Genomic DNA, 115,343 nt, shown 5'->3' with positions numbered 1-115,343 from the left:
CCCATCCAGCGTTCGAGAAGCCCGGCGGTGACGTCCACGAACTGCATCCGCCCGTACGGGACGACGATGAGGCGCTTGACGAACACCCCGTGGGTGACGATGAGGTCGTCGGCACGCTCGCCGTACCCGTACGCCCGGCGGTCCAGCTCCGCGACCAGCCAGGTCAGCGCGGCCCCCAGGAGGACGGCGGCGACCCACATCGCGGCGGGTACGACGCCTCCGTTCCGCCACACGATGAATCCGCCCACACCGCCTACCGGGATCGCCCACAGGACGGCCTTGAGCAGCCTGTGCCATGCGTGGCGCCTGGAGATCGGCGACCAGCGCAGGCCGGCTCCAGGTGCGAACGCCTGGTCCGCCTCGTACACGGGTGGTGCCTGCTGCGCCGGGTATTGTGCCGGTACCTGACCCTGACCAGGCGGCTGACCGCCGGATCCCGGGCCGGGCGGCGCGGGCGGGTACGCCGCGCCCTGGTGTCCGGGGTGCGCGGCGGGCTCGTATGGCGGTTCGCCGTGGCTCGCGTTCATTGCCCCCTAGTCAACCGGATAACGAGCACCGCTCGCCATGGGACCATGAAGCGGTGATCGGAGCGGCGGAGACGCGACCATGACCACCGAACGGATCGTCGGGATCGGTGCGGGCGCCAAGGAGCTCGCCACCGAGGACATGACCCTGAACATCGGCCCCCAGCATCCGTCCACGCACGGTGTGCTCCGGCTGAAGCTGACCCTGGACGGCGAGCGCATCTCGGCCGCGGAACCCATCGTCGGGTACATGCACCGGGGCGCGGAGAAGCTGTTCGAGGTACGCGACTTCCGGCAGATCATCGTCCTGGCGAACCGGCACGACTGGCTGTCGGCGTTCTCCAGCGAGCTCGGCGTCGTCCTCGCCGTCGAACGCATGCTGGGCATGGAGGTCCCTGTCCGCGCCGTATGGGTGAGGACGCTCCTGGCGGAGCTCAACCGGATCCTCAACCATCTGATGTTCCTCGGCTCGTATCCGCTTGAAGTAGGCGCGATCACGCCGATCTTCTACGCGTTCCGTGAACGAGAGGCCCTGCAGCGGGTCATGGAGGAGATCTCCGGTGGACGCATGCACTACATGTTCAACCGGGTCGGAGGTCTGAAGGACGAGCTCCCCGCCGGTTGGACGGCGCGCGCGCGGACGGCGGTCTCCGAGGTCCGTTCCCGCATGGGTGAGATCGACGACCTCATCATGGGCAACGAGATCTTCCGCGCCCGGACGAGGAACGTCGGCGTCCTCAAGCAGGAGCAGATTCTGCAGTACGGGGTGTCCGGCCCCATCGCACGCGCTTCCGGCGTCGACTTCGACCTGCGCCGGGACGAGCCCTACCTCGCTTACGGGGAACTGGACGTCCGCGTGGTCACCCGGTCCGAGGGTGACTGCCTCGCCCGTTTCGAGTGCCTGCTCGACCAGGCGCACGCGTCCCTCGACCTCGCCGACGCCTGCCTGGACCGCCTTGCGGAACTGCCGCCCGGCCCGATCAACCAGCGGCTGCCCAAGGTCCTGAAGGTCCCGGAGGGACACACCTATGCCTGGACGGAGAACCCGCTGGGCCTGAACGGCTACTACCTGGTGTCGCACGGCGAAAAGACGCCGTGGCGGATGAAGCTGCGGTCCGCGTCGTTCAACAACATCCAGGTCCTGACCGAGCTGCTGCCCGGAAATCTGGTGGCCGACATGATCGCCATTCTCGGCTCGATGTTCTTCGTCGTCGGCGACATCGACAAGTGACCGGGCGCGCCATGCTCCCCACAGGAGGCTGAACCGGTAGGGGCCCGCTCGCGTCAGAAGCCATGACGTGAGGAGTCGCCGATGACGCAGATGATCGAAGGTCCGCCGACCACCGGACCCGCTCGCCCACCCGAATCGCAGTGGACCGCACCTGACCAGCAGTGGACCGACTGGGGGCGGACGCAGGCGCCCGCAGGAGCGCCCAGGCCGAGCCGTAAGTTCTTCCGCGCGCCCGTCATCGTCCCGCTCGCCGTGCTCACGGGCCTCATCGTGCTCGGCGGCCTGTTCCTGCTGATCGCGGCCCCGGCCGGTGCCGCCGGGGTCTGCGGCGGAGGCTAGTCCGCGCCGTGGCAGCACCGAGCAACGCGAGCGCGCCGCCCGTCGGCGAGGCCCTGGCCGGGACGTTCCGGACCCTGCGCCGCACCTGGCTTCTCGGGACGGCCCTGCTGTCGGCCGGCGCGTTCGCGGGCGCCATCGCACTCGCGCCCGACGGTTCTGATTCACCCGGCAGGGCGCTGGGAGCCCTGCTGTTCCTGGGCTCGTCCGTGCACGTGGCCGCGACCGGCTGGTTCTTCACCCTCCCGGAGATACGCGCGCACGCGGCAGCGCACCGCGGACGTTACGTGGTCGCTCCCGTCGCACTGATCCTGGGGACGGCGTTCGCCGCGGCACTCGTCCCGTACAAGCAGTTGCAGTGGGCGCTTCTCGCCTTCCTGGCCTGGCAGTTCTTCCACTTCCAGAAGCAGAACCTCGGGATGGCGGCGTTGGCGGGGGTTGCTCAGCGCGCCGGGTCCGTGAAGCCCCTGGAGCGGCGCGCCATCATGCTCGCCGGTGCGGGAGGGATAGCGGGACTGCTCGTTCACCCGGAATTGCTCCAACTCGGCGTGGATCCACCGGTCCGTTCACTGTTCCCGGTGGCTTTCGCCGTGTTCGCCTGTGGGGTGGCCCTCGGTTTCTATGCGCTGGCACGACGGGAACAGCGTCCACCTGCGTTCATAGCCATCTACCTGATCTCGCTGCTGTTCTTCCTGCCCGTCTTCCTCTTCACGTCCCCGTACGCCGCGGTCGCCGGACTCACCATCGCGCACGGCTACCAGTACCTGCTCATCGTCGGGCTCGTGTCCGGCGCACCCAGGCGCGGACGCTCCGGCATGACCGGGCTCTGCCTCATGGCCGTCATCGCCCTGGCAGGCGGTATCGCGCTCGATCAGGCATCGCATCTGCACGGTTCGCCGCACGTCTGGGAGCGAGCCCTCTACGGCGCCTATCTCGGCGCGGTCATGGCCCACTTCGTCGTCGACGCCGGACTGTGGCGGCTGAGGGACGAGTTCCCGCGACGCTTCCTCACCTCGAGCGTCCCGTACCTGCTGAAGCCCTAGGCACGGGACGCGCGGCGGTCGCGCTCCTCCTCGTCCGGGTCCTTCGGGACCCGGCACGCGTACTCCAGGAAGAACGCGGCCGCCACGAGCACGACCGCCGCGAGGAACGTGCCGCCGCTCACGTAGAAGTCATGGCGCGGGGTCGCCTTCTCCAGGGACGACGCCAGGCTCGCCGCGAACCCGCCGAACACGCCCGCGATGACCGCGGCGGAGTGCGCGCTGGCCTTCCCCAGCGCGGCCAGACGCGCGACGGCCATCGGGTCCAGCGGCTTCGGCACGGGCTTGCGGCTGTCCGGCACGCGCCCATTGCCGGGCCTGCGGCGGATGCGGCGCAGCACGTTCAGCCCGCTGACGCTCTCGCCGAGCGCGAGCAGGAGCAGTGTCGGTACCGCCGTCCACGGCAGCGGCGGCAGCGAGACGTAGGCGGAACGCAGCACCGCCCAGGTGATCACCGCGACGACGACCACGAGGGCGATGAGGAACAGCGGGCGGGACGGTTTCATGCAGGCTGCTGCAGAGCCAGGTCGTCGCGCCGACGGACGGCCGACGGGCCTCCCTCGGACTTCTTCGCCTGCGCCAGGTCACCGACGCGGCCATGGCCGGGCAGCAGCACGTCCGGCTCGATGTCGGCCCACGGGACGAGCACGAAGGCGCGCTCGTGCGCGCGCGGGTGGGGGAGCGTCAGATCGGGGTCGTCGGACGCGACGTCCCCGAACACCACGATGTCGATGTCGAGGGTGCGCGGTCCCCAGCGGACCACGCGCTCCCGGCGCATCGAGTTCTCGATGTTGAGGACGCGTTCGAGCAGGTTCTCCGGTGGCAGCCGCGTGTCGGCGACCAGCACGATGTTGAGGAAGTCGCCCTGCTCGGGGATGCTCTCCCCCGCCGGCGCGTAGGGCGCGGTCTCGTACACCGGCGAGAACGCCACGAAACGCAGCCCTGGTGCGTCGAACAGCGCGTCGACCGCCTCCTGGATGTTGTCCAGGCGGTCCCCGAGGTTGCTGCCGATCGAGAACACGACTCGATGCTGGACCAGCATGTGGCCGCCGGTGGCGGTGCGGTCGGGCATGCGGTCGGACGCTGTCATGGGCGACTCCTCTTGATCTTCACGGCGATGTCCGTGAAGGGGTGCGGGACCGGGGCGCTCGGTTTGTGGACGGTGATCTCCACCTCGGAGACCGTCTTCTCTTCCAGACATATTGTCGCCAACCGGTCCGCCAGTGTTTCGAGGAGGTTGACGGGCTCCCCCTCCACGACGGCGACCAGCCGGCCGGCGAGCGTTCCGTAGTCGACGGTACGCGAGAGGTCATCACCCTCCGCGGCGGGGCGCGTGTCGAGCCCCAGGACCGCGTCCACGACGAACTCCTGGCCAAGCTCACGCTCGGCGGGCAGGCAGCCGTGCCGCCCCCTGGCGCGGAGCCCGCGCAGCTCGATGCGGTCGAGAGTCGTCATTCTTCCTCTGCATCCACGACGTTGAGAACGGGAGAACCATGGTGCAGCAGAAGCCGCCATTCGCCGTCCGCCCGTACGAACACGTTCGTCGCGACGATGCTTCCCCCTGCGAGGAACCCGGTCTCGGTGTCCTCGTCCGCGGTGAGAATGTTCTCCTTGCACGTCACCACCGCGTGGTCGCCGTACACGTCGGTCTCCACGTCGGTCAGCACGAACTGGATGTAGCTCGTGTTGGCCATGATGAGCGCCCAGGACCGCAGGACCGACTCGCGTCCCCGGAGCATCGTCCAACCGGGATGGACGCAGGAGACCGCCTCGGCGTACTGGCCGTCCGCCCACACCGCGGACATCCGGTCGAAGTCACCGGCCTCGAACGCGGCATAGAACTCGGCGTGGACCTCGTCCACGTCGGCGCGGTTCACGGCACGGCTCATAGGCGGGGCTCCCCGTTATCGGAAGTGTCGTCACTGCTCGGACGCGCCGCCCGCATGGCGGCCGCCACACGTACCGCGTCCGCGTTCGGCCTGACCCTGTGCACCCTCACGCACCAGGCGCCGGTGTACGCGACAAGCGAGGTGATGGCCACGGTCGCGTCGTCGCAGTCGGTGAACGGACGCCGCATCCCGTCCGGGTCGGCGAGGAGCCTGGTCAGGAACCCCTTCCGGGAAGCCCCCACCAGGACGGGATAGCCGAGACCGGTGAACGCGTCCAGATGGGCCAGAAGAGACCAGTTGTGCCCCGTCTCCGGGTTCTTGGCGAAACCCAGCCCAGGATCCAGCACGATCATCGACGGGTCGACACCCTCTCCCAGTACGGCGTCAACCCTGCGTAGAAGCTCGTCGCGCACTTCTCGGACGACGTCCTCGTAGATGGCGCGGGTCTGCATGTCGTGGCTGTGGCCGCGCCAGTGCATCACCACGTACGGGATACCTGCCGCGGCCACCACACGCGGCATGTCCGGGTCGGCCAGGCCGCCGCTGACGTCGTTCACCAGCCGGGCGCCCACACCCACGGCGGCCTCCGCAACGTCGGCGCGCATCGTGTCGACACTGACCGGAACGTTCTCGGCCGTAAGCGCTTCGATGACGGGGATGACGCGGCGCAGTTCCTCGTCCTGGGACACGCGCTGCGCACCGGGCCGCGTGGACTCGCCGCCCACGTCCACGATGTCGGCGCCCTCCGCGACAAGGTCAAGCCCGTGCTGGACGGCCTTCTCCGCGTCGAACCAGGCCCCGCCGTCCGAGAACGAGTCGGGGGTCACGTTGACCACGCCCATGACGAGGCAGCGCCCTGGCGCGGGCAGCCCCGGAACGGCGGCACTGGTCATGTCAACCAACCCTATGCCTTGCGCACAACCCGCCGGAGCGACGCCTCAGCCGCCCCGGCACCGCCACCCAAACACCCGGCCGCAAGCCCTGCAACGCCGACCGCAGGCCGGAGACACCGGCCGAAGCCCCGAGACGCCCGCAGCAGGCCCGAGGCACCCGCCGGAGCCCCCGAGACGCCGACCGGAGGTTCGAGACGCCGGGCACGGGCCCGGGACACCGGGCGTGGGCCCCGGGAGGCCCGCTGCGGCGGCGCTGGAACCGTCAGAACGGGCCTCAGCGCGACGCTGAGGCCCGTTCAGACGGTCCGGCGGCCCGGAAGAGGGCCGGGCGGTCAATAGCGGCCGAGGATGAGGCTCATCGCCTCGGACCGCGTCTCGGCATGATCACGGAAGTCGCCGCGCACCGCCGACGTCACCGTCTTCGCGCCCGGCTTGCGCACCCCGCGCATGGTCATGCACAGGTGCTCGGCCTCGATCACCACGATCGCGCCGCGCGGCTCCAGGACGGTCATCAGCGCGTCCGCGACCTGGCTGGTGAGCCGCTCCTGCACCTGCGGCCTGCGCGCGTACACGTCCACCAGCCGAGCCAGCTTGGACAGGCCGGTGATCTGGCCCTTCTTGTTGGGCGTGTACCCGACGTGCGCCACCCCGTGGAAGGGGACCAGGTGGTGCTCGCAGACCGAATACACCTCGATGTCCTTCACCAGGACCATCTCTTCGTGGTCGGCGTCGAACACCGTGGTCAGCGCGTCCTCCGGAGTCTGGCGCAGGCCCGCGAACTGCTCCGCGTAGGCCCGCGCCACTCTGGCCGGTGTTTCACGGAGACCGTCCCGGTCGGGGTCCTCCCCGATGCCGATCAGGATCTCCCGGACTGCCTTCTCGATGCGCGCATGGTCGAAATGCCCGCCGCGCACGGTCTCACCCGGCGGGTCGATCTCGATCGGCGCCTCGTCGTACGGGATCGCCAAGGCCGTCAGCTTTCGCCCGGGGCCGGATCGGTCGCCTCGGAGGCGACGCCGCCGCCCTGCCCGTTGTTCTTGGTCAGGTCAGTCACGTCCTGCGGACCGAGCAGAGCGAGTTCCTTGGGCGACAACACCGGCGGACGGTCGGACGGGAGGCGCTTGCCGTAACCGGTGTAGGAGTTCTGGTGCGGCCGCTTCTGGATCGGCGCGAAGATCTCCAGCACCAGGTCCTTCGACAGGGTCTCCTTCTCCATCAGGTTGACGACGAGCTCGTCCAGGACGTCCCGGTACTCCACGAGGATCTCCCACGCCGTGTCGTGCGCGGCCTCGATGTAGCGGCGGACCTCGTCGTCGATGGCCGACGCGATGTCCTCCGAGTAGTCCCGCTCGTGGCCCATGTCGCGGCCCAGGAAGACCTCACCCTGACCGGTGCCGAACTTGCGCGCGCCCAGACGCTCGCTCATGCCGTACTCGGTGACCATGTTGCGGGCGATGGAGCTGGCCTTCTCGATGTCGTTGGCCGCGCCCGTGGTCGGCTCGTGGAAGACCAGTTCCTCGGCCGTGCGGCCGCCCAGCAGCATGGCCAGCTGGTCGGTCATCTCCGAGCGAGTGGTGAGGAACTTGTCCTCCATCGGCAGGGTCATGGTGTAGCCCAGGGCCCGCCCGCGCGGCAGGATCGTCACCTTGTGCACGGGGTCGGAGTTCGGCAGCGCGTGCGCCACCAGCGCGTGCCCGCCCTCGTGGTAGGCGATGATCTTCTTTTCCTTCTCCGACATCACCCGGGTCTTGCGCTCCGGCCCGGCCATGACGCGGTCGATGGACTCCTCCAGGGTGTCCATGTCGATCAGCTTGCGGTCGAACCGCGCGGTGAGCAGCGCCGCCTCGTTGATCACGTTGGCCAGGTCGGCGCCGGTGAAGCCCGGGGTGCGGCGCGCGATCACGTCGAGGTCGACGTCCTGCGCGAACGGCTTGCCGCGGCCGTGCACCCGCAGGATGCCCTTGCGGCCCTCCAGGTCCGGGCGGTCCACGGTCACCTGCCGGTCGAACCGGCCGGGACGCAGCAGCGCCGGGTCGAGGATGTCCGGGCGGTTCGTCGCGGCGATCAGGATCACGCCGCCCTTGACGTCGAAGCCGTCCATCTCGACGAGAAGCTGGTTCAGGGTCTGCTCGCGCTCGTCGTGGCCGCCGCCGAGGCCCGCGCCGCGGTGCCGCCCGACGGCGTCGATCTCGTCGATGAAGATGATCGACGGCGCGTTGGTCTTGGCCTGCTCGAACAGGTCGCGGACGCGGGACGCGCCCACACCGACGAACATCTCGACGAAGTCCGAGCCGGAGATCGAGTAGAACGGCACCCCCGCCTCGCCGGCCACGGCGCGCGCGAGCAGCGTCTTGCCGGTACCGGGCGGACCGTACAGCAGCACGCCCTTGGGGATCTTCGCGCCGATCGACTGGAACTTCGCCGGGTTCTGCAGGAAGTCCTTGATCTCCTCAAGCTCCTCCAGGGCCTCGTCGGCCCCGGCCACGTCGGCGAAGGTGGTCTTCGGGGTGTCCTTGGTGATGAGCTTGGCCTTGGACTTGCCGAAGTTCATCACCCGCGAGCCGCCGCCCTGCATCTGGTTCATGATGAACAGGAAGATCAGCACGATGACCACGATGGGCAGCAAACTGAACAGCAGGCTCATGAAGACGCTCTGCTTCGGCACGTCGACGTTGTAGCCGCCGGGCAGCTTGCCCGCGTCGGCCTGCTTCTGCAGCTGCTGCTGCAACTGGAGTCCCTGGCCGTCGACCCAGGACGCCTGCTGCTGCTTGCCGTTGTTGAGGGTCAGCTCGATCCGCTGGTCCTTGTCGACGATCTTGGCGGACTTCACCTGGCCCGCGTTGATCTCCGAGACGACCTTGGAGGTGTCAACCTTCTCGAACGAACGGCCGGGGTTGACGCCCCACATGACGAGGGCGACCAAGAGGCCGAACAGCAGGATCCACAGCAGCGGCCCGCGAAAATAGCGCTTCACGTCCATTTATCCGGTTACCCCTTCGGGGCCCGTCCCTCCTGACCAACGTCTGTGTGCGATCCCCGCCCGTCCCGGGGGGACGAACGCCACTGCGACCAACAATCCGTCCAACGAAGGACCCGTCGCCTGGGCTCCGGGCCCGTCGTGGCGGCTTCCCTCATAATCGCCTCCCGAACCCAGGGTCCGGGACACTGACGGTACACCGCAGGGCGCAGGAGACGCAGCCGACGCTGTTCCCCTGCTCCCCTTCCATATACCCGTCAACGACCCTTGCAACGATTCGTCACGGTCCCTTGTTCCCCGGGCGGTCCCTGCGGGCCCCTTGGGGCTCTTCCCAGGGCCCTGTGGGCGCCTGGGCGGGGGGGCACCCGCCACCGGCCGTGTGGGGTCCGGTACGGGGACGTCAGGCCCCGTCGCCGCCGTAGACGTGCGGGGCCAGCGTCCCCACGAAAGGCAGGTTCCGATACTTCTCCGCATAGTCGAGCCCATAGCCGATGACGAACTCGTTAGGGATGTCGAACCCGATGTACTTCACGTCGACGTCGGTCTTGACCGCTTCCGGCTTGCGCAGCAGCGCGCAGATCTCCAAGGAGGCCGGGCCACGCGACCGCAGGTTGCTCACCAGCCACGACAGGGTCAGCCCGGAGTCGACGATGTCCTCCACGATCAGGACGTGCCGGTCGATGATGTCGGTGTCGAGGTCCTTGAGGATGCGCACGACGCCCGACGACTTCGTGCCCGACCCGTACGACGACACGGCCATCCAGTCCATGGACGCGGGCGAGTGCAGCGCCCGCGCCAGATCAGCCATGATCATGACAGCGCCCTTGAGGACGCCGACGAGCAGCAGGTCCTTACCCGCGTAGTCCGCGTCGATCTGCCCGGCGAGCTCCCGCACCTTGGCCTGCAGGTCGTCCTCGGGGATCAGCACCTTCGCCAGGTCGTTGCCCAGGTCCTTCTCGTCCACAACCCCACCCTCATCGCTCAGACCGCGCCCGTCCGGTAGGACGGACGTAGGACGGACTCCGCACGCACGCCCGGTAGGCGCGCGCGACGGGCGCGGCATGTGACGATCGGCACACGCCGCGACGTCAAACCGGGACGAACAGCAGCTTTCCATACCGCCGGACGGCGCGAAGCCGCCCCGGCAGATCCACGTGCCGCTGCCCGCGCCAGGCCGTGACCAGCCGATCCATCGCATCGACATGGACCGCCGCGAGCGTACCCGGTGGGCTTCCGGCCTTGACCGCCGCCATCCGGAGGACCCGCGTACGGACGGCCCTGGGGAGCCCCTCAAGTCCTTCCAGGGCCATGGCAACGCCGTACCCGTCTTCCGTGGTCTCCAGGTCGCTGAATGCGCGGGAGGCCAGTTCGTCCAGGGCGTCGGCATCGTCGCGCAGCATCCCGGCCGTCCGCGCCAAGGCCTCGGCCACACCCGGCCCCAGGGCCTTCTCCAGGGCGGGCAGGGCTTCATGGCGGACGCGGACGCGCGCGTAGGCGGGATCGACGTTGTGGGGGTCGTCCCAGGGCTCAAGCCCCATCGCCTCACAGGCACGGCGCGTGGTGGCCCGATCAAGTTCGAGAAGAGGCCGCGCGTAGAGCACGGCGGCCTGGGTTCGCCTGAACGTGGGCGGCATCCCGGACAGCGACCGGGCACCGGACCCACGCGCCAGCCCTAGCAGGACGGTCTCGGCCTGGTCGTCTCGCGTGTGCCCGAGGAGGACGGCTGACGCGCCCCACCGGGCGGCCGCATCGTCGAGCGCGGCGTACCGGGCGACGCGCGCCGCGTTCTCCGGGCCGCCAGGCCCCTCGACGGTGACCGCGATAGAGCCGGATGGGTCCAGGCCAAGGTCGGCCATGGTCCGGACCACGGCGTCGGCCCGCTCCGCTGAACCGTCCTGGAGGCCGTGGTCGATCGTGACGCCGCCTGCCGAGCGTTCCGCCCTGGGCGCTTCGAAGGCGAGCGCCGCGGCGAGCGCCAGAGAGTCCGCGCCTCCACTGCACGCGGCCAGGACCATCGCACCCTGCGGCAGGTCGGAGAGCACATGCCGCACGGCGAGACGTACCGCCGCCACCGCAGGATCAGGGCCCATGGGAAACGTCTACCACCACCCTGCGACGGCCTAGTGCTTCAGCTTCGGGCTCAGGCCTCGTCGGAGAATCTCTGTGCGCTCAGCCCCTCGTCGACCTCAGGCCTGGTTGGCCTCGGGCGGGGCGTCGATGGCGCGAGGACCGATGACCCGGTCCATCCACAGGGCCGGCTCCTTGATCTCGTCGTGCGTGGGCAGCGTCTCCGGTGACTGCCAGACCTGGTTGAAGCCGCTCATGCCGACCTCGGTGACGACCCGCCGGACGAACCGGGAGCCCTCCGCGTACTGCTTCATCTTCAGGTCGATGCCGAGCAGCCGCCGGATCGTCCGGTCGAGCTTGGAGCCGCCCGCGCGGCGCCCCTGGAAACGGGACCTGATCTGCTGGACGGACGGCACGACCTCCGGGCCGACCGCGTCCATGACGTAGTCGCCGTGCCCCTCGACCAGCGTCATCACGGCGGTGAGACGGTCGAGGATCTCGCGCTGCTCCGGGGTCTGGATCGCGTCGATGAGGTTGGCGTCGCCTCCGCGCACGGCGTCGGCGACGGCTTCCGCCGCGTCCCTGATGCGGTCCAGCATCACGCCCGGGTCGAGGTCGGACGCCAGGAGGAACTTGGTCATCTGGTCCTGGACGTACTCGCGCAGCCACGAAACCCCGGTGAACTGGGCGCGGTGCGTCTCCTCGTGGAGGCAGACCCAGAGGCGGAAGTCACGCGATTCCACACCGAGCTCCTGCTCGACGTGGACGATGTTGGGTGCGACAAGGGTCAGCCGGCCCGTCGGCGCGCGTCCGGACGGGTCCGGCGGCAGGAACAGTTCGTACTGCCCCAGGACACGGCTGGCCATGTACGCGAGGATCGCGCCCACCTGCATGCCGGTCACGCGGGAGCCGACGGCCTGGACGACGACGTTGCCCGCTCCGCCGAGAGGGCCGGGGCCGCGCCGTTCGGACATCTGCTCCATCAGCGGTTCGAGGACGACCCGGAAACCGTCCACGTTGGCGCGGATCCAGCCGGGCCGGTCGACGATCGTCGCCGGGTCCGGGTCGAGCTCGGAGGCCATGCCGGTGAAGTCCCGCACGTGCCCGTGGGCGGTCTTCGAAAGTTCGCGCAGCTCCTTCACGACCTCACGGGCCTCGTCATGGGTGACCTGCGGGCCCGGCCTGACGAGCCGGGTTCCGGCCTGAACCGCCACGTTCCAGTCGATCATTGAGGCGCTCATGTACTCCACCGTACGTTTCGGACGCGGCGCCGGGGCGCCTGTGCACGGTCATTCAACGAACAACCGTTCTGGTTATCTCCCGTTCAACGGACCCCACACGCGCACCCAGACCCGCATGTCCCGAAAAAGCAGGCCCCTCCCACCCGGGGGCGGACCGTACTCCCCCACCCTTGCCCCACCCGCCGCCCAAGCGCAGGACAACAGGAACCTGTGGATAACCGAAGGAGGATCAGCCGCACCCGCAGGCCGCGACCGCCGCCGCGAGCTGGTCCAGCTTCCCCGGATCGACCGGCCCTTTCCCGTCCCCCGCCATGAACGCGAAAGCGAGCAGCCGCCCGTCCGCGCTGTAGGCGAGCCCCGCCAGCGTGCTGACCCCCGCGAGAGTGCCGGTCTTCGCCCGCACCAGCCCCGCACCCGCCTGACTGGTGGCGACGGTGTAGCGCGGCGGGCTCAGCGTCCCCGAGAACCCTGCGACCGGCAGGCCGGTTATGGCCGGACGCAGTTCCGGATGGTCCTCCCCGGAAGCGAGCGAGACGATCCGCGCCAACGCGATCGGCGAGATCCGGTTGCGAGGCGACAACCCGCTGCCGTCGTTCACCGAGACGCCCTCCGCCACACCCAGCTTCGCCAGAACCTGCTGGACGGCCTGAGCGGCGTCCGCGAACGTCGCCGGACGTCCCAGCTTGATGGCGACTTGCCGGGCCACAGCCTCCGCCACATCGTTGTCACTGTCGGTCAGCAGATGCTCCACCAGAGCCGACATCGGCGGCGACTGGACGGCGCCGAGCGGAGCCGCCTCCTTCGGCGCGACCGTCCTTCGCCCGACCTTGGCGCTCACCCCGTACTTGGACACCAGACGCGCGAACTGGTTCGCCGCAGTGGCCGCTGGATCAGAGACCCTCGTCTTCTTGGACGGATCGGACGGCGCGACACGTCCCTCGTCGACCGTGAGGGCGGTGACAGGCGCCACCTCACCGTCCGGCAGATAGTTGGGCTTCCACCCCGCGGCCGTACGGGGCCCCCGATACGCCGACACGTCGTAGTCCACACGGACCTGGCCCACACCGGACGACTTCAGCGCCGTGGCCGCCTGACGGGCCAGTTCCGAGAGCGACGCATAGGGCGGATGGCCGGCGTCCGGACGCGGCGGAAGAGCCGTCAAGGTAGGATCCCCGCCTCCGACCAGAACGATTCTGCCGCCTGTGCTCTGCACGACCCGTGTGGTGATGCGGTGCGTGGGGCCCAGCGAGGCGAGCGCCGCCACCGATGTCACCAGCTTCGTCGTGGAGGCCGGGGTGGCGGGCCGGTCGGCGCGCAGCTGGTACAGGGTCCGGCGGGTCTCCGCGTCGATGACCACCGCGTTGATTTTCGCCTTCGGGCCGCCGATCAGGGGCGTGAGCCGTCCCGCCAGAGCGGACGCGTCAGGCGGACGGCCCGCGCCCAGGCCGGCGGGGGAAATCGAGGCCGCCGAGGTTGGAACCTGCACGAGGTCACGCGCGGCCACGCTCGGCGGTTGCGGAGACAGATGCCGGTCAGGTGTGAGTTTCACCACTGCCAGGCCGGCGGCCACGGCGAAAACGTTAAGGAGAGAGAGCGACAGAACCGCGAGGGTTCGGCCCCGTCCAGGCACGTGACCGCCCCTCTCCCACTCAGCACTCACCAACGTGCGACATCCTTATACAGGGGAACAATCACCTGTGGGGCCGGCCTCGCCCACAGGCTCCCGAAAGACTATTCACTGCGAGCGCGCAGGGAGCGGAGGACATCTTGGATTTCGACGTCACCATTGAGATCCCGAAGGGCCAGCGGAACAAGTACGAGGTGGACCACGAGACCGGCCGCATCCGGCTCGACCGCATGCTGTTCACCTCCACGCAGTACCCGGCCGACTACGGGTTCATCGAGAACACCCTCGGCGAGGACGGTGACCCGCTGGACGCGCTGGTCCTGCTGCAGGAGCCGACCTTCCCCGGCTGCCTCATCCGCTGCCGCACGGTGGGCATGTTCCGGATGACCGACGAGGCCGGTGGTGACGACAAGGTCCTGTGCGTCCCCGCCACCGATCCCCGGATGGAGCACCTGCGCGACATCCACCACGTCGCCGAGTTCGACCGCCTGGAGATCCAGCACTTCTTCGAGGTCTACAAGGACCTGGAGCCCGGCAAGTCCGTGGAGGGCGCCAGCTGGGTGGGGCGCCAGGAGGCCGAGCAGGAGATCGAGCGGTCGTTCAAGCGCGCGGCGGACCAGGGCGGCCACTGAGCGCCACCCGGTCCCGCTGACCACCGGCCGGGCCGTGCCGGTGCCGGGCCAGGGAGTCGCGGACGGCGCCGATCCGCTCCCCGCCGCCCATGCGACGCGTCTCGCGAGGAACCCTTCCGTACAGGACGCCGTACGGAAGGGTTCCCGTTTTCCAGGCAACGGTTCGCGCAGGTCAGCGACCATGCGTGGCGTCACCCGGCCGGACGTGTCGCCCCGATCAGGTCGCCCCGGTGGATGGTCGCGATGCGTACCCGTGCGCCGGTGTAAGGCGCCTCGACCATCTGGCCATCGCTGACATAGATGCCGACGTGGTGGATGGTGTCGGGGTTGGTCTTGTCGGTCGCGAAGAAGACGAGGTCACCGGGACGCAGTTCGTTTACGGGAATGTGGGGCCCGGACGTCCATTGAGTACCGGTCCAGTGGTCGAGCCGTACACCGGCCTTGCTCCACGCGTACATGGCCAGCCCAGAGCAGTCGAACCCTCTGATCTCCGCGCCCTGCTCCACACCGTACGTGGGGCCGGACTCGTCACCCCCGCCCCAGGAGTACTGCGTGCCGAGCCACTTCAGCGCGGCGCGGACCGCTATGGCTCCGCGCGCCGCCGACGTGGTGAGGGCCGCTTCAGGACGTCCGGTACTGGCGCCAGAACTGGCGAAGGCGGAACGAGCCTTGTGCTCCGTCGCCTTCTGCGAGGCACGCTCCCGCGCGCGCTTGACCTTCGCTGCATGCGCTTCGGCCTTACCAAGGTGACTCTCCAGACGACGCTTCTCGGCCTGGAGACGCTGGACGGATGCCTGCTGGGTCTCGACCGCCTCCCGTGCAGTCCGTTTGGCCGCATCGGCGCGTCTTGCCGCAGCGCTCTGTTCGTTCAGCGTCATCTTCGCTTGGCGACGGAACACGTCAGCCACCGTCTTGGCCGCCTCGACCCTCTGCACCATGGCCGCGCGGCGTTCGGCGAGCATCTTGACCATGCCGGCACGGTCCATGAAGCCTTGCGGGCCACCCTCGCCGGCGACCGCAGAGGACAACGGGTCGTAACCGGTGTTGTCCCGGTAGACCTGCGCGGCGAACGACGCCAGCTCGGCTCTGGATATCTCGACCCGCCTGTGCGCCTCTGAGAGCCGTCCCTGGGTGTCGGTGTACGCCCGCTGTGCACGGCGTAGTTTCAGCTGCTCACCGTTGTAGCGCTCCACTGCGGACGCCGCAGCGATCGCGAGCCTGTCGAGTTCGCCGTCCGCTTGGGCGAGCTTGGCCTTCGTCCGTCCGACCTCGGCCGCCCGCTCCCTGACCTGGCGTTCGCTCCGTTCAACATCCTTTGCGCTGGGGCTTGGCTCCGCGAGGGGACGGGCGGACGCCGCGGGAAGGAGCAGGTTCATCCCGAGCGCTAGGCCAGCACCAACGGCGACCAGCCGAAACGCCGTACATTGCGCAGGGGGCGGGCTCGCGTGACGGCGACGTGTCTCTGGTGCGCCAGATGCCATGAGCACGTCCTCCCCCAGGGATGCACTGCTTAGCGCAAACGATCACCTACGAAGAGTAGTTGACTCGGGCAAGGGTAAGTACGTCCGCCACTCCTCGTCAGGAACTCGGGGTGGGGCTCGTGGAGTCGGTACCCGCAGAGGGTTCCGGTGTGGACGGGGTCGTGGGCGAGGGAGCCGGCCCTACCTCTGTGGGAGGTGGGCCGGATGGGGCCGGCGCGGGGGTCGTGGGCACGGGACTGCCCGGCCGTTGCGTTTCGGGCGGCGTGGACGGCGTCGGCCGGTCTGCCCCAGTGGGCGTGGGCGAGGGAGTCGGATCCGGGTCGGGAGCATCGGGACGCCAAGTGACGTGGACCTGGATGTTGCCAGGCGTGAAGGTGATGACTCCCTCCCCCTGCGAGTCGTCCCGTCGCGAAACGTGCACCTGCACGACGACGCTCTGCCCCTCCTCAAGACGACCGGTGGACGGGCTTGCCGTTACCGAGCCGCGGTTTGTCGCCTTCCAGGCGACCGAGCCGCCTTCCGCTCGTAGCTCTACCGAGCCGTCGGAACTTCCTGCCAGGTCCAGGTAGAGCGGGGAGACCACCAAAGCGCCGGTCGCCCCCGGCCCGGACGCCTCAGACGACGAGACCAGAGCCGACGACGGTACGGGGAAAGCGGTCGGAGGAGCGGAAGAGGCGCGCGCACCTAAAGGAAAGGTGGCCGACACAGGGGCAGTACCAACAGGCCCTGACCCGTTCGGACGTTCGTTCGGACCTTGCGGCAGCGGCGTCCGCGAGACGCCAGGCACAACGGTCGGATGCGGGCCTGCGCTCGTGCCCGCGTCCTTGCCGCCTGGGCCGATGAACCCGTACATGGACGCGACCCCACCACCGGACAGCAGTGCTACCACCACGAGCACCGCAGCTGCACGGACGGCCTGTCCGCGAAGGTTGGCCGCCGTTTCGTCGCTGGACCTCCTGCGGAAGCGGCCGTACCACCCGCCTCCGCCCAGACGCGGCGCACGGATCGCCCCTCCCGACCCGACGGACTGGACCGGGAACCCATCGGACGTGAACTTCGTGACCCGCGTGGCGACGAAGAGCCTGTAGCCGACCAGCTCGGGGTCCATGAAAGAGCTCATCACCCGAAGGCGCAGTTCCGCCGCCGGTTTCGCCTGCGGGAGCAGTCCGTACACCTTGGCGGCCGACACGGCACGGGGCATGAACGCTGCACAGACGGAACAAGCCTCCGCGTGCTCCACTAACCGCCTGCTGATATCGGGCGTGAGGTCGCCTCGCCGCTGCCGTAAGAGCCGAGCGCGCTCCGTACAGCCGTACGGTCCCGTGTGCGCGAGTATCTCCGCTGTCAACGCCTCGTAGAGTTCGTCGTGCGCGTGGTCGAGCGCCGCCTGCGCGGCCTTCGGGGACATCCCGAACACGGCCGCGAGGTCGGGAACCGACAGTTGGTGCCGTACACGCAACTCCAGGATCTCCCGCGAGACAGGCCGTAGGGCGAGTACCGCCTGCCACGCCGTGATGCGCTGGTCGACGTCCTCCTGATCGTGACTGGCGACCGGCACGTCCGGCACCTGGTGCCTCTGCGGCAGACGCCTGGCGCACTCCAGCCGGGCGATGGCGTAGAGCCACGGCCCGAACCGGTCGGCATCGCGCAACTTGCCGATGTGGGCCTCGGCCACGACGAAGGTGTCGCGTAAGGCCACCTGAGCCGCGTCCCGGCACCGCAACTGGAACCAGCAGTACGCGTAGAGCCTGTCGGCGTGGGCGTCGTACATCGCGGCCGTGGCGGCGGGGGCGCGCTCGCGTAGCGCCTCGACCAGGAGATGGTCGTTCATGCCAGAAAAGGTAAAGGCTCAGAGCGCTCTTTACAGGCATATTCAAGAGTTCGGACTCTATACCGAACACTATTCTTCCCCCTTCGGGGGACGCCTTGGCGAGATGTCGTTTATGGGAAGAATGTTGGCTTTACCCGACCTAGTGCAAGGTTCGCCTGGTTCTCATGACCAGCACTTCATCCCGATGAGCGATCTTCACGTCACCCAGAGTAAAAGGATTCACTTTGACGAATCACTCAGGAAAAAGGGCCTCCATCATGGGCGGCAGTCGCTTTTCCGCGGCGGCCGCAAGTGCCGCCACTTGCGCGCTGGTGTAGATAACGGGTTCCGCCTCAATAGCGCGCGGGATCGTCCGAGCCGAGCGAAGGAGCACTGAACCGTGCCGCACACCCTCCCGGGCGACCCGCGCTCCGTGCACGACGACCAACGGCGTGACAGAGACGTCTTGACCCAGTTCCTTGGAGAGCAGCTCGGCCACCGTGTCCGCGGCACGCGTCGCCACATTGGCCACTCCACCCACGGAGCTGTGCCCGACCCAGAGGCGGCGCTGCTCGGCGCGCAATCGCGCTCCCCACCGGAACCTCCTGCTAACGATCGCGTAGATACCGGTGAGGCCGACTACCAGGTGGTCGAGATTGGCCACCGGCGTGGGGCCGTCGTGCAACGCGCGGTCATGCAGGACGTGAAAGCCCGCAGGATCCAGACGTGCCAGGCGGCGTCCAGTACGGCGCTCGGCCCGAGCACCCCGCCGCCAGCTGGCCATGGGGCTCGGCCTGAACCTCGTGTACGCAGCATGGCCGGTGAACATGAGGACGGCGACAAGGAAGCCGATCCACCACGTGCCCAAGCCGGCCGCGACGACACCGGCGGCTCCGGCCACCGCCGCCCTCACCGCACGTCGTTCCCACCGGTGCTTGGCGGCCAGTGTCCGGTAGCGGTGCAGCGCCGACGCCCCGGCGGCGGACATGCCGACCCCGCTGCTGCGCACCTCACGGCCCCTTTTCGTCCGCCCCCGAGCCGCACCTGAGGCACCAGCGTGCGGCAGCCCGGCGGTTCCATCAAGGGTTTCCTCATGTCGATCTTGGTTCGGACGTTGACACTGTCATCGTGACAGTGTCATCATCGAGCCATGGAGAGGACCTGGACGATCGGCGAGCTGGCGGAGGACGCGGCCGCGGCCCTCGCCGCGGACGGATCCGCGCAGGTCAGCGGCCGGGTGCGTGATCTTCCCAACGAGCGGCTGATCCGCTGGTACACCACGATCGGCCTGGTCGACCCGCCCCTCGGCCGCCGCGGCCGGACGTCCCTGTACGGCCCCCGCCACCTGCTCCAGCTCGTCGCGGTCAAGCGCCGCCAGGCGGCGGGCCGCTCCATCGCCGAGATCCAGCTCGAACTCGCCGGCGCCCCCAACGCAACCCTCGCCCAAATCGCCGCCCTCCCCACCCCCCTCGCGCCCACACCCCCCATGCACTCCCCGGGCTCCGCACCTTCTGCCCCCGCCACGGGCTCCACACCTCGCGCAGACTCGGAACCTCCCACGGGCTCCGCACCCTCCGCGGACTTGGCACCCTCCGCGGAATCAGAACCTCACGCACTCGCCGCGGGCTCGGCACCTCCCGCAGGCTCCGCGGACTCGGAACCCCATACACCCGCCGCGGGCGCGGGGCCCCCTACGAGCTCCGCGTCCTCCCCGGGCTCCGTACGCCCTACGAGATCCTCGGGATCCGCGCGTTCCACCGGCCGCCGGCTTGAACCGGCCCGGATCGCCGGTGCGGACGATGAGACGGCCGCGGACCCCGAAGCTCCTGCCACGTCCGTTGGCAGGCCGGAGGGCTCCATCTCCCCGGCCGCTGACTCCTTGGGCGGCGAAGAGAGGCAGCCCGGCTCCACTGGTGAAAGGTCGCGTGAGCGGGAGAGCTTCTGGAGGGCGCGTCCGGACGTGTCTTACAGAGAAGCCACGGTCGCCGGTGACTACCGCGTTACCCATCACACCCTGGTCCAGGGGGTCCGGCTCGTGCCCGGTCTCACCGTGCTCCTGGACGTTCCGACCCTGAGCGGCGACGACCTCGCCGCGATCGAGACCGCCGCGCGTCCACTGCTCGACGAGCTGCGAAGGCGCGGACTACTCCCCGTCAAGGACCCGACCGGAGCCTCCGTCAAAGGCCCAGCCGGAGACCCCACCAAAGGCCCGGCCGGAGACTCCGTCCTAGGCCCGGCCAATGGCCCGGCCGGAGACCCCGTCATAGGCCCGGCCGAAGACTTCACCGAAGGCCCGGTCGGAGATTCCACCGAAGACCCCGCCGGCGCCCTCACCAGAGGCCCAGCCGATGGCCCGGCCGGGAGCCTCGCCGAGGGCGCGACCGAAGACTCGGCTGCAGCCCCCGCCGCAGACATCACCGAAGGCCCGGCAACAGACTCGGCCGGAGGTTCTGCTGAGACCCCCGCGTTCCTGCCCGCCGCTCAACCCCGGAGGACCCAGTGACCGTGCGCATCCTGCCGCTACCCGATATCGCGCCACCGGTGCCAGACCGGGGGTTCGGCGCGCTCAGCACCGACAAGGGCAACCTGCCGCTCGACTCCGTCGACGTGCACGCGTCGATCACCGGCCTGGCCGCCGGGATCGAGGTGGTGCAGGGGTTCCGGAACCCGTTCGACGTCCCGCTGGAGGCCACCTACATCTTTCCGCTGCCCGACCGCGCCGCCGTCACCGCGCTGCGCATGGAGGCCGCCGACCGGATCGTCGAGGGGAAGTTGAAGGAGCGCGGCCAGGCGAGGCAGGACTACGACACCGCGATCGCCGCAGGGCAGCGCGCGGCGATCGCCGAGGAAGACCGCCCGGACGTGTTCACCATGCGGGTGGGCAACATCCTGCCGGGCGAGCGGGTGACGATCACGCTGGCCCTCGACCAGCCGCTGCCGCACGAGTCGGCGTCCAGTGCAACGTTCCGTTTCCCGCTCGTGGTCGCGCCCCGCTACATCCCGGGCGCGCCCCTGGACGACGAGCGCGCAGGAACCGGAGTGGCCGACGACACCGATGCCGTGCCGGACGCGTCCCGGATCAGCCCGCCCGTTCTGCTGCCCGGATTTCCCAACCCGGTGCGGCTGTCCGTCACCGTCGACATCGATCCCGCCGGGCTGCCGCTGACCCAGCTCCGGTCGGCACTGCACGTGGTCACGGAGGAGGGTGGTGGCGAACGCATCACCGTGCGGCTGCGGCCCGGTGAACGCCTCGACCGCGATTTCATCCTCCGCCTCGACTTCGCCCCGCGGGAGAGCGCGGCCCTCACCCTGATCCCGGACGAGTTCGGCGAGGAGGGCACGTTCAGCCTGACGGTCCTGCCTTCCGGCGAGGCCACAGCCACTCCGCGGGACGTGGTCCTCGTCCTCGACCGCTCGGGCAGCATGCACGGCTGGAAGATGGTCGCCGCACGCCGCGCCGCGGCGCGCATCGTCGACACGCTCCGCGCCGAGGACCGGTTCGCCGTCCTGTCGTTCGACACCACCATCGAACGCCCGCGCGACCTCGGTACCGGGCTCGTCGACGGCTCGGACCGCAACCGGTTCCGCGCGGTCGAGCACCTGGCGGCGCTGGGCGCGCGGGGTGGTACGGAGATGCTCGCCCCGCTCGACGAGGCCTGCCGCCTGCTCGCCGACCCGGGACGCGACCGGGTGCTCGTCCTGATCACCGACGGCCAGGTGGGCAACGAGGACCAGCTCCTCGCCCACCTGGAACCGCGGCTGCACGGCGTCCGCGTGCACACGGTCGGCATCGACCAGGCCGTCAACGCGGGCTTCCTGAACCGCCTCGCCGCCATCGGGCAGGGGCGGTGCGAACTGGTGGAGTCCGAGGACCGCCTCGACGAGGCGATGGAGCACATCCACCACCGGATCGCGGCCCCGGTCGCGACCGGGCTCGGCCTGCACCCCGAAGGCCTGGAGATCGTCCCCGGAACGGTGGCCCCGGCCCGGCCGGGCGCCCTGTTCCCCGGCGTGCCGCTGGTGATCGCAGGCCGGTTCCGTGGCTCGACCACCGGATCGCTGACCGTCCGGGGCACCGCGTCGGACGGGACGCCGTGGGAACAGCACGCCACCGGCGTCGTCGCAGACGAGACGGCCGCCAGGTCCATCTGGGCCCGCGCGCACCTGCGCGACCTGGAGGACCGCTACACGGTCGGCGGCCCCGATGACCTGGAGCAGCGCATCATCGCGACCTCGCTCAGGTTCGGTGTCCTGTGCCGCTTCACCGCGTTCGTGGCCGTGGACAGCAGGGTGGCGACCGAGGGCGACGCCCCGCACCAGGTCGTTCAGCCGGTGGAGATGCCGCGAGGCTGGGGCGCACCGGCGGCCGCTCCGCACGCGGCCCACGCCGCGTTCTCGGTCTCAACGGCCGACATGGAACTGCCGCCGGACTCCGGCGCACCCATGCCGCCCATGCCGGCGGCGCCCGGCGGGATGCTGGAGCGATCCGCGCCTCCCGGTTACGGCGCGGCGCCTCCCCCTGCCGCACCGCCTCCCCCCGCCGGGCCGCGTCCCTCCGCAAGGCCGCAGGGGGTCGCGCGGGGTTCCAGCCGTCCCCTCGGCCGGGCCGCCAAGCAAAAGCGCCCGGCGCCCGGGGCCGGCAGCGCCCCCGATCTCACCAAGTTCCAGCGGGAAATGGCCATCGTGCTCGAACGCCTCCGGCAGGTGCCCGAGAATGCGGAGGCACGTGTCCAGCATCTGCAGAACGACCTGCTACCAGCCCTGGAGTCGATCGTCCCGCGGATGGAGGCTCAGTCCCTGGACGCGACGTCACTCGCGGAGCTGCGCGACGACTTCCTTCGTCTCCAGTTCCCCGATGACACTCCTGCGCTCAGCGAGCTGTGGAACCGCGCGCTGCGGGTGCTCGCCGACTTCACCGGTGAGTCCCAGCCTCGGCGGTCCTTCTGGAAGCGGCCGAGATGACGCGAGCGGGGGCGTCCCGCGTAGGACGCCCCCGCACCGGTCGTTCCGGTCAGGTGTGCTTGGGCTGGTACCGGCGGAGGAGGGGGATCAGGTTGAGCGCCAGGCCGACCACGGCGACGGCACTGACCAGGTTGACGCCGGGGTGGAACTCGGCGAACCCGTCGCCGCCCGCGGCCGTCCCGCCCGCGACCAGCGCGGTGACGACGGCCAGGACCAGGGCCGCGCCGACCTGGCCCGACGTCTGGACCAGACCCGAGGCGAGCCCCTGCTCGGAGTCGTCGATGCCGTCCGTGGCCTGCGCCATGATCGAGCTGAACCCGAACGCGAACCCGCCGCCCAGCAGGAGCATCGTCGGCAGGATCGTGAAGGCGTAGTGCGGGCTGTTCCCGGCGGTCGCGAGGAACCAGGCGTAGCCGAGGCTGAGCGACGTCATCGAGCTGATGATCAGCCGGGGCGTCCCGTACCGGTCGATGAGGCGCCCGACGAACGGGGACCCGAACGCCACGAGAAGCCCGGCGGGCAGCAGCGCCATGGCCATCTTCAGCGGCGACCAGCGCAGCACGTCCTGCAGGTAGAGCGTCATCATGAACTGGAAGCTCAGGTACGAGCCGAACAGCGCGACGATGCTCAGGTTGGCCCGGACGATCGAGCCGATCCGCAGGATGCCGAGCCGGATCAGCGGGTGCCGCACCCTGTTCTCGGTGACGAAGAAGGCGACCAGCAGGGCCGCCGCGAGGACGACGGACCCCAGCGTGACCGGGTCGAGCCAGCCCCGTTCCGGAGCCGAGACCACGGTGTAGACCGCGAGCAGCATGCCGCCGGTGAGCGTCACGGCCCCCAGGACGTCGTGGCCGCCGCCGGCCGCGGGCCGGTCCCGCGGGATCAGCGCGATGCCCGCGACGAGGGCGAGGACGGCGAGCGGGACGGGCGTGAGGAACGTCCAGCGCCATCCGAAGCTGGTCAGCAGCCCGCCGAGGATCAGCCCGGACGAGTAGCCGCTGGCGCCGAAGACGGAGAACACCGACAGGGCCCGGTTGCGGGCGGGCCCTTCGTGGAAGGTGGTGGTCAGGATGGACAGGGCGGTCGGCGCGGTGAACGCGGCGGCCAGGCCCTTCACGAAACGAGTCGCGATCAGCAGCGCACCGTTGTCGACCAGGCCTCCCACGAGCGACGCGAGGGCGAACACGGCCAGCGCGGCGAGGAAGACCCGGCGGCGGCCGAGCAGGTCGGCGGTGCGCCCGCCGAGCAGGAGCAGCCCGCCGTATCCGAGGACGTAGCCGTTCACGATCCACTGCAGTGACGTGGTCGAAAGGCCCAGTTCGGCGCCGATCGACGGCAGCGCGACGCCGACCATCGAGACGTCGAGTCCGTCCAGGAACAGCACGGCGCACAGGACCGCGAGGACTCCCCACAGCCGGGGAGTCCAGGTCTGTTCGGCCGGCGCGGCGGCCGGTGCACGGACGGTGGAGTCGGGTGAGGTGTCGGTGATAGTCACGTCGGAGGACAGTACATGCACGCGCATCAAATGTCCACGCACTAATTTCTCTGGAATCTAATTCGCATGCATCTGATGCGCGTGCATGCTACGATGCGCGGCATGGAGGCGGAGACTGCTCTGGTCAGCCGCTGGCGCGAGCTGGCGACCTGCTACAACACGGTCGCGTGCGCCCTGGACCGCGCGCTGCAGGAGACCCACGGCCTCAGCATGAGCGAGTACGAGACGCTCGACAGGCTCGTCGATCTCGACTGTGAGAAGCGCCGCATGCAGGAGATCGCCGCCGCCATGTACCTCAGCCAGAGCGCCCTGTCCCGCACGGTCGCGCGCCTGGAGAAGCAGGGGTACGTCCAGCGCGGCCTCTGCGAGGACGACCGCCGCGGCGTGTTCGTCGAGATCACCGACGAGGGCCGCCGCTGCCACACCGAGGCCCGCGACACCCACCTGAAGATCCTCGCGGAGCACCTCACCGGCTGACCGGCGCCGCCGTCCAGGAGAGGCCGGGGCTCCCGGTTCCGCCTCCATGACGTGTCGGCGGAGTCGCTGCGCGCCGAGGCGCACGTGGTGCAACCTTGCTCTGTAGGCAACGAACGGTCCGGGGGGCGGGGAGGCCAGGGCGGAGGCGTTGTGGGGTGTCGCGTGGTCCTGCGGCGGATGCGGGCGGGGGACGAGGAGGAGTTCGTCCGCCTCGCCCGGCAGAGCACCGAACTGCACGCCGACTGGGTGAGAACACCGGCCGACCCTGCGGCGTTCCGCGACTACCTGGGGCGCTTCGCGGACCCGACGGCCGGCGAGGCCCTGCTGGTCAAACAGGCGGACACCGGAGCCATCGCCGGCCACGTCACCCTCACCGGAATCGTCCGCCGGCCGTACGACCGCGCGATCCTGGGTTTCGCGGCCTTCGCGCCGAGCGCCGGCCAGGGTTACATGACGGAAGGCGTCGGGCTGGCCGTCCTGTACGCGTTCGGCCCGCTCGGGCTACACCGGGTGGAGGCGGACGTCCAGCCGGGCAACGAGCCGTCCCGCCGGCTCGTCCAGCGCCTCGGATTTCGCCGCGAAGGCTTCTCCCCCGAGTTCATCAACATCGGCGGCGTCTGGCGCGACCACGAACGCTGGGCCATCACCGCCGGCATGACCGCCCACCTCCCACCCTGCAACCGACACGTCCTCCCCTAGGGATGCACGTCCCGGTCCGCGTGGGACGTGCATCCGAAGTCAGCGCTCGACGATCACCCCCACTGGCCGGGCTGGTAGCCCCCGGCGGGCTGCCGGGTGATGACGTTCAAGCGGTTCCAGGTGTTGATCAGCGCGATCAGGCCCACCAGGGCGGTGAGCTGATCCTCGTCGAAGTGCTTGGCGGCGTTCTCCCAGACCTCGTCGGTGACGCCACCCGCGGCATCGGCGATACGCGTGCCCTGCTCGGTCAGCTCCAAGGCGGCCCGCTCCGCTTCGGTGAAGACCGTGGCCTCCCGCCACGCCGCGACCATGTTGAGACGTACCGAAGTCTCCCCCGCCTCCATGGCGTCCTTGGTGTGCATGTCGAGGCAGACGCCGCACCCGTTGATCTGGCTGGCCCTGATTTCCACAAGGTGCTGCGTCAGGACGGGCAGCGGTGAGTCCATCAGCACCTTGCCCGCCGACTGGATGTACTTCATGTACTTGGCCCCGATGGTGCCGCCGTAGAAGTTGAACCGAGCGTCCATGACGATCTCCTTGCCGTGATGACTGATACACCTCACTGACGGAGCAAGCCACCACAATGTGACGTCCGATCGCCTGTGACCTACGAGCCACCCCCGAGGACCAAGCCGCACCCGCCCAGTCCGTCCGCTGACGTTCTGACGGGTGGCGGTGAGGCGGCAAGGCGCTCGGGATCTCGACCTTCAGCAGCGCCCAGCAGGACGGCCCCCGCTGCCGCGGCCGCGCGATTCACCGGCCTGGTGTGCAAGGCCGTCGGAACGCTCGCCGTCGAGACGCTGCCGCACACGATCAGGATCGACGATTTTTCCTGGTCGGACTCGTCCAGGGCCGTCCCGACCCGCCGTTGGCAAGGAGCACCTGAGCCCCTCGATGCGGCTCACTGGCGATCACGGGCTTCGTCGCTCCGCCCTGGTCATGACGCGTGCCTCTCGAGGGAACCTGGCGCGCTCGGTTGATCTCTAATCTGCCGGTATCGACCGCGCCGGGGCGGATTACATGAGTCGTCCGTCCCCCATTAGCAGAGGAGAGCACAGCGGATGTCCCGTTGGCCGCAGCTCAGTCCGTCCGAACAACAGCAGAAACTCGACCAGATCACGGCGCAGGTAGTGCCCACCCTGCCCGACGGCTGGCGACGCCTGGTGGTGCGTGTCCAGACGATCGGCAGGCACAGCGAAATGTCGGCAGGCGTGCTGATGCCCGACCGCTCAACACGCGGCTGGGCCGTTCCACCGGAGGTCTGGCGTCTATTCATGCAGCTCCGCAAGGGTATGTACTCCGAAGGCGTGGGGAGCTGGGTGGGGTTCGAGTACATCGTCGACCCGCCCGGCACGTTCACCATCAGTTACAACCGCGATACCGAACCGAGCTTCGAGGACGCGCCGACCGCAGAGGATTTCGCCCTTGAGAACCGTTGGTTCCCGCGCTCAGAAGACACCATGCCCGACTGGTTCCGTCTGGGACTGAAGGACGCAGAGTAGAGACGTTCTCGCCCAAAAACGGTCGGTCCTACGTCGTGAGCAACGATGACGAGACCGTGACCGTACTCCGGGAGCACCACAGGCCCAGGCGGCTGACAAACTCCTCGTCGGCGAGATATGGCGCGTCGGCGAAGACGGGCCACGTGTTCGCTACTGGTTGGGGTGACGTGTTCCACCCAGACACGGTCGGCTGGCTGATGCCCAAAGACCATCCGGGTCTATAACGCACCCAAGGAGGGGCCCGGCTGGCATGACCTGGCAGGAGCACGGCCTGGTCTTCATGCCGCTTGCGGGCACCGAGGGGAAGCCAACAACGTCCTGTGGGAACTACGGCACAGCTTCGTGTCGGTGCTGTCGGACGCCGGCGTGCCCATCGAGGACATCTCACGGCTGGCCGACCACGAGAGCACAGAGGTCACCGAGACGGTGTACTGGCACCGGATCCGCCCCGCCCTGCTGGCCGGTACGGAGGCCATGGACGACGTGTTCCCGCCGCTGCCGAGGACGCCTAGTCAGGAAGTCATGCAGAAGGCCCATCGCGGGTGATCGTGATGGGCCTCTGAGGTGGGAGCCGCCTGTCGGAATCGAACCGACGACCTATTCATTACGAGTGAATCGCTCTGCCGACTGAGCTAAGGCGGCCTGCCATGCGTGGCACGGCGGGAAGCAGTCTACCGGGTCTCCGGGGGTGGGTTGCACTGGTTATTCAGCGGCAGGTGGTTCCGTCCTTGGGCGGGTCGGTCGTGACGAGGTACTTGTCGGTGGCCTCGTTGACGCAGGAGTTGCCCTGCAGATAGGCGGTGTGGCCGTCGCCGTCGAAGGTGAGCAGGACGCCGCTGGAGAGCTGGTCGGCGAGGCTCTGGGACCACTTGTACGGCGTTGCGGGGTCGCGGATGGTTCCGATGACGACGATCGGGGCGGCGCCCTTGGCGGTGATGGGCTTCGGCTGTTGCTTCATCTGGACGGGCCAGTAGACGCAGGGCAGGCCGCCCCAGACGACGAAGGGGCCGAATCGGGGGGCGACCCTCTTGGCCTCTTCCGCGGACTTGCCGTAGGTGGCGAGGTCCGGTGGGTTGGGCTTGTCGACGCAGTTGACGGCCATGTTGGCGTCGGTCTGGTTGCTGTATGAGCCGTCCTCCTTGCGCTCGACCATCTCGTCCGCGAGGGCCAGGAGGTAGGTGCCGTCGCCCTTCTGCATCGCCTGGATGAGGGACTGGCGCAAGACGGGCCAGTACTCCTTGACGTACAAGGACCTGGCGATGCCCATCACTGCCAGGGACTCGGTGACCTTGCGGGAGTTGCGGGTACTGGAGAGCGGCTTCTTGTCCGTGGCGGCGAGGAAGGACGCGATGTTGGTGATGACCGTGTCGGCAGTGGTTCCGAAGGGGCAGCCGCCTGACCTCACGCAGTCGTCAGCAAACGCGCGGAGGGCCGTTTCGAAGCCCTTCGCCTGCTCGATCAGCAGTTCGGTGGACGAGAGCTGCGGGTCGACGGCGCCGTCCAGGACGAGGGCCCGGATGTTCTCGGGGAACTGTTCGGCGTAAAAGGCGCCCAGGTAGGTGCCATAGGAGGCGCCGTAGTAGGTGAGCTTGCTGTCGCCGAGGGCCGCACGCAGGACGTCCATGTCGCGGGCTGCGTTGACGGTGCCGACATGGGGAAGCTCCGAGCTGGCCTTGGTCTTGCACCGCTCCGCGAACGCCTTGCCCTGTTCGCCGAGGGTGTTCGTCTCGTTCTGGTCGTCGGGGGAGGCGTCGGTGGCGAAGAACGCGTCCAGTTGGGGGCCGTCGTTACAGCGGACGGGGTCGCTGGCGGCCACTCCGCGCGGGTCGAAGCCGACGATGTCGAAGCGGCGGCGCAGGTCGTCCCCGAAAGCGCGGCCGGCCTGGCGGACGAAGTCGATGCCAGAACCTCCGGGACCGCCCGGGTTGGTGAGAAGGGAGCCGATCCGGGCCGACTTGTCCTGAGCTGGGAGCCTGATGAGGGAGATGCCGACCTTCGCCCCGGACGGCTTGGAGTAGTCCAGAGGTACCTGGACGGTCGTGCACTGGAAGTCGTCCCCGCACCCCTTCCAGGTGGGCTTCTGCCCGTAGAAGGAGTCGAGCCCCGCCGGGACGTCGGCCGGAGGTGTCGACTCGTTCTTGGCATCGCCGCTACAGCCGGTGACCGCTGCCAGCGCCAGGACAGTCGCCACGCTGATGAACCTTGCTGCCCGCACCTGGACCCCGTCTCGTCGTAGCGGCACGTACGCCGTCGCCTACGCTACGTCGGCGTGATGACCGAGGGCTACTTCCCTCCGTATTCGTGTTCGATGCCGTCGAGCAACCATTTGAGGCCCCGCTCGAAGCTGTTGTGGTTGTAGAGGCCCGTCTCCAGGAAGGGCTTGAGATGGGGGAGCTCCCCGCTCTCGACCAACTTGCGAACGTACGCCTTTTCCAGAGGGCTTGCCGGACCATGCTGTGGGCGTTCCTGACCGAGCCCCTGCTCGAACGTGATGAAGCCCATCATGTAGTAGTCGACGGCCTTGACGATCGTCAGCATCTCCTCCGGGTCGTCGGTGAGCCGGGCAATGGCCGCCAGGGACTGCTCAAGGTGACGCAGCCCGTTCGGGCCCACGCGCACGGAGCGGCCGGCGATCTGCAGCAGCCAGGGATGCCTGATGCTCGCCTCGCGCTCCCTGCGGGCGAGCACGAGCACCGCCTCCCGCCAGTCGTCGGGCAGCTCGCCGTCGAGGAGCACCTCGCCCGCGACCTCGTCGTACATGAGGTCGAGGAGGTCCTCCTTCGCGTCGATGTGCGTGTAGAGGCTCATCGCGCGGACGCCCAGCTCGCTCGCGATGCGGCGGATGGACACCGCGTCCAGCCCCTCGGCGTCCGCGATCCCGATCGCCGCCTCGACGATCCCTTCGCGGGTCAGCTTCGGGCGGCGCCCGCCGCGCGGACGCGTCCACACATCGTCTGACCTCGAAGTTCCCGCCACATCGCCGATGGTACGCGATACGGCGTATCGATACGGTGTACGGATCGAGTGATACAGTGTATGGTGCTAGCGATACGGTGTACGGAAACCAGGGGGGCGCCGATGAAGATCATGGGAACCGCACCACCCGTCGAGAAGGACGGCATCGACCCGCACCTGCGCAAACTCGCGATCGTCGTGGTGCTCGGCGCGATCATGACCGTTCTCGACAGCACCATCGTCAACGTGGCGATCACCGCCCTCGGCAAGGACTTCGGCACCTCCCTGTCGACCATCCAGTGGGTCGTGACCGGCTACACCCTCGCCCTGTCCATGGCGATCCCGATCACCGCGTGGTCGGTCCGGCGGTTCGGCGCGCGGCGGATGTGGCTGGTCTCGCTCGGGCTGTTCATCAGCGGGTCCCTGCTGTGCGGGTTCGCCTGGTCGGTTCCCTCGCTGATCGCGTTCCGCGTGCTGCAGGGCCTCGGCGGCGGGATGCTGCTGCCCGTCGGGCAGACCATGCTCGTCCGCGAGGCGGGCCCCGACCGGATGGGACGGGTGATGAGCATCGTCTCCGTGCCCGCGATGCTCGCCCCGGTGCTCGGCCCGCTGCTCGGCGGCGCGATCGTCGACAGCCTGAACTGGCGCTGGATGTTCTTCGTCAACGTCCCGTTCTGCGCGGTGGCGCTGTTCGCCGCCCTGCGCATGCTGCCCCGTGACGGCGAGCGCGACATGGACGCCCGGCTGGACGTCCTCGGCATGCTGCTGCTGTCCCCCGGGCTTGCGGTGCTCGTGTACGCCCTGTCCGTTGCCGGCAACGGCGACAGCCTCACCGGTGGCCGCTTCCTCGTCACGGCGATCGCGGGCGGCGCCATGGTCGGAGCGTTCGTCGTGCATGCGTTCCGCAAGGGGGACGGTGCGCTCATCGATCTGCGTCGTCTCAGCACCCGTGCATTCACCGGGGCGACCAGCGGACTCTTTCTCTACAGCGCCGCGATGTTCGGCGTGATGATCCTGGTTCCGCTGTTCGCGGGGCTCGTCCGCGGAGAGTCGGCCCTGGACGCGGGCTGGCTGCTCGCACCCATGGGGCTCGGCGCGATGCTCACCATGAGCGTGTCGGGACGGCTGGCCGACCGCTTCGGCGGGCGGTGGTTCGTCGTCGGCGGCGTCCTCGGCGTGCTCGCCGGAACCCTGGCGCTCACCGGCCTCTCCCCCGGCACCGGCCGCCCCACGATCATGTGCGCCATGTTCGTCGTGGGGCTCGGCCACGGCATGATCGCTCCGTGCCTCATGGCGATGGCCTACCAGGGACTGCCCCGCGAGGCAGTTCCGGCGGCGACCACCGGCGCGAACATCCTGGTCAGGGTGGGCAGCTCGCTGGGCACGGCGGTGATGGCGGTCGTCCTGCAGATCAGCATCCGCGACGAGATTCCCGGCGCGTCCGGCAACCTGGACGAGGCAGCCGCGCTCCACACGGCAGGGACGCCGAACCTCCTGGCAGGAGCGTTCACCACGACCTTCTGGTGGGCGGCCGCGCTATTGCTCCTCTCTCTGCTACCCATCCTCGCCGTCCCACGCAGAGCGAGGGCGAAATAGGCCCCGGCCGGGAGCGGTTGCCCAAGCATGGGCACATCGCGGAAGACCAGCCTCCGGATCGAGGAGAGCGGCAAGCGCGTACGGGCGTACCTGGGCGGTCACCTGGTCGCCGACACCACGAGACCGTCCCTCGTATGGGAGATTCCCTACTACCCGACCTACTACTTCCCCGAGGCGGACGTGCAGGCCGAGCTCGTCGAGGACGGGCCCGGGAAGCGTTCGCCGAGCCGCGGCGACGCGACCGCCTACACCGTGAAGGTGAACGGGGCGGAGGCTCCGGGCGGCGCGCTCCGGCATACCGAACTACCGGGCCTCGTCCGGCTCGACTGGGATGCGATGGACGCGTGGTTCGAGGAGGACGAGGAGGTCTTCGTCCATCCGCGCGATCCGCACACACGCGTGGACGTCCTGGCGTCGTCGCGGCACGTCCGGGTGGAGGTGGGCGGCGTGACGGTCGCGGAGTCGTCCAGCCCGCGACTGCTGTTCGAGACGGGCCTGCCGGTGCGGTACTACCTGCCGAAACCGCATGTCCAGATGGATCTCCTCGAACACACCGAGACCGTCACGCACTGCCCCTACAAGGGCACCGCCGAGTACTGGTCGGTGCATGCGGGCGACGGAATCCAGAAGGATCTGGCCTGGTCGTACCCGACCCCACTGGACGAGAGCCGCAAGGTCGCCGGCTTGATCTGCTTCTACAACGAGAAGGTCGACATCTTCGTCGATGGCGTCCTTCAGGAACGCCCGAAGACGAAGTTCTAAGCGTCCGCTTCATCCCCGGCCGCTGCCGAAGTGCGTCCGGCGAACAAGCAACAACCCGGCCCTTGGGTCAGGCGCGACGCATCGATCCGGTCCTTAGCCCTGCTCTCGCCGGTCATGTAGTCGAGGGCGGCGAGGGTTGCTCGGCTGCGGCGGAATTCTGGGTGCTGCGCGGGAAGCATGGCGCACCGCGCAACACCGGTTTACGGTCCGGCCCGTCCTACCGAGGATGCCGATGCGCCTGGCGTGGCGGCGTGGCAGGCGTGCCTGGACCTGCACGTTTGCGCGCCCGACACGCACGTCTGGAACGCCACGCCACCCCAGGCACCACGCCACCCCAGGTGCGTCAAGCCACGTGCCAGGCGTGGCTGACACGGCTGACACGGCTGACACGGCTGACACGGCTGACACGGCTGACACGGCAAGCGTGGCCGACGCGGCAAGCGTGGCGGGCGTGGCGGCGGGCGAGTAGGCCAGCATGGCAGGCGTGCCGGGCCTGCATGCCGGGCCTGCATGCCGGGCCTGCATGCCGGGCCTGCGTGCGTGCCGCGCCCCGCCAAGCGTGAGGGCGTGTCAGCGTGGTGGGGCGGGGACGGGCGTCTGCGGGAGGTAGTGAGGTGTGGCTGGCTCGCTGGTGGGTTGGGGCGTTAGCCGAGGGCTTGGGCTACGGGGAGGTAGAGGCGGGACGGGTCGTTTGGGATCGGGTCGCCGTATTCCATGATCGTCGTGGTGAAGGCGGGGCGGAGGCCGTGCCGTTTCGCCCAGGCGGTCAGTTCCGTGTGGCGGTGGTCGATGTCCAGGCGTATCGGGCCCTCCGGGACGATCTCGTCTACGAGCGCGAGGGCGGTGCCGACGTCCTGTGCCAGGACGGGGCCCACCATGGCCTGCCCGTCGTTCCGCCACATGCCTCCGAAACCGGCTATGCCCGTCCCGTCCCTGACAACGCGGAACGTCGAGCAGAATGCCGGCAGGCCGTCGATCACTTGGGATCGGTCGGCACCGAAGACCTCGGTGTCGAGTGCGTGGATGGCGGGCATGTCGGCAGGTTCCACGGGCACGGACACGGTTCGCTCTGACGGGCCCGGACCGGTGCCCTTGTAGGTCGTGCAGAGCCCGACAGACCTGAAACCCAGACGCTCATACAGGGGGCGGCCATAGTCCGTGGCGGTCAGGCAGAGGCTGGACGTACCGGCGTTCTCCATCGCGTGCCGCATGACCCGGCCGCCCAGACCGCGGCGTTCATAGCGCTTGGCGACCAGCACCATGCTGATAGCCGCGACGTCCTTGCCGTACGGGGTCGTCACCACCGTCGCGGCGAGGCCGCCGTTCCCGTCGTCGACGCCGTACACGTCACCGACGGAGAACAGGAACCGCCACTTGTGGTCTTCACGGCCCCACTCCCGGTCCTCGGCGAGGCGCTGGCAGGCGGCGAGGTCGTCGATTCCGAGCAGCCGCACAGGCCCGTCCGGTACCAGTGAATCCATGCGACGGGACGCTAAATCGCCCCGAGCAACCCGCACAACCGAATTACGGCGGCGGCCTCAAGCATGCCCGTGGACGAGGCGGGCGCGACGGTCGCCCCACGGGGGCGACTACGCCGGGCAGTGCCGCCGGGAGTTGGACAGGCGGGACGGTTCCGCCGCCGACCGCGCGTGTGCCTCCGTGCCTGACCATCGGCGGATCGGCAGTATGTGTGGCGGACGGACGATGCGGTTGGACTGGTCGCCCCGGGACCGCCCATCGAGCGGTGGCGTCCAGCTGAGGCGGCGCCTTCCGTGGGGCGGGGCTCGGCGAGGGCTGCGCGATGGCACGGCGGCGCACCCGCCGCCGCCCTTCGCCGCGACGCCATCGTGCTGGAAGATCGGGGAGTCTCTGGACGTTGCCGCACGTATGCGGATCGGCGAGGCCGCCAGGGTCAGTGGTGCTAGCGCGAGGTCGTTGCGGTACTACGAGGATGAGGGCTTGATCGTGCCAGGCCGCCGTGGCAACGGGTACCGCGACTACTGCCGATCCACGATCGACCGGGTCCTTGTCATCCGGTCGCTGCTGGAATCCGGGTTGCCGGTTCGGTTGATCAAGGAGGTTCTGCCCCACATCACCGAGGCAGGGGCGGATGTGCCGTGCGCGGAATTTCTGCGTGAGGTGCAGGACCACCGCGATCGGCTCGCCGCGCGAATCGCCGCGCTCAGCGCTCAGCAGGCGGCTCTCGACGACTACCTCCGCGAGGCCCGTCGCGTCACCGGGTGAACCGCCGGTTGACCTTGACACCTGTGTGAGCCTTCTACGTTCCGGTGCATGGATACCAACGAGCGGCATCGGACCGCCGAGCAGACGATGCGGGCACTGGTCCAGCGGTCGGATGCCGGGCCGGAGGATCTGTTCCTGACGACCGATCAGCGCCGTCCCGTGCCTGGTCCGGGCGAGTACCTGATCCGGGTCGGCGCCGCCGGGGTCAACTTCGCGGACGTCATGCAGGCGCGTGGAATCTACGGCGGAGGTCCGCGGGCACCCTACGTGGCGGGCTTCGAGGCCGCCGGCGAGATCGTGGGCGTCGGCCCGGCGGTGGAGAGCCCTCTCCCTGTCGGCTCCCATGTCGTCGGAGCAGGGCCGGGTGCCTTCGCCGAGTACATGACGATGCCGGCCGCGGAGGTGCTTCCCGTCCCGTCCGGATGGGACGACGCCGAGGCGCTCGGACTTGTGCTGAACTGGGCGACCGCGTTGGCGGCGCTGAAGCCGCTGGGTGGGATCGAGCCGGGTGACACGGTGCTCGTGCACGCGGCGGCCGGTGGTGTGGGCCAGGCCGCCGTCCGCCTCGCCCGTCACTACGGTGCGCGCGTGATCGCCACGGCCTCGCCGGCCAAGCACGACACCGTTAGAACGCTCGGCGCGGACGAGGTCCTGGACGGCGCACGCCCTGACCTGGCCGCGGAGATCGTCCGCCTGACCGGCGGCGTCGACCTGGTTCTGGAGTCCGTGGGACAGGCCACGTTCGAGGCCAGCCTGGCGGTCACCAAGCCATTTATCGGACGAATCGTGGTGTTCGGTGCGGCGTCCGGCGATGTCGCCGTGACCACTCACGAGCTGGTGTTCGCCCATCAGGTTCAGGTCAAGGGCCTGCACATTGGTGCGCTGGCGACGGCGGTCCCGTCCATCTACCGATCGTTGCTCGCCGAGATCGAGGCGCTCATCGCCCAGGGCGTGTATCCGCCCGGCACTCCCCGGGTTCATCCCCTGGCGGACGGTCCGGCGGTGCTCCGAAACCTCGAAGCGCGCCGGACCAGCGGCAAGCACGCCCTCAACCCGTGGCGCTAGCGACCGACCGCACGGCCCGACCACGCACCACCGGCGGCTCCACGCGCCGCGTTCCGCCGCGCCGAGCACGCGGCGAGATACGCCACGCCCACGGGCACCGGTGCGGGCCACCAACCGCCGGGTTCCCATGGCCTTAGCGGCCCGGCCGCACAGCACCGCCCACACACCGGCCGCGCATCGCCGGCAGGTCCGCGCGCCGCGTTCCGCCGCGCCGGGCACCCGGCGAGATACGCCGCGCCCGCGGGCGACGATGCGGGCCACCGACGGCCGAGTCCCCGTGCGAATACACGCCGGCGCGGGTTGTCAGCCGGATGCTCGTGCCGACACACGTCGGCGCGGGGCGACAGGCGCCGGGTTTGCGTGGCGTTGGCGGGCCGAGCGTACGGCACCACCCCTCACGGTCCGACCGCGCGTCGCCGACGGGTCCGCGCGCCGCGTTCTGTCGGGCCGGGCACCCTGCGGTGAGATACGTCGTGCCTGCGGGCGCTGGTGCGGGTTGTCGGCCGGGTGCCCGTGCTGGGATGCGCTGGTGCGGGGCGGCGGGCGTCGAGGTTCCGTGGGGTTCGCGGTCGGGTGCGTTGGCTCTCGCCTTATCGCACTCGTGAGCGGGTCCGGGAGATCGTCGAGGCTCACGACGACGAACGGGGGAACCATGTCGCATACCGCGGCGGGCCGGCGGCCAGGCGAGGGCGTGCGGCCCGGTGCCGCGTCCACCGGGGCGCTTCTGGTGCTGCTCACCGGCATCTTCATCACCACGCTCGACTTCTTCATCGTCACGTGGCGATACCCGACATCCAGGCGGATCTGCGGGCCGGCGCGACGGCGGTCCAGTGGGTCGTCGCCGGGTTCGGGCTGGCCCTCGGCAGCGGGCTGGTCACCGGCGGGCGGCTCGGCGACCTGTTCGGACGCCGAAGGATGTACGCGCTCGGCCTCGCGGCGTTCACCGGCGCGTCCCTCGCGTGCGGGCTCGCCCCGTCCCCGGGCACGCTGATCGCGTCCAGGGTCGTGCAGGGCGTCGCGGCCGCGCTGCTGATGCCGCAGGTCCTCGGCATCATCAACGGCGCGTTCAGCGGGGAGCGCCGCGCCCGCGCCTTCACTCACGGCCTACGGCCTGGCGCTCGGGTTGGGCGGCGTGTTCGGGCAGCTCATCGGAGGCGCGCTGATCGAAGCCGGCCTGGACGTGGACGTCGCTCGCGGCGTCGAGCGCAGCAGCCAGCGCGCGGCCGGCGGGTGTGGCAGGTTCGTAAGCGAGAAGGGACGCGTTGGCGGTTCTGCCGACCCTTTTCAGCGGCTGTTGATGATCTTCGGTGGTCGTGCTGCCGGCGGCCTGGTTTGTGGTGGCGTGTGCGTGTTGGCTTCTGGGGGACGGGGGGTTCGCGTAGCTGGGGTCGGTTAGGCGGTTCGGCTGAGGGAGTCGATCGTGGCGACGTCCTCCTTGGTGAGGGTGAAGGCGTCGAGGGCGAAGTTGCTTGCGATGCGCTCTCGGCGCGAGGAGCGGGGCAGGATCACTATGTCGTGTTCCAGGTGCCAGCGGAGGACCACCTGGGCGGTGGTTACTCCGTGCCGTTCCGCGATTCCGGTGAGGATCGGGTCGCGCAGGTCGGTGTTCTTCAGGCCGCTGTAGCCCTCGACGGCGACCCCTCGGCGGCGGTGCTCGTCCAGCAGGGCCGGGTCGTGCTGTGCGGGGCTCCACGGGATCTGGTTGACGGCCGGCTGCTCTCCGGTGGCCTCGGTCACCAGGTCGATCTGCGCCGGGCTGAAGTTGCTGACGCCGACGGTCCGGGCCAGCCCGGCGTCCCTGGCGGAGAGTAGGTCCTGCCATGTCGGGACGAGTTCGTCCCGTCCGGTCGGCCAGTGGATCAGCCAGAGGTCGACGTAGGCGGTGTCGAGCAGGCGAAGGCTCGACTCCAGGGTGCGGCGGGCGTTCCGGGCGTCCTGCGGCCGCAGCTTGGTGGTGACGAAGACCTGCTCCCGATCGACGCCGCTGTCCTTGACGGCCCTGCCGACGTCCGCCTCATTCCTGTACAGCGTCGCGGTGTCGATGTGCCGGTAACCGATGTCGAGCGCCGCACGCACCGACTCGTACGCCGTCTTGGGCCGGAGTTGCCAGGTCCCGAAGCCGATGAGGGGCAGCGAGGCGTCACCGGGCAGGTTCACAGTTCGCGTCATGCCTCGCATTCTGCCCCGCGCCTTGATCTCCACTCGCTCCCCGGCGGTCAGCCGGCGTCGTCGGAGGCGGGGTTGTGCATCGCGTCGTGTTGCTTGCGGGGGGAGCAGACCGAGGCCGAAGGGCAGGAGCAGCGGCCTCCGGAGTTGAGGCGGACGGTGACCTTGTCCGCGGGGACGTTGCGGCCCACGACCTGGCCGGGGCCGTTCGGGGTGTCGACGCGGGAGCCCAGGGCCGGCATGCGCTCGTGCGCCTTGACGTAGAGCGGGTGCTCGTACTTGAGGCAGCACATCAGGCGGCCGCAGGCGCCGGCGATGCGGAGCGGATTGACGGGAAGGTCCTGTTCCTTCGCCATGCGGACGGAGACGGGCTCGAAGTCCTTGAGGAAGGTGGCGCAGCACAGGTCGCGGCCACAGGGGCCGATGCCGCCTTGAAGGCGGGCCTCGTCGCGCGGGCCGACCTGGCGAAGCTCGACGCGGGCCTTGATGCCGCGGGCCAGGTCGCGGACGAGGGCGCGGAAGTCGACCCGGTGCGGAGCGGTGAAGTAGATCTTGAAGACGTTGTCGGTGTCGAGGTAGTCGACGCCGATGACCTTCATCGGGAGCTCGTGCTTGCGGATCAGGCGCTTGGCGATGGCGCGGCCCTCGGCGCGCCGCCGCCGGTTGGTCTCGTCGCGCGCGAGGTGCTCGTCGGTGGCGGGGCCGGCGCACTCGGGCAGGCCGCCGATGTCGTCGGAGACCCACTGCGGCGCCCACACGCACTCGGCGACCTCGGGCCCGGAGTCGGTCGGGACGAGGACCTTGTCACCGACCTTCGGGCTGTGCGGGCCCGGGTCGAGGTAGTAGAGCCGCCCGTAACGGGTGAAGCTGACTGCCATCACCATGCCCACGGTTTCGCTCCATTCGCCCGATTCCGTGGGTCCACTCTAGGTGTCACCAGGCGACGTCGGCGAGATCCTCTCCGGGGACGGCCGCGACGCCCTGCGCGTACAGGTCGCCGGCGGTCGCGATGAGGCTGTTGCTCGTGTGGGCGATGTCCAGGCCGGTGAGGGCGCCCTTCACCTTCTGGGTCCACAGCGTCCTCGCGGGCTTTCCCTGGAGCGTGTACGCCTGGAGGGTGAGCTCGGAGTTCTTCACCGCGCCCGTGATGACGGAGCGGCCGTCCCGGCTCAGGACGGCGTTGGTGGCGCCCTTGGGCAGCACCATGACGGCCTTGCTGACCTTGAGGTCGCCCGCGGGGCCGCCGGTGTCGAGGGTGCGGACCTGGTGCCTCGGGGAGCCGGCCGACGTCCAGACGAAGGAGAGTGTGCTGCCGGACCAGGAGAGGCTTCCGATTCGGGCGCGGAGCTTCGTCGTCCACGCCTTGTGGGCACCGCCGGTGGTGGAGACGACGTCCACACGGCCCCGGGCGCCCTTGTACGTCACGTAGGCGATGCGGCCGCCGTCCGGGCTGACGGCGAGTTCCGACCAGGCGGTGGACGCGCCCGGAACGCTGACCTTGGGGATGTCCGTCAGGCTCTTGGGGCGCCCGTCGTCGCCCAGCTCGAGGCGCTGGAACGTGACGCTGCGGCCGCCGTAGGAGGCGACGATGTAGGAGCCGTCCTTGACCGCGGCGACGCGGTGGAAGCGGCGGCCCTCCGGTGCGGCGACGGGGAGCCCCACGTTCGCACCGGTGCGGACGTCCCGGACGAGCAGCGAGGTGCCCGGCGCGGTGATGCCGACCACGACCGCCGGCTCCGTCCGCTCGGCCTTCGCCGCGGGCTTGGCCTCGCGCTCGTCGTCGCCGGCCCGCTGGTGGCGATGCACGACGTCCACGCCTCCGCCGATGAACAGGGCCGCCGCCGCGGCCATGCAGAGGGGGATGAGGCCCTTCCACGAGCCGAGCCGGTCCCCCGGGTCCTGGCGCCTGCCACCGTTCATGGGCTTGTCTCGCACCTGCCTTCCTGCGGATCGCCCGTCGTTTCTATCTCATTTACATCGCCACAAACACCCATGAATGCGGAGTTACCACTTCGCAAGCAAGCCGCCTCAGCCGAGCGACGCGCGGGCCACGTCGACCAGGGACGCCCTGTACGACCCGCCGAACAGGGCCACATGGACGAGCAGCGGGTGCAACTGGTGCAACGGGACGCGGGAACGCCATCCGTCCGCCAGGGGCGCCGCCTCATCGTAGGCGGCCAGCACCGTGTCCAGGTGCGGCGTTCCGAAGAGCGCCATCATCGCCAGGTCCGTCTCGCGGTGCCCGCCGTGCGCGGCGGGGTCGACCAGCAGCGCGCGCTCGTCCGTCCACAGGATGTTCCCGGACCACAGGTCGCCGTGGATGCGGGACGGCGGCTCCGGCGGCCCGGCGAGCGTCTCCACGTCCTCCATGACGGCCTCGATGAGGCGGACGTCACCGGACGACAGGTGCCGCCTGCCGAGGCGCAGGAACGGTTCGAGGCGGCGTTCGGCGTACCAGGCGGGCCAGGCGCGGTCGTCGAGGGTGGTGTCGAGCGGCAGGTCCGCGATGTAGCCGTCCCAGGGCGCCCCGTAGGAGTCCGGACGGTTCCCGGTGTGCAGGGCGGCCAGTTCCCGCCCCAGCCGTTCGGCGGCGGCCGGGGACGGCGACGCCGAGGGCAGCCACGGCAGGACGAGCATGTGGTCGTCCGCCGCGACGACCTCCGGGACGGGCGTTCCGGGGCCCGCCTCGCCCAGCCACCGCAACCCGGCGGCTTCCGCGGTGAACACGCCGGCCTGGTCGGACGCCGCCTTGACGAACACCTCGCGGCCGTCCGCCAGGGACGCCCTGTGCAGCGTCCAGGAGTGGCTGGAACCGAGATCGCGCACGTCGTCGACCGCGGTCCCGAGCAGCCGTTCCAGCCGCACCGCGCTCACGCCGCCTTGAGCGCCGCGCGGATCTCCTCCAGGAGGCCGGGCATCGCCGACTCCACCTGCTGTAGGACGAGGTCGAAGTCGGCGCGGTCCCCGTAGTAGGGGTCGGGGACGTCGAGGTCGCCGTCCGCGTCCGGGTCGAACTCGCGCAGCAGCCGGACCTTGCCTCGGGCCTCCTCGTCCGGCGCCATCGCCCGCAGCGCCCGCCGGTGCCCCTCGTCCAGCGCCAGGATCAGGTCGTACCGGGCGAACCAGCCGGGCTCGAACTGCCGCGCGATGTGCGCCGAGCGGTACCCGGCCCGCTCCAGCGTCGCGACCGTCCGCTCGTCGGCCCCGTCGCCCGCGTGCCAGTTGCCGGTGCCCGAACTGTCGACCTCGACGTCCAGCCCCTCTTCATCGACGTGGTGGCGCAGGACCCATTCGGCCATCGGAGAGCGGCAGATGTTGCCCGTGCAGACGAACGTGACGCGGTACGGCATCCCACCATCATGCCCCAGGGCGGCGTGGCTGGATCACGACCTCCTGGACGCCCGGGGCACTGGTCAGCGCCGCCTTGACCGCCTCGGCGGCGCGGGTGCCGGCGACGCGCACCCGCAGCGAATCGGGAAGGTCCTCGGGACGCAGGGCGGCGAGAAGGTCCTTGCGATCCGCGAAGGTCTTCCTGGCCCGCTCGTACGCCTGCTGCTGCGACTCGTACACCACCTGGCGCACTTTCGGCATGCCCGTGACGCGCTGCTTGACCGCCTGCCTCTGCTGCTCCGTCGCCGCGCCGTCGCCGCACCGGGGTTCGCTGGACGAGCGGACGCAGAAGAACACCGACACCTCACGCTCGCCCGGTTTCGAGCCTTCCGGGCTCGCGTCGTCCCGCATCCACAGGATGCCGCCGACTGACGCGCCCGCGGTCAGCGCGACGGCCAGCACGACGGCGCCGGCGATCAGCCAGATCGGGGCCCGCCGCGCACGCTCTTCGGTCGGCTCCTCCGGCTCGGTCATCGTCGCTCCCTCGTCCCGCCGCGCCCGCGATACAGCCGGTGTTCACCTTGCCACAGAACGCACCGGATGGTCCCGGCACAAAGAACGCGGCCCCCGGCGTGATCGCCGGGGGCCGCGCCCTGGGGTGGCCTAGTGCAGGGTCACCGCGAGACCGCGTTCAGCGCGTCCACGACGCCGCTGCCGAAGAACCCGTTCTGACCCTTCGAGCCTTCGCACGTCTGCGTCGAGGTGTGCTTGACCCACTCGCCGTCTTCACCCTGGGTGTACCAGACGTACTCGACGGTCCGCGGGCTCGGGCACGCCTTGGGCGTCGCGGTGCCGCGCAGCACCCGCTCGACGACGCCCGGGTCCAGGGTCAGGCCGCCGCGGCGGTCCCGGTGCCCGTACTTGCTGACGATGAGCGAGGCGACCCCGACGGCGTGCGGCGACGCCATCGACGTGCCCTGGATCGACTGGTAGTAGGCGCACTTGCCGCCCTTGCAGCTGCGGATGAGGTAGGGCACCTTCGGCGTGCCGTCGGCGTTCAGCTCACCGCGGGCCTTCGCGAGCCGCTCGGGGTAGGCCGCCCAGATGCCGCCCTTGTCGTCCGGACGCTGGTTCGCGTTGTCGACCTTGTCGCCACCGGGCGCCGCCACCGCGACGTAGCCGTTGCCGAAGCTGCTGTAGTACGACTTGCGGCCGCTCGGCCCGGTCGCCGAGATCGGGATGACGTGCTCGCCCTCGGACGGCATCGACACGCAGCTCGCCGGGACGGTCCGCTCATACGGCGCCTCGCCCGGCGTGGACGGGAAGTCGGGGCTGCTCGCGTCCTCGTTCGTCTTGGTGTAGTCGACGAGGTCGTTGCCCGCCGCGGAGATCAGCGTGACGCCGCGCTCGTGCGCGAAGTCCAGAGCGCGCTGGGCGGCCTTGACGATCGTCCGCTGCTCCAGCTGGGCCTCGGGGCTGTCGGCCGGGTTGTTGCCGCAGTTCCAGAGCCACGGGTCGATGTAGTAGCTCATGTTGACGACGTCGATGCCGTTCTTGGCCGCGTAGGTCAGGCCGTCGACGGTCGGCTGGAGGAAGAAGTAGCCGGAGTCCTGGCCGACGCGCAGGTTGACGATCGACACGTTCGGGGCGACGCCCGCCATGCCGAGGCCGTTGCGCGGCGAGGCGATCGTGGACGCGACGTGCGTGCCGTGGTCGTTGTCGTCCCAGTCGTTGGGGTCGACGCACGACGTGAACTCGCACGGCCCGTCGACCTCGTCGCCGTTGGCGTCGGTCGGGATGTCGTGGGTGAAGTTGCGGCTCAGCTTCCGGTCGAAGTTCGGCGCGATGTCCGGGTGGTCGCCGTCCACGCCGGTGTCGAGGACGCCGACCAGCACGCGCCTGTCACCCGGCTCCTTCTTGTACGAGCCGTTCGCCGTCGCGTGGATCTGCTTCATGTCCCACTGCAGGTCCGCGAGCGGCTCGGTGTCCTTGGACGGCTTGCCCGCAAGGGAGAGCTTGTTCGTGGCACCGCTCGTGACGCCGGCGAGCTTTTCGACCTTCGCGGCCTTCTTCTTGGTCTTCGGCGCCTCGCCGATGACCCGGTTGTGCGCGACGCCCTCCAACTCCCGCCGGCTCATCGCGGCGCGGATGAACCCCGGGTTGCTCGACCGGACGGTCGCGACGCCCACGTCGCGGTTCTCGTGAACGACCTTGCCTCCGGCCGCCTTCACGGCACGGTGGGCCCGGCCCGTGGACACGCCCTCCTTGTAGAGGACGACGTACTCCGACGCCTCGCCCTTCGCCTGCGATGGGTTCGGAGCCGCTGACACTGGAAACGCGAGGGCCGTCATGGTGGCGACGGCGCACGCGGCGGAAATCAAGGCTCGCCGCAAGGCAGACCTCCTGGCCGTGGGGGTGAATAGCCCGGTTTTCTGTTGATCAGCCAGGAGACGTTACGTGTGCGCTTGTTGAGAGACGCGTACGGAAATGTAACGAATAGGGACATCTCTTGTAAGCGGGGAACAGGAGACGTCCCGCGATCGTCGTCGGCTCGGTGCGACCACGGCCGAATGGTCCGCTCGGCGCCGTCCGCCCAGTGGGTGTCAGCCGGTCCGCAGAGCGAGCGTGAGGGCCTCGAACGCCAACTGCGGGTTGACGTTCGCCGCCAGCCGCTCCCGGCAGTCCATGATCGCGTCAAGGCGGCGGAGGGTGTCCTCCGGGCGGCCGTTGCCCGCCGCCGTCCGCAGCTCCGGCCCGAGCTCGATGTTCACCAGCTCGCCGCCCGCCCCGAGCTGCAGCGTCAGCAGGTCGCGGTAGTAGGACGCGAGGTCGAGCAGCGTCCGGTCCAGGGCGTCCCGCAGGACCCGCGTCGCCCGCGACTTCTGCCGGGCCTCAAGGTCCTTGAGGGCGCCCGCCGTCCCGCGCGGCATGCGGCCCTTCTCGCTCTCGCCGAGCGCCTTGCGCAGCGCGGACGTCTCGGTCTCGTTCAGCTCCGCCGTCTGCGCGTCCCGCTCCGCCTCCGCCGCCTTCACGAGGGTCTCCGCCGCCGCGACCGCCGGGCTCACCCCGGTCAGCCGGCGCGGGATCGCCACCACGCCGTCGCGCACCTGGCGCATCGCCGGGTCGGCGGCGAGGCGGCGGGCCCGGCTGATGTGGCCCTGCGCGGCCCGCGCCACCACGTCGGCGGTGTCGCGGTCGACGCCGTCCCGCTGGACGAGGAAGTCCGCGATCGCCGCGATCGGCGGGGTCTGCAGCGTCACCAGCCGGCAGCGGGACCGGATCGTCACCAGCAGGTCCTCCGGCGACGGCGTGCACAGCAGCCACACCGTCCGCGCCGGCGGCTCCTCGATCGCCTTCAGCAGCGCGTTCGCGGCGCCCTCGGTGGCCCGGTCGGCGTCCTCGAACAGCACCACCTGCCAGCGGCCCCCGCTCGGCGACGACGACGCCCGCAGCACGAGCGCCCGCGCGTCCTTGACGCCGAACGACAGGCCCTCCGGGCGGACGACCTCGACGTCCGCGTGCGTCCCCTGGAGGATCTGGTGGCAGGACGCGCAGTGCCCGCACCCGCGCGGCGTCTCCGTGCACTGCAGCGCCGCCGCGAACGCCCGCGCGGCGGCGACGCGGCCGGAACCGGGCGGCCCGGTGAACAGCCACGCGTGCGCCACGCCGCCCGTCCCGCCGGCGGCCGCGGACAGCTGCGCGATGACGGGCTCCTGCCCGACCAGGTCGTCCCACACGCTCATGGAGAGAGGCTAGCCGGGTCAGTAGTCGGTGATGACCGGGAACGTGCTCGTGGCGTCCTCGGTGCCCGCCGGGATCGGGTCGGGCAGGATCTCGCGGATCCGGTACTGGATCTCGCGGGTCAGCTCGGCCTGCGGGCGGCTCGCCTCCAGGATCAGGTAGCGGTCCGGGTCGGCCTCGGCGAGGGCGCGGAACCCGGCGCGGACGCGCTCGTGAAAGTCCGCCGACTCCGACTCCATGCGGTCGGCGGGGGCCGGCAGCCGGCCGAGGCCCGTCTGCGGCGGGATCTCCAGCAGGACGGTCAGGTCCGGGACGAGGCCGCCGGTCGCCCACGCGTTGACGCGGGCGATGTCCTCCACGGCCTGCTGCCGGCCGAACCCCTGGTAGGCCAGGGACGAGTCGACGTAGCGGTCGCTGACCACGATCGCGCCGCGGTCCATCGCCGGCTTGATCACGTTGGCCACGTGGTCGGCGCGGTCGGCCGCGTACAGCAGGGTCTCGCCGCGGACGGACAGGCCGGTGGTGTCGCGGTCGAGCAGCATCGCCCGCAGCCGCATCCCGATCTTGGTGGCGCCGGGCTCGTGCGTGGTGACGACGTCGTAGCCGTGGTCGCGCAGCCAGATCGCGGCGAGCCGCGCCTGCGTCGTCTTGCCCGCGCCCTCGCCGCCCTCGAACGCGATGAACACGCCGCGGTTCCGGTGGACGGGCTGCTGGGGCGCGGCGACGGCCTGTTCGGGCGGGGTGTAGATCTCGCCGTGCAGGGCGGCGCGCAGGTCGGGGACGAGCGGGATGCCGCGCCGGTCGTCCAGCCGCCGGTACGCGAGGAGGCCGGACACCAGCGCGACGACCGCCGCGACCAGCAGCGCGACGCCGGACCCGTGGACGTCGTACACGCCGCCGCCGAGGTCGATCCGGTGCGAGCCGACCGCCCCGGCGATCAGCGGGACGCCGGCGGCCGCGAGGAGCACGGTGACGAGCGCGACCGACCGCGGGTAGGCGGACGGGCGGGTGTCCTCCGGCGCGTCGGGGTCGTTCACCGCCGCCTTGGCGTTCGACCAGGCGGCCCCGGCGAACACCCCCAGGAACGCCGTCATGAACACCACGACGACGAGGTTCTGGACGAGGGCGAGCACGGCCAGCGCCAGCGCGGCGGCGATCACGGCGAGGCCGAGGAGGCGCCGGCGGCTGAACGGGACGAGGACGCGCGGCCCGAGGAACAGCCCGAAGCCGGTGCCGGCAGTGAGCCCGGTCAGGACGGTGCCGTACCCGGCGTCGCCGCCGCCCAGCTCACCGGCGTGGACGCGGGCCGCGGCGAGGATCGCGCCGGCCGTGACGGACGCGCCGGCGATCGCGAGGCCGAGCCCGCGGGCGGCGGCCGTCCCCGGCCCCTGGAAGATCAGCTTCAGCGGCGCGCCGGCCGCGGCGGGCTCGGCGAACGGGATCTCGCGGATCGTGGCGGTCGCGCCGGCCGAGGCCAGGAACACCGCGGCGGTCGCGTAGAGCGCCAGGTCGGCGCGGGAGCCGGTGCCGAGCGTCCCGTCCGCGATGAGGGCGAGGACGGCGAACAGCAGCGCGGCGGCGGGCGCCGGAGCGACGATCACGCGGGTCGCGGCGCGGCGGGCGGCGGCGCGCAGCTCCTCGTCCGGGACCAGGGCGGGCAGGGACGCGCGCGCCGCCGGGAACCACACCAGGCTCAGGCAGGACACCAGGAACGCGGCGGCCAGCGTCCACGGCAGCATGCCGACGAGCGGCACGGTGACGACGACCACCAGCCGCAGCACGTCCGCGATCATCAGCATCAGCCGGCGGTCGACGCGGGCGGCGAGCACGCCGCCGAGCGGTGCGAGCAGCACCGCGGGCAGCAGCATCACGGCCAGCGTGCCGCCGACCGCCTGCGCCTGCGTCGCGGCGCCGTCGTCGCGGGTCAGCGTCGCCGCCATCGCGGTCAGCGCGGGCACGCTGAGCCACTGCGCGAGGCAGGACAGCGCCAGCACGCTCCGCAGCCGCCGGAACGGCGCGATCGAGGACAGTGACGAAACGCCCGGCGGCGGTGACGCTGCGGGGTGCGGCCGGGGTGCGCCCGTTCTGGTCATGTCGGTCAGGGTATCGGCGTGGATGTCCCTAGGAGCCGGACTTTGCGGAGGTTCGGCGGCGCGTCGCCGTCTTCTTCTTCCCGCCGCCCGCGGCCACCTTCTCCCGGCGCTCGGCGAGCAGCTCGGCGGCGCGCTGGATCGTGATCGACTCGACCTCGTCGCCCTTGCGCAGGCTCGCGTTCGTCTCACCGTCGGTGACGTACGGGCCGAACCGGCCCTCCTTCACCACCACCGGCTTCTCGCTCGCCGGATCCTTGCCCAGCTCGCGGAGCGGCGCCGCGGCCGCGGCCCGCCGTCCGCGCTGCTTCGGCTGCGCGAACAGCTCCTTCGCCTGCTCCAGCGTGACGGTGAACAGCTCGTCCTCCGAGCCGAGCGACCGGCTGTCGGTGCCCTTCTTGATGTAGGGACCGAACCGGCCGTTCTGCGCGGTCACCGGCTCGCCGTCCAGCTCGCCCAGCGTGCGCGGCAGGGACAGCAGCTTCAGCGCATCGTCGAGCGTGATCGTGTCGAGCGACATCGACTTGAACAGGGAACCCGTGCGCGGCTTGGGGGTATCGGCCTTCTTCGTCCGCTTCTTCCCCTCGGCGGGCGGCGCCGGCTCGGGCAGGATCTCGGTGACGTACGGCCCGAACCGCCCCGACTTCGCGACGATCGTGTGGCCCGTCTCCGGGTCCTTGCCGAGCTCCCGGTCGCCCGACGGCTGCGCCATCAGCTCTTCGGCCTTCTCGGCGGTCAGCTCGTCCGGCGCGATGTCGTCGGGGATGTTGACGCGTTCCCCGTCGCGGTCGAGGTAGGAGCCGTACCGGCCGACCCGGACCACGATGTCGGTGCCCTTGATCGGGAAAGAGCTGATGCCCTTGGCGTCGATGTCGCCGATGTCGCCTACCAACTCCTTCAGGCCCTCTTCGCCGTTGTCGCCGAAGTAGAACCGGGTCAGCCAGCGGACGCGCTCGGCCTCACCGCGGGCGATCTCGTCGAGACCGTCCTCCATGTGCGCGGTGAAGTCGTAGTCGACCAGGTTGCCGAAGTGCTGCTCCAGCAGGTTCACCACGGCGAATGCCAGAAACGACGGGACGAGCGCCGTGCCCTTCTTGAACACGTACTCGCGCGCCAGGATCGTCCCGATGATCGAAGCGTAGGTGGACGGGCGGCCGATCTCCCGCTCCTCCAGCTCCTTGACCAGGCTGGCCTCGGTGTAGCGGGCCGGCGGGCGGGTCGAGTGGCCCTCCGCGTCCACCGCGTCCGCGGTCAGCGGGTCGCCCTCCGCCAGGTTCGGCAGCCGCCGCTCCTGGTCGTCCCGGTCGGTGGACGGGTCGTCCGCGCTCTCCACGTACGCCTTGAGGAACCCGTGGAACGTGATCGTCTTGCCGGTCGCGCCGAACTCGGCCCGCTCGTTCTGCGTCGAGAGCCCGGTGACGCGGATCGACACCGACTGGCCCACGGCGTCCTTCATCTGGGACGCGATCGTCCGCTTCCAGATCAGCTCGTAGAGGCGGAACTGGTCGCCGGACAGGCCCGTCTCGGCCGGCGTCCGGAACGTGTCGCCCGCCGGGCGGATCGCCTCGTGCGCCTCCTGGGCGTTCTTCACCTTGGACGCGTAAACGCGCGGCTTGTCCGGAACGTACTCGCCGCCGAACAGGCTCGCCGCCTGCCTGCGGGCCGCCGTGATCGCCGTCTCCGACAGCGTGATCGAGTCGGTGCGCATGTAGGTGATGAAGCCGTTCTCGTACAGCTTCTGCGCGACCGACATCGTGTACTTCGCGGAGAAGTTCAGCTTGCGGCTGGCCTCCTGCTGGAGGGTCGTCGTCCGAAACGGGGGGTACGGGCGGCGCGTGTACGGCTTGCGCTCGACCGACTTGACCTCGTACGGGCGGTCCCGCAGCCGCTCGGCCAGGGCGCGGGCGGCGGCCTCGTCCAGGTGCAGCGCGTCCCTGGTCTTCAGGGTGCCGTCGGACGCGAAGTCGCGGCCCTGCGCGACGCGCTTGTCGTCCACCGAGACGAGCCCGGCCTTGAAGACCTTCGGCTCCTCGTCCTTACCGGTGTCGAACTGCGCCGCGATGTCCCAGTAGTGGGCGGGGACGAACGCGATCCGCTCCCGCTCCCGCTCGACGACCAGGCGCGTCGCCACCGACTGCACCCGGCCCGCCGACAGCTTCGGCATGACCTTCTTCCACAGGACGGGGCTGACCTCGTACCCGTAGAGGCGGTCCAGGATCCGGCGCGTCTCCTGCGCGTCCACCAGGCGCATGTTCAGCTGGCGCGGGTTCGCGGCGGCGCGCTGGATCGCGTCCTTGGTGATCTCGTTGAAGACCATCCGGTGCACGGGGACCTTCGGCTTCAGGACGTCCTGGAGGTGCCAGGCGATCGCCTCGCCCTCCCGGTCCTCGTCCGTCGCGAGGAACAGCTCGTCGGCCTCCGCGAGCAGCTTCTTGAGCTTCTGCACCTGCTGCCGCTTGTCGGTGTTGACCACATAGAGCGGCTCGAAGTCCTGCTCGACGTTCACGCCGAGCTTGGCCCACGGCTCGCCCTTGTACTTGGCCGGCACCTCCGAGGCGCTTCCCGGGAGGTCCCGGATATGGCCGATACTGGACTCCACGATGTAGCCACGGCCCAGGTACCCGGCGATCGTCTTCGCCTTCGCAGGCGACTCGACGATCACCAGGCGGGTCCCGGAGCCATTGCCCCGGCCACTGTTCGCGGTGCCGTTCTTGGCTGGCACAGTCGCTCCAACCTCGCTGTCTCGGTCCTCTTACACAGGCTCTTTCTTACCGGCTTCGTACAACGTCGCATGACGGCGCGTTCAATCCCGTGGGTCCTTCCCCGCCGCCTCGCGATCATCGTGCCGCCCCCTGGGGAGGGACGGGATTCTCACCGTCGCGCGCCTCCGACAGGATGACATGCCCCCGGCCGCCGCGCGGACGCGGACGCCGCGGTCGGGTGCCGCACGCCCGGTCGACCACGTAATAATGGTCTCAATGGCGGAGTACACCTACCTCGTCCTGTCGCTGCCGCGCGGCACCACGCGTGATACCGCCCGGCAGATCCTCACCGAGCACGCGGAACGCGGCGGCTGGGAGATCGATCGGTTGCGCCTGTACCCGGACGGCCGCCGACGTATTCAGCTTCGCCGCAAGGTCATCCGCGCCGTCCGCACTTTCTGACCGTTCCCCCGTGGCATCGCCCGGAGCGTAGCACCACGTTCGGTCCGCTTGACGCATCGTCACCCCCGCCTGCAGCGGTTCGCCCGCCCCGGGCCGCGCCTCCCGGGACGGGCGAAGTCTTCCGCTCGCCGTGCGCGTGGCCGCTCGCCGTGCGCGTGGCCGCACCGCCACGCCCGCCGGCCGGCTAGCGGCGGCCCACGCGGAGGCGGCGGGCCAGCGCCAGCGTTCCGGCCGCGAAGGCCAGCACCCCGGACACCGCCAGCACCCACACCGAACCGGAGTCCTTGCCGGACGGGGCCGCGCCCTTCGCCGCGACCCCCGCGACCGGGCCGATCTCACTCGTCACGGGCACCTGCCCGCCCGGCCGGAGCATGCCGTCCGTGCTGACCGGCGTGGCGGGCAGCACGCGCCCGCCCGGCAGGTTCCGCAGCGGAAGCTTCGGCGTGCCGTGAGACCGCGCGTTCGAGCCCGCGGCCGCCAGCGGCCGTCCGGCCGCTCCGCCCCCGGGAACCAGGGCCCGGACACCGTCCACGGTCTCGCCCAGCGCACCGTCCGCGACCAGGGTCTTCTGGCCGCCATCCTGGACGAGGGCGTCCGTCCGGGGCACCGCGAACAGGCTGGGCAGCCCATCCACCCGAGCCAGCGCACTCACCGGGGGCAGCCCGCCCACCCCACGCCGCTCAGCCGAGAGCGCCTTGCCACCCACGGGCAGCACGCGAACCCCCGACAGACCGTCCGCCTTCGGCAGCGCCACGAGACCACCGGCGTTGGGCAGACCGCTCACACCGGGCAGCGCACTTGCTTCACGCCGCTCCCCCGAGAGGGACCCGCCGCCCACGGGCAGCACGCTCAGCCTGGGCAGACCGTGCGTCCGCGGCAGCGCGACCAGCCCACCAGCCTTGGGCAGACCGTTTACACCGGGCAGTGCGCCCGCCCCACGCCGCTCGGCTGAGAGGGACTCGACTCCCGGCAGGGCGTCCGTCGTGTGGCGGTCGGTCACCTGGGAGTGGCCGACGATCGCGGGCTGCGCGTTGACCTCTGCCAGGCCGTCCGTCTCGGGGAGCGGGTGGGAGAGGCCGTTCACGCCGTTGACCCCGGGGTTTCCGGCGTGGCGGGCGTTCAGCTTCGGGAGGCCGATGCCGCCCGGGAGCGCCTGGGTGTCGAGCAGCGAGACGGCCAGCGGCTCGTCGTGCACGGTGTCCAGGCCCTCGCCGGCGATGGCCGTGGCGGGGCGGGGCTTCGGGAGCGTGGTCCCGCCGTGCCGCGCGGCCTTCAGGTTCTTCGTGCCCTTGAACTGGTGCCCGGCGGGTAGGCGCGGAGTGTCCACCGTGGGGACGGCGACGAGCTTGGTGAGGCCGCGCACGCCGTCCGCCTTGGGCAGCGTGTTCTCGCTCGGCAGGCCGCCCATGGCGGGGACGGTGCCGGTCGTCCGGGAGTAGGGCTGGTAGCCGCCGTAGCCGGGACCGTCCTGGCACAGGCCGGAGGCGAGGCCGACGATCGCGGCCGCGTTTCCACAGGCGTCGGCGGGGGCCTTGACCAGGGCGTTCGCCTGGTTGCCGCCGCCGACTCCGTGGTCACCGGACGTCTTGGCGCCGGAGCCCTGCGAACCCTCGACGAGCGTCTGGCCGTTGCAGCTCGCGCCCGCCAGGCCCACGACGGCCGCGGCGTTGCCGCAGACCTCGGCCGGGGCGGTGACCGGCGTGTTTCCCTGGTTTCCGGCCAGGATCCCACCCACGCCGGACGTGCGCTGGTCGCCGCCGGAACTGCTGCGCGCGTGCGCGCCGCCCTCGCAGAACGCGGCGGCCTGCCCGGCGACCGCCGCGGCGTTGCCGCAGACGGTCAGCCGGATGCTGACGGGGGCGTTGCCCTGGTTTCCGGCGATCACGCCGAGGTCGCCCGCCGTGGTCTGCCGTCCCGTCCGGTGGCCGCCGTTGCGGACGGACGCGCCGCCCTCGCACGCCGCCGCCGCGTTGCCGACCGCGTTGCCGCACATGTCCACGGGCACGCTGATCGGGACGTCCGCCTGGTTGCCGGCGCCGACGCCGAAGATGCCGGACGTCTGCTGTCCCGACCCGGTGTCGCCGCCGGTCTTGACGCGGGCGCCGCCCTCGCAGCCGCCGACCGCCTCCCCGGCGACCGCGACGGCGTTGCCGCACACGTTGACCGGGATCGAGATCGGGGCGTGCACCTGGTTCCCCGCGAGGACGCCGCCCGTCCCGTCGGTGCGCTGGCCACCGCCCGCGCCTCCGCCGCCGACACTCGCGCCGCCCCGGCAGCCCGCGTCGGCCTCGCCGAGGACCGCCGCGCCGTTCCCGCAGACGTTCACCGGCAGCGAGATCGGCGCGTTGACCTGGTTGCCGGACGCGATGCCGTGCGCACCGGACGTCCGGCCGTCCCCGCCGCGCTTGCGGACCTTGACGCCGCCGCGGGACGTGGCGTGCGTGGTGCCGAGCAGCGCGGCGCCGTTGCCGCTGACGTCGACCGGGGCGGAGATGGGGACGTCCACCTGGTTGCCGCTCAGCACGCCGGCGCCGCCGTTCGTGACGTCGGCGAAGGCGTTGGCGGGGATGGCGCTGACACCGAGGGCGACAAAGCCCGCGGTGAGCACCGCGGCACGCGATGTGCCTTTTGCCCACGTTCGCATGATGCTCCGTTCGAAAGGAGAAAAGGGTGAAGAGACAGGTGTGTCTCGGGGGGATGCCGCGCATGAGGGCACGGCGGATGACCGGACCGGCGTGCCCGAGCCGCACGGGCACGCGTCCGGAGACTGTGATCAGGGATTAGTCGGGCGCGAAGGAAGGCTCGTCCGCGGCGGTGCGGACGGCCGGGGGCATCGCGCAGGAGGCGCGCGGAAGCGCCGCGCGCGGCGGGGCCGGAGCCCATGTCCCGACGTCGGGCAGCCCTGCGGTCAGGGCGCCGGTGACGACGCCACCGACCGTCGAACCACCGTCGGGGTGGTCGGGCGCCGGCATGGGCGCCCGATGCTGCTGGACGGCATGGCGCGCCTCATGGGCGACGGCCGTCCGATCGACGGAAACGCTGGAAACCCGGTGCGCGTCCAGCTCGCGCGCCGGCCGCTGGGCCTGGGAAACCTCACCCGCGGCCGCAGCCGGAGGGGTTTCCCGCACCGTCACCGGATCGTTCGAGGCCTCCGGCAAGACCACCTGCTGCACCGGCACCTCGCGCGGCGCCTTCTTCGCCACGGCCCGGACGACCCCGCGCACCGGTTCACGCTGATGGACGGCCGTGACCGCGTCCCCGAGGACGGGCGTCTTCGCGACGACCTCGGCCGGCGCGGCGGGCCCCTCGTCGGCATGCGCGGACTGCGCCGCGCACCCGAGGAGCCAGCCCGCGATCAGGAGCCCGCCGAGAACGAGCAGCCGCCGGACGGCGCGTCCGGCGGAGACGCGACGCGGCCGGGCGATGACCGCCCCGACCCGCGCCGCGTCCCCTGCCACCACACACCCTCCGTTGCGACGGACCCGTCAACGAATGGTGACGATAGCACCACGGAACGCAGTGGTGATGGCAAATTCAGCAGCGATCAAGGAATGTGTCGAGAACCCTGACGCCGAAGCGCAGCCCGTCCACGGGAACGCGCTCGTCAATGCCATGGAACATTCCGGAAAAGTCCAACTCTGGGGGCAGTTTCAGCGGCGCGAATCCGAAGCACCGCATGCCCAGCCGCGCGAACGCCTTCGCGTCCGTCCCGCCGCTCAGGCAGTACGGGACCGGCAGCGCGCCCGCGTCCTCCGAGGTCAGCGCCGCCTCCATCGCCGCGACGAGGGCCCCCTCGTAGTCCGTCTCCACCGCGTGGTCATGATGGACGAAATCCCGCTCGACATCCGGCCCGAGAAGTTCGTCCACGACCGCGAAGAACTCCTCCTCATATCCGGGCAAAAAGCGTCCGTCGATCTGAGCCGTGGCACTCTGCGGAATGACATTCGTCTTGTATCCGGCGTCCAGCCGCGTCGGATTGAGCGTGTGCCGGAGCGTCGCGCCGATCATTCGCGCCAGCGGCCCGATCTGCTCAAGGCACTTCTCCGGACGATCCGGATCGAACTCCACCCCGTACGCCATGCACGCCCGCTCCAGGAAGGCCCGCACCGACTTCGTCAACTGCACCGGGAACTCGTGCGCCCCCAGCCGCGCGACCGCCGCCGCCACCGCCGTGACCGCGTTGTCCGGATGCACCATCGACCCGTGCCCGGCCGTCCCCTTGGCGGTCAGGTTCATCCACGCGATGCCCTTCTCCGCCGTCTCGATGAGGTACATCCGCCGGTCCCCGGGCACCGTCAGGCTGAACCCGCCGACCTCCCCCACGGCCTCGGTGCACCCCTCGAACAGCTCCGGATGCTCCTTCACCAGCCACTGCGCACCCCAGTTCCCCCCGGCCTCCTCATCGGCCAGGAAGGCGAGCACGATGTCCCGCGGCGGCCTGCGCCCCTCCCTGAGCCGCTGCCGCGCCACGGCCAGGATCATCGCGTCCATGTCCTTCATGTCGACGGCGCCGCGCCCCCACACGCACCCGTCCGCGATCTCCCCGCCGAACGGGTCCCGCGTCCAGTCCTCCCGGCGCGCCGGCACGACGTCGAGATGCCCGTGCAGCAGCAGCGCGTCCCGACCCGGATCCTCCCCCTCGATCCGCGCGACGAGACTCGCCCGCCCCGGATGCGACTCGAAGATCCGCGTCTCCAGCCCGACCTCCTCCAGCTTCTCCGCCACGTACTCGGCCGCCACCCGCTCCCCCGGCCCCGAATGATCGCCCGGGTTGCTGGTGTCGATCCGGATGAGTTCCTGGCAGAGCCGGACGACCTCGTCCTCAGCGGTCGGCTCGTGCGCCACAGTGATCACCTCGTGTCCTCGCGTACCGTCCCATGGTGCCCCGCCGATCGACTTCGCCGCGACTCGCCACCTTTGGTATGGTGAAGCCCGCCGCAGCCCGCTGCGGCCTGCGACCGGTCCGGGTGGCGGAATAGGCAGACGCGCTAGCTTGAGGTGCTAGTGCCCTTTACGGGGCATGGGGGTTCAAGTCCCCCCTCGGACACACAGTTCGTACATATCCGGGTATTTCCGGGCACTCTGGAGTGCCTCTCGGGGCTGGTTTACACCTGAGAGGGTTGGTTTTTCGCTGTTTGATCACTTCCTTTCGCCGTGGTTGTGGATGCCGTGAGCACACCAGCCGCAGTCTGCGCCGGAACGGCGCGTGCAACGACGCGAGGCGCCTCGGTGTCAGCGTCGGTGGTGGATGGTGTCCTTCACCTCCCTCGGGGTGCCGGTCCGCAACGTGCGGGTCTCGGGCTCATAGGTGAGCGTGAGCTTTCGGGTGCGCAGGTCGCCGATGACCTCCCCGGGGTCGGGGGACGCGCCGTCCGGCACGGCATCGGACAGGCCGGTCAGGCGAAGGTGCAGGGTCGGCAGATGGGGCAGGATGTGGTCCTCGCGGACGTAGAGGTTCTTGGGCCGATCCGGATCTGAGCGCGACGAGCTGCTGTGGCCGTGCCGGCACCGATACGCGGGCCGGTTGTTGGCCCAGCACGATTCCGTCCGGCGGCCGCAGACGCCGCAGCGCAGCAGCCCGGCGAGCAGGTAGCAGCGGTCCGAGCGGGCGGTGGCACCGCGCAGGGTCTGGATGCCCTGGACCGCGATGAAGTCGGACTCGCTGACCAGTGCCGGGTGCGCGGGACGGGCGGAGATGACCCAGCCGTCGGACAGGTTCCACCGCTGCACCTGCCGCTGCCCAAGCCCCGCTGGGTGAACATCCATTGCACGATCGGCGCCGTCTGCGGGTCGGGGTCTGCGCCGCGCGCAGTGCCTCCAGCGCGGGCTCGGGCGGATCCTCGGCCGAGCACTGCGGCAGGTTCGGCACGATGACCAGATCGGCGTCCCGAACCGCCCGCAGATCGTAAGGAACCGCGCAGGCCAACCAGCCGCCCACGATCGTCGTGTCCGGTTCGCCCGCGACAACGGCCACCTCCATCCCAGGAAGGCCCCCGTAGTGCGCGGCAAGGTCGAACACCCCGAACGCAAAAGACATGCTGCTCAGCAAGGCCCCGTCGAAGAGCAGCACGACAAGATGCTGAATCTCCCTCGCCTCAGCCTGATCACCAACGAAGATCTCACGGTATAACTCGATGCTCACAGCGGCCGCCTTCCCCACGCCGGAGGGGTTTGGAGTCATACGGCCCACGGCCGCACGGGATTGTCAGCGATTGGCCCCGATGACCGGGCAAGACCCCACACCTGCTGTGCCGGGGTCGGATGCCGCCGGGGTCGACGGCGCGGCGCAAGACTGTTCGCCAGCGTGCGGACGCGGACGGACGCGGACGACTACCGGCCTCTCCCCCGACCCCGACAGGACGACCCAGCACTGGATCCCCTCGTCCACGAGCAGCACCCCGAGTCATCCCCGAGGTGCTGGAAGACGTACTCGCGCTGGTCATCGCGCATCCCCGACACATCCCAGCGGGCGTTTGCCCAGCAAGCGCTGCATCCGATCCGGCGCCAGCAGCCCGGTCACATACGCCCGCGCCTGCCGCCGCGGCTCCACCCGAGGAAACCCTCCGCCTACCTCGTCCCGACGGAACTCCGCGCCCCGAACCGCATGCCGCCCCGGACCAACATTTCCCTTTGCGGACGCATCTAACGAGCGAACGACCGCGGCTGAAGGAATGGCATGCACGCACCCGATTCCACACCCTCACGGAGACGTCCAGGACCCGTACGGCTGGCCATGTACGTGATGCTCGCGCGTTGGGTACCCGCCGCCCTCGCGAACCGGCGATTTGCGTGAGATTCGCCCAGGAATCGGGCAACGACCCCCATCCCCTGGTTGTCGCCGCCACAATCGGCGGCGTGATCAGCGCGACCGTCGCCGTCGCCGCTCTGCTCACTCCCTCTGCCCGCCGGTTCTTCACCCAGCCGGCCACCACCGAGCCGCAGTCGTACCCCGCCGGACCAACGATCCCAAGACCTGGGAAAGGATCAATGTGCAGCGTGCAGCGGTGAGCCTGACCCTGGTGGGAACCCCCCGCCGGCAGTCCGCAGTTGGGGGGCACGGAACCGCTCTCCTGATCGGGGGCGACCAGCCAGGCCTCTTCAACGGGAATCACATGAAAAGGGGAACGCTGTGACGCCGAGTACAACCCGGAGCACGCGTCCGCGCCAGGTACGCGGACCGGTGCTTACCCTGGGCGCGGTGACGGCGGTCGGAACGGCCTTGTTCTGGTTCTTCCTGATCAACCCGTGGAACTTCGCTTACGGTGGCCGGATCGCGTCGGTCGCATTCGGGGTGGTCATCGCCGGTGCCGCGCTCACGGCGAGCGTTCCCATTCCGAGCAAGCCCGCGAGAAGGATCGCGGCGTTCACGGGCGTGAGTGTGGCGCTCTTGCTGAGCGTCCTGTTCCTCCTGTTGTCCTTGTGGGGGGCTTCTGGGGTACGGAGCAGCCGCGTCCATGACGTCTCTCCTGACGGTGATACGCGGCTGGTGCTGGTCATCAGGGACGGGTTGCGTAAGAACTCCGCAGCGGAGGTCAAACTCCAGTCCGGCCGGAAGCCGTTCCACCAGGAACGGACCGTGTGGTCGACCTCTTCCTTGGGAGCTCCGCAACGGATACGTTTCACCGGCTCCCGCACCATCGAGATCGTCTTCGCAGGAGACACTTTCCGTACCGAATACGACCCGGACACCCTGGAGGCCGGCCGTCGTTATACCAGCTGAGTGCATCTTTGAGAAAGAACTCGTCGGCGGCGCCAGGGGAGCAGGGGAACCCGGAGACGGATTCGCACCGTCGAAGACGGCATGAGCGGCAGAAGGGGGATCGCTGCGGGTGTTGTCGTCGCCGTGCTCGCGTTGGCCGGGGCGGCGACGGCGATCCTCCGGCCGGCGAACGGCCCGCGCGTCGCACCACCGGACCGGACGGTGATGGCCGAGCTGCTGGTCTTCCGCCAGGGGCACGGCCTGCCGAGTGTGTCCACGGTGCTGCGCAGCCGCACCGACGCCCGCGCGGTGCGCGGATGGTTCGCCGAAACGGAACGGGGCGCCCCGGACGCCGGGGATATCGAGAGGCTCGCCGGGCGGCGCGACTACGGCCGGGAGGCGGTGGTGCTGTTCTCCTACACCGGCGGCTGCGACACCGCCCGCGGCGCGCGCCTGACCAGCGACGGCCCTGGGCGGCTCAACATGGACCTCACCGGCGTGACCGAACACGGGGAGTGCGACACGCCCTACAAGAACCTGGCGATGTTCGCCGTCGACAAGGCCAAGGCACCCCCGGGCGGGCTCACGCTGGGAGGCGCCCGTACAGGCAGTCCCGACCCGGTGAGCCCTGGGAAGCTGGTGGCGTTCGAGAAGCTCGCCGCGCCGCCGCCCCGTTCTGCGCGGGCGGCCGAGGTGAGCCAGCCCGACCAACTCGAAGGGTTCCTCAAGTCGCTCCCCGGTGCGAGGCTGGGCGGCGGGACGCCCGGTCAGAGGGGTGGGCGCCGCTTCGCCTTCGTCCTCTCCGGCTGCGCCGCGAGGACCGCGATCATGATGATCGACGAGGACCGGCTGGCGGCCGAGCCGGTCGGCGACGGCATCACGCGGTGCGAGATCGCCGAGCACTACGCGGCCGTGTTCACCGTCGAGGCGCAGAACGTGCCGCCTACTACCAGGATCGGCTGACCAGTCCTCGGCACTCTCCGACTCGGCAGCCCGGGGTCCGCCCACCCGGGAGCGGGTTTCCAGAACACATCGCCCCAGGCCACAGCGCCGATGCCGGTTGCCATGCCGATTTTCGACGTTGGCTGCGCGGATGCCCAAAGCCTCGACTCGCCGTAGGTCGAGGGGCCGTCGCATGGTGAGCCCCGGGGCGGGTCGTTTTGGATCCGTGGATTCCCAGGCGATCATCGGACTCGTCCGAGGTCAGTCCATACGCTGAGGGGCGCTCAGTGCGTCGATCTCGGCGGTGCGTACCGCGGGCTTGTGGTGCGTGGCGGCGTCGGCGAGCCGGTCCATCCGCATCCGCCATCCGGTGATCTCCAAGCGGGCGAGCGGGGGACCGGTGCGCGGTAGGGCAGCGTGGACGTATACGTAGCGGCCCTTGCTGACCTGGCTTCGCCAGGGCAGGTCCAGGAAGTTCAGCAGCGTCCATTCGCGGGATCGATGGTGCACTACGTCGATCGCCGCGACCTGCTCCCAGGGAATCAGCAGGTCGACGGGGGTGCCCAGCCAGACGCCCTTACCGGTGACCGAGAACGCGATCTCGCGGCGCAGCCGGCGGCGTGCTGCGCCGCCCGCCCGTCCGAGCGTCACCACGGCCGGGCACATCACGCCGAACGCGGCCGCGACCACGGCGAACTGCCGCGGGCCGATGTTCCCGTCCCAGATCACCGTGAGCGCAGCACCGGTGCACAGGGCGACCAGAGCGAGCGCGACCAGGGCGAGACTGAGCGGATGCCGCCAGGTGTGCGGCACGACGTAGGTCTCCCGATCATCGATCATGCCGGGTGTGACGGTGCGAGGATCCCCGAAGTTCGCCGCTGCGTGTCCAGCCGGTCCCGGCCGCCTTCCGTGTCGCGACCGCTCGTCCAGCCCAGCGGGCACCGCACCACCACGGCAGCCTTCTCCTGCCTGGGCGTTGTCCTGATCTGGCCTCGAACTTTACAGCCGCCTCAGCAATCACAGCTCATGTGATCGTTCAGTCGTCGTACTCGCTGTCGCATCGGAAGATCGCCATCTTCCTCGCGAGGTCATCGGCGCAGGCCGCGACCGCGCCTTGATCGAACTCCAGTTCCTTGGCGGTGGCCCAAGACGGATACTCACGAAGCCTTCGATGCGAGATCGAATCGATCCGCTCGTCCACGAGGCTCATCTCGTGGCGCCGGTACTTACCGTCCTCGTGCCGGTTATCGCACGAATAAACCGCTTCGATCCGTGGCTCACTTCCAGGGATACCCGATCGAAGTCCTCCACGGCCGAAATGGTGGTTCGGTAGTCGTCGGCCCGAGTGGCGTACGTCAAGACCCAGGCGTCGTCTGCTCCAGCGAGCACCGGCGCGACCAGTCCGAGCGCGACCAGCTCGTTCCCCCCACGGTGAACCCAAGCGGCCAGCCGCGTTCCGCCATTGCGCAGGCGGACGAAACCAAGTTGCGAATCGGACGGACAGACGTAAGAGACCTCAAGAGATCGTCCTGCTCATTCTCGACAACGTCAGAAGCTCCGACCAGATCCGGGCTCTTCTACCTGCAGAACCGAAGTGCAGAGTGATCGTCACGAGTCGCGAGCGGCTGAACGGGTTGGACGGAGCCGTACACATTCCGGTGGGCGTCCTGCCCGCTGCGGAAGCAGGGCGGCTCTTTCTGTCGTGCGCTGGCCTCGATCTTTCTGAGTCATGTGTGGCGTGCGGTGCGTTCGATGACGATGCGGGTGAGTTCCACGCGCGAGGCGATGCTGAGCTTGCGAAACGCCTGGCGGAGGTGGTGGGCGACGGTGTGGGGGCTGATGTACATGCGGCCGGCGACCTGTTTGTTGTTCAGCCCCTGAGCGACGAGTTCGGCGACGGTCTGCTCCGTGCGGGTGAGGCTGTTCCACCCGGTGACCGCCTTGCCGGGGAGGGGCGTCCAGTGGCGGTGGCGGATGCCGAGTTCGCGCAGCCGGCGCCGAACGCGGGCCTGGTCACGGTCGGCGCCGACCTGCCGGTATCCGTCGAGCGCCTCTTTCAGGCGGTGGATCGCCTGGTCCTGGTCGCCTCGCTCGCCGTGCAGGACGCCGAGGTCTTCTGCAGCGGAAGTTGTGCCCCATGCACCGGGGTGTTGCGCGGTGGCCTGGGCCAGGGAGGCCGGGTCGCGGTGGGCGACGCCCCGGCCGTGCGCCGCGGCGGCCGTGAGAGCCGGGTGGTCGGGGTGGGCGTCCGCGAGGCGCTGCGCGGCGTCGGCGGTGGCCGCGGCCAGCCCGCGGTCGCCTGCGGCCAGCGCGGTGCGCGCCAGCCAGGCCGGGGCCGTCGGGTCACCGAGCAGTAGCCCGGGCCGCGCATGGAGGTCGGCACGGAGCCGGCGAAGGTGCCCGAGGGCGGCGGCGGGGCCGTCGACCGCCTCGGTGAGCTGTGCCTCGGCCATGAGGCTCTCGGCGCGCGCGTAGAGGTCGGCGACCTGCGGGCCCGCGGCGGGACGAGCGGCCAGGTGCCGGGACGCGGCCGCGATGTCGCCTCGACGGAACTCGATCATGGCCAGCACGCAGTGCGCGGTCGCGGCGTATCCGTGCGCGCCCAGGGTTTCGGCGGCCGCCACGGCCGCGCCGGTCTCGGCGGCGGCATCGGCGAACCGTCCGGCGGCCAGGTGGACACGGCCGCGTAGCAGGCGCACCGCGGCACCCGCCGGCAGATTCCTCAGCGCCGGAACATCCGCGGCGCACAGCATCTTCTCCGCCTCACCGGACCGGCGGAGATCGATCAGGACGGCGGCCAGGGCGAGCAGCGGCTGGACGTCGCGCGCGTCGCAGGAACTCCCCGTCTCGTTGCGCACCGCTTGGCGCAACCTCTCAAGGCCCTGGCCGACACGGCCGTCGTCACAGTCGACGACCGCTCGGGCGACCAGGGCCGCCGCGGCGGTGTGACCGTCGTGCCGGCCGGGAAGGGCCAGCACGGCGTCGGCCGCCGGGCCCGTGATCTCGTCGCGCAGTCCGGTCAGAGCCTGGAGGTGCGCGGCCAGGGCCTGGTCCCGCAGGCTCGCGGCCAGACCTGGCCGGGCCAGTACCGTCTCGGCGTGTCCGGCGGCCTCCTTGGGCCGGCCCGCGGCGCACAGGAGCGAGGACAACGCGCACCGCAGCCGATCCTCCGTCTCCGGCGGCAGCGGCCGGGCCAGCAGGTCACGGACGATCCGGTCGGCCCGCTCCAGCCGGCCGGCCGCGGTCAGCGACTCCGCGGCGGCGACCGCGCGGGGCAGTGCGGCCGGATCGCCGGGAAGCGTCAGCTCCAGGGCTCGTGCGGCAAGGTCCGCCGCCACCCGCGGCGCCGAGGCCCGGACCCGCGCCGCCGCCTCGTCCAGGCCGGCCAGCGCGGCGCGGTCGGCCGGACGCGCGGCCGCCAGCAGGTGACCGGCGGCTCCCTCCGCCGATCGGCCGTCGGCCAGCAGGATCTCGCCGTACTGACGATGCAGGGCAGTGCGAGCCGGTTGCGGGATCATCTCACCGAGCGCGCGGCGCAGCAGCTCGTGCCGGAAGACGAACGCGTCCTCCGCGGCGGTCGTGATCGCGGCGTCCATCGTCTCCTCGACCGCGGGCAGCAGCGCCGCGGGAGTCCTGCCGAGCATCTCGGCGGCGTCCGCGAGCCGGAACGCCGGACCCAGCACCGCGGCCGTCACCAGCAGTTGCCGGGCTTCCTTGCCGAGGTCGTCGAGCCACCGCTGGGCGAGCTCGTGAACGCGTCCGGGTAGCCGGGACGAGATGAGCGCGGCGCGCCCGCCGATGATCTGGACGCCCTCCTCGTCACGCAGACCGCCGATCAGCCCGGCGACGAGTGCGGGGTTGCCGGCGGCCCCGCGGGCGAGGTCCGCCAACGCACGGTCCGGCGCGGTGCCGAACGCGTCGGCCAGCATGGCCTCCACGGCGTCCTCACCCAGCGAGCCCAGGGCGACCCGGACGGCGCCGTCCTTCTCCAGCAGTCCGAAGAGATGGTCGGCGATGCGCGGCGGTGCGCTCGACCGGGCCAGCAGCCACGCGATCGGGCGGTCGTCGAGGTCTCCCGGCAGCGTCCGGAGCGCGGCCAGTGTGGCCGAGCTCGCCCACTGCAGGTCATCGAGGCATACCAGGACCGGAGCGATCGCGGCCCGCCGTTGGAGGCATGCCCGTATCGACGTGATCGACCGCTCGGTCGCGTGCTGCGGGGCATGACCGTCATCGGCGGACGGCTCGTGCAGGGCCGCACGCAACGCGAAAAGCTCGATCGCCTGGCCCACCTGGTCCGCCGCCGCTGCGGCCAGGGAGAATCCCTGCTCCGCCGCCTCGTCGACGGAATCGCGGAGGAGCAGGGATTTGCCGCTGCCCCGCTCCCCGTCCACCAGCACCACCCCGCCGACTCCTCGACGGGCGCGCCGGAGCAGGTCGCCGACGATCTCCCGCTCCGCGGCGCGCCCGTACAGGGCCTCCCGGTCGGCTGAACGCTCGTTGATGCTCGCCATGCCGCCAGGGTGCTCGGCCGCGGTCGACCGGTGCATCACCCGGATAAGCGATCTATCACCCGTGCGGCGAGGGTGCTTCGTCGGCGTCCATGGTCAGTACAGTCGGCCATGGGGATGGACGAGGCAGTGCGGCCGCGACATCGCACTGGGCTCGAATGGAGGACGAGAGTGGACGTGAGCGCCATCGGCCCGTTCATGCCCGGACCTCCCCTGCGGGGACGGGAGGCCGAGATCGATGCGCTGCGCGACCGGCTCGACGCCGTGCTCGCCGGCCGCGGCGGTACGGTCCTCATCGCGGGACTGGCCGGCTTGGGCAAGACCGTGCTGATGGAAGCCGCCGAGCACATGGCCCGCGAACGAGGCATCAGCGTCTTCCACGGCGTCTGCGACGTCGCCGGGCAGGTGATTCCGCTCGCGCCGCTACTCCAGGCCCTCGTGTACGCACCGGGCGCGCCGGTGGATCCGCCCGTGCTGCGCGACCTGTCCCAGTCCCCCGACCAGCGGTTCTGGTTGCTACGCGAACTGCAGGAGGCACTGGAGCGAGCCGCGCTCCACCGACCCGTGCTGATCTCGGTCGATGACGTGCAGTGGGCCGACGAGGCCACGCTCGCGGCGCTCGGCACGCTCACGCGGCAGCTCGCGACGCACCGGATCCTCTGGCTGCTGTCCACCCGGTCCGGGGAGGTGGCCGAACCGGCGCGCACGGCCCTGTCCCGGCTGGAGGCCGCCGGCGCGCTCAAGGTCACGCTGGGCCCGCTGAGCGACACCGCGGTCGCCGATGTCACGGCCGACCTGCTGAGCGGTGCGCCCGACGTCGCGTTGCTGCGGGTCACCGCGCGCGTCCAGGGCCACCCGTTCCTGCTGACCGAGCTGCTGCGCGGCATGCGCGAGGAGAAACTGGTGGAGGTGTCCGGCGGGGTCGCCCGCCTCGTCGGCACCCGGATACCGCTGCGGTTCGTCGACTCGATCGAGGACCATCTGGCGCGGCTGTCCGAGCGCGCCCGCGCCGCCCTCCAGATGGCGTCCGTGCTCGGCCGCCGGTTCTCGGCGGCGGAACTCGCCACCCTCACCGGCGGCTCGCCCGCCGAGGTCTTCGGCGCATTGCGGGAGGCGATGGCGGCCGGGCTGATCGCCGAGGACGGCGACCGGGTCGCCTTCCGGCACGATCTGGTCCGCGAGGCGGTGGAGGCCGCCTTGCCCGCGACCGTCCGGCAGAGCCTGCAGCGCCAGGCCGTCGAGGTGATGCTGCGGCACGGCGCACCGCCGCCCGACGTCGCGGAGCTCGTCATGAAGGCGGCCGCGCCCGGCGACTCTGGCGCGATCGCGATCCTGCGGCGGGCCGCCGCCGAGACCGGGCAGGTGTCCCCGGCCATGGCGAGCGTGCTCAGCCGGCGTGCGCTGGAGCTGACGCCACCGCGTGATCCCGGCCGCGGCGCGCTCACCACCGAGACTCTCGGCTACCTCACGCTCGCCGGCAAGGCCGCCGAGGCGGTTCGGCTGGTCGCGGCGGGCGCGGGCGACATCGCCGATCCGGAGGCCGAGGCCGAGGCCAGGCTGAGGCTCGCCCTCCTGCTGTCGCAGTACGCGCTCGCCGACAGCGCCGAGCAGTGCCGCCGGGCGCTGGAGTTGCCCGGCCTGTCCGCGCCGCTGCTGATCCAGCTGCAGATCAGCCTCGCGCTGGCGCTCGACCTGCTCGGGGACGTCGCCGGGGCGGAGCGGGCCACCGAGTCCGCCGCCGAACGCGCCCGGGAGAGCGGCGATCCGGCCGACGAGATGCTCACCCTGTTCGCGCGGGCTTCGCTGACGCTCGCCCGGGGCGCCTGGCGGCGCTCCCTCGACCTCCTCGGCGCGGCGACCGCCCGCCAGCGCGAGGCGGAGAGCGCCGAGGCGGCGCGGGTATGGCGCCTGGACGTCTGGATCGCGATCATGTATCTCCGGCTGGCCCGCGTCGACGAGGCGATCGCGATCATCGATGCCGGGATACGGGACGCCCAGCGCGAGGGCGTGGCGGTGCACATCCGCAACTGGTCGGTCATCCGGTGCCGTGCGATGTACGCCGCCGGCCGGCTCGCCGACGCCCGTTCCGACGCCGAGGCGACCATCGAGATGTCCGACGAGATCACAGCGGACGAGAAGTACGGCCAAGCCGACCATCTCTGCTTCTACATCGCGGGCCGGGTGGCGCTGCACACCGGTGATCCGGACGAGCTCGCCCAGGCCCGCCGGTCGGCGGAACGGCTTCTGGGGACGCACGAGTCCCCGTCCGCGCAGGCACTGGGCGGCTGGCTCAAGGCGCTGGTGGCCGACGCCGACGCGGACCCGTCGCAGGTGGCGGGGATCGACGTGCGGCTCCTCGACCCGCTGGCCCGCGGAGCGCTGGCCAGCAGCAGCCCGCGCACGCACGCCGACTCGGCCATCGTCACCCGCATCCTGCTGGACGCGGGCAGGCGCGGCGACGCCGAGTCGGTGGTCGCCAACCTGGAGGAGTTCGCCGCACGGAACGCGGATTTCCCGTTCCTGGAGTGCGCCGCCCTGCACGCCCGAGCGGTGCTGGACGCCGACCCGGACACGGCGCTTCTCGCCGTCGCGCGCAGCGACGGCGATCCGCGGCCACTGGTGCGCGCGGCCGTGCTCGAAGACGCCGGGAGGCTGCTTCCGGCCACTCGGGCGGACGAGGCGGTGCCGCTCCTCGAATCGGCGCTCGCGTCCTACACCAGGGCCGGGGCCGAGCGGGACGCCGCCCGCGTGCGCAGCCTGCTGCGCGCCCGCGGGGTGCGGCCCACCGCGGGCGGCTCCCGCTCCGCTCCCGAGTGGCCGGAGCTGACCGAGTCGGAGTTCGCCGTGGTGAGCCTGGTGGCGCGGGGCGCGACGAACCGCGAGGTCGCCGAGCGCCTCTACCTGTCGGCGTACACGGTGAACACGCATCTGCGGCACGTCTTCACGAAGCTCGGCATCCATTCCCGGGTCGAGCTGGCCCGCATCGCGACCGAACGAGGGATACCCGCCAAGGAAGGCTGATGAGGTACCGGAGACGCGCCACCTGGAGGAGGAGCGGCTACCCGGCGGGCCGCTGCGGCCGGACGGTGAAGCCCAGCCTCCCGAGCACTCTGACCGCGCCGCTCTTGCCTCCTTCGAAGTCACCGGAGCGGAGGCGGTGTCCGGTGGCCAGTTCGTAGGCCCTGCCCAGGATCGCCTTGGGCGGATAGGACCGCTCCTCCCAGACCAGCTCGTAGGTGGTGGCGTGGCCGAATCCGTGCTCGGCGAAGAACGACTCCAGACCGAGCCGGTCGTACTCGTGGATCGCCCGCACCACGTCGTCCCGCGTCACCCGACCCCAGGTGATCATGAGCCGGCCTCGTCGCTCACCACGTGGATCGCCGCCTCCTCCGCGGACGCGCCGCCGCCGTCGACCCCCGCGTCGCGAGCGACGAGTTCGTCGCGGACGACAAGGTATTCGTCGCCCTCCTCGTAGAGATCCGTGTACGCGGGCACCAGGCGGCCCGCCCTCGGATCGGCGATGTCTCCACCCGTGGAGCGCGATGTCTCCACCTCGGTCGCGTTCTCGTCCCAGGCGAACTCACCCGCCTCATCGTCATCGAGATCCGCGATGACATCGGGCTCCTCCGCGGCCGAAAGCCGATCCAGCGACCCCGCTTCCTGTTCGGAGGCCGTCGTGCCGTAGGCGATCGCGGCGGACCACCGCTGCGGCGGCACCACCCCCCGATCCAGAGGGTCGTCCCCCGGCGGCCCGTCCAGAGTGTCGGCGGAATCGAGAACCTCGTAGTCCTCCAGGTCCTCGGATTCGTGACGTTCCCATCTCGGCATCTGCCCGCTCCTTCGATGTCGCTCATGCGGCCCCCCGTCAGGCCCTTGCCGGTTCCCCGAGCGCCGGCCGTCCGGGTGCACCGGTGCTTCCCAATGCACCCGGTCGGTGCCCGACGCGGGACGCCTCGGCGGCCCCGCTCAGAATCCGGTGAGGCCCTGCGGGCTCTGGTAGGGGGTGGTCACGCTGGTGACCTCGTCGAGGGCTCCGTCCGGACGGACCGCGTAGCCGACGAGCTTCGAGGCGTTCGGGTAGAGCTGGTAGAGGTACGCCCCGGTCGGGCACAGCCAGTTGTCGCCCGGACCGCTGCTGACCGTCCCGTTCAGCGCGCGGAACGTTCCGTCGCCGGGGACCTTCGGGCAGGCGGGGTCCTTGGCCACCGTGAGGGTGTTTCCGTCGATGCGGAAACTGGTGACGTAGCCGTATCCGAAGTTCGTGGCGAACGCCCATCGGTCGTCCGGCGAAATGGCGAGCCAGCACAGTTCCGAGGGCTTGCCGCCGGCCGTGTCGATCGGCGTGATCGGACCGGTGCTGACGCTGCCGTCCTCACCGATCGTCGCCATCGCCAGGCCGTCGCCGACGGCGTACCCGATGAGGAAGTGGTCGGGCCGCTGATGCAGGAACTGCGGGTTCCACGGCGAACCGCCGCCGCCGTCCTGGAATCTCGGCTCCCCCAGGACGCCGTAGGCGCCGACCGGGAACACGATCAGGCCGTCCGGGTCGGGCGCGTTCGAGGCGATCGAGTGAGGTGCGCCGTTCTTGTCCACCCACAGGATCGGAGAGCCGTCCGGGTTCGCCTCCGGCCGCTGGTCGAACGTCGTGCCGACCACGAGGAACTTCTCGTCCGGGGTGAGCGTGGCCATCGTGGCCACCCGGTCGGTCTTGTCCATCGTGTTCACCGTGTACCGCTCCGGGCGGGCGGTGAGCATGCCGGCCTCGTCGACCGACATCAGCCGCAGATGGTCGGGCCCGAGCGCGTGCACGACGAAGAGGGTGCCGTGCGACGGGGAGTACGTGAGCGCCTTGGCGCTGCCACTGCGCCCGTCGACGACGTTTCCGGTCCGGGCGGCGTCCAGCAGCGTCAGTTTCCCGTCCGCGCCGACGGCGAAGCTGGAGACCGAATTGTCGCCGCCGTTGGTCGTGAACAGGAATCGATGGTCCGGCGTGAGAATCACGCTGTTCGCGCCTTCGAAGGCGTTGGGGGCGCTCTCCTGGCCGCTGACCGGCTTGTAGGTCCCGGAACCGGCGCCACCCGTGGAGACCCGCTCCACTTCCGTGAGCTTCCCGTCCGGGGCCCGGTGGTAGTGGACGATGTAGTTGCGGATCTCGTTCGTCTGCATGTAGAGATGCCCACCGTGCCCCGGCATCGGCTGCATTGGCGCGGACATCGCCTGCTTCTCGGCCATAACTCTCCCCTTCTTCGCCATTCCAGCGAGCCATCCGATGAGCTTCAGACTGGCCCGCCGTCGGCGTCGGCACATCGTCAGGCTTGATATTTCGGCGGCTGCTCGGCCCAGTGGAAGGGTCAGGCCTCGGAGGGGCCCAGCTGCGCACGCAGACGTTCGCGCTCGCTCTCGAGCGTCTCGATCATGCCGCCGATCTCCTCGCGGGCGTTGAGGTCCTGGGCGGAGTCGATGTAGTCGTGGGCATCGCCGGTGGGCGGGATGAGGTCCCGTCGCAGCCGGTCGAGGTCCACTTCGATGTCGCGCAGTCTTTCCCGCTTGTGCTTGTCGGTCGTGCTCATTTCTTCTCCTGCTTCGAGAGGGCCGGAGATGCGCGTTCCGCGCTCCACCGGCCGGATGGGCGACAGCAGCGGCGCCTCGGCGACGACCTGCAGCAAAATGGCGTACAACCACGTTTCAAGCGGCTCATACAGCGGACGTTGGCCGAACGAATAGAACGCCTGAGTGTAGGTCTCCAGCACGATCTCTTCTGCTTCGGCCCGCTCGCCAGTCATGCGCAATGCGACGGAGTAGATCTCGTCGAGATGCGGAAGCGCGGCCTGCGTGAAGCGTCGACCGTACTCATCCCAATATCCGCCACCGCAATGAATCCTGTACCGAGGCACGATAAAGCTCCTCCGGCTCGCGAATTCGCCTTGTGCTCCCCGCCTCCGGCATCACTGCACGCGCCCGGCCGCCGCATCGTCGGCCCGTGCGTCATGCGGACGGTCCAGGGCGGCGATGCCCTGGAGGTCGAGGCAGTAGATCCCGCGGACGCGGGTGACGACCATCAGCAGCCCGGTGCAGGTGCGGCAGCGTACGACGTGGCCGGGCAGGTGCGGGTAGACCACGGCGCCGGCGAGCGCGGCGGCGGAACCGCACGTCCCGCAGACGGCCGTCGCCGACGTCATCTCCTCCCCGAAAATGTCCTGCAAGAGTCCGGCGATGGCGTTCCCGTCGAGCGTCTGCATCAGTTCCCTCCGAACCGTTCGGTCTTGATCCGTCCGGGCGGGTAGCCCAGTTCGACGAGCCCCGCGGCCACGGTTTCGACGAAGCCGGTCGGGCCGCAGACGAAGGCGATCGGCTTCTGGTGGACGTGCCAGGCCACCTCCGCCAGCAGCTCGACGTCCACGCGCCGCGTGTACCCCGTCCAGCCGGGCGGGCGCGCCCGGGTCAGCGTGTAGCTGACGGCGATGCCCTCGGTGCAGGAGTCGAGTTCGGCGCGGTAGATCACGTCCGGCAGCGTGCGCGCCGAGTAGAGCAGGCACACCGGGACGCGGCTGCCGCAGCGTCGCCGCTCGCGGATGATGGCCCGGAGCGGGGCGATGCCCGAGCCGCCCGCGACGAGGAGCAGCGGCCCCTCGTCGGCGGCCTCCCAGACGAAATAGCCGCCCACCGGGCCGCGCAGTTCCAGCCTGTCGCCGACCCGGACCTCGTCGGTGAGGTACGGGGAGACCTCTCCGTGCTCCAGCCGTTCGACGGTGATGGCCAGCGGTTCGCCGGGCGCCGAGGCGATGGAGTACTGCCGTTCCGCGACGTAGCCGTCCGCGGCCGTCAGCCGGACGTCCAAGTGCTGGCCGGCGCGGTGTCCGGGCCAGCCCGGCACCGCCAGCTCCAGGGTGCGGACCGTCGGAGTCTCCCAGGTGGCGGCCTTGACGGTCGCGGTATGCCAGGTCAGTCGCCGTGGTAGCGCTGTTCCTTCCACGGGTCTCCGTACATGTGGTAGCCGTAGGTTTCCCAGAAGCCGGGCTCGTCGTGATCGAGCAGGTCCACGCCGCGGATCCATTTCGCGCTCTTCCAGAAGTAGAGGTGCGGGACGAGCAGCCGGGCCGGACCGCCGTGTTCGGGGTCCAGCGGCCGGCCGTCGTACTCGTAGACCACCCAGGCCCGGCCGCCGGACACGTCCGCCACCGGCAGATCGGTGGTGTAGCCGCCGTCGCAGAACGCCAGCAGGTACGGGGCGTCCTGGCCGGTTCCGTCCAGGAGCGTGTCCATCGAGACTCCGCGCCAGCGCGTGTCGAGCTTGGACCACCGGGTCACGCAGTGGATGTCGGCGGTGAAGGTCTCGGCGGGCAGCGCCAGCATCTCGTCCCAGGTCCAGGACCTCAGATCCGCACCGTGGCGCCGGACGGAGAACGTCCACTCCGCCAGTGGAGTGCGCGGCGTCGGACCGGCCGAGAGCACGGGGAAGCCGGTGGTCTCGTGCTGTCCGGGCGGTATCCGGCCCTCTGTCCCGGCCGCGCCGCGGCGGCCGTGGAATCCGCGTGAGACGACACTCATCGGGCGCCCCTGCCGACCGACCGGTCGAGAAAGCCGAGGACCAGTTCGGCGACCTGGTCGTGAGCGCTTTCCAGCAGGAAGTGCCCGCCGTCGAGCAGGTGGATCTCAGCGTCGGGCACGTCTGCCGCGAAGGCCCTGGCGCCCTCCGGTCCGAAGATCTCGTCGCCCTTCCCCCAGACCGCCAGGACGGGAGGGCGGTGCCTTCTCAGGTAGTCGTGCAGAGCCGGGTACATCCGCGGGTTGGTGACGTAGTCGCGGAAGAGCGCGAGCTGGATCGCGTCGTTGCCGGGGCGAGACAGGAGCGCGAAGTCGTGGTGCCAGGCATCGGGGCTGATGAGGGTCTCGTCCGGGACGCCGGTGAGGTACTGCCACCGGGTCACCTCCAGGCTCAGCGCGGCCCGGATGGCGCCCTCGGTCTGCGGTGTCTGGGCGTTCTGGTAGTCCCACACGGTCTTCCAGAAGCTCTCGACGAATCCCGCCTCGTAGCCGTTGCCGTTCTGCGTGATGATCGCCGTGATGGCCCGCGGGTCGGCCAGCGCGAGCCGCCAGCCGATCGGGGCGCCGTAGTCGTGGACGTAGACGGCGTAGCGGGTGACCCCCAGTTCGCCGAGCAGGCCCGCGGTCAGCCGGTGGAGGGAGTCGAAGGTGTAGTCGAACTCGCCGGCGGGCGGGGCATCGGAGAGGCCGAAGCCGAGCAGGTCCGGCGCGATCACGTGGTAGCGCCGCGCCAGCGGCGGGATGAGATCGCGGAACATGAACGAGCTGGTCGGAAAACCGTGCAGGAGCACGATGACGGGAGCGTCGGCCGGTCCTGCCTCGCGGTAGAACAGCCGGTGGCCCTGCACCGTCGTGTAGCGGTGATGAACGGACGCCATGATCGATTCCTCCGGTGGCGTTCCGGGAGTCCGCCGCCCCGGGAGGTGCCCCGGGGCGGCCGGTTCCCCTCGGGTCAGTTGCGTCCTGCCATGACGCCGCCGTCGACGTTCCAGACGGCGCCGGTGACCCAGTCGGTCGCCGGGGACAGCAGGAAGGTGATGGTGTTGGCCACGTCGCGGACGGTGCCGGTCCGGCCGATCGGGTGGAACGCGTCGAAGCCGTGCAGCGTCGCCTCCAGCTGGTCCTCCGGCACGAACTTCTCGTAGATCGGTGTCGCGATCACGGCCGGCGCCACGGTGTTCACCCGGATCTTGTGCGGCGCCAGTTCCAGCGCCAGGTTGCGGGTCAGGGCGTGCAGCCCGCCCTTGGCCAGGGAGTATCCCGACGACGGTGTGGCCCCGACCGCCTGGTGCGCCCACATGCTGCCGATGTTCACGATCGACCCGCCCTGCCCGCTCTCGGCCATCCCCCGGGCCACCGTCTGGGTCAGGAAGAAGATCGCCCGGTTCAGCTCCTGGTAGACGTCGTAGTCGGTGCCGTCGTAGTCCAGGAACGGCTTGGGCAGGAACAGCCCTGCGGCGTTGACCAGCAGCGTCGCGTCGGCGTGCTCGGCCGCCAGAATCCGGCGGGTCTCCTCGGCCGCCATCGGCTCCGACAGGTCCGCCGCGATCCCGACCGCGCGGCCGTCCCCGCCCAGTTCCTTGACGGTGGCCTCCACCTTGGCGGGATTCCGCCCGATGATGACGGCGGTCCCCCCGGCTCCCACCACGTCCGCAGCGGTCTGGCGCCCCATGCCGCTGCTGCCCCCGACGACGATGAGCTTCCGCTCCGCGAAGACCGGCATGGACTCCATCCGGTCGAGCCAGTTCATGCTCATCCAGCACTCCCTTCGTTCCGGCGCCCGCGAACCCTGTGGCCGGCGCCCTCGTCGCAACCCACCGTCGCCCGGCGCACCGGCGCCCACATCGTCAAGGCGGCTATTCCTGGCGTTCGCGGGGGTGCCCCTCGGAATCGTCAAGACCGGGGATGCCGGTGCGTCCCGCGCCCGACTACCAAGTCAGGTGAGAAGTCCGAGCACCGAGAAGAGGAGCAGGCCGTGAGCGCACACGAGGCCGCGGAAGACTACGACGTGATCGTGATCGGCACGGGACCGGTCGGGCAGACGATCGCCGAGCGGGTCCGCTCGGCCGGGCTGACCGTGGCGGCCGTGGAACGAGAGCTGGTCGGCGGGGAGTGCTCGTACTGGGCGTGCGTTCCGAGCAAGGCGATGCTGCGGCCAGTCACGGCGCTCGCCGACGCCCGCCGCGTCGGCGGAGCCCGGGAGGCGGTGACCGGGGCGGCGGACGCCGCGGCCGTGCTCGCCCGGCGGGACACCTGGGTGACCGGCTGGGACGACCGGGGCCAGGCCCAGTTCCTGAAGGACATCGGCGCCGACCTGATCCGCGGCCACGCGCGCCTGGACGGCACACGGCGCGTGTCCGTGGAGATCCCGGGCGGCTCCACCATTCCCCTCGCCGCCCGCCACGCGGTGGTCGTCTGCACCGGCAGCCGCCCGAACTTTCCCGAGCTGGCCAACCTGGCCGACGTGCGGCCCTGGACGAACCGGGAGGGCACCGACTCCCGCACGGTCCCAGAACGGCTCGCCATCATCGGCGGCGGCGGAGTGGGCGTCGAGATGGCCACTGCCTGGCACGGTCTCGGTTCCTCGGTCACCCTCCTGGCGCAGGCCGAAGGGCTGCTGCCGAAGATGGAGCCCTTCGTCGGCGAGATGATCGCGCGCGCCTACACCGAGGCCGGGATCGACGTGCGGATCGGAGTCACCGTCGAGGGCATGCGCCGCCCGGACCCCACCGGCCCGGTCACACTGTCCCTTGAAGGCGGGGAAGAGCTGGAGGCCGACGAGGTGCTCCTCGCGATCGGACGCAGGCCGCTGACCTACGACATCGGCCTGCAGACCGTCGGCCTGGAGCCGGGCTCGTGGCTGGAGGTGGACGACACCTGCGCCGTCCGCGCCGTGGCCGGCGACAGATGGCTGTACGCGCTCGGCGACGTCAACGGCCGCGCCATCCTCACCCACCAGGGCAAGTACCAGGCCCGCGTCGCCGGAGCCGTGATCGCCGCCCGCGCGGTCGGACGGCCGGTGGACCCCGCCCCGTGGGGGCCGCACGCCGCCACCGCCGACAGCCACGCGGTACCGCAGGTCTTCTTCTGCGACCCGCAGGCGGGCGCGGTGGGACTGACCGCCGACCAGGCCGAGCGCGCCGGGCACCGGATCCGGGTGGTCGACGTCGACACCGGTGAGAAGGTCGCCGGAGCGGGACTCTACGCGGACGGCTACACCGGCCGCGCCCGCATGGTCGTCGACGAGGACCAGGACCGGCTGCTCGGCGTCACGATGGTCGGCCCCGCGATCGAGGAGCTGGTCCACTCGGCCACCGTCGCCGTCGCCGCGCAGGCGCCCGTCAGCCGCCTCTGGCACGCGGTCCCCTGCTTCCCGTCCATCAGCGAGGTCTGGCTCCGCCTGCTGGAGGCCTACCGCGACGCGACGGACGGACGGCGGGATCGCTGAGCCGAGCCGCCCCGGGCCGGCGGAACGCCGCGAATCACGCCGCACGATTCATGATCGACAGGCACCGACTCGAAGGAGACCAGCGCATGCAGAGCGCCACATCACAGCCATGGCTTCACCAGCACGGGCGCGAGGTGCAGAAGTTCGGGACCGTCCGTCAATTCCCGCTCGGGCTCTCCTATCAGGCCCGAATGGACTCCTGCCAGCGCCTGAACCACCTGCTGGCCGACACCCAGATGCTGTACGCGATGTACAAGAAGCATCACTGGCTCATGCGCGGCCCGACCTTCTACCCATTGCACCTGCTGCTGGACAAGCACGCGAACGAGCAGTCGACGCTGATCGACGCCATCGCCGAGCGGGTGCAGACCCTGGGCGGGGTCGCGGTGGGCGATCCCAGGCACGCGGCCCAGTTCACCCGCGTGCCTCGTCCACCGGACGGCGCCGAGGAAGTCCCCGCGATGCTGTCCCGGCTGCTGGAAGCCCATGAGACGATCCTGATCGCCGCCCACGAAGACGCGGCCCGCGCCACCGGGTTCGGGGACGACGGAACCAGCGATCTGATCGTCTCCGGCGTCATCCGCACCGGCGAACTGCAGTCCTGGTTCCTCGCCGAACACCTCGTCGACACACCCCTCGTACGAACCACCCGGGAATGAAGCCCCCGGATCGTCCCCAGGCGATATGGCCCAAACGGGCAAACTCGGATTCGATGGCATTGCGCCCACCGCGTCCGGACCGGATATCACCACGACGTGCAGGTGGGCGGCTATCCCACCGCGACGCGGCAGACGTCCCCGATCGGCACCGTGGTCAGCATGTGCGAATGCTCACGCTCGCCCTCGGACACGAACCATTTCCCCATATGGTGCGGGATCGAGGTGCGCCTCGGCCCGCACTTTTTGCTGTGCCGTCCGACGTCGTCTCACCGAGGCTCTCACCGGCCTTGGAACCACTCCGTGCGGGGTCCGCCCGGACACGATCGAGGAACCGCGGTTGCCCGCCGAACCGAGCTGATCACCTCGCCGCTCCGCGTGATCGCGTACGAACCCACGGCCGTTCAGAAGCGCGACCCGGTCGGTGCGAGGGGCAGCCGTGCCGTGACCTCGAACCCCCCGCCCGGGGTCGGCTCGGCGTTGAGCTCTCCGCCGAGCAGTTGACAGCGCTCGCGCATGCCCAGGATCCCGCGACCGGGTTTGTTCGCCATGCCCGGGCCGTTGCCGGGCGGTCGAGTCACGGGGGCGCCGTTCGAACCGGTGCGGCCCTGGTCGGTGACACGGATCTCCAGATGGTCGATCCCCGGGTTCACCGCGACCGTCACCCGGGTCGGGCCGGTGTGCCGGATGATGTTGGTGATCGACTCCTGAAGGATCCGGTAGGCGGCACTGTCCACCGCGCTCGGCAACGGCGCTGCGGGCGAGTCCACTTCGAGTGTGACGTCCAGTCCGGCGGCGCGTGCCTCGGCGGTGAGGTCGTCGATCTGTTCCAGGCTGGTGTGCGGCACAGGGTCGTCGTCGCCGCCGCGGAGGACTCCGAGTATGGCTCGCATCTCCTGCAGCGTCCGGGAGCTCGTCTGCTCGATGGTCTGCAACGCCTCACGTGCCTGGCCGGGTCGCTTGTCGAGCACGTGCGCGGTGACGCCGGACTGCACGTTGATGATCGCGATGGCGTGAGCGACGGTGTCGTGGACTTCGCGTGCGATCCGGAGCCGTTCGGCATCGACCCGGGCGCGCGCTTCTTCCTCGCGGGTCCGTTCCGCCAGTTCTGCGCGCTCTTGAGCGTCGGCCGCGATGACCCGCCGGGAGCGTACGGACTCGCCGAGAGTCGTGCTCATGACCGCCACACCGATGCGGAAGAACACCCAGCCGATGGCCTCGCGCGGCTCCACGTCGGCCCCTGCGTACAGCCACGCGGCGGCCAGGACCGCGATGCCCGCGCCGGCGATCGCCAATGACCGGCGCCCGTCACCGTAGGCGGCGAGGGTGTACAGGGCGACCATGAGCCCGAGCCAGCCGTACCCGTCCGGGAACCCAAGGGCGTAATAGACCACGCTGGCCAATGCGGCGGTGACGAACGCCGGGACCGGCCACGAGCGGCGGACGGTCACGACCAGGCCGCCCACCACGAGCAGTGTGAATCCGAGGTACCCGAAGTCGGTGAGCGGACGTTGTTCCGTCCCTCTGGCGGCTGCGAGGGCGACCGTGCCCTGGACCGACATCGCGGTGACGAAGAGCGCGAGCAGCGCGTCTTGGGTCAGCACCCGCAGGGAGGGCCCGGGGCGGATCTTCATACCGTGATCCTACTGTTCGCGTCCACGGACAAGGCTCCGCTCAGACGCGCGACCCGCTACGTCGACGGGCGCGGCGCGGCACAGCCGGTTACGCCCGATTGCGTAGACATGACCATCCGTCGTCAGAGGCCAGGGCCGCCTTGCGCACGCGACGATCGCCGTCGTGACCGATCAACCCCTCCCTTATCGGGACGAAGCGTGCCGCAAGGCTCGACCTCTGAGGAGCTGATGATGAAGACACCCGAGTCTCCACGTACGGATGGAGCTCTGGCGAGACTGGGTCGCTTCTGTTTCCGCCGCCGCCGCCTGGTTCTCCTGGCCTGGGTCCTCGGTGTGATCGCCGTGGCGTACGTCGGGTTCGGCTACGGCGCGGCCCCCGACAACGACTTCTCCGGAGGAGACTCGCAGTCGGCCAAGGCGAACATGTTGCTGGAGAAGCACTTCCCGAAAGAGCAGGGCGACAGGCTGACCCTTGCGATCAAGGCCGACAGGGGGATCGACGATCCCGCCGCCCGGCAGAAGATCGAGAAGACCATCGCCGATCTCGCCGCATCACCCGCCACCGGGCCGGTGATCTCGCCGTATCAGGACGAGAACCTGGTCGCGCAGGGGCGTCGTATCGCCCGCGTCACCATCCCGCTGAGCGACAAGGAGGTGAAGAAGAGCGAGGTCAAGCCACTGGTGACCATCGTCAAGAAGGCCTCCGACGACAACGTCGCGCTCGCGCTGGGCGGGTACATGGCGGAAAAGGCCGAGACACCCCCGCAGGGCCCGGCCGAGAGCGTGGGCCTGCTGGCGGCAGCGGTGATCCTGTTCATCGCCTTCGGGTCACTGGTGGCCATGGGCCTGCCGATCGTGACCGCCCTCCTGGCCATCGTGGGCGGCCTCGCGCTGATGAAGGTGGTGGGGCACCTGGTCCCGGCGCCGGACTTCACCCAGGCCTTCGGCGCGATGATCGGGCTCGGCGTCGGCATCGACTACGCGCTGTTCATCGTGACCCGCTACAAGGACGGCCTCCGCGACGGCGACGAACCCGAGCGCGCCACGGCCAAGGCCATCGACACGGCCGGTCGCGCGGTGCTGTTCGCCGGCACGACCGTCGTGATCGCGCTGATGGGCCTGGTCGTCATGGGACAGCGGCTGATGACCGGGGTGGCCGTCGCCACGTCGATCACGGTGTTGATCACGATGGTCGCCGCGGTGACGCTGCTGCCCGCGTTCCTGGGCTTCACCGGGTACAGGATCAACTCGCTGCGCCTGCCTCGTCGCGCGTCCCGCCGGAACCGGGAGCCCGGTGCGCCGCCCCGGGAGCGCCGCGCGCTCGCCGAGCGTTGGGCCGGCGTGGTGCAGCGCAGGCCGCTGGTCGCCGCGCTCCTCGCCGGCGGGACCCTGCTGGTGCTGGCCGCCCCCACGCTCTCGATGCGGTTGAGCCAGCCCGACGCCAGCGTCCAGCCCCGGGACAGGGGCAGCTACATCTCGTACGAGATCCTCTCCGAGGGCTTCGGTCCGGGTTACGGAGCACCCCTGGTCTTCGCCACCGAGGTCGACTCCAAGGACGCCGATCTGCGCCCCGTCGTCGAAGCGGTCCGCAAGACCGAGGGCATCGCCCATGCCACGCCGCCCCGGGTCAGCGAGGACGGGCAGGCCGTCACCTTCACCGCCTTCCCCACGACCGGGTACCAGGACGAGGCGACCACGAACCTGGTGCACGAACTCCGCGACGACGTGCTGCCCAAGGCGCCCGGCGGCGAACAGGTCCTCATCGGGGGACCGAACGCCGGCACCATCGACGTCGCCGAGGAGTCCGGCTCGCGCCTGCCCCTGATGATCCTGGTCGTCATCGCGATGTCCATGGTGCTGCTCATCGCTTTGGTCCGGTCGGTCACGATCGCTTTGCAGGCAGCCGTGATGAACCTGCTGTCGATCGGCGCCGCCTACGGTGTGGTGGTGGCGGTCGTGCAGTGGGGATGGCTCGGCCCGGCCCTGGGGTTCCCCGCCGCCATGCCGGTCACGACCTGGGTCCCGATGATGATGTTCCCGGTCCTGTTCGGCCTGTCGATGGACTACCAGGTCTTCCTGATCTCACGGGTCCGTGAGGAGTACGAGCGGACCGGCGACACCCGCGTGGCCGTCGCCCAGGGGCTGGCGCGGACCGCCAAGGTGATCACGTCCGCGGCCGCCATCATGATCGCCGTCTTCACCACCTCGTTGTTCGGCCCGGACGTCGCGGTCAAGCAGGGCGGTCTGGGCATGGCCGTCGCCGTGCTCATCGACGCCACCATCGTTCGGTTGATCTTCGTCCCCGCCGTGATGGAACTGTGCGGCAAGGCCAACTGGTGGATGCCCGGACGCCGGGCACCGAAGACGGTCCCGGCGCCTCGCACACCAGCGGCCGTGTGACGACGCCCCGTCCCATCCACCGCCTTCCCCGATATCCGTCGATCCGAGAGGAACTCCATGTCCGTCCGTCGCTTGCTCACCGCCGCACCGGCTGACGCCCGTCACGACCAGGCCGATGCCGAGCGGGACGAGATCTCCGGGGTGCGGGGGCCTCGCACACGGGTCCTGCGGCCGCGACGGTGCTGATCACGGCTTAAGGGCTGACGAGCCCTGTCCGATAGGCGATGACGACCAGTTGTGCGCGGTCCCGCGCGCCCAGTTTCACCATCGCGTGGCTGACGTGGGTGCGCGCGGTGGCCGGGCTCAGGCTCAGCTCGGCACCGATCTCGTCGTTGCTCAGGCCCTGTCCCACCAGGGCCAGCACTTCACGTTCGCGCTGGGTGAGGACCGCCAGCCGGTCCTCACCGGCCTGCGTGGCGGCCCGTTGCGCGGTGAACTGGGCGATCAGGCGCCGGGTGATCCGCGGGGCGAGCAACGCGTCCCCGGCGGCCACGACCCGGATGGCATGGAGAAGCTCGGCCGGTCCCGCGTCCTTGAGCATGAAGCCGCTGGCACCGGCCTGCAGCGCTTCGAAGACGTACGCGTCGGTCTCGTAGGTGGTGAGGATCAGGACCCGGACATGCTGCAGCCCACGTGTCTTGACGATCTCGCTGGTCGCCTGGATGCCGTCGAGCTTCGGCATCCGGATGTCCATGAGCACAACGTCGGGACGGGTCATCCGGGCCCGCTCGACGGCCTCGGCACCGTCGGTGGCCTCCCCGACCACTTCGATGTCGTCCTCGACGTCGATCAGTACCTTGAACCCGGATCGCACAAGACGCTCGTCATCGGCGAGCAGGACCTTGATCGGAGCGTTGCCGGGCGAGGACGGGCCCGCCGCGCTCACAGGTGTGCCGTTCCGGTCGGCGCCAAGGGGCGCATGTTTGCCAACGGCGCGGCTCTGCGTTGCACATCCGGATCCTATCGCCGGGGCGGGTACCACCGAATACTCGTCCGTCCGTGCCAACTACGGCGAAGAGCGCGATCAAACGCCGACCGCGTACGCAGATCTGCGTACGCACAGCCATCCGCCACCAGAGGACGCCCCGGGGCGACGACGCGACGATTCCTTTCGTGACCCCCCGACGGAAAAGAGCACGTCCGTGACCACACCGACCCGAAGGGCGCTTTTCCATGCGTAAGATCATCGCCGGACTTGCGGCAGTGCTCGTGCTCGCGATCGCTGTCCAGTTCTTCCTGGCCGGCAGCGGAGCGTTCGACACCGCACCCAACGACGATGCCTTCCGGCCGCACCGGGCGCTGGGCTACATGGTCGTCCTCCTTGCGCTCCTGACGACGCTGACCGCCGCGCTGGGCCGCCTGCCCGGCCGGCTCGTCGGCTTGGCCGGTCTGCTCACCGCGCTGGGGATCGGTCAGCCCGTGATCGCGACCGTCGCCAAGGCGTTCGGCGACACGGGAGACACCACGACCGCGGGCCGGCTCGTCTTCGGCCTGCACGCGGTCAACGGGCTGATCATGATGGGCGTGGCGGGCGGGATCCTCCGCCAGGCGCGAGAACCGTCGACCTCCTCGGCATCCACCGCGCGGGCCGCCGGCGACGATGCCCGAGCCGGCGGATCCGCACCGGGATCCGCTCAGTGACCACGGCCCGGTTGATCGTCCTGGACCATGGCGTCGCCCTGCTGGGCGCGGCGCTGTGGTTCGGGGCCGGCGTCGCGGCGGCCCTCCGGCGTCACCGGCTCGGATTCGGACTGCTCATCGCAGCCGTCCTGGTCACGCTCACCCGGGGCGCCACCGTGTCGATCCTGGCCGGCCGGGGCTGGTGGTTCGTCGAGGAAAAAGTGCTGCTGGGCCTTCCGTTGCTCGGCGTCGCCGGGGCGGCCGCGGTGCTCACCGCGGGGTCGCGGCTGCGGACGGCGCGAAGGACGGCGGGCGAGCGCCTGCCGGCGAGCTGCGTCGTCGCGCTGCTCACCGCCGCGTACGCCGCGCTGGCCGGTCTCGTGGTGACCTTCCTCGCCGGGTACCCCCTCACCTGGTCGACCGCGCTGATCACGGTCTCGCTCGTGGCGGCCGGCGCCGTGCTGACCGCCCGCGTCGTGGCGGCGGACGGCGAGGAGGTGCGCGGGGAGACCGACCGTCATCCAGCTCTCACCCGACGGCGGTTCCTCATCACCGCCGTCGGAACCGGAGTCGTGGGAGCCGCCGGGGGCACAGGCGTCGGCCTGCTGTTCAGACCCACCGGCTCCGCGATCACCGGCGACGGCCCGGCCCACGCATCCGGCTCCCGTCCGGCACTGGCGGTGGCCGATCTGCGCGGCCTCGGGAGCCCGTCTCCCGGCGGTGCCAGGCACCGGCACGTGCTCACCGCGAAGACGGCGACCGTACGACTGGCGTCCGGACGTGAGATCGACGCGTGGACGTACAACGGCCAGGTACCGGGCCCGGCGATCAGCGCCACCGAGGGTGATGTGGTCGAGGTGACGCTGCGCAACAGCGACATCGACGGCGGGGTCACACTGCACTGGCACGGCTACGACGTGCCGTGCGGTGAGGACGGTGTGCCGGACCTGACACAGCGTCCGGTGAGACCCGGTGAAGAGTTCGTCTACCGATTCCGCGCCGACCAGGCAGGCACCTACTGGTACCACACCCACGAGGCATCGGACCCCGGCGTGCGCAAGGGACTGTACGGGACGCTCGTCGTCACACCACGAGACGGACGGCGGGCGGATGAAAGCACCGGCCGGCGGCAGGTGGACCTCACGCTGCCCGTCCACACGTTCGCCGGTACGGTCGTCGTGGGGCACCAGGACGGGCGCACCGTACAGACCGCGGCACCTGGTACGACGGTACGGCTGCGGCTGATCAACACCGATTCGGATCCGCACCGGCTCGCGCTGGCCGGGACCCCGTTCCGGGTCGCGGCCGTCGACGGCCGCGACCTCCACCATCCCCAGCAGGTCCGCGACGTGAGCCTGCGGCTGCCCGCCGGCGGGCGCTACGACCTGGTGTTCGTCATGCCGGCCACGACCGTCGCGCTGGTGCTCGACAACGACCGCGACACCGGCGTGCGGCTGCACCCGGACGGCGACGCAGAGCGCGAGCCCCGGGTCGAGGACACCTCCGACTGGCCCGAACTCGACCTCCTGCGCTACGGAACGCCTGCGCGCGCCCCGTTCGATCCAGACGCCGCTGACCGGCACTTCACCCTCGTCCTGGACCGCGCCGTGGCAATGGTCGACGGCGGGCCGGCCTACGCGCAGACGGTCAACGGGCGGGGGCACCCATCGATCCCGGACCTGCTCGTCGCGGAAGGCGATGTCGTCCGGTTCACGGTCGTCAACCGAAGCCTGGACACTCACCCCTGGCATCTGCACGGCCATCCCGTGCTGATCCTGTCCAGGGACGGGACGCCCTCATCCGGCAGTCCACTGTGGATGGACACGTTCGAGGTGCGGGCGGGAGAGGTCTGGGAGGTGGCCTTCGAAGCCACCAACCCCGGGATCTGGATGAATCACTGCCACAACCTGCCCCACGCCGAGCAGGGAATGATGCTGCGCGTCTCCTACGAGGGAGTCACCACGCCCTTCGGAGACGCGCACGCCGGTCATGGATAGCACCCGGCCGCAGGCAGGTCGCCCGCCCAACGTGATCGTGATCGGCACGGGACCGGTCGGGCGGACGATCGCCGAGCGGGTTCGCTCGGCCGGGCCGACCGCGACGGCCGTGGAAAGGCGGACCCGATCATCGGCAGATGCTCGCGCCGTTGCGTCCGACGAGCGAAGTCCGTGGGAGCCGCGCCCGCGTGGTGGGCGATGTCCCGCCGCGAGGATCGGGCCGGAGGTGCTCTCCGTCATCCGGCGGGAACGGCTCCTTCCGCGATGAGGGCCTCGACGGCTCGGACAGCGCGGCGAGCTGCAGTCGGTGGCGCTGGCCGGCCGGTTCGCCTCGCTCGCCGACAACGCGCAGGCGTTCATGTCGTCGCTGCGGCGGGCGATCGACTTCTCCGACGGCGATGTCGGGGGGTTCATCGCCTACAAGGAAAGCTCATCGACTACATCAACCGGTTCATCGCCGACCTCGCCAACTCCGGCGCCGACATCGCGAGGCCGCTGGACGAGGTGGAGGCGCGAGGCAACGAACGGCTGCTCGGCCTGGCGGCACGGCGGGAGGCCTCCGAAGCCGTCCCCGACGGGGCGGACGCCGCCGAGGCGTTCGGCCGCGCCGAGGCCGGCGCGCTGGAGTCGTGGCGCAACCGGTGGCGAGGGCTCCGGGACTGGTTCGTCTCCGGCGGGCCGGACCGCCCGTCGCAGGCGCGGCTGCTGCGCCGACCGGCGGTGACGGCGATCAAGCAGCACGAGACCGCGATGCACCGGCTGTGGCGGGCGGCGGCGAGGTGCGCGATGACCGAGGTCGACATACCGCGGGGCGATCGGTTTTCCAACCGGCTCGACGGTTCGGGTGTTAGAGCATGGTCTCGATGGTGATGGGCAGCTCGCGGATGCGGCGGGCGGTGGCGTGGAAGACGGCGTTGGCGATCGCGGGGGCGATGCCGACTTGGACGACTTCGCCGAGTCCTTTGACGCTGATGGGGTCTGCGTAGTCGTCGCGGCCTTCGAGGAAGATCGCGTTCAGATCACGTACGTCGGCGTTGACGGGGACGAGGTAGTCGGCGAGGTCGGCATTGGTGATCCGGCCGTCGCGGTGGTCGGTGGTGGTGTGTTCGAGCAGGGCCGTGCCGATGCCGCCGACCATGCCGCCGATGGCCTGGCTGTGGGCCAGCCGTGGGTTGATGATCCGGCCGGCGTCGTAGACGCCGAGCATGCGGCGGATACGGATCACGCCGAGGCTTTGGTCGACGCCTACCTCCGCGAAGACCGCACCGTAGGCGTATGCGGATCGGGTTTCCTCGGTCGGCGGCGCGAACATGCCGGGGGCCTCCAGCCGGGCGCGGCCGTTGCGGGCGAGAAGTGCCCGGTAGCTGTCGTCGCGGCGCGGGTCGCTCTCGAGATGAAGCCTGCCGCGGGTTGCCACCACGTCACCGGGATCGGCCCCGTGGAGGGGCGAGGCGGGGTCGTTGACGGCGAGCTCGATGGCCGACCGCCGGACGCGGCGCGCGCCGTCGTGGACCGCCGAGCCGACGCTGGCCATGGTCGTCGACGCGCCGTGGGGCGGAGTCACCGGCATGTCGGAGTCGCCGAGTTGAAAGGTCACTTCGTCGGTGCTGAGGCCGAGTTCGTCTGCGGCGACCTGGGTCATGGAGGTGTAGGTTCCCGGTCCCATGTCGCTGGTGGCGGCTTGGACCAGTGCTGTCCCGTCGACGTTGAGGCGGACCGAGGCCCGTGCGGTCGTGCGTGCGGTGTTGTAGACCGCCGCCGCCATGCCGGTGCCGACGAGCCAGTCGCCGGCCCGGGTGGATCCGGGTTCGCGATCGCGGTCGTTCCAGCCGAACTCACGCGCTCCGACGGTGTAGCACTCCTGGAGGCGGCGGGTGGAGAACGGCAGCTCCGAGGACGGGTCCGCGTCCGGCTCGTTGCGTCGTCGCAGCTCGATCGGGTCGATGCCGAGCCGGTGGGCCACCTCGTCCATCGCGGTCTCGAGGACGTGGACCGCGCTGACGTACCCGGGGCCGCGCATGTAGGTCGGGGTGTTCACGTCCAGCGGGACGGTCCGGTAGGCCTGCTGGACGTTGGGGGTGCTGTAAAGCATCCGGCCGGGGGTCATCACTGCTTCGGTGAAGGTCTCGTAGGAGGAGGTCTCGGCGCGGATGTCATGGATCGTGGCGGTGAGGCGTCCATTGCGCTGGGCCCCCAGCCGGAGGCGGTATTCGTACGCCGGCCGGAAGCCGGTGCCGAAGTACAGCTGGCGGCGGGCCATCACGAGTTTGACGGGCCGGCCGGTCTCGCGGGCGGCGAGCGCGGCCACGGTCACGTGCGGCCAGCAGCGCAGGGCGCTGCCGAAGGCGCCACCGACGTACGGCGAGATGACGCGGACATCGGTTCGAGGTATGCCGAAGACCGTGGCGAGTTCGAGTTGCGTGCCGTCGCCGACCCACTGGGTCTTGTCCATGACGGTGAGGCGGCCGCGCTCCCAGCGGGCGATGGTGGCATGCGGCTCCATCGGGTTGTGGTGGTTTCGGGCCAGGTCGTACGTCAGGTCGAGCTGTATCGGCGCCGATTCCAGAGCGGCCTCAGCCTCGCCGCGGGCGTAGGTGGACGGCTCGTCGGCGGGCGCCGTGCTCAGGTCGGTGGACGGCTGTTCAACCTTGTAGGTGACGTCGATCAGGTGTGCCGCGTGCTGGGCGATCTCCAAGGACTGGGCGACGACGACGGCGACCGGCTGACCGAAGAAGTGCACCTGGTCGTCCTGGAACACGCGCAGGCGCACGCCGGGCGGGTTGTACGAGCCGTCGGTGTTGTCCTCGTACGGCAGCGTGGGCGCGTTGCGGTGGCTGAGCACGCTCAGCACACCGGCCTCGGCCTCCGCGGCCGCGGAGTCGATCGCGGTGATCCGGCCGCGGCCGATACTGCTGTCGACCATCACCGCGTACGCGACGTCGTCGATGCCGTGGTCGGCCGCGTACGTCGCCCGGCCGGTGACCTTGAGGCGGCCTTCGACACGCTTGTGTGCGCGGCCGACGGCCACCTCGGGCTGGTGACTCATCACTGTTCTCCCACGACTCGCAACTGACGCTCGACCGTGCGCTGGAGCAGGTCGACCTTGAAGGCGTTGTGTTCGAGGGGTTCGGCACCGTCGGCGGCATGTTCGGCCGCGGTGCGCCACAGGTCGGGTGACGGCCGCCGCCCGACCAGCCGCCGCTCCACCGCGCGAAGCCGCCACGGCACGGTGCCGACTCCGCCGGCGGCGACCTTCGCCGTCCGGATCAGGCCGTCGCTGATCGAAAGCGCGACGGCGGCAGAGGTCAGTGCGAACTCGTAGCTCTGCCGGTCCCGGACCTTGAGGTAGCCCGACCGCAGCGGCCGGGGCTGGGCGGGGATCTCCACCGCGGTGATCAGTTCTGCGTCCCGCAGTGCGTGTTCCCGTTCGGGCGTGCTTCCCGGCTTGACGAGGAAATCGGCGAAGGCCACCTGGCGGCGTCCGCGCACGTGTCGAAGGTGAACCACGGCGTCCAGTGCGGCGAAGGCCACGGCGAGGTCGGAAGGGTGGGTGGCCACGCAGGCCGCGGAGGTTCCCAGGATCGCGTGGGCGCGGTTGTCGCCCTCGCGAGCGGCGCATCCGGAACCCGGCTCGCGCTTGTTGCAGGACGCCGAGCGGTCTCGGAAGTATGGGCACCGGGTTCGCTGCATGATGTTGCCGCCGATGGTGGCCATGTTCCGCAGTTGGGCCGAAGCGCTCAGTTCGAGGGCCTCCGAGACCATCGGGAAAGACGTTCGGACGCCAGGATCGGCGGCGACGTCGGCCATCGTCGCCAGCGCGCCGATGCGCATGCCCCCGCGGGGGGTGGGCGTGATGGCGCGCATCGGTAGCGCGCTGATGTCGATCAACGCCTCGGGACGTTCGACCTCCTCGCGCATCAGGTCGACCAAGGTCGTGCCCCCCGCGATGAAGCGTCCGCCGCGGTCCGCCGCGGCGACGGCAGCGGACTGACTGTCGACCTTCAGGTACGAGAACGGGTACATCGTCGCTCTCCCTCGGCCCCAGCGGCTTGCTGCACCGCTTGGACGATGTTGACGTAGCAGCCGCAGCGGCAGATGTTTCCGCTCATCCACTCCCGGATCTCCTCCGCGGAGCCCGCGTGCCCTTCACGAATGCAACCGATGCCGGACATGATCTGCCCTGGTGTGCAGTAGCCGCACTGGAAGGCGTCCTGGTCGATGAACGCCTGCTGGAGCGGATGGAGATCACCGTCGCCGGTGACCAGGCCCTCCACGGTGGTGATCTCGGCGTCCCGCAGTCGAACCGCCAGGGTGAGGCAGGCATTGACGCGTGCGCCGTTCACCAGCACCGTGCAGGCACCGCAGGCGCCCGCGTCGCATCCCTTCTTGGTGCCGGTGAGGTCGAGCCGCTCGCGCAGCAGGTCCAGCAGCGAGGTGCGATTGTCGACCTCGATATCTTGGAGTACTCCGTTGACCTTCAGCGCGACTCTGCTGGTAGGCCCTGCGTGAGTGCAGCCGGGGCTGCCGGGCTCACCGACCCGAAAGCAAGAATGCCCGCTGCCGCGGTCCTCGCCGCCATGAACGTTATGTCGAGACAACGGCCTATCAGCGTGATGTGTGTCGTCAGCGGACATGTGAGTCTTCCTTCTCGGCATAGGCCGGCGCCGGGTTCGTGGTCCGAGCGAGCAGGTCAGCCGATGCCGGACGCTTCGGTGCGGGCGCGTGTGAATGTGTCGAGCATCGCCGCGAGCTCTGCGGGACGGCTGAGGGCGGGGCAGTGGCCGCTCGCGATCTCGTCGGGGACGATTCCGAGTCGCTCACGTACAAGTCGGCGCTGGAATGCTGCGGGGAATAGCCGGTCCTCGGTGCAGAGGACGTATCGCGTTGGCGTGGTCGGATAGGTGTCGAGGGGCCAGGGCTCGTAATAGGCGGAGCTGGAGGGCGGGGGCGGTTCCCTATTCGACACCTGGTCGGCCAGATGCTCGGGCACGTCGTGGAAGTAGCTCACGTATGGGTCGGAGGAACCGGTGAGGCCACCGTCTTCGGCGGCCTGGATTCGGACGGCCTCCGGATGTCCCGTGTTGCCCCACCAGTCGGCCGGCGGCTCGCCGGGCCGGGGGATCATGGCGGTGACGTAGATGAGTCCGGCGGTGGGAAGGCGTTCGGCGACCAGAGGTGCGGTGAACCCGCCGAACGAATGCGCGACGACGAAGAGCTCGTCTTGTACGTCGATTGTGTTGACGACGGCGTCGGCGTAGTCGTGTAATGTCGCCGAATCGTCGCCGGTCCACAGTGTGGGGGCCGCAGTGGTGTGTCCGAGGGATCGGAGTTCGGCTTCTACGAGGTGCCAGAACCATCCTCCGCCGACGCCGGCGCCGTGGATGAGCGCGAATGTACTCACGGCTCGTTTCCTCTCTTGCTGCGGTGAGATCGATAGAACGCCATCCGAGTTCAGCCTTGTTCGGTGTGCTCGACGATCGCCGCGATGGCCAGGTCCCAGAGTTCTCGTGGCGGTTGTTGATGCCCGGCGCCGGGGAGGGAGACCAGCTGCGCGCCTGGGATCTCGGCGGCGAGGGCTCGGCCATGCTCGAGCGGTAGCATCGGGTCGGCGGTGCCGTGCAGGACCAGGGTCGGGACGGTGATCTGGTCGAGCCGGGCGCCGGTCGGGGCGTCGTCGTCGAGGACGAAGTGGTTGGTCATCGAGGCGGCCATGTCCCGGGTTCGATCGACCTCCTGGGCGGCGAGTCGCCGGACGTGCGGCTCGTCGAACCCGAGGCTTCCCGCGTACGGCCGTTCGGCCTCGGCCCGATAGGCCACCACTGCGTCACGGTCGGTCCAGTCGGGCCCGGGTCCGGGGTCGGTGAACGTGGCCATCACCTGCGGACTCGGCGGTGGGAGCCGACGATCGTGCTCGGCCGGGACGGCGGGGCTGGTCGAGGCCAGGCACAAGGTGCTCACCCGTTCGGGGTGTTCGAGGGCGATGCGCTGGGCGATGCCGCCTCCCATCGACAGCCCGACCAGGTGTGCCCGACTCACTCCCAGAGCGTCCAGGATTCGCAGCGGGTCGGTGGTCAGATCGTGGGCGGTGTACGACGGCCGGCCAGGCGGTGAGCCGGTCGACCGGCCGGTGTCGCGGTGGTCGTAGCGCACGACGTGGCGACCCGCCTTGGCGAGGCGACCACAGAAGTCGTCCTCCCACCAGATCATCGACTGTGCTCCACCTGCGATCAACAACACGGTCGGATCGGCTGGGTCGCCGAACGCCTCGTAGCACAGCTCTATCCCGTCGATCGTCAGGATCTGTTCGGTCATGGGACGTCGCTTTCCGTCGTGGTGGGATGGCCGCCTCTTGCCGGTACAGAAAGCCCGAGGTCCGGAGAGACCGGGCGGCTGCGCGGCGCAGCGGGAGATGCGGTGTTCTCGCGATCAAGCCCTCCGGCGCCGCGAGTGATGCCTTGCGGGGGTCGGATCCGGTGCGCCGCCAGCAGGATCCCGATTGACAGCACCGCGGCCATCGCGAGCAGGCCGTTGAAGCCCCAGAGCGCCATGAGCGGCCCTGCGACCGCGGCCGCGGCCGCGGCCATGACCGTCATGGCGGTGTCGGCGGCGCCTTGGACGCGGGTGTCGCCCATCGAGCAGGCGGCGATGTGCGATGAGGCCGCCACGGTGCACACCGACCAGCCGAGGCCGACCAGGAAAAGGCCGAGTCCATGCGTGAACGGGCTCTGCCCGAACCAGCCGATCAGCACCACGAGTGAGACCAGCAGCACGGCCCCTCCCACGACCAGTGCCGTTGGCACTCCGGCTCTGTCGGACAGGGCGCCGGACAGGGGGGCGAACGCGTACATTCCGAGGAAGTGGACTGAGAGGGCGGCGCCTATGGCGGTATGGGCGGCGCCTTGGTGGTGCATTTCCAGCGGCGTCATCACCATGACGGCCACCATGGTGGCGTTGGCGAGCATCAGTGCTGCGATACCCGGGCCGAGTGGAGAGGCGTGACGCCGAGGTCGCACCTGGTGGCGTTCGGCTCGGTGGCCGGCCGTCCGACCCAAGGTTCGGGCGACGATCAGTGGGTCGGGTCGAAGCAGGCTGAAGATCACCAGTGCCGCGATGAGTGCGCCGGTCATGTCGACCAGCAGCGGCCCCGCCAGCGGGTGCAGGCCGAGCCGTGCGGACACGGCCCGGGCCGGGCCGACCATCAGGGGCCCCACCACCGCACCCACCGTGGCGACCCACACCACCATCGACAGCGTGGTGGCGCGGCGGCCCTCCGGGGCGAGGTCGGTGACCGCGTACCGGCAACTGTTCGTCGACGCCGATGACGCACCGAGCGCGCCCATGCCGGCGATCAGGAGAGTGAAGCTCCCGGTGGTCGCGGCCACGACACACGTTCCTGCGCCGATGGCGCCGATCAGGTAGCCGGCAGCCAGTCCACCGCGCCTGCCCTTCCTGTTCATCAATGTCGCCAGCAGGTAGGAGGCCGCCCCGGCACCCAGGATCAGGGTCGCCTGAGCCAGGCCGGCGGCGCCGGAGGAGCCGGCCAGCTCGGCCGCCAGTATCCCGCTCACGGCGAAGGTGAGCGCGACCGCGATGCTGCCGACGACCTGGCTCACCATGAGGAGGATCAGGGTTCTCCTCTGCACCCTTCGGATGTCGAACGAGAGCGTCATGACGGTCCCTTTCGGGGCAGGTGGAGCGAGGGTTGATGCGGGTGCTGGTGTCATTGACTCGCGTGGCGCGGTGCGGCCGGACCGTCGTCAGGCAGCGGGTTCCTCCTGGAGGGCGCGTACCTCGATCCTGCTTCCCAGCGCCCGCGAGACCTGCTTGGTCCATTCGATCGCGACGTCGTCATTCTCGGCCTCGATGATCCAGAAGCCACCGAGGTGCTCATCGGCCTCGACGAACGGGCCTGGTGTGAGTACGGGGCTGTCACCGGAGTAGTCCACCGTGGTCGCGTTCGACGGCGGGTGCAGGCCTCCAGCGGACACGAACGCGCCCGCCTCCTGAAGGGCGGTGTTGAACGCACCGACCGCGGCCGTCATCCCCTGAAGCTCCGCGGAGTCCATGCCCTCCATCGTCGGCTCCTCGGCGGAGTCGTGGGGGAGGCTCAGAAAGTACTTCGTCATAGTCGTCCCCTCGTCGTGGGCGTTGCTCTCGATGGTCGTTCTGGGACGGACAGATTCGAGCGCTGTCTGAACGCTGGAAACGCTAGGCGGGGGCTCCGCGGTGACGCATCGGTCATCGTGACCGGTGTCCGGGAAACCGGTGACTGGCGCCGGTCGCCGGCTAGACGAGGTCGGCCAGTTCGGCGCGACCGGTGACGCCTAGTTTCGGGTACGCCTTGTAGAGGTGGTGGCCGACGGTCCGTGGGCTCAGGAAGAGCTGTGCGGCGATCTCCTTGTTCGTGCGACCGGCGGCGGCCAGCCTGACGACCTGCAGCTCTTGCGGGGTCAACAGGGTGAGCGGGCCGCTGCGCGGAGGCTCATCGTCCCGCTCGCCGAAGGCGGCCAGTTCGCCGCGCGCGCGCTCGGCCCAGAGCCTCGCGCCGAGGCGGTCGAACGCGGACACCGCAGCCGCTAGATGGGCGCGGGCCTCGGTCCGGCGGCGCCGGCGGCGCAGCCACTCGCCGTAGACAAGCTGGGTACGGGCGCGCTCATAGGGGCCGCCGTGCCGTTCGTGGAACCGCAGCGCCTCGGCGTACTGCGTGTCGGCGTCGCCGTCATCGGCCAGCAAGGCCCGGCAGCGTAGTGCGAGCCCGGTGGCCACCGGGCGGTCGACGTGCTCAGCCCAGTGCAGGAACGTTGCCAGTGGTCCGTGGGCGCGATCCGGCCGGCCGCTTCGCACGGCCGCTTCCACCAGATCCGGCACCGCCCGGATCAGGAGGTCGCGGCTCGCAGGCCCCCGGGACACTTGCTCCAGCCTGTCCAAGGCCTCCCCGAACCGCCGGGCGGAAAGATCGAGCATGCCGAGCCCCCAGGCCGCGATCTCGGCGTTGACCCGATGCCGGGCTCGGGCTCGCGGGAGCACGTCGTCGGCAAGAGATCGACAGCGTGCCGCGTCACCCGACACGGCGTGCAACCACACCTCCACCGATCGGTGTGCCAGGCTCTCGGTCGTGTTCCCGAGTTCGTCGCTCACGGACGCGCCTTCCGCCACGCACGCGCGGGCGTCCGCGAATTCGCCGCGGAACAGCCGCGCCACGGCGAGCACGTTCAGGGTGTACGGGACCCACCCCAGCGCCCCGGTGGCCCGCACCTCGGCCAGCATGTCCTCGGTCCCGGCGATGACGCCGTCGTCGTCCGCGATCATGAGCCCGCCGAACCCGGCCGTGATGCGACGCATCAGGTCGTTCCCGCCGCCGCGGGTGGCGGTGTGGAGATCGCGCATCGGGCCGAGGGCCAGCTCCGGGCGTCCGGCGAAGAGCTCCGCCCACCCGGCAAGGGCGGCGACGACAGGTGCCCACCGCTCCGGCGGGGTGAACCCGCGCATCAGATCCGCCGCACGCTGCAGGAGGTCGTGCGCCGCTCCGTGCCGGGCGGCGTGCGCGGCCTCGAAGAGCGTGAGCGCGGCGCGCTCCGGATCGATGTCGCGCATGAACGCGGCGGCCTCGATCGTCAGCTCCGCATCGGCCCGCGGCGAGGTGCGTTCGTACTCCACGGCGCCACGGGTGTAGATGGCGTCGGCCCGGATGCCGGGGTCGGTGGTGAGCGAGAGCGCTTCGGCCGCCAGCCGGGCGGCGCGGTCGGCCTTGCCGGCGTCGAACGCGGCGTGGCTGGCCCGGGCGATACGCCGGGCCTTCAGTTCCCGGTCGGCGCTGAGCCGGCCGGCGCGTTCGTAGGCGGCGGACACCGCCATCGCGCCGCCTCGGTGCCAGGCCCGCTCCGCCGCGCGTTCGAGTTCGGCCGCCACCGCCTCGTCGGGGGCGGTGGTGGCGGCGGCGAGGTGCCAGGCCCGGCGGTCGGCATCGGCGTCCGCGCGCAGCGCCTCGGCGTACGCGCGATGTACCTCGATCCGCCGGTGCAGCGGCGCGTCCTGGAAGGCGGCCGCCCGCACCAGGGGGTGGCGGAACGTTATCCGGCTGTCGATCCAGACCAGCCGTTCGCGTTCGGCGGGCGCCAGGTCGCCGGGGGTGCCGCCGAGGGATTCGATCACGCGCAGGATCGTCGCCAGGGGCGCCGCGGTGTCGGCTGCCACCACCAGAAGGGCGCGCTGGGTGGGATCGGGAAGTTCCACGATCTGGCGGCGGAACGCCTCCTGCACGCGGCGGGTCACCGGCAGCGGGCGGACCTGCTCGGCCGGATCGGACTCGTCGGCATCGCGAGCCGCGAGCCGCGACGACCCGAGCTCAATGATCGCCAGGGGATTGCCGCCGGACTCCGCGAGGACCCGGGTCCGCACCGGTTCGATGAGGTCCGGTGCGTGGTCGTCGAGCAGCCGGGCGGCATCGGATGCGGCGAGGCCGGCCAGATCAATGACCTCGACGCCTGAGATCTCGAACGGCACGAATGTCTCGCGCACCGCGAACAGCACCGCGATCGGGTCGGCCACGAAGCGGCGGGCCGCGAACAACAGCGCCTCTACGGAACCCTGGTCGAGCCATTGCAGGTCGTCGACCACGCACAGCAGCGGGGCGTCCTCGGCCAGATCGGCGAGCAACGACAGGGCGCCGGCGGAGATCAGGAACCGGTTGGCCTCGTCCCCCTCGGCCAGGCCGAAGGCGCAACGCAGTGCCGTGGCCTGGGGGACGGGGAGGGCGTCCAAGCGATCCAAGTGAGGAAACAAGAGCTGGTGCAGGCCGCCGTACGCCAGCTCGGAGTCGGACTCGACCCCTGCCGCGCGGACCACGTGCATGCCGCCTCCGGCTTCGGCGATCGACACAGCGTGGTCGAGAAGGACCGATTTCCCGATTCCGGCTGCGCCCCGCAGCCCCAGCGCACCGCTGCGTCCGTCGCGCGCATCTGCCAGCAGGCGTCGAATGCGGGTTTGCTCGACGTCCCTTCCCACCAGCGACATGCGGCCACCCTAACCAGGCCAGTACAGCGACCTTGGTGTCGCCGGTGATGTCGGCTCCGCCCGACATCTGTCCAATAAGGAGCTCCGGGGCGGCGGGCGGCGGAGCCGGCCTTCCGGCACCGCAACGTCCAGGCCCGCGGATCCGACGCGAGCCGGCCGCACGGATGCGATGCGGCGCGGCCCGCGGTGGTGGGGCCGGTGGACGACGTGCATTGACGGCCTGCGACCGCGTGCCTATTCTGGCACTCCATTCAGTGAATGAGGATTTCATTCAGTGTAATCCAAGCGAGAGGATCGCGGAATGAGCATCGTCGATGTGGGCCTCGCCGAAGCCGCCGGCACCTGGCATCGAGCCACGAGCGACCTGACCGACCCCGTCGTCAACCCGGCCTCGAACGCTCAGCTCGCCGAGATCCCCCGCAGTTCGGCGGAGGACGTGGACCGCATGGTCGAGGCGGCGGCCGCGGCGTTCCCGGGCTGGGCCCGCACGACGCCGGGCGAGCGGGCCCGCGCGCTGCTGCGGATCGCCGACGACCTCGAGCGGGACGCGGCCGGGTTCGCCCTGCTGGAGTCGCGCAACGTCGGGAAGCCGATGGCGCTGGCGGAGGAGGAGGTGGAGATGATCGTCGATCATCTCCGGTTCTTCGCCGGGGCCGCGCGGCTGCTGGAGGGGCGCGCCGCGGGCGAGTACGTGTCCGGGCACACGAGCTTCCTGCGCCGCGACCCGCTGGGCGTCATCGGGTCGGTCGCGCCGTGGAACTACCCGCTGCTCATGGCGATCTGGAAGATCTGCCCGGCGCTGATGACCGGCAACACCCTCGTGCTCAAGCCTTCGGAGCACACCCCGCTGACCGCGCTCCGGTTCGCCCGGCTGGCGGCCGAGCACCTGCCGCCGGGCGTGCTCGGCATCGTGACCGGCGACGGTTCGGTCGGGGCCCGGCTGGTCGACCACGACCTGGTGCGGATGTCCTCGCTCACCGGGTCCACCCGTACCGGCAGGCGGCTGCTGCACGCCTCTGCTGACAGCAACCTCAAGCGGTTGCACCTGGAGCTGGGCGGCAAGGCGCCCGTGCTGGTGTTCCCCGACGCCGACGTGGACCTGGCCGTCTCGAAGATCGCCGAGGGCGCCTTCTGCAACTCCGGCCAGGACTGCATGGCGGCCTCGCGGCTGTACCTCCACGAGTCCGTGCACGACGAGGTCGTCGCCGGGCTCACCGCCGAGATGAACGCGCTCGTCGTCGGCGACCCGGCGGACGAGGCGACCACCATGGGCCCGGTCATCACGGCCGCGCACCAGGAGCGGGTCGAGGGCTTCGTGCGGCGTGCCGGGGAGACCGGCCACATCGACCTGGTCCGGAGCGGACGCCCGGACACCGGGTCCTTCGTCGCGCCCACGCTGCTCCTGGGGGCGCGGCAGCGGGACGAGGCCGTCCAGGAGGAGATCTTCGGCCCCGTCGTCACGATCACGAGGTTCGGCGACGGGGACGACGTGGCCGCGCTGGCCAACGACATCAAGTACGGCCTCGCCGCGTCGGTGTTCACCTCGGACGTCGCCCGCGCGCTCCGGCTCTCGCGCGACCTGCAGTTCGGCACCGTCTGGATCAACGACCACCTGCCGGTGGTCCCGGAGATGCCGCACGGCGGGTTCAAGGAGTCGGGGCACGGCAACGACATGTCGATCTACTCGCTCGACGAGTACACCGAGCTCAAGCACGTCATGGTCAACCTGGGCGAGTGATGACATGACCGTCTTCGCCATCAACACCTTCCGCCTCCGCCGGGGCGTCGACGTCCAGGAGTTCGCGCGGTTCTCCGCCGACCTCGACCGTCCGACCTGCCTCGCTCACGACGTCGTCGAACGATTCGAGGTGTTCCTCGAAACCGGCGAGCCACCGCGCGTCGTCGAGGTGATGGGGGTGCGCGACTGGGCCGAATGGGAGTCGCTGCGCGACACCCATCCCTCGTTCGAGCCCGTGCTCGCCCGGTTCTCCGAGCTCGTGGACACCGAGAGCGTGAGCACACACCTGACCATGACCCTCGATGACGTACGAAAAGGCTGAGGAAATGGCCGAAAGCTATGACGCCGTCGTGATCGGCGCCGGCCACAACGGGCTCGTCGCCGCCAATTACCTGGCGCGCGCCGGACGCAGGGTGCTGGTGCTCGAAGCGCGGGACGTCGTCGGCGGCGCCTGCGTCACCGAGGAGCTCATCCCCGGTTCGCGCTGGTCGTCGTGCGCGTTCATCGCCGGGCTGCTGCGGCCCGAGATCATCGAGGAGCTGGAGCTGGAGCGGTTCGGCCTGGAGCTCTACCAGGGCGAGGCACTGTCGTTCTGCCTCTTCCCCGACGGCGAGCACGTTTTCATGTGGCCCGACATGGACCGCACGCTGCGCGAGTTCGAGCGCCTCAACAAGGGCGACGCGAAGCGGTTCGTCGAATTCGGGCTCCGGATGCAGAAGTTCGCCGGCTTCGTGGTGCCGTGGCTGCTCGAATCGCCGCCCGCGCGTTCCGAAGTGCTCGCGGCCTTCGAGAAGGCGGGCGAGCAGGAGTTGTTCGACGAGTTCACCCTTCTGTCGGTCAGGGATCTGCTGGACCGCTATTTCGAGGACGAGCGGATCAAGAGCTTCCTGACCTTCTTCGGCATGGTGTCGATCTGGGGCGGCCCGTCGACGCCGGGCACCAGCTACGTGTGGGGCCACCACTCGTGGGGCGAGTTCCAGGGGCGCTTCGGCCAGTTCGGCATGGTGCGCGGCGGGATGGGCGGCATCTCCGCCGCGCTCGCCGCCGCCGCGCGCCATCACGGGGCGGAGATCAGGCTGGGCGCGCCGGTCGACACCGTGATCGTCGAGCGCGGCGTGGCGGTCGGCGTCCGGCTCGCGTCCGGCGAGCTCATCGAGGCGGGGCAGGTGCTGTCCAACGCCGATCCGCAGCGTTCGCTGCTCACCCTCCTGCCGGACAAGCACCTCGACCCCGGACTGCGCACGCAGATCGAGAACCTGGACAGCAAGGGATCGATGGCGCGGATCCACCTGTTGATCGACGAGCTGCCGCAGTACCTCGGGTTCGACTCGGCGGAGCCGGGGCCGCAGCACCACGGGCACCAGCTGCTCGGCGCGTCCCGCGAGCTGTTCGAGGCCGCCGCGGTGGCCCAGCGGCAGGGCACCTTCCCCGAGCACTACGTGATCGAGGCGGTCATCCAGAGCGTCACCGACCCGGGCCTGGCCCCGCCCGGGAAGCACACGATGACGCTCGGCGTCCAGCAGCTGTCGTTCGAGCTCGCGGGCACGACCTGGGACGAGGTCAAGGAGTCCTGGGCCGACGCCGTGCTGGAGGACCTGTTCGCCTACGCGCCCAACCTGCGCGGCCACATCCTCGACCGGGTCGTGATCACGCCGCAGGACCTGGAACGCGAGTACCTGATCACGGGCGGGAACATCTTCCACGGCGGCATGCTGCTCGACCAGCTGTTCAGCAGCAGGCCGCTGGACGCGCTCAAGGACTACCGGACTCCGGTGGAGAACTACTACCTCTGCGGCGCGGGGACGCATCCCGGCGGCGGCGTCATGGGGGCCAGCGGGCACAACGCCGCCTCGGCGGCGCTCGCCGACCTCGGCGTCGCGCGGGCGGCGGCACGCCGCAGGCGCGGGAAACGGCCCCATGAGAACGTGCTCGACCGGATCACCGCGACCCGCGCGGGACGCGCGCTGAGCTACCAGGTCGCCCGCCAGCCGCTGCTGCGGAAGATCACCCGCGCGGCCGCCAGGACGCGGCGATGAACGCGCCGCTGCGCAGCGCCCGCTGGTTCGGCGGGCAGGACGTGCCCGGGTTCGTGCACCGCAGCGCCCTGCGCGCGACGGGCATCGGCCGCGCGGCCTTCGAAGGGCGGCCGGTCATCGGCATCTGCAACTCGTGGTCGGAGCTGGTCAACTGCAACGTGCACCTGCGCGGGCTGGTGGACGCGGTCAAGCGCGGCGTGCTGCAGGAAGGCGGCGTGCCGCTGGAGTTCCCGACGATGTCGCTGGGCGAGCAGCTGATGAAGCCGACCGCGATGCTCTACCGCAATCTGATGTCGATGGACGTCGAGGAATCCCTGCGCGCCAACCCGATCGACGCGACGGTGCTGCTCGCCGGCTGCGACAAGACGGTACCCGCGCAGCTGATGGGCGCGGCGAGCGCGGACGTGCCGGCGGTCATGGTGACGGGCGGGCCGGCCAATCCGGCCGTCTTCCGCGGCCGCCGCCACGGCGTCGGCACGGACCTGTGGCGCCATGTCGACGACGTGCGCGCCGGGCTGATGAGCATGGACGAGTACGAGGAGCTCGAGGCGGCCTCCGCGCCCTCGCCGGGGCACTGCCCGGAGATGGGGACGGCCTCGACGATGGCCTCGATCGTCGAGGCGCTCGGGATGAGCCTGCCGGGCTCGGCCGCGATCCCGGCGACGGACGCGCGCCGGTACCAGCTCGCCGAGGCGTCCGGCCGCCGGGCGGTCGCGCTGGCCCGCGAGGGCACGCGCCCGTCGCGGATCCTGACTCCCGGCGCGTTCGACAACGCGATCACCACGCTGCTCGCGGTCGGCGGATCGACGAACGCCGTCGTCCACCTGCTCGCGCTGGCCGGGCGCGCCGGCGTCGCGCTCACGCTCGACCGCTTCCACGAGCTGTCGGAACGGACCCCGCTGCTGGTCGACGTCCGCCCCGCGGGCGAGCACCTGGTGGAGGACCTGTTCCACGCGGGCGGGATCCCGGCGGTGCTGCGCGAGCTGCGTCCGCTGCTCGCACTGGACGCCCTGACGGTCAACGGCCGCACGATCGGCGAGAACGTCGCGCGGTACGGCGGCGATGGGGACCCTGCGCGGTACGGCGGCGAGGACGTCATCGCGCCGCTCGACCGGCCGTACCAGCCGCCGGGCGGCCTGGCGGTCGTGCGCGGTTCGCTGGCTCCCGGCGGCGCGGTCGTGAAGTGCAGCGCCGCGAGCCCCGAGCTGCTCCGGCACACCGGCCCGGCGGTGGTGTTCGACGGCATGACCGACCTCGCGGCCCGGATCGACGACCCGGACCTCGACGTCACCGCGGACTCGGTGCTGGTGCTGCGCAACGCCGGTCCGCGCGGCGGGCCGGGCATGCCCGAATGGGGGCAGCTGCCCATCCCGGCGAGGTTGCTGCGCGCGGGGGTCCGCGACATGGTGCGGGTCTCCGACGCGCGGATGAGCGGCACCGCGTTCGGCACGACCGTCCTGCACGTCGCGCCGGAGTCCGCCGCCGGCGGGCCGCTCGCGCTCGTGCGCGACGGCGACCCGATCGCCCTCGACGCGAGGGCCGGCCGGCTCGATCTCCAGGTGCCGGAGACCGAACTCGCCCGCCGGCGGCGGGAATCGGCGCCACCCGCGCCCGCATTCACCCGCGGTTATGGCGCGCTCTATGTCGAACACGTTCTGCAAGCCGATCAAGGATGCGATTTCGATTTCCTGCGGGGGCGATCGGAGAACCCCGGCGAAGAACCGCAGGGAATGCTGTCGGGATGGATAGGAGGCTGGTGAGAGAGGTGATGGATAAAGGGCTTACCGAGGAAGTGGGAAGTACGGCCGAGGCCCCTGGTAAAGTGCTGCCGGTGCAGCCGGAACGCCAGTCGAAGAAGCCGCTCGAGGGCGTCGTCCGGACGGCCAGGGTGCTGCGCGCGCTCGAGGTCCGCGGCGAGGGAAGCCTCACCGAGATAGCCCGCGACGTGGGCCTGAGCGAGCCGACCGTGCTGCGTTACCTGCACAGCCTCGTCTCCGAGAACTTCGTGGAACGGGTGAACGACACCCGGTACCGGCTCGGCTGGGAGATCTTCCGGATGGGGCACCGGGTGCCGTCCAGCGCGGTTCCGCGCGGCGAGTCGCTGCCGGTGATGACGACCCTGCTCGAACGGTTCAACGAGACGGTCAACCTCGCCATCCGCTACGGCGACCAGGTCGTCATCGTCGAGGTCCTGCACAGCTCGCGCACGGTGCGGAAGCTGAACGAGATCGGCCAGGTCGACCCCTGGCACGCCTCGGCCCTGGGCAAGGCGATGCTCAGCGTGATGAGCGAAGCGGAACGCCGCGCGCTCTTGCGCCGGGGCATCCTGCATGCCCACACGAAGCACACCCTGACCGACCCCGACGCGGTGGAACGGGACGTGCTCGCCGCGAGGGAACGGGGTTACGCGATCGACGCCGAAGAGGCCGCCGAAGACCTCACCTGCGTGGCCTCGGCCGTGCCCACCCAGCCCGGACTGCCGCAGATGGCGCTCAGCGTCAGCTTCCTGTCCCATCGGCTGGACGACAAGACCCTCGACTCGGCGGGCGAGGCCGTGCACTCGGCCTCGCTCGAACTGGCCCGGAGGCTGCGCACCGGCGCCTGAGCGGGCCGGACTCGCCGCCGTGACCTGATCCGGGTCCGCGGAAAACTCTCGACCGAAGCCAATGACCTCGTATTTCGCGCACGTCGCGCATCGCGCGCAAAAGTCAATGTAATTAGATTTCACTGAATGAAAGGTGGCGGCCGCGGGGGCGGTCTCGTCATCGCCACGGAAGTTCTCCGGAGTCACGAAAATCGCCGGCCCACCCGAAGGGCGGATGGGCCCGAGCAGAATCGGACCGACCAATGGACACTGGCAAAGACCTTTCCGTCCCCCCGACCCCGGCCGACCGCGACGTCCCCGTGCCGGCCGGCGCGGGCCGGGGTAATCACGGCCTGCGCAGGAACACCCTCGGCACGAGCAGCATCGTCTTCTACATCATCGCCGCGGCGTCGCCGCTGACCGTCGTCATCGCACTGTTCCCGATCATGATCGGGGCGGGCAACGGGGTGGGGCTGTCGGGCGCGTTCGTGCTCGCGGCCGCGATCCTGCTGCTGTTCGCCGTCGGCTACGTCGCGATGAGCAGGCACATCACCAACGCCGGAGCCTTCTACGCCTACGTGACCCTGGGCCTCGGACGGCCGTTCGGCCTGGGCTCGGCCTCGCTGGCCATCTGGGCCTACAACGCGATCCAGGTAGGGCTCTACGGCGGCTTCGGCTACTACGCCGCGGACCTGACGCACTCGGCGACCGGCGTGAACGTCCCGTGGTGGCTGTTCGCCCTGGCCGCGATGGCGGCCTGCCTCGCGCTCGGCGTGCACGGGGTGCACACCGGCGCCCGCGTGCTCGGCGTGCTCATGTCGTGCGAGACGATCATGATCATCGTGCTGTCCGGCGCCATCTGCGTGGACCTCGTCCGGTCCGGCACCGCGGTGACGTTCGAGCCGTTCAGCCCCACGACCACGGTCTCGGCCGGGCTGGGCATCTCGCTGATGTTCGCGCACGCCTCCTTCATCGGCTTCGAGGGCAGCGCGATCTACGGCGAGGAGGCCCGCGACCCCAGGCGCACGGTGCCCCGCGCGACCTACGTCGCGGTGGTGTTCATGGGCCTGCTGTACGCGGTGGCGTCCTGGCTGGTCGTGAACGCGGTCGGCCCGCAGTCCGTGGTGGGCGTCGCGCAGAAGGAGTCCGGCGACTTCATCTTCGCGGTCAGCAACACGATCCTCGGCTCGTGGGCCACCGGGATCTTCCACATCCTGATCCTGACCGCGATCTTCGCCGCGATCGTCACGTTCCACAACAACGTCGCGCGCTACCTGTTCTCCCTCGGCAGGCAGAACGTGCTCTGGTCCGCGCTCGGCCACACCCGCCGCGCCAAGCAGACGCCGTACGTCGCCTGCATCGTCCAGACCGGCATCGCCGCGCTGGTGGTCGGAGCGTTCGCGGTTTTCGGGCTGGACCCGTTCGCCACGCTGTTCACCTGGATGACCGGCGTCGGCGCGATCGGGGTGATCCTGTCGCAGACGATCGCCTCCCTCGCGATCTTCTTCTACTTCCGCCGGACGAGGGTCGACCGCCGCCTCTGGCACACCCTCGTCGCGCCCGTCCTCGCCACCGCCGGGCTGCTGACCCTGCTCTACCTGACGCTGGACAGCCTCGACGTCCTGCTCGGCGTCGGCGGCTGGGCGGCCTTCGCGTTCGTGGCGCTGACCTTCCTGTCCCTGCTGGCCGGAATCGCCGGCGGGCTGCTGCTGCGGCGCCGGTCGCCGGACAAGTACCACCGGCTGCGCGCCGCGCTGACCGAAACCGTTGTCTGACAGCGGCACGAGAAACCGAACTGAAGGGGATAGACGCCCGATGAACAATCCAGCCCGACCCGAGAACCGGACGAACGGGGCCGGCCTGCTGCGCGCGCAGGGGCTGCCCGAGTCCGACGACTACGGGCGCACCCGCTCCCCACTGCGGTTCGGCGACGGCGGGGACTACCGCCTGGAGATCTCCGGAGTCGAGCGGCTGTCCACCCTGGAGGTGCTGATCGCCGAGTCCGCGCGGCACGGGGTGCACATCCACCGCATCGTCTCCTTCGGCGGGGGCGCCACGCTGCTCGACCGCGGCGAATTGAAGGCGTTCGCGCAACTGGCCGCGGAGCACGACATCGAGGTGGTCGCCTGCCCGGGGCCGCGATCGGGCTGGGACAGCGGGCGGCAGGCGCTGACCGAGGAGGGCGTCACCACGGGGAAGCGCGTCCGCGGGGCCGACAACCTGCGGCGCCTGCTCGACGACTACCTACGGATCTTCTCGGTGGGCCTGCGCGGGGTCCTCGTCGTCGACGAGGGGGTGCTGGACGTGCTGCACCACGCCCGCGAGGCCGGCGATCTCCCGCCGGACGCGTTCTTCAAGGTCTCGGTGTACGCGGGCCACGCCAACCCGGCCTCGGTGCGGATCCTGGAGCGGCTGGGCGCCGACAGCGTCAACCCGGTCGGCGACCTGTCGCTGCCGATGCTCGCCGCGATCCGCTCGCAGGTGCGCATCCCGCTCGACGTGTGGGCCCTGACCTTCGACTCCTTCGGCGGGATGAACCGGCTCTGGGAGGCGGCCGAGATCGCGGCCGTGGCGGCGCCGGTGTACTTCAAGATCGAGCCCGGCGAGTCGGAGTCGGTGATGTACAACGGCTACACCGACCCCGCTTACCACGAGATGCTGATCCGGCACAAAGTGCGGCACGCCGCGATCCTGACCGAGTTGTCCGAGACGGTCGACCCGACGGTGCTGGCCTCACCGGCACCCCAGGCCGTCATGCCGGAACCCGTTCCGTAAGATTCGGCGGCGGACACGGGGGGAGGCCACGCGCGGCCTCCCCCCGAATTCAACGGCCTGAATCACCGGCCGGCTGGAAATCGGGATGCTGGAGGCCGAGTCGGCCATTAGGATCTCGGGTCGCGGACGTTTAATCGCGATGGGTTAAGCGCCGTCCCCCACTTCTCATGGAAAGACGCCCTGGATGATGCGGGTTCCGGAGCAACGGCCTGAGTACCCCGAGTTGTTGGAGCGGGGGCACCCCTTCAGGCAGTGGAAGACGTGGCGGATTCCCGGTGCCGAGCTGACGCTCACCGGCTACTCTCGCGCGAACGACAAGACCTTCTTTCACATCCCCGAGCTGCGGTGCAGCCTTGACGCGGGGCTGTGTGAAGGGCGGCAGGTGGACACGGTCTTCCTGACCCACACCCACCATGATCACTCCAAGGATCTCGATTTCCTGGCGTCCAAGGCGTCCGGGACGGACATCTACCTGCCCGCTGAGGCGGTGACCTACGCGGAGTCCTACCTGCGCGCGTCCGCCGAACTGAACCATGGGCCGGGCTTCGACCCGGCGTTGGCGACGGGTCACCGCCTGCATGGTGTGCGGCAGGGCGATGAGTTCGTCTTCGGACGCCGCGGGCACCACGTGCGGGTGGTGGAGTGCGAACACAAGGTGCCCTGTGTGGGTTACGCGTTTTCGGAGCGGCGCAAGGCTCTGCTCCCGGAATTCGACGAGTTGCGACGGTCGCTGGGAGAAGAAGGGCGGGGCGGGGAATTCGGGCGGATGATGGCCCGGTACCGCAAGGATGGTGTCGAGGTCGACCGTGTGGTCGACCGGCCGCTGTTCGCGTTCCTCGGCGATACCCATGTGAACGTGTTCGAGCGAAATCCATGGCTCTTCGAATATCCGGTCGTCATCACCGAGTGCACCTTCCTGGACGACGCCGAATTGGACCGCGCGAACCGGATCGGGCACACCGTGTGGAGTCGGCTCAGGCCCGTGATCGAGGCTCATCCGCAGACCCTGTTCGTCCTGACCCACTTCAGCCTGCGCTACTCGGACCGGCAGATTCTGGCGTTCTTCCACCGGGAGTGGGAGGAGGCGAAGGGCGGGCGGCCTGGCAACGTCTTGCTGTGGGTGCACCCGGAAAGCCACCTGCCCGAACAGCATCAGCAGAGCGGATCCTGACTGTTCAGTTCGCCACCCGCCAAGTCTTGCAAGGGATCACGCAGGTCCTTACCGGGTGGTCGTCAGTTCGACGAGGTCGGCGAGGACTTCGGAGGCGGTGATCGGGTCCAGTTCGGAGAACGGCAGGGGCCGGGGCTCGACTCGCCGGCCGAGGTCGGCGCCCAGGGTGAGCCAGACACGGTCGATTCGCTGCTCGGGCCAGAAGCCGATGTCACCGACCACGATGCCCGGATCAACGCTGATGACGACGGCTCGGCCACCGGGCAGTTCGCGGAGGACACCGGGCTGGATGCCGTTGTCCTCGGCGCTGCCCCGCTGCCAGCCGCGCCGCTCCATGCCGACCAGTCTGCCGACCGGCACCGTGACGTCGTGGAAGCGTCCCAGCTCGGTGCCCCCGCGCTCGTCCTCGGTCAGCGCGTACGTGGGGCGGTGAAGCTGCGGGAAGGGCTGGTTGATCTCGTAGGCGTCGAACACCTCGGCCCACGTCTCCAGGTCGCCGGCCAGGTGGAGCGGATGGGCCACCCCCACCCGGGCCGTCTCGGGCAGGGGCAGCTCGTCGTCCTGAAGGTCGGCGAACGACCGGTCCTCGGCGACGCGGAACGCGCGGCCCTCCTCGGTGATCCACACCAGCCGCCGGGCGATGTGCCGCACCAGTGGATGCTCGACGATGAGAGTCCGGAAGTCCTGGACGCTCCACCGGTGCTGCGCGACCATGGCTCGTTCGAAGCGACGGAGCCGTTCGTCGGCCACGGACCGGACGTCCTTCTTCAGGGCGGCGAACCGCCGGCGGGCGGCCGGGGCCAGCTCCTGGTGGTCGCGGACGCCCGGCGTGGGAAGGCCGGCGCGCCGCTGACCCTTGTCGTCGACGATGTACGGCCTGAGCCGCTCGTCGAAGCCCGCGGTGAAGCCGCGCGGGCCGTAGTCGAGGAACATCTCGCCCCTCTCGTCCAGCCCGAAGTCGGGGACGAGCCGGTCGCCCAGCTGTCCGGGGCTCAGCCCGAGCTCCTCGGCCAGGACGTCGATCCGCTCCTGCGCCTTCCTTCTGAGGCCCTTGTACTTGACCTTGGTGGCCGTGTCGTGGAGGTGCATCAGCGCCACATCGCTGCCGATCGCGAGCAGGACGTCCAGGCCCCTGACCGCCTTGCCGTGGCCGCCTTCGCCCGGCCAGGCCTGGATCACCGGCGTGAACCTGCGCACCGTCTCGTCGTCGCCGAACAGGCCCAAGGCCGTCAGCACCCACTCGGTCTCTTCCTCGAGGTAGCTCCGCTCGCGCAGGCCCGACGACTCGAACAGGCGCCAGGCGAGTGCGGCGAGGGAGGCGGGGGTGCAGATCTCCCTGACGACGTCGATGCCCGCGTACGGCTTGCCCGGCTTCGAGACGGAGAGCATGGTGACGATGTGGTCGACCGCGTCGGCGGGAAGTGCCCGGCCGTTCTCTCTGAGAAGCACTTGGGGGAGGATGTACGGATCCGGCCATACCGGCCGCCGCGGCATCTCCGGCGGAAGGTCGTCCAGGGGGTCGGTGGCGAGCAGCACCTCGGCCGCCTTCGCGGCCTTGGCGCCGTACTCACCGGCCACGTCAAGGACTTCCCCGTCGCCTTCGGCCCCGGCGATGCGCCGAAGGGCGGCCTCCGCCTTGTAACGCCGCGGGCCGGTCTTCCCCAGCGCGGTGGGAATGAGGGCACGGATCTCTGCCCGCCCTTCCGGCTCTCCCGGCTGGGCGGGCAGCGGCTGGAGTCCCTTGACGGTCACCCGCCTGAACTTGGGACGCTCGCGCGTCCACGGCGGCTCGACCAGCAGCCGCGGCAGGGACTCCGCCGCGGCCTCCGGCGCCCAGCCGGCGGCCGACTCGCCGATCGACTCGACGACGTCGCGGGCCGCCGCGGACAGGCGCGGCACGACGACGGCGGTGATGCCGGGACGGGCCGCGACGTGGTCGCGGAGCAGCCGGACGGCGTAGGAGGAGATCGGCGCGGGGCCCGACACGGCCGCCTCGCCGAGCAGCCGCAGCGCCCGCCGGGGGTGGTGGCGAGCCGTCTCGATCACGGCCTTGTGCACGTGCGGCCGGTCAAGGCGGTCCACTAGAAGCCGGAACGCCTCGTCCGTCGCCAGCACACCGATTCCCCGCAGCAGCTCGTACGGGTCGCGTCCGATCTCGGTCTCTTCCTCGGCGACGGTGGCCAGTGTCGAGGCCAGCGCCGGACCGACGCCGTCGACGGCCGTGGGGAGCACGCCCGGCCTGCCGTTGAGCCAGGACCACCCGCTCTGCCTGGCGAGCAGCGTGGCGAGCTGGCCGGCCGACCCCATCGTGCGCAGCACCATCATCCAGGTGTGCGGCTGCAGGCGGGGCAGGGTGGCGCAGAGTTCGTCGACCCACGCGGTCTGCGTCGGCACCAGGTACGCGGCGGCCAGGCGTCGCATGCCGTCATGGCGGCGGTCGCCCAGGACGTCGACGGCCCGCTCGTACTCCGACTCGTCGGCGGCCGCGAGAAAGGCGCGAACGCGGGCCGCGACCCGTTCGAGGCAATCCAGACCATGGTTGTAGCCGGGGTCCTGCTTGTCCAGGCGGCGGAGCCGGAGATGGCGCCCGTCCTTCCGCTCCCGCCAGCCGTAACCGTCGACGAACACGCCGCTGAGCCCGACCGTGGCCGCGGCGGCGAACACCAGGCCGTGCTCGGCGATCCACGCGTCCGCGAAGGTGGCGAACGGTTCCTCGCCGTACTCGTAGCCGTCCCGTAGCGGCCATTCCGCGGCGAGGACGGCCGCGATCACGGCGGCGCCCTGGGGGTCCGCCTCGCCCCGCAAGTACGCGCGGGCTGCCCCGACCAGGTCTCCCCGGCTCTGCGGGTCGTCGAGCACACGGTCGATCTCGTCGCGCGTCTCCTTCACCCACTGCTGAGCAGTGGAGGCGGCGTCGGTGTCGAGTTCGAGCGAAGGCCCGGACATCCCACCGCGACGTGGATGGAGTGCGGCGCGCCAATCGTCAGGGATGACGAGAAGATCCTCGTTCTGGGGCATGTGGAGAAAGTAGTGCCGTCTCCCGACAGAATCCGGCGAGCATGGAACGGCGCTCGCGCGGGTGGGTGTGTTCGTCGCACGCGGGGTTGATCACTCGATGACGGCCGTCGCCTCGACCTCCACGAGCACGTCCGGCTCGAAGAGGACCTCGACACCGATCAGCGACGCGGGCGGCATGGGCCGCGGCAGCCCGATCTCCTCGGCGACCTCCTCGACGCCGGCCATGAAGTCGGTGATCTTCCCTGGTGTCCAGCGGGTGACATAGAAGGTCAGCCGCACGACGTCGGAGAACGTCGCTCCCGCTCCGGCGAGGCCGGTCGCGGTGTTGCGCAGCGCCTGGGCGACCTGTCCGGCGAGGTCGTCCGGTGCGACATGCGCGCCGTCGCCGAGGCGGGCGACCTGGCCGCTGACGTGGACCTGCCGCAGACCGGTGGCGACGGCGACATGGTGGTAGGGGACGGGCTGGAGCAGGCCCGCGGGACTGAAGCGGTGGACGGCCACGGAGATCTCCTCGGATCGGGAAACGAAGGTATCTCTTTGATACTTGGTAGTCTCAGGTAACTTCAACGAAACGAGGTGCCATGGCGGATACCGCCCCCGGCAACGCCCCCGAGTTGACGATCAGTGCGCCGCACCGCGAACTGCTCGACCAGGTCCTCGACAAGTGGTCGTTGCAGGTGCTCAACGCCCTGTGCGAACGCCCGCACCGTTTCAACGAGATGCGCCGCGCAATCCCTGCTGTGTCTCAGAAATCGCTCACCGCCACACTGCGACGGCTTGAACGCAACGGCATCGTCGAACGGGTGCTGCTCGGCACACGCCCGGTCGCCGTCGAGTACCGGATCACCCCGCTCGGCAAGACATTGCGACGCCCCGTCGACGTCCTCCTGGAATGGGCCGCCTCCCAGATGCCGGCGATCGAAGCCGCGCGGGCGCGCTTCGACGACGACTTCGGTCATCCGGCGTGAACGGCTCCTTCCGCGATGAGGCCGTCGATGGCCCCGTCGTCGTAGCCGACCTCGGCGAGGACCTGGCGGGTGTGCTCCCCGAGGGCGGGTGGAGGCATGCGCACGGGGACCCGCTCCCCGTCGTAGCGGACGGGGTGAGCCGGCAGGCGGACGGTGCCCGCGGTGGGGTGGTCGATCGTCATGATCGACTCGTTGTGCGCGATTTGGGGGTCCTTCTCGACATCGGCATGGGTCTGCACCGGGGCATGCCACACCGACAGTTCGGTGAATCTCGCCAGCCAGTTCCCGGTGGTTCTGGACGAGATATGAAAGGCCACCCGCGCGTTGATCTCCGTCCGCCGGGAGAACTCCTCGGATTGCGGAATGGCGGCGAACCAAGGGTCTTCGAAGATCTCCGCGAGTTTGCCCGTCGAGGTCAGCGACAGGCAGACATGGCCGTCGGCCGTCGCGAACACACCGTAAGGGGCCTTGTAGAAAGGTGAGGAGACCCCGGTCGGTTCCCGGTCCTGGCCGAAGCCGTTGAGGTGGTAGCTGAGGGGCTCGATCTGGAGGTCGAGTGCGGCGCTGAGGAGGTCGCTCTCCACCCTGTGGCCGTCGCCGGTGCGGGCACGGTCGAACAGCGCCCCGAGGATGCCGACGGCGGCGATGGCGGCGGCGTGCTGGTCCACGATCGACGCGCCGACGGGAATGGGCGGGGCCTCGGCCGGGCCGTTGAGGGAGGCGAGGCCGGACAGGGCTTGCAGCAGCACGTCCTGGCCCGGTCGGTCACGGTAGGGGCCGCTTCCGCCGTAGCCCGTGAGCGATGCGTGGACGATGCCCGGATTCAGCGCCCTGATCTGCGCGGGGCCCAGCCCCAGACGGTCCATGGCGCCCGGCCGGTAGCTCTCGACGAGCACGTCGGCACGGGCGACCAGGCGGCGCGCGGCCTCGGCTCCCCCGTCGGAGCGCAGGTTCACGGCGATGCTGCGCTGGTTCCGGTTGCCGAGCAGATGGAAGACGCTGTGGCCGTGCAGGTATGCGTCGGGGCCCGACCAGCTCCGTTCGAAGGCGCCGGTGACGGGCTCGACCTTGATGACGTCCGCACCCAGATCCGCGAGGAACTGCGTGGCCGAAGGGCCTTGGAGGAAATGGGTGAAGCTGATGACGGTGATTCCTGCGAGCACGGATGTCCTCCCGATGGGCATAACAATGGTGCGTCGCCCGGTCTGTGCTGCGCTATCCGTCACGTGACTGCATCTTGGCGCACGAAGTGACGGGCTAGGATCGAATACACCCGCAAATTGTTGGAGGCCTCGTGCGCCACCACATCCACCGACACCGCAGCGCGCCGGCAGAGATGTCGCTCGATCAGGCGATCATCGGCCGGGACGCCGAGCTCGCGTTCTTGGTCGACGCGGTGGACCGTGCGCCGGCGGGTGACCGGCTCGTGATGCTCACCGGTGTCCCCGGGGCGGGCAAGAGCACCTTGTTGAAGACCGTGGCGGGGCATGCCCGGGCGGCGGGTGTCCAGGTGCTGCGCTGCACGGGCAGCGAATCAGAGGCAAACCTGGCGTTCGCGGGTCTGCACCAGCTTCTGCGGCCGTTCCTGGGCGACGCCGGCAGGCTGCCCGGCCGTCAACGGGCCGCGCTGCTGGGTGCCGTCGGACTCGGACCCGCCCCGGAGCGGTTCGATCCGATGCTCGTGGGCGTCGCCGTTCTGACACTGTTGTCCGACCTCGCCGACCGGGCTCCGGTCTTGATCGCGGCGGACGACGCGCAGTGGATCGACGGCGCTTCGCTCGACGCCATGGCCTTCGCCGCACGACGGCTGGACATGGAGCCCGTCACCGTGATCGTCGGCACCCGCGGCGGGAGCCCGCTGCCCGGGTTCGACACTGACCGGGTGCTGGAGCTGGACCCTCTCGACGAGGCCGCGGCCGGTCGATTGCTCGACGCACAACCAGGCGAACCGTCCGGGCGGCTGCGGAGGCGGATCCTCCAGCAGGCCGGCGGTAATCCGCTCGCGCTGGTGGAGCTGGCGAGAGCCGCCGCGTCGGACCGCGTCGGCCTGGATGCGGCACTGGCGGGCCCGCTGCCGCTCACCGAGCGGCTCGAACGCATCTTCGCCAGAGCCTTGGCGGGGCTGCCGGAGGCCACCCGGCGCTCGCTCCTGCTGCTGGCCGCGGCCGACGACGCGGACCCCGCATCCGGCGTGGCCATGGCTCTGCCCGACACCGATGACGAGGCATGGTCGCCGGCACAGGACGCCGGGCTGGTGCGGCAGATCGACCGGCGGATCCGGTTCCACCACCCGCTGATCCGGTCGGCCGTGTACAACGTCGCGCCTTTCGACGCCCGGCGCGACGTCCATCTGACGCTCGCCGCGGCGCTGCGGGACGAGCCGGACCGGCGCGCCTGGCATCTGGCCGCCGCCACGCTCCATCAGGACGCCGAGGTGGCGGCCGCGCTGGAGCGGACGGCCGACCGCGCCCGGAGCCGTGGCGGCTACGCGGCGGCCGCGACGGCGCTCGAACGCGCGGCGGAGCTATCCCCGGTACGCGAGGACGCCGCGCGGCGGCTGGTCGCGGCCGCCGAGGCCGCCGTGTTCACCGGGCGGCTCGACTGGGTCGAGGAACTCGCGGCCAAGACCGGTGCGCTCACCACCGACCCGGCGGTCCGGCTGTCCGCCTCACTGCAGGTCGGCCGGCTGATGGCTCTCACGCAGCGTCACTCGGCGGCGTTCTCGCTGCTCGCCCGCAACGCGCGAGCGGCGGCCGGCACGGATCCGGCCACCGCGCTGGAACTCCTCTCCGGCGCCGCCGTGGTCCGCTTCTACTCGGGGCTTGAGGACGAGCGTCGCGAGATCCGGCGGATCCTGCGGTCCGTCAGGGCGGGGTCCGGGGACGAGGAACCGCTGCGGGTCTGGGTGACGGTGGTCGCGGATCCGTTCGCCGCCAGGGCGGACGCGCTCGACGAGCTGCCCCGGCTCCTCTCCGAGTGGGGCGGCCGGCCCGACCGGCTGACCATGCTGGCGATCGTCGCCTGGATGCTCGACGAGACGCCCCTGGCCGTCCGCTCCTTCGACGCGGCCCTCGACCAGTGGTCGAACCGCAGTCCCCTGCCGAACGGGCTGGGCTGCGCCGCGGCGCTCGCCTATCTCGATCACGGCAACTGGACACAGGCTCACGCGGTGTGCGCCGAGGTCGCCGCCATCGCGGCGGAGACCGGCCTCGATCATGCCGCGGCGTGCGCCTCGGCGGTCGACGCCATGGTGCTGGCTCTGCGGGGGCGCACGGCGGAGGCACGCGCCCGCGCCGACGAGGCGCTCAAACTGATCGATCCTTCGGACAGCCGATCGGTCGCGGTCTACGCGCGGCGCGGCCTGGGAGCCGCCGCCCTCGCCGACGGCGACCACGAGACGGCTTACGAGCAGTTCCGGCTGGTCTTCGACTCCGGCGGCGAGCCTGTGCACTACCACGCGTCCTGCGCGGCCGTCGCCGATCTCGCCGCGGCCGCCGCCCGCAGCGGTCATCGCACCGAAGCCACGAGCATCGTCGAGCAATTGGCCGGCACCCTCGGCCCGGCCTCCTCGCCGCGTCTGACGGCGTTGATCAGCCGCGCACGGGCCTTGCTGGCCGATCCGGACCGTGCCGAGGCGCACTTCCGGCAGGCCCTCGCGGAGCCGGTCGAGCAGTGGCCCTTCGAGCGCGCGGAAACGCTTCTCGATTACGCGGAGTGGCTGCGGCGCCGGCGGCGCATCAGCGACGCACGCCCGATGCTCGCCGCGGCATTGGAGCGCTTCCGGCATCTGGGAGCGCGCCCGTGGGCCGAGCGCGCGGAGGCCGAGTTGCGGGCCGCGGGTATGGACGTCGTCCCGCCCCTGCCCGACGCGCTGGCGGACCTGTCACCGCAGCAGCAGCGGATCATCCGGCTGGCGGCGCAGGGCCTGACGAACCGCGAGATCGGAGAAAGGCTCTACCTTTCACCGCGTACGGTCAGCTCCCATCTGTACCGCGTCTTCCCGAAGCTCGGCGTCACGGCGCGCTCTCAGCTGCGCGATCTCGTCGAGGGGATGTCCATGGCCGGCGGCAACGTGTAGGCGGGCCGCGGCTGTCAGCGGGCGGTCCCCCGGGTCCGGTCCCGTGACGGCGGAGTCCGCCGCGGGCGCCGCAGCACGGCCCCCTGCTGGATCGGGCCGACGAGGGCGGCGTACTGGCCGAGCCATCCCGGCTCGGCCTGGGGATCGCCCGCGGTGACCGGTGCGCCGTTCCTGGGCGCCTCGGTGTCCAGGCGCCGCGCGTCCAGGTCGATCGTGATCAGGTCGCCGTCGAGCACTCCGGCGAGCGGACCGCCGTCCGCCGCCTCGGGCATGACCTGGCCGACCACGAGGCCGTGGTTGAGCCCGGACAGCTCACCGTCGGTGACCACCGCGACCTGCCCGCCGAGTCCCGCGCCGTTGAGGGCCGCGACGAAGCTCGCCGCGAAGACGGTGCCGGGCCCGCCGCGCGGTCCCATGCCGCGCAATACGATCACGTCACCGGGGTCGATGGCGGACGTGCCGAGGGCCGTGATCGCCGCGTCCTCGCCGGCGAACACGCGTGCGGGGCCCGAGAACCGCCTGCGGGCGGAGCCCACCGCGGCGGCCTTGACGATGGCTCCTTCCGGGGCGAGCGTGCCGCGTACGATCAGCAGGCCCGGTTCCGGCCTCACCGGATTCGACGGGGAGCGCAGCACCTGCCCGTCCGGGCGGGGCGCCCGCTCGGCGAGCTCGGCCACCGTGCGGTCCGAGACCGTCAGGGCATCGCGGTGCAGGCGCGGGAGGAGGGCCCGCAGGACGGCTTGCGCTCCCCCGACCCGCTCCAGGTCCCAGACCTGGTGGGAGCCGTTGGGTCTGATGGCCGCCAGCTGCACCGCGTCCCTCCCCTTCCGCTCGAACGTCGCCACGACGTCCACGTCGAGGTCCGCCTCTTGGGCCACCGCCGTCAGATGGCGGACGCAGTTGACGGAGCCGCCGAGTGCGAGGGCGACCTCGACGGCGTTCTCCAGTGCGTCGGCGGTCAGGATCTGGCGTGCGGTGACGCCTTCATGGACAAGGGACACGATGCGGCGGCCCGCTTCGGCCGCGCGCGCGAGCATGGCCCGGGAGTTCGCCCGCACCGGAGCGGAACCGGGCATGGTCATGCCGAGGGCCTCGGCGAGTACATGCATGGTGTTGGCGGTGGCCAGTCCCGCGCACACACCAGGGCCCTTGATGGCGTGGTCGGCCAGCCGTCCCAGTTCGTCGACGCCCATCCGCCCCGACGCGAGCGCCCCCACGGACTCGTAGACGGTGTCGATGTCGACCGAGCATCCCGCGAGCGTGCCGCCCCCCTGATAGCCGCCGATCACGAGAATGGCCGGCAGGTCGAGCCGGGCCGCCGCCATCAGATGGGCCGGGGTGGTCTTGTCGCAGGAGGACAGGCAGACCATGGCATCGAGCTGGGCGCCTTCCACGACCGCCTCGATGTCGTTCACGATCAGATCCCGGGTGGGCATCAGGTAGCGGGCCTTGCGTCCGGCGCTGGTGACGAAGTCGCTCGGAGCCGTGGTGCGGATCTCCAGGGGCAGGCCCCCGGCCTCGCGGACGGCGTCGGCGACGACACCGGCGACATCGTCGAGGTGGGCGAAGCAGACCGACAGGCGCGAGGAGGTGTTGACGATGGCGATCTTGGGACGGTGCTGCTCCTCCTGCGTCAGTCCCATGGCGGACCACTGGGCCCGCCGGACGGCCCATCGGGTCGTGCCCGGTTCGAAGTTGCTGCGCAGGGGCCTGGGGTCCGGCACGTGCTTCTCCCGGGAGTCGTCGATCACAGGGCACTTCCGCGAGCGGCCATGGCGGCGCGGACGGACTCGCCCTCTATGTCGCCGTAACGGGTGTTCTCGTCGAGGGACAGGACCGTGGCGACGGCGGCGGCATGGCCGTACTCGAAGCACTGGGCGGTGACGCGCGCGGAGGCGAGCGCCTCGTGTTCGGCGCTCAGGCACCGGCCGGCGACGATGACGTTCTCGCCGGTCTCGGGGACGAGCGCCAGATACGGCACCTCGTAGTAGTCGTCGAGGAGCCAGTGAAGCTTGGGCCGGTCGCCGCTGTGGAGTTCGATGGGCCATGGCACCCGGCAGATGCCGTCTCGTCGTTTGCGGGCCGTGACCACGTCGCCGTTGCGGAGGGTCTCCCGGCCGACGATGGTGCGCGTCTGCCGGATGCCGGCCTCGACCCCGGTGTCGACGACATGGCTGTTCTCGCAGCCGGGAACGTGGCGGGCGAGGAACCGCGCGTACGCGCGCACCTGCCTGCGTCCCAGCACCTCGGCCTCGGTGAAGTCCTCGGGGTCGATGACATTGAGCATGCGGCCGTCGCGGGCGGTGAGGCGGGTGGCGTTGACCATGAGCTCGCCGGGTCGCGTGGTCTGGAAGATCCAGATCTTCTGCCGCGGCAGGTCTTCGCCCTCCGAGCGCGCCCGCACGATCGCGTCGGTGACGTCGGGCGGGCAGATGGTGTCCGTGCCGTAGTAGGCGAGAAAGCGCCCCATGTCGACGTTGGCGATGCGGAAGAACATGGTGGGGTTCTGGATCCGGCCGCCATCACCGAACCGGTGGCCATGACCGGCGCGTGCCACGACCGCCGCGTCTCCGGAGGCATCGATCGTCCGGGCCGCCCTCACGATCGCACGGCCCGCGTTGGACTCGATGACGGCGCCCCGGTGCACGTCCCCGTCCATGAGAACGCCGGTGACAGCGGTGTGCAGGAAAACGCGGACGCCGGCCTTTTCCAGCAACGAGTCCGCGGTCTCCCGCCAGACGAGCGGGTCGTGGGCGCAGGTCCAGGTCTTGCCGTACCTCTGCGGTTCGGTGAGACCGCCTCTGGCGGCCAGCTCGGACCGGAAGCGCTCGGCGAAGCCGAACACCACCTGCTCGGGCCCGCCGCCGCGGTCACTGGCCAGGTAGAGTCCGCAGACCGTTCCGGACATTCCCGCCACGGCGGCACCGCCGCAGAATCCGTACTTCTCGATCAGGACGACGCTGCGGCCGTTCTCGGCCGCGACGGTGGCCGCGGCCACCCCGGCGGCTCCGCCACCGACGACCAGCACGTCGACATCGGCGATGACCGGCAGGTCCAAATTCTGAGGGAAGACCGCATGCGGTTCCCATCCGCGCTGCAGGCGGTGATTTGCGGCTGACATTTCAGTCACGGTCCATTCCGCCGCCCTCCTGGAAAGGGTGCGCCGAAGCCGGTGGGACGGGTCGGCTCCATGCCTGCCGTTCCAGGCCGCGGGGGTCGTCGACCTGGGTCCACTCGTCGTCGATGCGCATCGTGGTCCGGCGCTCGATGTCGTACGGGTCCCAGCCGGGGGCGCCGGTCCCGGCGAACCGGATCCATGCCTCGTGCATGCGGGTGGCGAGCTTCGCGGGAGGGCTCTCGGGGCCGAGCAGGTTGCCGGCGCCCCGCAACCGGGGAAGCCGGGCGAGATCGAAGACGAAGGGGAGTTCCACGGCGTGGGTCGCGCCGAGATCTCCGTCCAAGGCTCGGGAGCGCCACGCGAACTCGTAGCGGAAGGTGGCGGACTCGGAGTGGGCCG

96 protein-coding genes, 2 tRNA genes and 1 pseudogene (2 of these 99 cut by a window edge) are annotated in these 115,343 nt (G+C 70.5%); 36 read left to right on the top strand and 63 right to left on the bottom strand.

Translation table 11 applies throughout. The features are described from left to right. Nucleotides 1–368 carry the 5' portion of a PH domain-containing protein gene (locus tag K8Z49_RS33320; RefSeq protein ID WP_412516069.1) on the bottom strand. 133 nt of this gene lie to the left of the window's left edge, so only the first 368 of its 501 coding nucleotides appear in the window; it begins with the start codon at nt 366–368; the stop codon falls past the left edge of the window. A 238-nt stretch (nt 369–606) separates the two neighbouring features. Here K8Z49_RS33320 and K8Z49_RS33315 point away from each other — a divergent pair, with 238 nt between their 5' ends. The 3 genes from K8Z49_RS33315 to K8Z49_RS33305 all read left to right on the top strand — a co-directional run bounded on the left by K8Z49_RS33315 (nt 607) and on the right by K8Z49_RS33305 (nt 3,134). After that, nucleotides 607–1,755: an NADH-quinone oxidoreductase subunit D gene (locus K8Z49_RS33315; protein WP_021592902.1), complete on the top strand. Its 1,149-nt coding sequence runs from the start codon at nt 607–609 to the stop codon at nt 1,753–1,755. An 81-nt stretch (nt 1,756–1,836) separates the two neighbouring features. Beyond that, entirely contained in the window at nt 1,837–2,094 is a 258-nt protein-coding gene (locus K8Z49_RS33310; protein WP_021592901.1) for a hypothetical protein, read from the top strand. An 8-nt stretch (nt 2,095–2,102) separates the two neighbouring features. Continuing rightward, complete coding sequence (locus K8Z49_RS33305) at nt 2,103–3,134, top strand: hypothetical protein (protein WP_021592900.1); 1,032 nt, start codon at nt 2,103–2,105, stop codon at nt 3,132–3,134. Here K8Z49_RS33305 and K8Z49_RS33300 read toward each other — a convergent pair. The 11 genes from K8Z49_RS33300 to dacB all read right to left on the bottom strand — a co-directional run bounded on the left by K8Z49_RS33300 (nt 3,131) and on the right by dacB (nt 13,768). Next, nucleotides 3,131–3,637, bottom strand: coding sequence for a DUF3180 domain-containing protein (locus K8Z49_RS33300; RefSeq protein ID WP_021592899.1), 507 nt, complete (start codon nt 3,635–3,637; stop codon nt 3,131–3,133). The genes K8Z49_RS33305 and K8Z49_RS33300 overlap by 4 nt on opposite strands. Beyond that, a complete protein-coding gene (folK, locus tag K8Z49_RS33295) occupies nt 3,634–4,221 on the bottom strand; it encodes a 2-amino-4-hydroxy-6-hydroxymethyldihydropteridine diphosphokinase (RefSeq protein WP_021592898.1) in 588 nt (195 codons plus the stop codon). Before folK ends, K8Z49_RS33300 begins: the two co-directional genes overlap by 4 nt. Further along, complete coding sequence (gene folB, locus K8Z49_RS33290; protein ID WP_021592897.1) at nt 4,218–4,586, bottom strand: dihydroneopterin aldolase; 369 nt, start codon at nt 4,584–4,586, stop codon at nt 4,218–4,220. The genes folK and folB overlap by 4 nt, the downstream gene beginning before the upstream one ends. Next, nucleotides 4,583–5,020 (bottom strand): nuclear transport factor 2 family protein, encoded by a 438-nt coding sequence (locus K8Z49_RS33285; RefSeq protein ID WP_021592896.1) that lies wholly within the window; start codon nt 5,018–5,020, stop codon nt 4,583–4,585. The genes folB and K8Z49_RS33285 overlap by 4 nt, the downstream gene beginning before the upstream one ends. Next, nucleotides 5,017–5,913: a dihydropteroate synthase gene (gene folP, locus K8Z49_RS33280; protein WP_024936078.1), complete on the bottom strand. Its 897-nt coding sequence runs from the start codon at nt 5,911–5,913 to the stop codon at nt 5,017–5,019. The genes K8Z49_RS33285 and folP overlap by 4 nt, the downstream gene beginning before the upstream one ends. Nucleotides 5,914–6,245: 332 nt before the next feature. Beyond that, the gene (gene folE, locus K8Z49_RS33275) at nt 6,246–6,854 is read right to left on the bottom strand and encodes a GTP cyclohydrolase I FolE (RefSeq protein ID WP_052357817.1); all 609 of its coding nucleotides are present in this window, start codon (nt 6,852–6,854) and stop codon (nt 6,246–6,248) included. A gap of 32 nt (nt 6,855–6,886) precedes the next feature. Then, on the bottom strand, nt 6,887–8,893 hold the full coding sequence (ftsH, locus tag K8Z49_RS33270) for an ATP-dependent zinc metalloprotease FtsH (RefSeq protein WP_021592893.1): 2,007 nt from the start codon (nt 8,891–8,893) through the stop codon (nt 6,887–6,889). 397 nt (nt 8,894–9,290) lie between these two features. Further along, nucleotides 9,291–9,854: a hypoxanthine phosphoribosyltransferase gene (gene hpt, locus K8Z49_RS33265; protein WP_021592892.1), complete on the bottom strand. Its 564-nt coding sequence runs from the start codon at nt 9,852–9,854 to the stop codon at nt 9,291–9,293. 124 nt (nt 9,855–9,978) lie between these two features. Beyond that, nucleotides 9,979–10,980 (bottom strand): tRNA lysidine(34) synthetase TilS, encoded by a 1,002-nt coding sequence (gene tilS / locus K8Z49_RS33260; protein ID WP_024936077.1) that lies wholly within the window; start codon nt 10,978–10,980, stop codon nt 9,979–9,981. Between the two features lie 96 nt (nt 10,981–11,076). Next, on the bottom strand, nt 11,077–12,186 hold the full coding sequence (locus K8Z49_RS33255) for a zinc-dependent metalloprotease (RefSeq protein ID WP_021592890.1): 1,110 nt from the start codon (nt 12,184–12,186) through the stop codon (nt 11,077–11,079). A 241-nt stretch (nt 12,187–12,427) separates the two neighbouring features. Then, nucleotides 12,428–13,768: a D-alanyl-D-alanine carboxypeptidase/D-alanyl-D-alanine-endopeptidase gene (dacB, locus tag K8Z49_RS33250; protein ID WP_412516068.1), complete on the bottom strand. Its 1,341-nt coding sequence runs from the start codon at nt 13,766–13,768 to the stop codon at nt 12,428–12,430. Between the two features lie 197 nt (nt 13,769–13,965). Between dacB and K8Z49_RS33245 the strand changes: the two genes are divergently transcribed. After that, the gene (locus tag K8Z49_RS33245) at nt 13,966–14,457 is read left to right on the top strand and encodes an inorganic diphosphatase (RefSeq protein ID WP_021592888.1); all 492 of its coding nucleotides are present in this window, start codon (nt 13,966–13,968) and stop codon (nt 14,455–14,457) included. Nucleotides 14,458–14,648: 191 nt separating this feature from the next. Here the strand turns inward: K8Z49_RS33245 and K8Z49_RS33240 are convergent, their stop codons facing one another. From K8Z49_RS33240 to K8Z49_RS33230, 3 genes are all read right to left on the bottom strand, one after another. Further along, nucleotides 14,649–15,833 carry a C40 family peptidase gene (locus K8Z49_RS33240; RefSeq protein WP_021592887.1) on the bottom strand — a complete coding sequence of 395 codons (1,185 nt, stop codon included), beginning with the start codon at nt 15,831–15,833 and terminating at the stop codon, nt 14,649–14,651. 202 nt (nt 15,834–16,035) lie between these two features. Next, entirely contained in the window at nt 16,036–17,769 is a 1,734-nt protein-coding gene (locus K8Z49_RS33235) for an RNA polymerase sigma factor (protein ID WP_412516067.1), read from the bottom strand. A gap of 232 nt (nt 17,770–18,001) precedes the next feature. Then, nucleotides 18,002–18,757, bottom strand: coding sequence for a nuclease-related domain-containing protein (locus K8Z49_RS33230; RefSeq protein ID WP_412516066.1), 756 nt, complete (start codon nt 18,755–18,757; stop codon nt 18,002–18,004). Nucleotides 18,758–18,898: 141 nt separating this feature from the next. On the opposite strand from K8Z49_RS33230, the gene K8Z49_RS33225 reads away from it, so the two are divergent. Together K8Z49_RS33225 and K8Z49_RS33220 are read left to right on the top strand one after the other, a co-directional pair. Continuing rightward, nucleotides 18,899–20,251, top strand: coding sequence for a MerR family transcriptional regulator (locus tag K8Z49_RS33225; RefSeq protein ID WP_412516065.1), 1,353 nt, complete (start codon nt 18,899–18,901; stop codon nt 20,249–20,251). Between the two features lie 38 nt (nt 20,252–20,289). Beyond that, entirely contained in the window at nt 20,290–22,710 is a 2,421-nt protein-coding gene (locus tag K8Z49_RS33220; protein WP_412516064.1) for a VIT domain-containing protein, read from the top strand. A gap of 49 nt (nt 22,711–22,759) precedes the next feature. On the opposite strand, the gene K8Z49_RS33215 is transcribed toward K8Z49_RS33220, so the two are convergent. Beyond that, nucleotides 22,760–24,205 (bottom strand): MFS transporter, encoded by a 1,446-nt coding sequence (locus K8Z49_RS33215; RefSeq protein ID WP_024936073.1) that lies wholly within the window; start codon nt 24,203–24,205, stop codon nt 22,760–22,762. A gap of 75 nt (nt 24,206–24,280) precedes the next feature. On the opposite strand from K8Z49_RS33215, the gene K8Z49_RS33210 reads away from it, so the two are divergent. Beyond that, on the top strand, nt 24,281–24,682 hold the full coding sequence (locus K8Z49_RS33210; RefSeq protein ID WP_235206513.1) for a MarR family winged helix-turn-helix transcriptional regulator: 402 nt from the start codon (nt 24,281–24,283) through the stop codon (nt 24,680–24,682). A 150-nt stretch (nt 24,683–24,832) separates the two neighbouring features. Further along, complete coding sequence (locus tag K8Z49_RS33205; RefSeq protein ID WP_244938778.1) at nt 24,833–25,381, top strand: GNAT family N-acetyltransferase; 549 nt, start codon at nt 24,833–24,835, stop codon at nt 25,379–25,381. Between the two features lie 53 nt (nt 25,382–25,434). Here the strand turns inward: K8Z49_RS33205 and K8Z49_RS33200 are convergent, their stop codons facing one another. Beyond that, complete coding sequence (locus tag K8Z49_RS33200) at nt 25,435–25,908, bottom strand: carboxymuconolactone decarboxylase family protein (protein WP_021592876.1); 474 nt, start codon at nt 25,906–25,908, stop codon at nt 25,435–25,437. 534 nt (nt 25,909–26,442) lie between these two features. On the opposite strand from K8Z49_RS33200, the gene K8Z49_RS33195 reads away from it, so the two are divergent. Both K8Z49_RS33195 and K8Z49_RS33190 read left to right on the top strand, forming a co-directional pair. Next, nucleotides 26,443–26,883 carry a hypothetical protein gene (locus tag K8Z49_RS33195; protein WP_021592875.1) on the top strand — a complete coding sequence of 147 codons (441 nt, stop codon included), beginning with the start codon at nt 26,443–26,445 and terminating at the stop codon, nt 26,881–26,883. Between the two features lie 342 nt (nt 26,884–27,225). Further along, nucleotides 27,226–27,429, top strand: coding sequence for a hypothetical protein (locus tag K8Z49_RS33190; protein WP_412516063.1), 204 nt, complete (start codon nt 27,226–27,228; stop codon nt 27,427–27,429). Between the two features lie 23 nt (nt 27,430–27,452). On the opposite strand, the gene K8Z49_RS33185 is transcribed toward K8Z49_RS33190, so the two are convergent. The 3 genes from K8Z49_RS33185 to K8Z49_RS33175 all read right to left on the bottom strand — a co-directional run bounded on the left by K8Z49_RS33185 (nt 27,453) and on the right by K8Z49_RS33175 (nt 29,832). After that, nucleotides 27,453–27,525, bottom strand: a tRNA-Thr gene (locus K8Z49_RS33185). 64 nt (nt 27,526–27,589) lie between these two features. After that, complete coding sequence (locus tag K8Z49_RS33180; RefSeq protein ID WP_412516062.1) at nt 27,590–29,074, bottom strand: alpha/beta hydrolase; 1,485 nt, start codon at nt 29,072–29,074, stop codon at nt 27,590–27,592. A gap of 92 nt (nt 29,075–29,166) precedes the next feature. Beyond that, nucleotides 29,167–29,832 (bottom strand): TetR/AcrR family transcriptional regulator, encoded by a 666-nt coding sequence (locus K8Z49_RS33175; RefSeq protein WP_021592872.1) that lies wholly within the window; start codon nt 29,830–29,832, stop codon nt 29,167–29,169. 129 nt (nt 29,833–29,961) lie between these two features. Here K8Z49_RS33175 and K8Z49_RS33170 point away from each other — a divergent pair, with 129 nt between their 5' ends. Together K8Z49_RS33170 and K8Z49_RS33165 are read left to right on the top strand one after the other, a co-directional pair. Continuing rightward, the gene (locus K8Z49_RS33170; protein WP_075021101.1) at nt 29,962–31,434 is read left to right on the top strand and encodes a DHA2 family efflux MFS transporter permease subunit; all 1,473 of its coding nucleotides are present in this window, start codon (nt 29,962–29,964) and stop codon (nt 31,432–31,434) included. Between the two features lie 27 nt (nt 31,435–31,461). Further along, complete coding sequence (locus K8Z49_RS33165; protein ID WP_412516061.1) at nt 31,462–32,196, top strand: DUF427 domain-containing protein; 735 nt, start codon at nt 31,462–31,464, stop codon at nt 32,194–32,196. Nucleotides 32,197–32,840: 644 nt separating this feature from the next. Here K8Z49_RS33165 and K8Z49_RS33160 read toward each other — a convergent pair. Then, nucleotides 32,841–33,677, bottom strand: a complete 837-nt coding sequence (locus K8Z49_RS33160; protein WP_412516060.1) for a GNAT family N-acetyltransferase — start codon at nt 33,675–33,677, stop codon at nt 32,841–32,843. Between the two features lie 406 nt (nt 33,678–34,083). On the opposite strand from K8Z49_RS33160, the gene K8Z49_RS33155 reads away from it, so the two are divergent. The 3 genes and pseudogenes from K8Z49_RS33155 to K8Z49_RS33145 all read left to right on the top strand — a co-directional run. Next, nucleotides 34,084–34,440 (top strand): MerR family transcriptional regulator, encoded by a 357-nt coding sequence (locus tag K8Z49_RS33155; RefSeq protein WP_021596278.1) that lies wholly within the window; start codon nt 34,084–34,086, stop codon nt 34,438–34,440. A 48-nt stretch (nt 34,441–34,488) separates the two neighbouring features. Further along, the gene (locus K8Z49_RS33150; protein WP_412516059.1) at nt 34,489–35,505 is read left to right on the top strand and encodes an NADPH:quinone oxidoreductase family protein; all 1,017 of its coding nucleotides are present in this window, start codon (nt 34,489–34,491) and stop codon (nt 35,503–35,505) included. A 489-nt stretch (nt 35,506–35,994) separates the two neighbouring features. Beyond that, nucleotides 35,995–36,540: pseudogene (locus K8Z49_RS33145) on the top strand (MFS transporter); the annotation flags it as partial. Between the two features lie 357 nt (nt 36,541–36,897). On the opposite strand, the gene K8Z49_RS33140 reads toward K8Z49_RS33145, so the two are convergent. The 10 genes from K8Z49_RS33140 to topA form a co-directional block, all read right to left on the bottom strand. Further along, nucleotides 36,898–37,674, bottom strand: a complete 777-nt coding sequence (locus K8Z49_RS33140; RefSeq protein WP_200871755.1) for an aldo/keto reductase — start codon at nt 37,672–37,674, stop codon at nt 36,898–36,900. Nucleotides 37,675–37,721: 47 nt separating this feature from the next. Beyond that, nucleotides 37,722–38,555: a PSP1 domain-containing protein gene (locus K8Z49_RS33135; protein WP_021596274.1), complete on the bottom strand. Its 834-nt coding sequence runs from the start codon at nt 38,553–38,555 to the stop codon at nt 37,722–37,724. Nucleotides 38,556–38,604: 49 nt separating this feature from the next. Then, a complete protein-coding gene (locus K8Z49_RS33130) occupies nt 38,605–39,591 on the bottom strand; it encodes a TolB family protein (protein ID WP_412516058.1) in 987 nt (328 codons plus the stop codon). Nucleotides 39,592–39,699: 108 nt separating this feature from the next. After that, the gene (locus K8Z49_RS33125) at nt 39,700–40,545 is read right to left on the bottom strand and encodes a fructosamine kinase family protein (RefSeq protein ID WP_412516057.1); all 846 of its coding nucleotides are present in this window, start codon (nt 40,543–40,545) and stop codon (nt 39,700–39,702) included. Beyond that, complete coding sequence (locus K8Z49_RS33120; RefSeq protein ID WP_412516056.1) at nt 40,542–41,021, bottom strand: low molecular weight protein-tyrosine-phosphatase; 480 nt, start codon at nt 41,019–41,021, stop codon at nt 40,542–40,544. Before K8Z49_RS33120 ends, K8Z49_RS33125 begins: the two co-directional genes overlap by 4 nt. Before the next feature lie 7 nt (nt 41,022–41,028). Further along, a complete protein-coding gene (locus K8Z49_RS33115) occupies nt 41,029–41,535 on the bottom strand; it encodes a permease-like cell division protein FtsX (RefSeq protein ID WP_075021107.1) in 507 nt (168 codons plus the stop codon). A 140-nt stretch (nt 41,536–41,675) separates the two neighbouring features. Beyond that, the gene (locus K8Z49_RS33110; RefSeq protein WP_412516055.1) at nt 41,676–43,331 is read right to left on the bottom strand and encodes a S8 family peptidase; all 1,656 of its coding nucleotides are present in this window, start codon (nt 43,329–43,331) and stop codon (nt 41,676–41,678) included. A gap of 273 nt (nt 43,332–43,604) precedes the next feature. Continuing rightward, the gene (locus tag K8Z49_RS33105; RefSeq protein WP_412516054.1) at nt 43,605–44,744 is read right to left on the bottom strand and encodes a DNA polymerase III subunit delta'; all 1,140 of its coding nucleotides are present in this window, start codon (nt 44,742–44,744) and stop codon (nt 43,605–43,607) included. A gap of 18 nt (nt 44,745–44,762) precedes the next feature. Further along, entirely contained in the window at nt 44,763–46,835 is a 2,073-nt protein-coding gene (gene tmk / locus K8Z49_RS33100; protein WP_412516053.1) for a dTMP kinase, read from the bottom strand. 28 nt (nt 46,836–46,863) lie between these two features. Further along, entirely contained in the window at nt 46,864–49,554 is a 2,691-nt protein-coding gene (gene topA / locus K8Z49_RS33095) for a type I DNA topoisomerase (RefSeq protein WP_075021111.1), read from the bottom strand. 256 nt (nt 49,555–49,810) lie between these two features. Between topA and K8Z49_RS33090 the strand changes: the two genes are divergently transcribed. Further along, nucleotides 49,811–49,996: a DUF5703 family protein gene (locus tag K8Z49_RS33090; RefSeq protein ID WP_021596264.1), complete on the top strand. Its 186-nt coding sequence runs from the start codon at nt 49,811–49,813 to the stop codon at nt 49,994–49,996. Nucleotides 49,997–50,180: 184 nt separating this feature from the next. Here the strand turns inward: K8Z49_RS33090 and K8Z49_RS33085 are convergent, their stop codons facing one another. From K8Z49_RS33085 to K8Z49_RS33075, 3 genes are all read right to left on the bottom strand, one after another. Further along, entirely contained in the window at nt 50,181–52,640 is a 2,460-nt protein-coding gene (locus K8Z49_RS33085) for a chaplin family protein (protein WP_412516052.1), read from the bottom strand. A 136-nt stretch (nt 52,641–52,776) separates the two neighbouring features. Further along, entirely contained in the window at nt 52,777–53,454 is a 678-nt protein-coding gene (locus K8Z49_RS33080) for a hypothetical protein (RefSeq protein WP_412516051.1), read from the bottom strand. 76 nt (nt 53,455–53,530) lie between these two features. After that, nucleotides 53,531–54,850 carry a M20/M25/M40 family metallo-hydrolase gene (locus K8Z49_RS33075; protein ID WP_021592544.1) on the bottom strand — a complete coding sequence of 440 codons (1,320 nt, stop codon included), beginning with the start codon at nt 54,848–54,850 and terminating at the stop codon, nt 53,531–53,533. A gap of 107 nt (nt 54,851–54,957) precedes the next feature. On the opposite strand from K8Z49_RS33075, the gene K8Z49_RS33070 reads away from it, so the two are divergent. Continuing rightward, a tRNA-Leu gene (locus K8Z49_RS33070) sits at nt 54,958–55,043 on the top strand. 185 nt (nt 55,044–55,228) lie between these two features. On the opposite strand, the gene K8Z49_RS33065 is transcribed toward K8Z49_RS33070, so the two are convergent. After that, the gene (locus tag K8Z49_RS33065) at nt 55,229–55,762 is read right to left on the bottom strand and encodes a zinc ribbon domain-containing protein (protein ID WP_412516050.1); all 534 of its coding nucleotides are present in this window, start codon (nt 55,760–55,762) and stop codon (nt 55,229–55,231) included. Between the two features lie 1,432 nt (nt 55,763–57,194). Here K8Z49_RS33065 and K8Z49_RS33060 point away from each other — a divergent pair. Continuing rightward, the gene (locus K8Z49_RS33060) at nt 57,195–57,716 is read left to right on the top strand and encodes a hypothetical protein (protein WP_152563864.1); all 522 of its coding nucleotides are present in this window, start codon (nt 57,195–57,197) and stop codon (nt 57,714–57,716) included. An 81-nt stretch (nt 57,717–57,797) separates the two neighbouring features. Then, nucleotides 57,798–58,658 carry a hypothetical protein gene (locus K8Z49_RS33055; protein WP_412516049.1) on the top strand — a complete coding sequence of 287 codons (861 nt, stop codon included), beginning with the start codon at nt 57,798–57,800 and terminating at the stop codon, nt 58,656–58,658. Between the two features lie 240 nt (nt 58,659–58,898). On the opposite strand, the gene K8Z49_RS33050 is transcribed toward K8Z49_RS33055, so the two are convergent. The 3 genes from K8Z49_RS33050 to K8Z49_RS33040 form a co-directional block, all read right to left on the bottom strand. Further along, nucleotides 58,899–59,477, bottom strand: a complete 579-nt coding sequence (locus K8Z49_RS33050; RefSeq protein WP_075021118.1) for a hypothetical protein — start codon at nt 59,475–59,477, stop codon at nt 58,899–58,901. 196 nt (nt 59,478–59,673) lie between these two features. Further along, the gene (locus tag K8Z49_RS33045; protein ID WP_412516048.1) at nt 59,674–59,838 is read right to left on the bottom strand and encodes a hypothetical protein; all 165 of its coding nucleotides are present in this window, start codon (nt 59,836–59,838) and stop codon (nt 59,674–59,676) included. 526 nt (nt 59,839–60,364) lie between these two features. Next, nucleotides 60,365–63,148 (bottom strand): helix-turn-helix transcriptional regulator, encoded by a 2,784-nt coding sequence (locus tag K8Z49_RS33040; protein ID WP_412516047.1) that lies wholly within the window; start codon nt 63,146–63,148, stop codon nt 60,365–60,367. Nucleotides 63,149–63,316: 168 nt separating this feature from the next. Between K8Z49_RS33040 and K8Z49_RS33035 the strand changes: the two genes are divergently transcribed. Further along, the gene (locus K8Z49_RS33035; protein ID WP_412516046.1) at nt 63,317–66,166 is read left to right on the top strand and encodes a helix-turn-helix transcriptional regulator; all 2,850 of its coding nucleotides are present in this window, start codon (nt 63,317–63,319) and stop codon (nt 66,164–66,166) included. Nucleotides 66,167–66,203: 37 nt separating this feature from the next. Here K8Z49_RS33035 and K8Z49_RS33030 read toward each other — a convergent pair whose 3' ends face one another. The 9 genes from K8Z49_RS33030 to K8Z49_RS32990 form a co-directional block, all read right to left on the bottom strand. Further along, nucleotides 66,204–66,494: a hypothetical protein gene (locus K8Z49_RS33030; RefSeq protein WP_021592553.1), complete on the bottom strand. Its 291-nt coding sequence runs from the start codon at nt 66,492–66,494 to the stop codon at nt 66,204–66,206. Beyond that, on the bottom strand, nt 66,491–66,973 hold the full coding sequence (locus K8Z49_RS33025) for a DUF5709 domain-containing protein (RefSeq protein WP_412516045.1): 483 nt from the start codon (nt 66,971–66,973) through the stop codon (nt 66,491–66,493). The genes K8Z49_RS33030 and K8Z49_RS33025 overlap by 4 nt, the downstream gene beginning before the upstream one ends. 138 nt (nt 66,974–67,111) lie before the next feature. Then, nucleotides 67,112–68,377: a beta-propeller fold lactonase family protein gene (locus K8Z49_RS33020; RefSeq protein WP_412516044.1), complete on the bottom strand. Its 1,266-nt coding sequence runs from the start codon at nt 68,375–68,377 to the stop codon at nt 67,112–67,114. A gap of 119 nt (nt 68,378–68,496) precedes the next feature. Beyond that, entirely contained in the window at nt 68,497–69,039 is a 543-nt protein-coding gene (locus tag K8Z49_RS33015) for a hypothetical protein (RefSeq protein WP_412516043.1), read from the bottom strand. Nucleotides 69,040–69,090: 51 nt separating this feature from the next. After that, entirely contained in the window at nt 69,091–69,384 is a 294-nt protein-coding gene (locus K8Z49_RS33010) for a DUF6510 family protein (RefSeq protein ID WP_021592557.1), read from the bottom strand. Continuing rightward, nucleotides 69,384–70,118: a ferredoxin reductase gene (locus K8Z49_RS33005; RefSeq protein WP_021592558.1), complete on the bottom strand. Its 735-nt coding sequence runs from the start codon at nt 70,116–70,118 to the stop codon at nt 69,384–69,386. Before K8Z49_RS33005 ends, K8Z49_RS33010 begins: the two co-directional genes overlap by 1 nt. Next, complete coding sequence (locus K8Z49_RS33000) at nt 70,088–70,693, bottom strand: sulfite oxidase-like oxidoreductase (protein WP_412516042.1); 606 nt, start codon at nt 70,691–70,693, stop codon at nt 70,088–70,090. Before K8Z49_RS33000 ends, K8Z49_RS33005 begins: the two co-directional genes overlap by 31 nt. Beyond that, nucleotides 70,690–71,568 carry an alpha/beta fold hydrolase gene (locus K8Z49_RS32995; RefSeq protein ID WP_412516041.1) on the bottom strand — a complete coding sequence of 293 codons (879 nt, stop codon included), beginning with the start codon at nt 71,566–71,568 and terminating at the stop codon, nt 70,690–70,692. The genes K8Z49_RS33000 and K8Z49_RS32995 overlap by 4 nt, the downstream gene beginning before the upstream one ends. 74 nt (nt 71,569–71,642) lie before the next feature. Continuing rightward, nucleotides 71,643–72,446, bottom strand: coding sequence for an SDR family NAD(P)-dependent oxidoreductase (locus K8Z49_RS32990; protein WP_412516040.1), 804 nt, complete (start codon nt 72,444–72,446; stop codon nt 71,643–71,645). A 219-nt stretch (nt 72,447–72,665) separates the two neighbouring features. Here K8Z49_RS32990 and K8Z49_RS32985 point away from each other — a divergent pair, with 219 nt between their 5' ends. After that, the gene (locus K8Z49_RS32985; protein ID WP_412516039.1) at nt 72,666–74,138 is read left to right on the top strand and encodes a dihydrolipoyl dehydrogenase family protein; all 1,473 of its coding nucleotides are present in this window, start codon (nt 72,666–72,668) and stop codon (nt 74,136–74,138) included. Nucleotides 74,139–74,224: 86 nt separating this feature from the next. Further along, the gene (locus tag K8Z49_RS32980) at nt 74,225–74,797 is read left to right on the top strand and encodes a Dps family protein (protein ID WP_024934483.1); all 573 of its coding nucleotides are present in this window, start codon (nt 74,225–74,227) and stop codon (nt 74,795–74,797) included. Between the two features lie 401 nt (nt 74,798–75,198). Here K8Z49_RS32980 and K8Z49_RS32975 read toward each other — a convergent pair whose 3' ends face one another. Beyond that, entirely contained in the window at nt 75,199–76,428 is a 1,230-nt protein-coding gene (locus K8Z49_RS32975; protein ID WP_021592565.1) for a sensor histidine kinase, read from the bottom strand. 333 nt (nt 76,429–76,761) lie between these two features. On the opposite strand from K8Z49_RS32975, the gene K8Z49_RS32970 reads away from it, so the two are divergent. Further along, nucleotides 76,762–78,828 (top strand): MMPL family transporter, encoded by a 2,067-nt coding sequence (locus K8Z49_RS32970; RefSeq protein WP_412516038.1) that lies wholly within the window; start codon nt 76,762–76,764, stop codon nt 78,826–78,828. A 193-nt stretch (nt 78,829–79,021) separates the two neighbouring features. Here the strand turns inward: K8Z49_RS32970 and K8Z49_RS32965 are convergent, their stop codons facing one another. Then, on the bottom strand, nt 79,022–79,714 hold the full coding sequence (locus K8Z49_RS32965; protein WP_021592567.1) for a response regulator transcription factor: 693 nt from the start codon (nt 79,712–79,714) through the stop codon (nt 79,022–79,024). A 287-nt stretch (nt 79,715–80,001) separates the two neighbouring features. Here K8Z49_RS32965 and K8Z49_RS32960 point away from each other — a divergent pair, with 287 nt between their 5' ends. The 3 genes from K8Z49_RS32960 to K8Z49_RS32950 all read left to right on the top strand — a co-directional run bounded on the left by K8Z49_RS32960 (nt 80,002) and on the right by K8Z49_RS32950 (nt 83,315). Further along, entirely contained in the window at nt 80,002–80,469 is a 468-nt protein-coding gene (locus tag K8Z49_RS32960) for a DUF6220 domain-containing protein (protein ID WP_075021148.1), read from the top strand. Beyond that, nucleotides 80,466–82,445 (top strand): multicopper oxidase family protein, encoded by a 1,980-nt coding sequence (locus K8Z49_RS32955; RefSeq protein ID WP_412516037.1) that lies wholly within the window; start codon nt 80,466–80,468, stop codon nt 82,443–82,445. Before K8Z49_RS32960 ends, K8Z49_RS32955 begins: the two co-directional genes overlap by 4 nt. A 198-nt stretch (nt 82,446–82,643) precedes the next feature. Further along, entirely contained in the window at nt 82,644–83,315 is a 672-nt protein-coding gene (locus tag K8Z49_RS32950; protein ID WP_412516036.1) for a DUF2397 family protein, read from the top strand. Here the strand turns inward: K8Z49_RS32950 and K8Z49_RS32945 are convergent. The 8 genes from K8Z49_RS32945 to K8Z49_RS32910 form a co-directional block, all read right to left on the bottom strand. Then, entirely contained in the window at nt 83,293–85,491 is a 2,199-nt protein-coding gene (locus K8Z49_RS32945) for a xanthine dehydrogenase family protein molybdopterin-binding subunit (RefSeq protein ID WP_412516035.1), read from the bottom strand. The two genes, K8Z49_RS32950 and K8Z49_RS32945, sit on opposite strands and share 23 nt — an antisense overlap. Continuing rightward, a complete protein-coding gene (locus tag K8Z49_RS32940; protein WP_021592572.1) occupies nt 85,491–86,468 on the bottom strand; it encodes an FAD binding domain-containing protein in 978 nt (325 codons plus the stop codon). Before K8Z49_RS32940 ends, K8Z49_RS32945 begins: the two co-directional genes overlap by 1 nt. Then, nucleotides 86,447–87,079 (bottom strand): (2Fe-2S)-binding protein, encoded by a 633-nt coding sequence (locus K8Z49_RS32935; RefSeq protein WP_412516034.1) that lies wholly within the window; start codon nt 87,077–87,079, stop codon nt 86,447–86,449. The genes K8Z49_RS32940 and K8Z49_RS32935 overlap by 22 nt, the downstream gene beginning before the upstream one ends. Nucleotides 87,080–87,135: 56 nt before the next feature. After that, nucleotides 87,136–87,846: an alpha/beta hydrolase gene (locus tag K8Z49_RS32930; protein ID WP_412516033.1), complete on the bottom strand. Its 711-nt coding sequence runs from the start codon at nt 87,844–87,846 to the stop codon at nt 87,136–87,138. A gap of 50 nt (nt 87,847–87,896) precedes the next feature. Continuing rightward, nucleotides 87,897–88,757, bottom strand: coding sequence for an alpha/beta fold hydrolase (locus K8Z49_RS32925; protein WP_021592575.1), 861 nt, complete (start codon nt 88,755–88,757; stop codon nt 87,897–87,899). Beyond that, nucleotides 88,754–90,115 (bottom strand): MFS transporter, encoded by a 1,362-nt coding sequence (locus tag K8Z49_RS32920; protein WP_021592576.1) that lies wholly within the window; start codon nt 90,113–90,115, stop codon nt 88,754–88,756. Before K8Z49_RS32920 ends, K8Z49_RS32925 begins: the two co-directional genes overlap by 4 nt. Before the next feature lie 87 nt (nt 90,116–90,202). Next, nucleotides 90,203–90,571 carry a YciI family protein gene (locus K8Z49_RS32915; protein WP_021592577.1) on the bottom strand — a complete coding sequence of 123 codons (369 nt, stop codon included), beginning with the start codon at nt 90,569–90,571 and terminating at the stop codon, nt 90,203–90,205. 160 nt (nt 90,572–90,731) lie between these two features. Beyond that, the gene (locus tag K8Z49_RS32910; protein ID WP_412516032.1) at nt 90,732–93,458 is read right to left on the bottom strand and encodes a helix-turn-helix transcriptional regulator; all 2,727 of its coding nucleotides are present in this window, start codon (nt 93,456–93,458) and stop codon (nt 90,732–90,734) included. Nucleotides 93,459–93,759: 301 nt separating this feature from the next. On the opposite strand from K8Z49_RS32910, the gene K8Z49_RS32905 reads away from it, so the two are divergent. From K8Z49_RS32905 to K8Z49_RS32870, 8 genes are all read left to right on the top strand, one after another. Next, nucleotides 93,760–95,196, top strand: a complete 1,437-nt coding sequence (locus K8Z49_RS32905; RefSeq protein WP_412516031.1) for an aminobutyraldehyde dehydrogenase — start codon at nt 93,760–93,762, stop codon at nt 95,194–95,196. A gap of 4 nt (nt 95,197–95,200) precedes the next feature. Continuing rightward, complete coding sequence (locus tag K8Z49_RS32900; RefSeq protein WP_021592580.1) at nt 95,201–95,518, top strand: hypothetical protein; 318 nt, start codon at nt 95,201–95,203, stop codon at nt 95,516–95,518. A gap of 4 nt (nt 95,519–95,522) precedes the next feature. Beyond that, complete coding sequence (locus K8Z49_RS32895; protein ID WP_412516030.1) at nt 95,523–97,232, top strand: phytoene desaturase family protein; 1,710 nt, start codon at nt 95,523–95,525, stop codon at nt 97,230–97,232. After that, nucleotides 97,229–98,992, top strand: coding sequence for an IlvD/Edd family dehydratase (locus tag K8Z49_RS32890; RefSeq protein ID WP_021592582.1), 1,764 nt, complete (start codon nt 97,229–97,231; stop codon nt 98,990–98,992). Before K8Z49_RS32895 ends, K8Z49_RS32890 begins: the two co-directional genes overlap by 4 nt. A gap of 71 nt (nt 98,993–99,063) precedes the next feature. Then, a complete protein-coding gene (locus tag K8Z49_RS32885; RefSeq protein WP_161790979.1) occupies nt 99,064–99,837 on the top strand; it encodes an IclR family transcriptional regulator in 774 nt (257 codons plus the stop codon). Between the two features lie 242 nt (nt 99,838–100,079). Further along, on the top strand, nt 100,080–101,591 hold the full coding sequence (locus K8Z49_RS32880) for an APC family permease (protein WP_412516029.1): 1,512 nt from the start codon (nt 100,080–100,082) through the stop codon (nt 101,589–101,591). A 40-nt stretch (nt 101,592–101,631) separates the two neighbouring features. Continuing rightward, nucleotides 101,632–102,591 (top strand): hypothetical protein, encoded by a 960-nt coding sequence (locus K8Z49_RS32875; RefSeq protein ID WP_021592585.1) that lies wholly within the window; start codon nt 101,632–101,634, stop codon nt 102,589–102,591. A 184-nt stretch (nt 102,592–102,775) separates the two neighbouring features. Further along, complete coding sequence (locus K8Z49_RS32870; RefSeq protein ID WP_075021350.1) at nt 102,776–103,762, top strand: MBL fold metallo-hydrolase; 987 nt, start codon at nt 102,776–102,778, stop codon at nt 103,760–103,762. 48 nt (nt 103,763–103,810) lie between these two features. Here the strand turns inward: K8Z49_RS32870 and K8Z49_RS32865 are convergent, their stop codons facing one another. Both K8Z49_RS32865 and K8Z49_RS32860 read right to left on the bottom strand, forming a co-directional pair. Continuing rightward, nucleotides 103,811–106,708, bottom strand: a complete 2,898-nt coding sequence (locus tag K8Z49_RS32865) for a DUF4132 domain-containing protein (protein WP_412516028.1) — start codon at nt 106,706–106,708, stop codon at nt 103,811–103,813. A 162-nt stretch (nt 106,709–106,870) separates the two neighbouring features. Then, nucleotides 106,871–107,281 (bottom strand): RidA family protein, encoded by a 411-nt coding sequence (locus tag K8Z49_RS32860; protein WP_075021159.1) that lies wholly within the window; start codon nt 107,279–107,281, stop codon nt 106,871–106,873. A gap of 80 nt (nt 107,282–107,361) precedes the next feature. On the opposite strand from K8Z49_RS32860, the gene K8Z49_RS32855 reads away from it, so the two are divergent. After that, a complete protein-coding gene (locus K8Z49_RS32855) occupies nt 107,362–107,748 on the top strand; it encodes a winged helix-turn-helix transcriptional regulator (RefSeq protein WP_412516027.1) in 387 nt (128 codons plus the stop codon). On the opposite strand, the gene K8Z49_RS32850 is transcribed toward K8Z49_RS32855, so the two are convergent. Next, nucleotides 107,736–108,911 carry a CaiB/BaiF CoA transferase family protein gene (locus tag K8Z49_RS32850; protein ID WP_412516026.1) on the bottom strand — a complete coding sequence of 392 codons (1,176 nt, stop codon included), beginning with the start codon at nt 108,909–108,911 and terminating at the stop codon, nt 107,736–107,738. The two genes, K8Z49_RS32855 and K8Z49_RS32850, sit on opposite strands and share 13 nt — an antisense overlap. Nucleotides 108,912–109,084: 173 nt before the next feature. On the opposite strand from K8Z49_RS32850, the gene K8Z49_RS32845 reads away from it, so the two are divergent. After that, complete coding sequence (locus K8Z49_RS32845) at nt 109,085–111,826, top strand: helix-turn-helix transcriptional regulator (protein WP_412516025.1); 2,742 nt, start codon at nt 109,085–109,087, stop codon at nt 111,824–111,826. A gap of 14 nt (nt 111,827–111,840) precedes the next feature. Here K8Z49_RS32845 and K8Z49_RS32840 read toward each other — a convergent pair whose 3' ends face one another. The 3 genes from K8Z49_RS32840 to K8Z49_RS32830 form a co-directional block, all read right to left on the bottom strand. Beyond that, nucleotides 111,841–113,577 (bottom strand): dihydroxy-acid dehydratase, encoded by a 1,737-nt coding sequence (locus tag K8Z49_RS32840; protein WP_412516024.1) that lies wholly within the window; start codon nt 113,575–113,577, stop codon nt 111,841–111,843. After that, nucleotides 113,574–114,884 (bottom strand): FAD-dependent oxidoreductase, encoded by a 1,311-nt coding sequence (locus K8Z49_RS32835; protein WP_412516023.1) that lies wholly within the window; start codon nt 114,882–114,884, stop codon nt 113,574–113,576. The genes K8Z49_RS32840 and K8Z49_RS32835 overlap by 4 nt, the downstream gene beginning before the upstream one ends. Nucleotides 114,885–114,948: 64 nt before the next feature. Next, nucleotides 114,949–115,343, bottom strand: partial view of a carboxylesterase/lipase family protein gene (locus K8Z49_RS32830; protein WP_412521215.1) — the 3' portion only. It continues 1,162 nt past the right edge of the window; 395 of the gene's 1,557 nt are visible here — the last part of the coding sequence; the start codon falls outside the window, past its right edge — the gene reads right to left on this strand; its stop codon occupies nt 114,949–114,951.

Source organism: Actinomadura madurae (assembly GCF_047130825.1).
Taxonomy (GTDB): Bacteria; Actinomycetota; Actinomycetes; order Streptosporangiales; family Streptosporangiaceae; genus Spirillospora; species Spirillospora madurae.
The sequence above is the reverse complement of the archived record's forward strand: the minus strand, read 5'-3'. Positions and strand labels throughout refer to the sequence as shown.

Bases quoted from the DNA above. Each gene is read 5' to 3' on its own strand.
- K8Z49_RS33105 (WP_412516054.1), bottom strand. From the start codon at position 44,744: ATGAGCGTGTGGGACGACCTGGTCGGGCAGGAGCCCGTCATCGCGCAG.
- K8Z49_RS33085 (WP_412516052.1), bottom strand. From the start codon at position 52,640: ATGCGAACGTGGGCAAAAGGCACATCGCGTGCCGCGGTGCTCACCGCG.
- K8Z49_RS33235 (WP_412516067.1), bottom strand. From the start codon at position 17,769: ATGAACGACCATCTCCTGGTCGAGGCGCTACGCGAGCGCGCCCCCGCC.
- K8Z49_RS32855 (WP_412516027.1), top strand. From the start codon at position 107,362: ATGGCGGATACCGCCCCCGGCAACGCCCCCGAGTTGACGATCAGTGCG.
- K8Z49_RS32975 (WP_021592565.1), bottom strand. From the start codon at position 76,428: ATGAAGATCCGCCCCGGGCCCTCCCTGCGGGTGCTGACCCAAGACGCG.
- K8Z49_RS32890 (WP_021592582.1), top strand. From the start codon at position 97,229: ATGAACGCGCCGCTGCGCAGCGCCCGCTGGTTCGGCGGGCAGGACGTG.
- K8Z49_RS32915 (WP_021592577.1), bottom strand. From the start codon at position 90,571: ATGACGAAGTACTTTCTGAGCCTCCCCCACGACTCCGCCGAGGAGCCG.
- K8Z49_RS33315 (WP_021592902.1), top strand. From the start codon at position 607: ATGACCACCGAACGGATCGTCGGGATCGGTGCGGGCGCCAAGGAGCTC.
- K8Z49_RS32865 (WP_412516028.1), bottom strand. From the start codon at position 106,708: ATGTCCGGGCCTTCGCTCGAACTCGACACCGACGCCGCCTCCACTGCT.
- K8Z49_RS33030 (WP_021592553.1), bottom strand. From the start codon at position 66,494: ATGATCACCTGGGGTCGGGTGACGCGGGACGACGTGGTGCGGGCGATC.
- folK (WP_021592898.1), bottom strand. From the start codon at position 4,221: ATGACAGCGTCCGACCGCATGCCCGACCGCACCGCCACCGGCGGCCAC.
- K8Z49_RS33200 (WP_021592876.1), bottom strand. From the start codon at position 25,908: ATGGACGCTCGGTTCAACTTCTACGGCGGCACCATCGGGGCCAAGTAC.
- K8Z49_RS32980 (WP_024934483.1), top strand. From the start codon at position 74,225: ATGCAGAGCGCCACATCACAGCCATGGCTTCACCAGCACGGGCGCGAG.
- K8Z49_RS32925 (WP_021592575.1), bottom strand. From the start codon at position 88,757: ATGACCGAACAGATCCTGACGATCGACGGGATAGAGCTGTGCTACGAG.
- K8Z49_RS33025 (WP_412516045.1), bottom strand. From the start codon at position 66,973: ATGCCGAGATGGGAACGTCACGAATCCGAGGACCTGGAGGACTACGAG.
- K8Z49_RS33020 (WP_412516044.1), bottom strand. From the start codon at position 68,377: ATGGCCGAGAAGCAGGCGATGTCCGCGCCAATGCAGCCGATGCCGGGG.
- K8Z49_RS32870 (WP_075021350.1), top strand. From the start codon at position 102,776: ATGATGCGGGTTCCGGAGCAACGGCCTGAGTACCCCGAGTTGTTGGAG.
- K8Z49_RS33150 (WP_412516059.1), top strand. From the start codon at position 34,489: ATGGATACCAACGAGCGGCATCGGACCGCCGAGCAGACGATGCGGGCA.
- K8Z49_RS33300 (WP_021592899.1), bottom strand. From the start codon at position 3,637: ATGAAACCGTCCCGCCCGCTGTTCCTCATCGCCCTCGTGGTCGTCGTC.
- K8Z49_RS33140 (WP_200871755.1), bottom strand. From the start codon at position 37,674: ATGACGCGAACTGTGAACCTGCCCGGTGACGCCTCGCTGCCCCTCATC.
- K8Z49_RS32995 (WP_412516041.1), bottom strand. From the start codon at position 71,568: ATGGCGTCCGTTCATCACCGCTACACGACGGTGCAGGGCCACCGGCTG.
- K8Z49_RS32875 (WP_021592585.1), top strand. From the start codon at position 101,632: ATGAACAATCCAGCCCGACCCGAGAACCGGACGAACGGGGCCGGCCTG.
- K8Z49_RS33165 (WP_412516061.1), top strand. From the start codon at position 31,462: ATGGGCACATCGCGGAAGACCAGCCTCCGGATCGAGGAGAGCGGCAAG.
- K8Z49_RS33065 (WP_412516050.1), bottom strand. From the start codon at position 55,762: ATGGATGTTCACCCAGCGGGGCTTGGGCAGCGGCAGGTGCAGCGGTGG.
- K8Z49_RS33160 (WP_412516060.1), bottom strand. From the start codon at position 33,677: ATGGATTCACTGGTACCGGACGGGCCTGTGCGGCTGCTCGGAATCGAC.
- K8Z49_RS32880 (WP_412516029.1), top strand. From the start codon at position 100,080: ATGGACACTGGCAAAGACCTTTCCGTCCCCCCGACCCCGGCCGACCGC.
- K8Z49_RS33240 (WP_021592887.1), bottom strand. From the start codon at position 15,833: ATGAACCTGCTCCTTCCCGCGGCGTCCGCCCGTCCCCTCGCGGAGCCA.
- K8Z49_RS32895 (WP_412516030.1), top strand. From the start codon at position 95,523: ATGGCCGAAAGCTATGACGCCGTCGTGATCGGCGCCGGCCACAACGGG.
- K8Z49_RS33285 (WP_021592896.1), bottom strand. From the start codon at position 5,020: ATGAGCCGTGCCGTGAACCGCGCCGACGTGGACGAGGTCCACGCCGAG.
- K8Z49_RS33120 (WP_412516056.1), bottom strand. From the start codon at position 41,021: ATGCCGTACCGCGTCACGTTCGTCTGCACGGGCAACATCTGCCGCTCT.
- K8Z49_RS33115 (WP_075021107.1), bottom strand. From the start codon at position 41,535: ATGACCGAGCCGGAGGAGCCGACCGAAGAGCGTGCGCGGCGGGCCCCG.
- K8Z49_RS32845 (WP_412516025.1), top strand. From the start codon at position 109,085: ATGTCGCTCGATCAGGCGATCATCGGCCGGGACGCCGAGCTCGCGTTC.
- K8Z49_RS33225 (WP_412516065.1), top strand. From the start codon at position 18,899: ATGGAGAGGACCTGGACGATCGGCGAGCTGGCGGAGGACGCGGCCGCG.
- K8Z49_RS32905 (WP_412516031.1), top strand. From the start codon at position 93,760: ATGAGCATCGTCGATGTGGGCCTCGCCGAAGCCGCCGGCACCTGGCAT.
- folP (WP_024936078.1), bottom strand. From the start codon at position 5,913: ATGACCAGTGCCGCCGTTCCGGGGCTGCCCGCGCCAGGGCGCTGCCTC.
- K8Z49_RS32935 (WP_412516034.1), bottom strand. From the start codon at position 87,079: ATGTCCGCTGACGACACACATCACGCTGATAGGCCGTTGTCTCGACAT.
- K8Z49_RS33055 (WP_412516049.1), top strand. From the start codon at position 57,798: ATGAGCGGCAGAAGGGGGATCGCTGCGGGTGTTGTCGTCGCCGTGCTC.
- K8Z49_RS33195 (WP_021592875.1), top strand. From the start codon at position 26,443: ATGTCCCGTTGGCCGCAGCTCAGTCCGTCCGAACAACAGCAGAAACTC.
- K8Z49_RS33130 (WP_412516058.1), bottom strand. From the start codon at position 39,591: ATGAACGGTGGCAGGCGCCAGGACCCGGGGGACCGGCTCGGCTCGTGG.
- K8Z49_RS32910 (WP_412516032.1), bottom strand. From the start codon at position 93,458: ATGTCGCTGGTGGGAAGGGACGTCGAGCAAACCCGCATTCGACGCCTG.
- K8Z49_RS33090 (WP_021596264.1), top strand. From the start codon at position 49,811: ATGGCGGAGTACACCTACCTCGTCCTGTCGCTGCCGCGCGGCACCACG.
- tilS (WP_024936077.1), bottom strand. From the start codon at position 10,980: ATGGGCCCTGATCCTGCGGTGGCGGCGGTACGTCTCGCCGTGCGGCAT.
- K8Z49_RS32940 (WP_021592572.1), bottom strand. From the start codon at position 86,468: ATGTACCCGTTCTCGTACCTGAAGGTCGACAGTCAGTCCGCTGCCGTC.
- K8Z49_RS33155 (WP_021596278.1), top strand. From the start codon at position 34,084: ATGCGGATCGGCGAGGCCGCCAGGGTCAGTGGTGCTAGCGCGAGGTCG.
- K8Z49_RS33170 (WP_075021101.1), top strand. From the start codon at position 29,962: ATGAAGATCATGGGAACCGCACCACCCGTCGAGAAGGACGGCATCGAC.
- K8Z49_RS33040 (WP_412516047.1), bottom strand. From the start codon at position 63,148: ATGGCGAGCATCAACGAGCGTTCAGCCGACCGGGAGGCCCTGTACGGG.
- K8Z49_RS33135 (WP_021596274.1), bottom strand. From the start codon at position 38,555: ATGGTGATGGCAGTCAGCTTCACCCGTTACGGGCGGCTCTACTACCTC.
- K8Z49_RS32990 (WP_412516040.1), bottom strand. From the start codon at position 72,446: ATGAGCATGAACTGGCTCGACCGGATGGAGTCCATGCCGGTCTTCGCG.
- K8Z49_RS32960 (WP_075021148.1), top strand. From the start codon at position 80,002: ATGCGTAAGATCATCGCCGGACTTGCGGCAGTGCTCGTGCTCGCGATC.
- K8Z49_RS32945 (WP_412516035.1), bottom strand. From the start codon at position 85,491: ATGAGTCACCAGCCCGAGGTGGCCGTCGGCCGCGCACACAAGCGTGTC.
- K8Z49_RS32900 (WP_021592580.1), top strand. From the start codon at position 95,201: ATGACCGTCTTCGCCATCAACACCTTCCGCCTCCGCCGGGGCGTCGAC.
- K8Z49_RS33010 (WP_021592557.1), bottom strand. From the start codon at position 69,384: ATGCAGACGCTCGACGGGAACGCCATCGCCGGACTCTTGCAGGACATT.
- K8Z49_RS33310 (WP_021592901.1), top strand. From the start codon at position 1,837: ATGACGCAGATGATCGAAGGTCCGCCGACCACCGGACCCGCTCGCCCA.
- K8Z49_RS33000 (WP_412516042.1), bottom strand. From the start codon at position 70,693: ATGAGTGTCGTCTCACGCGGATTCCACGGCCGCCGCGGCGCGGCCGGG.
- K8Z49_RS32920 (WP_021592576.1), bottom strand. From the start codon at position 90,115: ATGACGCTCTCGTTCGACATCCGAAGGGTGCAGAGGAGAACCCTGATC.
- K8Z49_RS33255 (WP_021592890.1), bottom strand. From the start codon at position 12,186: ATGATCGACTGGAACGTGGCGGTTCAGGCCGGAACCCGGCTCGTCAGG.
- ftsH (WP_021592893.1), bottom strand. From the start codon at position 8,893: ATGGACGTGAAGCGCTATTTTCGCGGGCCGCTGCTGTGGATCCTGCTG.
- K8Z49_RS33050 (WP_075021118.1), bottom strand. From the start codon at position 59,477: ATGATCGATGATCGGGAGACCTACGTCGTGCCGCACACCTGGCGGCAT.
- tmk (WP_412516053.1), bottom strand. From the start codon at position 46,835: ATGACCAGAACGGGCGCACCCCGGCCGCACCCCGCAGCGTCACCGCCG.
- K8Z49_RS33210 (WP_235206513.1), top strand. From the start codon at position 24,281: ATGCGCGTGCATGCTACGATGCGCGGCATGGAGGCGGAGACTGCTCTG.
- K8Z49_RS32950 (WP_412516036.1), top strand. From the start codon at position 82,644: ATGTCCCGCCGCGAGGATCGGGCCGGAGGTGCTCTCCGTCATCCGGCG.
- folB (WP_021592897.1), bottom strand. From the start codon at position 4,586: ATGACGACTCTCGACCGCATCGAGCTGCGCGGGCTCCGCGCCAGGGGG.